102 protein-coding genes and 1 tRNA gene (2 of these 103 cut by a window edge) are annotated in these 115,343 nt (G+C 62.0%); 60 read left to right on the forward strand and 43 right to left on the reverse strand.

Annotated features, from left to right (window positions below; translation table 11 throughout):
- The 18 genes from VJZ71_14800 to VJZ71_14885 form a co-directional block, all read left to right on the forward strand.
- On the forward strand, positions 1-376 hold the end of the coding sequence (locus tag VJZ71_14800; protein ID HKQ49337.1) for a fumarylacetoacetate hydrolase family protein. 419 nt of this gene lie to the left of the window's left edge; 376 of the gene's 795 nt are visible here — the last part of the coding sequence; its start codon lies beyond the left edge, outside the window; the stop codon is at positions 374-376.
- Positions 377-447: 71 nt separating this feature from the next.
- On the forward strand, positions 448-885 hold the full coding sequence (locus tag VJZ71_14805) for a PilZ domain-containing protein (protein ID HKQ49338.1): 438 nt from the start codon (positions 448-450) through the stop codon (positions 883-885).
- On the forward strand, positions 875-2,542 hold the full coding sequence (locus VJZ71_14810; GenBank protein HKQ49339.1) for a GspE/PulE family protein: 1,668 nt from the start codon (positions 875-877) through the stop codon (positions 2,540-2,542). The genes VJZ71_14805 and VJZ71_14810 overlap by 11 nt, the downstream gene beginning before the upstream one ends.
- A gap of 74 nt (positions 2,543-2,616) precedes the next feature.
- Entirely contained in the window at positions 2,617-3,855 is a 1,239-nt protein-coding gene (locus VJZ71_14815; protein ID HKQ49340.1) for a type II secretion system F family protein, read from the forward strand.
- 97 nt (positions 3,856-3,952) lie between these two features.
- Positions 3,953-4,384: a prepilin-type N-terminal cleavage/methylation domain-containing protein gene (locus VJZ71_14820; protein HKQ49341.1), complete on the forward strand. Its 432-nt coding sequence runs from the start codon at positions 3,953-3,955 to the stop codon at positions 4,382-4,384.
- 99 nt (positions 4,385-4,483) lie between these two features.
- Complete coding sequence (locus VJZ71_14825; protein ID HKQ49342.1) at positions 4,484-5,047, forward strand: type II secretion system protein; 564 nt, start codon at positions 4,484-4,486, stop codon at positions 5,045-5,047.
- The gene (locus VJZ71_14830; GenBank protein HKQ49343.1) at positions 5,044-5,508 is read left to right on the forward strand and encodes a prepilin-type N-terminal cleavage/methylation domain-containing protein; all 465 of its coding nucleotides are present in this window, start codon (positions 5,044-5,046) and stop codon (positions 5,506-5,508) included. The genes VJZ71_14825 and VJZ71_14830 overlap by 4 nt, the downstream gene beginning before the upstream one ends.
- Complete coding sequence (locus VJZ71_14835) at positions 5,505-6,107, forward strand: prepilin-type N-terminal cleavage/methylation domain-containing protein (protein HKQ49344.1); 603 nt, start codon at positions 5,505-5,507, stop codon at positions 6,105-6,107. The genes VJZ71_14830 and VJZ71_14835 overlap by 4 nt, the downstream gene beginning before the upstream one ends.
- Positions 6,108-6,189: 82 nt before the next feature.
- Positions 6,190-6,534, forward strand: coding sequence for a hypothetical protein (locus VJZ71_14840; GenBank protein ID HKQ49345.1), 345 nt, complete (start codon positions 6,190-6,192; stop codon positions 6,532-6,534).
- 52 nt (positions 6,535-6,586) lie between these two features.
- Positions 6,587-8,254, forward strand: coding sequence for a hypothetical protein (locus tag VJZ71_14845; protein ID HKQ49346.1), 1,668 nt, complete (start codon positions 6,587-6,589; stop codon positions 8,252-8,254).
- Positions 8,255-8,257: 3 nt separating this feature from the next.
- Positions 8,258-8,833, forward strand: coding sequence for a hypothetical protein (locus VJZ71_14850; GenBank protein HKQ49347.1), 576 nt, complete (start codon positions 8,258-8,260; stop codon positions 8,831-8,833).
- Entirely contained in the window at positions 8,833-9,378 is a 546-nt protein-coding gene (locus tag VJZ71_14855) for a hypothetical protein (GenBank protein ID HKQ49348.1), read from the forward strand. The genes VJZ71_14850 and VJZ71_14855 overlap by 1 nt, the downstream gene beginning before the upstream one ends.
- On the forward strand, positions 9,375-11,276 hold the full coding sequence (locus VJZ71_14860; GenBank protein HKQ49349.1) for a hypothetical protein: 1,902 nt from the start codon (positions 9,375-9,377) through the stop codon (positions 11,274-11,276). Before VJZ71_14855 ends, VJZ71_14860 begins: the two co-directional genes overlap by 4 nt.
- On the forward strand, positions 11,263-11,799 hold the full coding sequence (locus VJZ71_14865) for a tetratricopeptide repeat protein (GenBank protein ID HKQ49350.1): 537 nt from the start codon (positions 11,263-11,265) through the stop codon (positions 11,797-11,799). The genes VJZ71_14860 and VJZ71_14865 overlap by 14 nt, the downstream gene beginning before the upstream one ends.
- Before the next feature lie 33 nt (positions 11,800-11,832).
- A complete protein-coding gene (locus tag VJZ71_14870; GenBank protein HKQ49351.1) occupies positions 11,833-12,804 on the forward strand; it encodes an HDOD domain-containing protein in 972 nt (323 codons plus the stop codon).
- A gap of 185 nt (positions 12,805-12,989) precedes the next feature.
- On the forward strand, positions 12,990-15,797 hold the full coding sequence (locus VJZ71_14875) for a sialidase family protein (GenBank protein ID HKQ49352.1): 2,808 nt from the start codon (positions 12,990-12,992) through the stop codon (positions 15,795-15,797).
- 55 nt (positions 15,798-15,852) lie between these two features.
- Positions 15,853-16,605 carry a PIG-L family deacetylase gene (locus VJZ71_14880; protein HKQ49353.1) on the forward strand — a complete coding sequence of 251 codons (753 nt, stop codon included), beginning with the start codon at positions 15,853-15,855 and terminating at the stop codon, positions 16,603-16,605.
- A 1-nt stretch (position 16,606) separates the two neighbouring features.
- Positions 16,607-17,221, forward strand: a complete 615-nt coding sequence (locus VJZ71_14885) for a LemA family protein (protein ID HKQ49354.1) — start codon at positions 16,607-16,609, stop codon at positions 17,219-17,221.
- Positions 17,222-17,243: 22 nt separating this feature from the next.
- Here the strand turns inward: VJZ71_14885 and VJZ71_14890 are convergent, their stop codons facing one another.
- The 4 genes from VJZ71_14890 to VJZ71_14905 are packed head-to-tail and all read right to left on the reverse strand — an operon-like array spanning position 17,244 to position 21,608.
- Positions 17,244-17,663 (reverse strand): putative toxin-antitoxin system toxin component, PIN family, encoded by a 420-nt coding sequence (locus VJZ71_14890; GenBank protein HKQ49355.1) that lies wholly within the window; start codon positions 17,661-17,663, stop codon positions 17,244-17,246.
- Positions 17,660-17,905 carry a hypothetical protein gene (locus VJZ71_14895; protein ID HKQ49356.1) on the reverse strand — a complete coding sequence of 82 codons (246 nt, stop codon included), beginning with the start codon at positions 17,903-17,905 and terminating at the stop codon, positions 17,660-17,662. Before VJZ71_14895 ends, VJZ71_14890 begins: the two co-directional genes overlap by 4 nt.
- 59 nt (positions 17,906-17,964) lie before the next feature.
- The gene (locus VJZ71_14900) at positions 17,965-19,617 is read right to left on the reverse strand and encodes an SPASM domain-containing protein (GenBank protein HKQ49357.1); all 1,653 of its coding nucleotides are present in this window, start codon (positions 19,615-19,617) and stop codon (positions 17,965-17,967) included.
- Complete coding sequence (locus tag VJZ71_14905; GenBank protein ID HKQ49358.1) at positions 19,614-21,608, reverse strand: 6-hydroxymethylpterin diphosphokinase MptE-like protein; 1,995 nt, start codon at positions 21,606-21,608, stop codon at positions 19,614-19,616. Before VJZ71_14905 ends, VJZ71_14900 begins: the two co-directional genes overlap by 4 nt.
- Positions 21,609-21,728: 120 nt before the next feature.
- On the opposite strand from VJZ71_14905, the gene VJZ71_14910 reads away from it, so the two are divergent.
- Positions 21,729-22,970 (forward strand): endonuclease/exonuclease/phosphatase family protein, encoded by a 1,242-nt coding sequence (locus tag VJZ71_14910; GenBank protein ID HKQ49359.1) that lies wholly within the window; start codon positions 21,729-21,731, stop codon positions 22,968-22,970.
- A 29-nt stretch (positions 22,971-22,999) separates the two neighbouring features.
- Positions 23,000-24,085 carry a PilT/PilU family type 4a pilus ATPase gene (locus tag VJZ71_14915; protein HKQ49360.1) on the forward strand — a complete coding sequence of 362 codons (1,086 nt, stop codon included), beginning with the start codon at positions 23,000-23,002 and terminating at the stop codon, positions 24,083-24,085.
- Positions 24,086-24,120: 35 nt separating this feature from the next.
- Here VJZ71_14915 and VJZ71_14920 read toward each other — a convergent pair whose 3' ends face one another.
- The 5 genes from VJZ71_14920 to VJZ71_14940 all read right to left on the reverse strand — a co-directional run bounded on the left by VJZ71_14920 (position 24,121) and on the right by VJZ71_14940 (position 28,153).
- Positions 24,121-24,786, reverse strand: coding sequence for a non-canonical purine NTP pyrophosphatase (locus VJZ71_14920; GenBank protein ID HKQ49361.1), 666 nt, complete (start codon positions 24,784-24,786; stop codon positions 24,121-24,123).
- A gap of 194 nt (positions 24,787-24,980) precedes the next feature.
- Positions 24,981-25,940, reverse strand: a complete 960-nt coding sequence (locus tag VJZ71_14925; GenBank protein ID HKQ49362.1) for a hypothetical protein — start codon at positions 25,938-25,940, stop codon at positions 24,981-24,983.
- A gap of 3 nt (positions 25,941-25,943) precedes the next feature.
- The gene (gene rph, locus VJZ71_14930; GenBank protein HKQ49363.1) at positions 25,944-26,690 is read right to left on the reverse strand and encodes a ribonuclease PH; all 747 of its coding nucleotides are present in this window, start codon (positions 26,688-26,690) and stop codon (positions 25,944-25,946) included.
- A 9-nt stretch (positions 26,691-26,699) separates the two neighbouring features.
- A complete protein-coding gene (gene tsaE / locus VJZ71_14935) occupies positions 26,700-27,185 on the reverse strand; it encodes a tRNA (adenosine(37)-N6)-threonylcarbamoyltransferase complex ATPase subunit type 1 TsaE (protein ID HKQ49364.1) in 486 nt (161 codons plus the stop codon).
- Positions 27,182-28,153 carry a thiamine-phosphate kinase gene (locus VJZ71_14940; protein ID HKQ49365.1) on the reverse strand — a complete coding sequence of 324 codons (972 nt, stop codon included), beginning with the start codon at positions 28,151-28,153 and terminating at the stop codon, positions 27,182-27,184. Before VJZ71_14940 ends, tsaE begins: the two co-directional genes overlap by 4 nt.
- An 89-nt stretch (positions 28,154-28,242) precedes the next feature.
- On the opposite strand from VJZ71_14940, the gene ispD reads away from it, so the two are divergent.
- The 5 genes from ispD (at position 28,243) to VJZ71_14965 (ending at position 38,138) form a co-directional block, all read left to right on the forward strand.
- A complete protein-coding gene (ispD, locus tag VJZ71_14945) occupies positions 28,243-28,995 on the forward strand; it encodes a 2-C-methyl-D-erythritol 4-phosphate cytidylyltransferase (protein ID HKQ49366.1) in 753 nt (250 codons plus the stop codon).
- Positions 28,996-29,185: 190 nt separating this feature from the next.
- A complete protein-coding gene (locus VJZ71_14950; GenBank protein ID HKQ49367.1) occupies positions 29,186-30,133 on the forward strand; it encodes a hypothetical protein in 948 nt (315 codons plus the stop codon).
- A 93-nt stretch (positions 30,134-30,226) separates the two neighbouring features.
- A complete protein-coding gene (locus tag VJZ71_14955) occupies positions 30,227-31,234 on the forward strand; it encodes a glycine cleavage T C-terminal barrel domain-containing protein (protein HKQ49368.1) in 1,008 nt (335 codons plus the stop codon).
- An 82-nt stretch (positions 31,235-31,316) separates the two neighbouring features.
- A tRNA-Lys gene (locus VJZ71_14960) sits at positions 31,317-31,389 on the forward strand.
- Positions 31,390-31,961: 572 nt separating this feature from the next.
- On the forward strand, positions 31,962-38,138 hold the full coding sequence (locus VJZ71_14965; GenBank protein HKQ49369.1) for a hypothetical protein: 6,177 nt from the start codon (positions 31,962-31,964) through the stop codon (positions 38,136-38,138).
- A gap of 118 nt (positions 38,139-38,256) precedes the next feature.
- On the opposite strand, the gene VJZ71_14970 is transcribed toward VJZ71_14965, so the two are convergent.
- A complete protein-coding gene (locus tag VJZ71_14970) occupies positions 38,257-39,642 on the reverse strand; it encodes an MmgE/PrpD family protein (GenBank protein ID HKQ49370.1) in 1,386 nt (461 codons plus the stop codon).
- Between the two features lie 90 nt (positions 39,643-39,732).
- On the opposite strand from VJZ71_14970, the gene VJZ71_14975 reads away from it, so the two are divergent.
- From VJZ71_14975 to VJZ71_14985, 3 genes are all read left to right on the forward strand, one after another.
- Complete coding sequence (locus tag VJZ71_14975; protein ID HKQ49371.1) at positions 39,733-40,614, forward strand: MBL fold metallo-hydrolase; 882 nt, start codon at positions 39,733-39,735, stop codon at positions 40,612-40,614.
- A 96-nt stretch (positions 40,615-40,710) separates the two neighbouring features.
- A complete protein-coding gene (locus VJZ71_14980) occupies positions 40,711-41,868 on the forward strand; it encodes an acyl-CoA dehydrogenase family protein (GenBank protein HKQ49372.1) in 1,158 nt (385 codons plus the stop codon).
- Positions 41,869-41,882: 14 nt separating this feature from the next.
- Entirely contained in the window at positions 41,883-43,082 is a 1,200-nt protein-coding gene (locus tag VJZ71_14985) for an acyl-CoA dehydrogenase family protein (GenBank protein HKQ49373.1), read from the forward strand.
- A 153-nt stretch (positions 43,083-43,235) separates the two neighbouring features.
- Here VJZ71_14985 and VJZ71_14990 read toward each other — a convergent pair whose 3' ends face one another.
- Positions 43,236-43,706, reverse strand: coding sequence for a hypothetical protein (locus VJZ71_14990; protein HKQ49374.1), 471 nt, complete (start codon positions 43,704-43,706; stop codon positions 43,236-43,238).
- A 308-nt stretch (positions 43,707-44,014) separates the two neighbouring features.
- Here VJZ71_14990 and VJZ71_14995 point away from each other — a divergent pair, with 308 nt between their 5' ends.
- From VJZ71_14995 to VJZ71_15015, 5 genes are all read left to right on the forward strand, one after another.
- Entirely contained in the window at positions 44,015-45,196 is a 1,182-nt protein-coding gene (locus tag VJZ71_14995) for a thiolase family protein (protein ID HKQ49375.1), read from the forward strand.
- 115 nt (positions 45,197-45,311) lie between these two features.
- Positions 45,312-46,172, forward strand: a complete 861-nt coding sequence (locus VJZ71_15000) for a 3-hydroxyacyl-CoA dehydrogenase NAD-binding domain-containing protein (GenBank protein ID HKQ49376.1) — start codon at positions 45,312-45,314, stop codon at positions 46,170-46,172.
- 95 nt (positions 46,173-46,267) lie between these two features.
- The gene (locus VJZ71_15005; GenBank protein HKQ49377.1) at positions 46,268-47,053 is read left to right on the forward strand and encodes an enoyl-CoA hydratase-related protein; all 786 of its coding nucleotides are present in this window, start codon (positions 46,268-46,270) and stop codon (positions 47,051-47,053) included.
- Between the two features lie 77 nt (positions 47,054-47,130).
- Positions 47,131-48,750, forward strand: coding sequence for a methylmalonyl-CoA mutase family protein (locus VJZ71_15010; GenBank protein ID HKQ49378.1), 1,620 nt, complete (start codon positions 47,131-47,133; stop codon positions 48,748-48,750).
- 9 nt (positions 48,751-48,759) lie between these two features.
- Positions 48,760-49,782 carry a hypothetical protein gene (locus VJZ71_15015; GenBank protein HKQ49379.1) on the forward strand — a complete coding sequence of 341 codons (1,023 nt, stop codon included), beginning with the start codon at positions 48,760-48,762 and terminating at the stop codon, positions 49,780-49,782.
- Between the two features lie 36 nt (positions 49,783-49,818).
- On the opposite strand, the gene VJZ71_15020 is transcribed toward VJZ71_15015, so the two are convergent.
- Genes VJZ71_15020 through VJZ71_15030 form a run of 3 tightly spaced genes read right to left on the reverse strand, consistent with a single transcriptional unit; the run spans position 49,819 to position 50,781 of the window.
- Entirely contained in the window at positions 49,819-50,061 is a 243-nt protein-coding gene (locus VJZ71_15020; protein ID HKQ49380.1) for a DUF2281 domain-containing protein, read from the reverse strand.
- A 23-nt stretch (positions 50,062-50,084) separates the two neighbouring features.
- Positions 50,085-50,315 carry a hypothetical protein gene (locus VJZ71_15025; GenBank protein HKQ49381.1) on the reverse strand — a complete coding sequence of 77 codons (231 nt, stop codon included), beginning with the start codon at positions 50,313-50,315 and terminating at the stop codon, positions 50,085-50,087.
- The gene (locus tag VJZ71_15030; GenBank protein HKQ49382.1) at positions 50,308-50,781 is read right to left on the reverse strand and encodes a hypothetical protein; all 474 of its coding nucleotides are present in this window, start codon (positions 50,779-50,781) and stop codon (positions 50,308-50,310) included. Before VJZ71_15030 ends, VJZ71_15025 begins: the two co-directional genes overlap by 8 nt.
- A 296-nt stretch (positions 50,782-51,077) precedes the next feature.
- Between VJZ71_15030 and VJZ71_15035 the strand changes: the two genes are divergently transcribed.
- The 3 genes from VJZ71_15035 (at position 51,078) to VJZ71_15045 (ending at position 53,808) form a co-directional block, all read left to right on the forward strand.
- Complete coding sequence (locus VJZ71_15035) at positions 51,078-51,602, forward strand: hypothetical protein (GenBank protein HKQ49383.1); 525 nt, start codon at positions 51,078-51,080, stop codon at positions 51,600-51,602.
- A 252-nt stretch (positions 51,603-51,854) separates the two neighbouring features.
- Positions 51,855-53,000 (forward strand): methylmalonyl Co-A mutase-associated GTPase MeaB, encoded by a 1,146-nt coding sequence (meaB, locus tag VJZ71_15040; protein HKQ49384.1) that lies wholly within the window; start codon positions 51,855-51,857, stop codon positions 52,998-53,000.
- Positions 53,001-53,007: 7 nt separating this feature from the next.
- Positions 53,008-53,808, forward strand: coding sequence for an electron transfer flavoprotein subunit beta/FixA family protein (locus VJZ71_15045; protein HKQ49385.1), 801 nt, complete (start codon positions 53,008-53,010; stop codon positions 53,806-53,808).
- Between the two features lie 85 nt (positions 53,809-53,893).
- Here the strand turns inward: VJZ71_15045 and xerA are convergent, their stop codons facing one another.
- The 11 genes from xerA to VJZ71_15100 form a co-directional block, all read right to left on the reverse strand.
- Positions 53,894-54,916 (reverse strand): site-specific tyrosine recombinase/integron integrase, encoded by a 1,023-nt coding sequence (gene xerA / locus VJZ71_15050; GenBank protein HKQ49386.1) that lies wholly within the window; start codon positions 54,914-54,916, stop codon positions 53,894-53,896.
- A 158-nt stretch (positions 54,917-55,074) separates the two neighbouring features.
- Positions 55,075-55,287, reverse strand: coding sequence for a hypothetical protein (locus tag VJZ71_15055; GenBank protein HKQ49387.1), 213 nt, complete (start codon positions 55,285-55,287; stop codon positions 55,075-55,077).
- Positions 55,284-56,042 carry a hypothetical protein gene (locus VJZ71_15060; protein ID HKQ49388.1) on the reverse strand — a complete coding sequence of 253 codons (759 nt, stop codon included), beginning with the start codon at positions 56,040-56,042 and terminating at the stop codon, positions 55,284-55,286. The genes VJZ71_15055 and VJZ71_15060 overlap by 4 nt, the downstream gene beginning before the upstream one ends.
- A gap of 15 nt (positions 56,043-56,057) precedes the next feature.
- Complete coding sequence (locus VJZ71_15065; GenBank protein HKQ49389.1) at positions 56,058-57,209, reverse strand: DPP IV N-terminal domain-containing protein; 1,152 nt, start codon at positions 57,207-57,209, stop codon at positions 56,058-56,060.
- Between the two features lie 338 nt (positions 57,210-57,547).
- Complete coding sequence (locus VJZ71_15070; GenBank protein HKQ49390.1) at positions 57,548-58,615, reverse strand: tetratricopeptide repeat protein; 1,068 nt, start codon at positions 58,613-58,615, stop codon at positions 57,548-57,550.
- A gap of 178 nt (positions 58,616-58,793) precedes the next feature.
- Positions 58,794-59,246 (reverse strand): flagellar export chaperone FliS, encoded by a 453-nt coding sequence (gene fliS, locus VJZ71_15075; GenBank protein ID HKQ49391.1) that lies wholly within the window; start codon positions 59,244-59,246, stop codon positions 58,794-58,796.
- Positions 59,247-59,493: 247 nt separating this feature from the next.
- Entirely contained in the window at positions 59,494-62,529 is a 3,036-nt protein-coding gene (gene fliD / locus VJZ71_15080; GenBank protein ID HKQ49392.1) for a flagellar filament capping protein FliD, read from the reverse strand.
- 32 nt (positions 62,530-62,561) lie between these two features.
- Positions 62,562-62,753, reverse strand: coding sequence for a hypothetical protein (locus VJZ71_15085; protein HKQ49393.1), 192 nt, complete (start codon positions 62,751-62,753; stop codon positions 62,562-62,564).
- A 175-nt stretch (positions 62,754-62,928) separates the two neighbouring features.
- On the reverse strand, positions 62,929-64,404 hold the full coding sequence (locus VJZ71_15090) for a flagellin (GenBank protein ID HKQ49394.1): 1,476 nt from the start codon (positions 64,402-64,404) through the stop codon (positions 62,929-62,931).
- 300 nt (positions 64,405-64,704) lie between these two features.
- Entirely contained in the window at positions 64,705-65,247 is a 543-nt protein-coding gene (locus VJZ71_15095; protein HKQ49395.1) for a hypothetical protein, read from the reverse strand.
- A 560-nt stretch (positions 65,248-65,807) separates the two neighbouring features.
- Positions 65,808-66,602: a hypothetical protein gene (locus VJZ71_15100; protein ID HKQ49396.1), complete on the reverse strand. Its 795-nt coding sequence runs from the start codon at positions 66,600-66,602 to the stop codon at positions 65,808-65,810.
- Positions 66,603-66,769: 167 nt separating this feature from the next.
- Here VJZ71_15100 and VJZ71_15105 point away from each other — a divergent pair, with 167 nt between their 5' ends.
- Together VJZ71_15105 and VJZ71_15110 are read left to right on the forward strand one after the other, a co-directional pair.
- Positions 66,770-67,744: an FHA domain-containing protein gene (locus VJZ71_15105; protein HKQ49397.1), complete on the forward strand. Its 975-nt coding sequence runs from the start codon at positions 66,770-66,772 to the stop codon at positions 67,742-67,744.
- A 183-nt stretch (positions 67,745-67,927) separates the two neighbouring features.
- Positions 67,928-68,473 (forward strand): hypothetical protein, encoded by a 546-nt coding sequence (locus VJZ71_15110; protein ID HKQ49398.1) that lies wholly within the window; start codon positions 67,928-67,930, stop codon positions 68,471-68,473.
- On the opposite strand, the gene VJZ71_15115 is transcribed toward VJZ71_15110, so the two are convergent.
- Positions 68,467-69,351 (reverse strand): CPBP family intramembrane glutamic endopeptidase, encoded by an 885-nt coding sequence (locus VJZ71_15115; GenBank protein HKQ49399.1) that lies wholly within the window; start codon positions 69,349-69,351, stop codon positions 68,467-68,469. The genes VJZ71_15110 and VJZ71_15115 overlap by 7 nt on opposite strands.
- 35 nt (positions 69,352-69,386) lie before the next feature.
- Here VJZ71_15115 and trpC point away from each other — a divergent pair, with 35 nt between their 5' ends.
- On the forward strand, positions 69,387-70,184 hold the full coding sequence (trpC, locus tag VJZ71_15120; GenBank protein ID HKQ49400.1) for an indole-3-glycerol phosphate synthase TrpC: 798 nt from the start codon (positions 69,387-69,389) through the stop codon (positions 70,182-70,184).
- Between the two features lie 100 nt (positions 70,185-70,284).
- On the opposite strand, the gene VJZ71_15125 is transcribed toward trpC, so the two are convergent.
- The 5 genes from VJZ71_15125 to trxA all read right to left on the reverse strand — a co-directional run bounded on the left by VJZ71_15125 (position 70,285) and on the right by trxA (position 76,885).
- Complete coding sequence (locus VJZ71_15125) at positions 70,285-71,745, reverse strand: trypsin-like peptidase domain-containing protein (GenBank protein HKQ49401.1); 1,461 nt, start codon at positions 71,743-71,745, stop codon at positions 70,285-70,287.
- Between the two features lie 318 nt (positions 71,746-72,063).
- Entirely contained in the window at positions 72,064-73,716 is a 1,653-nt protein-coding gene (locus tag VJZ71_15130; GenBank protein HKQ49402.1) for a proprotein convertase P-domain-containing protein, read from the reverse strand.
- 126 nt (positions 73,717-73,842) lie between these two features.
- Complete coding sequence (locus VJZ71_15135) at positions 73,843-76,098, reverse strand: thrombospondin type 3 repeat-containing protein (GenBank protein HKQ49403.1); 2,256 nt, start codon at positions 76,096-76,098, stop codon at positions 73,843-73,845.
- Positions 76,099-76,165: 67 nt separating this feature from the next.
- Positions 76,166-76,315 (reverse strand): hypothetical protein, encoded by a 150-nt coding sequence (locus tag VJZ71_15140; GenBank protein ID HKQ49404.1) that lies wholly within the window; start codon positions 76,313-76,315, stop codon positions 76,166-76,168.
- Between the two features lie 237 nt (positions 76,316-76,552).
- A complete protein-coding gene (gene trxA / locus VJZ71_15145) occupies positions 76,553-76,885 on the reverse strand; it encodes a thioredoxin (GenBank protein ID HKQ49405.1) in 333 nt (110 codons plus the stop codon).
- 191 nt (positions 76,886-77,076) lie between these two features.
- Here trxA and tpx point away from each other — a divergent pair, with 191 nt between their 5' ends.
- A complete protein-coding gene (tpx, locus tag VJZ71_15150) occupies positions 77,077-77,583 on the forward strand; it encodes a thiol peroxidase (protein HKQ49406.1) in 507 nt (168 codons plus the stop codon).
- Positions 77,584-77,622: 39 nt separating this feature from the next.
- On the opposite strand, the gene VJZ71_15155 is transcribed toward tpx, so the two are convergent.
- Both VJZ71_15155 and VJZ71_15160 read right to left on the reverse strand, forming a co-directional pair.
- Entirely contained in the window at positions 77,623-78,657 is a 1,035-nt protein-coding gene (locus VJZ71_15155) for a twin-arginine translocase subunit TatC (GenBank protein ID HKQ49407.1), read from the reverse strand.
- Between the two features lie 144 nt (positions 78,658-78,801).
- Positions 78,802-80,319, reverse strand: coding sequence for a sigma 54-interacting transcriptional regulator (locus VJZ71_15160; protein HKQ49408.1), 1,518 nt, complete (start codon positions 80,317-80,319; stop codon positions 78,802-78,804).
- Between the two features lie 251 nt (positions 80,320-80,570).
- On the opposite strand from VJZ71_15160, the gene VJZ71_15165 reads away from it, so the two are divergent.
- Genes VJZ71_15165 through VJZ71_15175 form a run of 3 tightly spaced genes read left to right on the forward strand, consistent with a single transcriptional unit; the run spans position 80,571 to position 82,797 of the window.
- Positions 80,571-81,224 (forward strand): sigma-70 family RNA polymerase sigma factor, encoded by a 654-nt coding sequence (locus VJZ71_15165; GenBank protein ID HKQ49409.1) that lies wholly within the window; start codon positions 80,571-80,573, stop codon positions 81,222-81,224.
- The gene (locus VJZ71_15170; GenBank protein HKQ49410.1) at positions 81,221-82,225 is read left to right on the forward strand and encodes a hypothetical protein; all 1,005 of its coding nucleotides are present in this window, start codon (positions 81,221-81,223) and stop codon (positions 82,223-82,225) included. The genes VJZ71_15165 and VJZ71_15170 overlap by 4 nt, the downstream gene beginning before the upstream one ends.
- A gap of 11 nt (positions 82,226-82,236) precedes the next feature.
- Entirely contained in the window at positions 82,237-82,797 is a 561-nt protein-coding gene (locus tag VJZ71_15175; GenBank protein ID HKQ49411.1) for an O-acetyl-ADP-ribose deacetylase, read from the forward strand.
- Here VJZ71_15175 and VJZ71_15180 read toward each other — a convergent pair.
- Both VJZ71_15180 and VJZ71_15185 read right to left on the reverse strand, forming a co-directional pair.
- A complete protein-coding gene (locus tag VJZ71_15180; protein ID HKQ49412.1) occupies positions 82,749-84,635 on the reverse strand; it encodes a tetratricopeptide repeat protein in 1,887 nt (628 codons plus the stop codon). The two genes, VJZ71_15175 and VJZ71_15180, sit on opposite strands and share 49 nt — an antisense overlap.
- A 19-nt stretch (positions 84,636-84,654) precedes the next feature.
- On the reverse strand, positions 84,655-86,814 hold the full coding sequence (locus VJZ71_15185) for a tetratricopeptide repeat protein (GenBank protein HKQ49413.1): 2,160 nt from the start codon (positions 86,812-86,814) through the stop codon (positions 84,655-84,657).
- 200 nt (positions 86,815-87,014) lie between these two features.
- Between VJZ71_15185 and VJZ71_15190 the strand changes: the two genes are divergently transcribed.
- The 3 genes from VJZ71_15190 to VJZ71_15200 are packed head-to-tail and all read left to right on the forward strand — an operon-like array spanning position 87,015 to position 93,170.
- Entirely contained in the window at positions 87,015-89,090 is a 2,076-nt protein-coding gene (locus tag VJZ71_15190; protein HKQ49414.1) for a tetratricopeptide repeat protein, read from the forward strand.
- On the forward strand, positions 89,087-91,282 hold the full coding sequence (locus VJZ71_15195; GenBank protein ID HKQ49415.1) for a tetratricopeptide repeat protein: 2,196 nt from the start codon (positions 89,087-89,089) through the stop codon (positions 91,280-91,282). The genes VJZ71_15190 and VJZ71_15195 overlap by 4 nt, the downstream gene beginning before the upstream one ends.
- Positions 91,283-91,286: 4 nt before the next feature.
- Positions 91,287-93,170 carry a tetratricopeptide repeat protein gene (locus VJZ71_15200; GenBank protein HKQ49416.1) on the forward strand — a complete coding sequence of 628 codons (1,884 nt, stop codon included), beginning with the start codon at positions 91,287-91,289 and terminating at the stop codon, positions 93,168-93,170.
- Positions 93,171-93,274: 104 nt separating this feature from the next.
- On the opposite strand, the gene VJZ71_15205 is transcribed toward VJZ71_15200, so the two are convergent.
- Positions 93,275-93,979 carry a PEP-CTERM sorting domain-containing protein gene (locus VJZ71_15205; GenBank protein HKQ49417.1) on the reverse strand — a complete coding sequence of 235 codons (705 nt, stop codon included), beginning with the start codon at positions 93,977-93,979 and terminating at the stop codon, positions 93,275-93,277.
- Positions 93,980-94,330: 351 nt separating this feature from the next.
- Here VJZ71_15205 and VJZ71_15210 point away from each other — a divergent pair, with 351 nt between their 5' ends.
- Positions 94,331-95,317 (forward strand): hydroxyacid dehydrogenase, encoded by a 987-nt coding sequence (locus tag VJZ71_15210; protein ID HKQ49418.1) that lies wholly within the window; start codon positions 94,331-94,333, stop codon positions 95,315-95,317.
- Positions 95,318-95,321: 4 nt separating this feature from the next.
- On the opposite strand, the gene VJZ71_15215 is transcribed toward VJZ71_15210, so the two are convergent.
- The 3 genes from VJZ71_15215 to pheS are packed head-to-tail and all read right to left on the reverse strand — an operon-like array spanning position 95,322 to position 100,590.
- Complete coding sequence (locus VJZ71_15215) at positions 95,322-96,989, reverse strand: hypothetical protein (GenBank protein HKQ49419.1); 1,668 nt, start codon at positions 96,987-96,989, stop codon at positions 95,322-95,324.
- A 10-nt stretch (positions 96,990-96,999) separates the two neighbouring features.
- A complete protein-coding gene (pheT, locus tag VJZ71_15220; protein HKQ49420.1) occupies positions 97,000-99,390 on the reverse strand; it encodes a phenylalanine--tRNA ligase subunit beta in 2,391 nt (796 codons plus the stop codon).
- Between the two features lie 18 nt (positions 99,391-99,408).
- On the reverse strand, positions 99,409-100,590 hold the full coding sequence (pheS, locus tag VJZ71_15225) for a phenylalanine--tRNA ligase subunit alpha (GenBank protein ID HKQ49421.1): 1,182 nt from the start codon (positions 100,588-100,590) through the stop codon (positions 99,409-99,411).
- 13 nt (positions 100,591-100,603) lie between these two features.
- Between pheS and VJZ71_15230 the strand changes: the two genes are divergently transcribed.
- On the forward strand, positions 100,604-103,141 hold the full coding sequence (locus tag VJZ71_15230) for a cation:proton antiporter (protein HKQ49422.1): 2,538 nt from the start codon (positions 100,604-100,606) through the stop codon (positions 103,139-103,141).
- 37 nt (positions 103,142-103,178) lie between these two features.
- Here the strand turns inward: VJZ71_15230 and VJZ71_15235 are convergent, their stop codons facing one another.
- From VJZ71_15235 to VJZ71_15245, 3 genes are read right to left on the reverse strand one after another with little or no spacing between them, the layout of a single operon-like run.
- Positions 103,179-104,429: a hypothetical protein gene (locus tag VJZ71_15235; GenBank protein ID HKQ49423.1), complete on the reverse strand. Its 1,251-nt coding sequence runs from the start codon at positions 104,427-104,429 to the stop codon at positions 103,179-103,181.
- A 56-nt stretch (positions 104,430-104,485) separates the two neighbouring features.
- A complete protein-coding gene (locus VJZ71_15240) occupies positions 104,486-104,869 on the reverse strand; it encodes a hypothetical protein (protein HKQ49424.1) in 384 nt (127 codons plus the stop codon).
- 60 nt (positions 104,870-104,929) lie between these two features.
- Complete coding sequence (locus VJZ71_15245; protein HKQ49425.1) at positions 104,930-105,847, reverse strand: SgcJ/EcaC family oxidoreductase; 918 nt, start codon at positions 105,845-105,847, stop codon at positions 104,930-104,932.
- A gap of 448 nt (positions 105,848-106,295) precedes the next feature.
- On the opposite strand from VJZ71_15245, the gene VJZ71_15250 reads away from it, so the two are divergent.
- The 11 genes from VJZ71_15250 (at position 106,296) to VJZ71_15300 (ending at position 113,813) form a co-directional block, all read left to right on the forward strand.
- Positions 106,296-106,667 (forward strand): metalloregulator ArsR/SmtB family transcription factor, encoded by a 372-nt coding sequence (locus VJZ71_15250; protein ID HKQ49426.1) that lies wholly within the window; start codon positions 106,296-106,298, stop codon positions 106,665-106,667.
- Positions 106,664-107,509 carry an arsenite methyltransferase gene (arsM, locus tag VJZ71_15255; GenBank protein ID HKQ49427.1) on the forward strand — a complete coding sequence of 282 codons (846 nt, stop codon included), beginning with the start codon at positions 106,664-106,666 and terminating at the stop codon, positions 107,507-107,509. The genes VJZ71_15250 and arsM overlap by 4 nt, the downstream gene beginning before the upstream one ends.
- A complete protein-coding gene (locus VJZ71_15260) occupies positions 107,506-107,937 on the forward strand; it encodes an arsenate reductase ArsC (protein HKQ49428.1) in 432 nt (143 codons plus the stop codon). The genes arsM and VJZ71_15260 overlap by 4 nt, the downstream gene beginning before the upstream one ends.
- An 86-nt stretch (positions 107,938-108,023) precedes the next feature.
- A complete protein-coding gene (locus VJZ71_15265) occupies positions 108,024-108,353 on the forward strand; it encodes a metalloregulator ArsR/SmtB family transcription factor (GenBank protein HKQ49429.1) in 330 nt (109 codons plus the stop codon).
- Positions 108,354-108,451: 98 nt separating this feature from the next.
- On the forward strand, positions 108,452-109,804 hold the full coding sequence (locus VJZ71_15270) for a permease (protein ID HKQ49430.1): 1,353 nt from the start codon (positions 108,452-108,454) through the stop codon (positions 109,802-109,804).
- Positions 109,801-110,052, forward strand: a complete 252-nt coding sequence (locus tag VJZ71_15275; GenBank protein ID HKQ49431.1) for a thioredoxin family protein — start codon at positions 109,801-109,803, stop codon at positions 110,050-110,052. The genes VJZ71_15270 and VJZ71_15275 overlap by 4 nt, the downstream gene beginning before the upstream one ends.
- Positions 110,053-110,086: 34 nt before the next feature.
- Entirely contained in the window at positions 110,087-110,572 is a 486-nt protein-coding gene (locus tag VJZ71_15280; GenBank protein ID HKQ49432.1) for a nitrophenyl compound nitroreductase subunit ArsF family protein, read from the forward strand.
- On the forward strand, positions 110,569-111,261 hold the full coding sequence (locus VJZ71_15285; protein ID HKQ49433.1) for an aromatic aminobenezylarsenical efflux permease ArsG family transporter: 693 nt from the start codon (positions 110,569-110,571) through the stop codon (positions 111,259-111,261). The genes VJZ71_15280 and VJZ71_15285 overlap by 4 nt, the downstream gene beginning before the upstream one ends.
- A 75-nt stretch (positions 111,262-111,336) precedes the next feature.
- Positions 111,337-112,485: an ACR3 family arsenite efflux transporter gene (gene arsB / locus VJZ71_15290; protein ID HKQ49434.1), complete on the forward strand. Its 1,149-nt coding sequence runs from the start codon at positions 111,337-111,339 to the stop codon at positions 112,483-112,485.
- Between the two features lie 61 nt (positions 112,486-112,546).
- On the forward strand, positions 112,547-113,143 hold the full coding sequence (locus tag VJZ71_15295; GenBank protein HKQ49435.1) for a hypothetical protein: 597 nt from the start codon (positions 112,547-112,549) through the stop codon (positions 113,141-113,143).
- A gap of 424 nt (positions 113,144-113,567) precedes the next feature.
- The gene (locus VJZ71_15300; GenBank protein ID HKQ49436.1) at positions 113,568-113,813 is read left to right on the forward strand and encodes a hypothetical protein; all 246 of its coding nucleotides are present in this window, start codon (positions 113,568-113,570) and stop codon (positions 113,811-113,813) included.
- 175 nt (positions 113,814-113,988) lie between these two features.
- Here the strand turns inward: VJZ71_15300 and VJZ71_15305 are convergent, their stop codons facing one another.
- Positions 113,989-114,711 (reverse strand): aquaporin, encoded by a 723-nt coding sequence (locus tag VJZ71_15305; GenBank protein ID HKQ49437.1) that lies wholly within the window; start codon positions 114,709-114,711, stop codon positions 113,989-113,991.
- A 428-nt stretch (positions 114,712-115,139) separates the two neighbouring features.
- Here VJZ71_15305 and VJZ71_15310 point away from each other — a divergent pair, with 428 nt between their 5' ends.
- A protein-coding gene (locus VJZ71_15310; protein HKQ49438.1) for a Fur family transcriptional regulator crosses the window boundary here: on the forward strand, positions 115,140-115,343 show its start. The gene runs 300 nt beyond the window's last position; only the first 204 of its 504 coding nucleotides appear in the window; its start codon is at positions 115,140-115,142; its stop codon lies off the right edge, out of view.

The following is a 115,343-nucleotide window of genomic DNA, read 5'->3' on the forward strand; positions in this document are numbered from 1 at the left end:
TGTCTCCGCCCGCGACTGTCAGAAGGGCGACAAACAGTGGGCGCGGGGCAAGAGCTTTGACACGTTTTGTCCGCTGGGGCCGGAGGTCGTGACGGCGGATGCGTTGGATGCGAGCGGGTTGGCGATTCGCTCGACCTTGAATGGCGAAGTGATGCAATCGGGCAACACAGGGGACATGATCTTTTCGGTCCCGCGCCTGGTTAGTTATCTGTCATTTCAATTCACGCTTCTGCCAGGGACGGTGATTCTTACGGGGACGCCGCCGGGCGTCGGGGCCGCGCGGACGCCGCCGGTCTTTCTCAAGGACGGCGACACGATCACCATAGAGATCGAAGGTATCGGACGGCTGACCAATCGGGTACAGGCCGCCCGATAAGCGATCGCGCCCCGGCGCGGCGGGGGTCACACATCTGAATCGCAAAGACGCGATGACCGATATCGAGGTGCATGAACTCGGATGCGATCAACGCAGCGTCCCGGCTCTTCGTCCGCCATGAGGCGCGGTACGAGGCGGCGGTGGAGGTGCATTCCGATCACGCGGAGCAATTTCGGCTGAGTTTTCCGGACACGCAGTCGAACATGGCGGTGATCGACGTGAGCAAGGGGGGGCTGGGGCTGTGCAGTCCGATTTTCATGCCCAAGAACCTGCGCGTCACCCTGACGATTGCGAATTTCGGCGCGGCGGAAGGGAAGCACGGTCTGGACCTCAAGATTCGGGCGATCGTCCGCCGGTGCATCATGCTCGATCACAAGCCCACCTATCAACTGGGATTGCAATTCGTTGATCCGGCCGGGCGCGATGAACAGCTCCTGGTGGTCGCCGCGGCGCAAGCCAAGGCAGCGAAGTCCGCGGCCGGGGCGGGGGGCGTCCAACGTGGCACTTAGCACCTGCGACGAACTTCGCGGCCAGCTCCTGGCCGGAAAGATCCTGCCGCCCGCCCAAATCGAGCAACTCGAGCAGGTGGCGCGGGATGGCGGGTTCGATCTGGAGACGGCGATTCGTAAGAACCGCGTCCTGACCGAGACGAACCTGCAGGCGCTGCGGGCGATGCGTCTAGAGGCGACCTATTGCAACGTCTCGGAGTTCCTGCCGCGTCTAAGCAATTCCGAACTGATCCCGGAGGAGCTGGCGCGGCGGCACCTGATGTTCCCCATGTTCGTCCTTGACGGGGTTATCACGCTGGCGATGGAAAACCCGGGGGATCTGGCGGGGATCGACCAGGTACGGCGGCAGACGCGGCAGGAAGTGGAGGTTTGCGCGGGCAGCCGTAGCGAGATTCTGGGGCTGATCGAGCGGGCGTATGGGGCGAGCAAGTATCTGGAACAATCGTCGGTGGCCGACTCGCTGCTGGAGGCGGCGGAGGCGGTGGGCGGCGACGAGACGCAGCCGGTCATCCGGCTGGTGGATGAACTGATTAACGAGGCGGTTCGTCAGGGTGCGTCGGACATTCATATCGAGCCGGGGGAGCGGGAATTGCGGATTCGGATTCGGGTGGACGGCGTCTTGCGTGAAGTGGCGGCGCCGCCGCTGGGCTTGCACAAGGCGCTCGTATCGCGAGTCAAGGTCATCTCGAAGCTGGATATTTCGAAGACGCGGTCGCCGCAGGACGGGGCGTATCATCATCGCAACGGCGAGACGGAGGTGATGCTGCGGATTTCGGTATTGCCGTCGGTGTTCGGCGAGGCGCTGGTGATGCGAATTTTGCGCAACGCTTCGGAGTCGATCACGTTGTCAGAGCTGGGAATGCGCGAGGCGATGCTGCAGCGGTTCCACGCGGTCATTACGAACGCACACGGCATGATTCTGGTCTCCGGGCCGACGGGATCGGGGAAGTCCACGACGTTGTACGCGGCCATCAAGTGCATCGTCTCGCCGCAGAAAAACATCATTGCCATTGAGGACCCCGTGGAATATCGCACGAGCGCGATCCGGCAGGTGCAGGTGAACACCGAGGCCAATCTGACGTTCGCGGGCGGGTTGCGGTCCATCCTGCGACAGGACCCGGACGTCATCATGGTGGGCGAGATTCGCGACAAGGAGACGGCGCAGATCGCGGTGCAGGCGGCGTTGACGGGACACTTGCTGCTTTCCACGGTGCATACCAACGATTCGATCGGGGCCATTGCGCGGATGCGCGATCTGGGGGTGGCCGAGTATCTGATTTCATCTTCATTGTTGGCGGTTCTGGCGCAGCGCTTGTGCCGGAAGATCTGCCCGGACTGCCAGGAGCCGGATGCGCCGCCGGAATTCCTGCTGCGGGCGGTAGGGCTGGAGCCGGGCAAACTGGACTTTCAACCGATGCGCGGGAAGGGATGCCGGCGATGCGTCGGAGCGGGCTATGTGGGGCGCGTGGGGCTGTTCGAGCTGTTCGAGCTGACGGAGCAATTCGGCGCGATGATTGTGAAGATGGAGCCGATGGAGGTGATCCGGGCGGCGGCGCGCGAGGCGGGGATGAAGTTTCTCGTCAATGATGGGGTCGAGAAGATTCGGGCGGGGTTGACGACGGTGGAGGAAGTGGCGCGCGTGGCGGGTCGGGCGTAGACCCTCGGGGGGCCGGCGCATTCGAGATTCGCACCGGCTAAGAGCCGGTGCCACATAGTTCAGGAGCGGTACTCGTGCCAAAGTTCGTTGTTCAATATGCCGGGCCCAGTGGGAAGCTGGGGACGATGACCATGGAGGCAGCTTCGCAACGGGCCGCGGCGGTGCAGATGGAGGCGTCGGGGAAAATCCCCGTCAGCATTAAGGCCGCGGGCGGCGGGGAAGCGAAGGGCGGAGTCGGCGAGCGGTCGCGGTTACGGCGGACCAAAGGTGGGCGGGGGCTTCGACGGGCGGTGCTGGATTTTACGCATCAGATGGCGGCGGTGTCGGAAAGCGGGATTCCGATTATCGCCGGTCTCAAGGCGGTGGGCGATCAGACGCGGCATCCCTTGTTGCGGTCGGCGATCGCACGAATCGTGGGGCGGATCGAGGGCGGGCGAAGTCTGGCGGATGCGCTGGATGCCGAGCCCGAGATTTTTGCACCGCTTTTCGTGAAGACGATTGCGGCGGGAGAGGCGGCGGGCAAGGTCTCGGAAGTCCTGCAGGCGCTGGCGCGCTATCAGGAGCAGGAGGCGGAGACGCGCGGTCAGATCAAGTCGGCGCTGACCTACCCGGCGCTGGTGGTGGTGGTGCTGATCATCGCTACGATTTTTCTCCTGACGTTCGTGGTGCCGCAATTTGTGGTCATGTTTGAAAAATTCGAGGGGAGCCTGCCGCTGCCGACGCGGATCATCATGGGGGCGAGCGCGGCGATCACGCAGCACTATTTGTGGGTGATCGGGGCAATGCTCGCGGTGTTTTACACGTGCCGTCGGGTATTCAGTTATCGAAGACCACGGGCGTGGCTGGATGAGAAGGTGCTCCGACTGCCGGTGTTCGGGGAGCTGTTGCTCGGGGTGTACATGGTGCGGTTCATCGAGTTATTGGATCTGCTCATGGACGCGGCACTTCCGATCACGCAATCGCTGCGCGTGACGGCGGATAGCATGACCAATAGTGCGTTGCGGCAGGACGTTCGCGGGATGTTGCGGTCGGTGGAGGGGGGGCGGTCGCTGACGGAGGCGTTCAATGAAACGCGGTGGCTAACGCCGCTGGTGAAGCGGATGCTGGCGATCGGCGAGTATGCGGGGCGGACGGACCAGATCTTTGTCTACCTCCGAAAATATTATGCGATTCAGACGCAACGGAGCGTGAAGCTATTATCGACCCTGATTGAGCCGGTAATGGTGACCAGCCTGGCGGCGGTCGTTCTTTTCTTTGCGCTGGCCATCTTTTTACCGATGTGGAAGCTGCTGAAACTCGTCGGCACCGCGTGACGGCATTTGCCTTGACGCGAAAACGTATCGTAGGGTTGTTGTCTTGCGGAATGGTTCCCGCGAACTTGGAGGAACTGAAACAATGAATTGGAAGTACATGAATCGGAATCGGGCTGGCTTTACGCTGATCGAACTGGTTACGGTCATCGTGATCCTGGGCATTCTGTCGGCGGTCGCACTGCCGGTCTATCTGGATTATCGCACCGACGCGAAGATCGCGGCCACGAAGGGCGCGCTGGGCGGCGTTCGGGCGGCCATTGCCAACTATTACGCGAAGTCCGCGACCGACAGCGGCGGCGGGATCCTCACGTATCCGGCCCTGACCGACCTGACAACGGTCGGCAGCGTCATGCTCGACACGTTTCCGGACAATCCTTTCGACACGGATGCGACAAAGAATAACGTCGCGGCATCGGCGGCGGCCAAGGGCACCGTGAGCGGCGGCGCCGGCGGCTGGCTGTACAACGCGGCCAACGGGCAGTTCTGGGCCAATACCAATACCAGCGGCGTCGGCGAGAACGGGTTCTAAGCCATGCGGCAAGTATGGGCGAGATGACTTGCCTGTGCGCGAACTTCAAAGCCCCGGCCGCGCCAACGGCCGGGGCTTTCGCGCTTTAGGAGTGATGGAATGTCGGCGTCAGACGCCATGACAATCAGGTATTCGCACCGGCCAGGAGCCGGCGCCCCACGGGCCGGGTTCACCCTGGTGGAGATGGTGACCGTCATGGTGATTCTCGGCGTCGTGGCCGCGGCGGTGGGGACGCCGACGCTGGCGTATATGGGGTTGGTTCGTTCGCGAGCCGCGTCGGCGCGGATCACGACGGACGTACGGTTCATGCAGCGGCTGGCGCTGTCGTCGGGGTTGCGGACGTGGGTGGTTCTGAGCACCACGACGAATGACTATCGGTTGTACGTGGAGGACCCGGCGAACCCGGGAAAAGCCGGGCGTCAGGCGGTGATGCATCCGTTCGATCAAACGACGGCGCCGATTCAATTCGGTTCCGGGGCATATCAGAATGTGTCGATCTCGGCGGTAAACATCAACTCGACGAGCGAGATTGAGTTTGACAACTTTGGGGTTCCGTACGATGGGTCCGGGGTCGCGCTGACGGCGATTGGGACGATCAGTCTTTCCAATGGAGTGACGATCACGCTGTACCCGGAGACGGGGTTCGTGGAGCGCGCGGGATGAACAGCCACCTTGAAGCTACACCGGCTATTCGCCGGTGCCGCACACGAAACGGCGTGACGATCATTGAGGTCGTTATGGCGCTGGTGATTCTCTCGGTTGCGCTGCCGCCGATGGTGGCGTCGTTCGCGGATGCGTCGAGGCAGTCCATTCGTCCGTCCAATTCGACGGTGGCATCGTTGCTGGCGATTGACCGGATGGAAGCGGTTGTCGCGCGGCGGTACCAGGGGACGGATGGGTACGACCAACTGGGCTCGATGGCCGGGACGGAGCCGGCGGTAACGGGATTTCCACTTTTCTCGCGGACGACGGTCGTGGAGACGGTGGCGGTGGATTATGGAACGGGCGCGATCACGACTTCCGGGAGTGATGTGGGTTACAAGCGCGTGCGGGTGAGCGTGGGCTGGAACGGCGGGGCGGAGCGGATGGTGGTCGAGCATTTGTTCGCGGATTTCCAGTTATGAAGAAAAGAACAGGACCCATGGGACGAATAGGACCTATGACGGGTCGCGGGTTTACGCTAATCGAACTCGTTGTATGCATCGTGGTCGGCTCGATCATCAGCGGAACGGCGGGGATGCTGCTGTGGACGGCTTCGTCGCAGCGTGGGGACGTCGCGGCGCGCGGGGAGCTGGCTGATGAGGGCGCCATGGCGATGGAAGTCATGGCGCGGTACGTGCGGGAAATCGAACAAGGCGATGATTGCCCCGCTAATCCTACTCCGTGTCTCAATGGGAATGCGCAGATCAGCACGGCGTCCGCGAGTCAGATCAGCTTCGGAAACACCGGGTTTCGTTACGTTTCCGGGGGCGGGATGGTGGAGATGACGACGGACAACGGGACGACATGGCGCCCGTTGGTGAAGGATGTGTCGGGGTTCGGCCTGGCCTATTACGAGCGCACCGGTTTGGCCATGATGCCGCTGCCGCTGGGGGCGGTGGATCGAGAGGATGTCCGGCGCGTTCAGATTACCCTGGATCTCGCGCGAGGCACGCAGCGCGTCAAACTGAGAACTTCCCTTTATTTGCGGAGTTTCATGGATGAGGTCACGACCGATCCCTAGCAGAACCCAAAGCGTTCATTCGCCGTCTCGCCGTGGGGTGGCAATTGTTGCGTTTGTGGCCGCGCTGTTGATTATCGGAACGATGTCTCTCTGGCTGTTCCAACTAACGGCCGTCACGAACAGCGCCAGCCTGAGTTACTTCTACAGCACGGGCGCATTTTATGCCGCGGAGAGCGGGGTGGAGATGACGCTGGCGGAATTGAACGGCGTCGGCACGGGCTCGCCGGGTGATTACGACAGTGACCTCGCTATTGGGACGATATCGAATAACGGTAATGGGACCGACGACCCGACGATGGCGACGGGAATCGTTTTCGTCGAAAAGACCGGCTCGAATCCGGACACTTATAAGGCGTGGGGCCGGCCGGTGCAGACGACGCTTCCGTGGAGCACCTATCGGCGGGTGATCCAGTTCGAGTTGCAGTAGGAAATAGGACCTATTGGTGGACCCATAGGACCTATGTTGATCGGAGACAAGGATGTCAACGAGCCGCGAGATACTAGTTCTGCAAGTCTTTGCGGATGAACTCCGGCTGGTCCCGGCGACGATCCTGCCCGACCTCGTCGAAATCGGCACACCTTGCTCGTTCAAATCCAACCAAAAGAACGCCGACCAGACCGCACTGTCGGATCAGTTGACCGTCGACGCCCTCGCCGCGCACGTCAGGGAGCAGCAATGGGAGGGACGGGAGCTGGTTTGCGTCGTTAGCGGCTCATTGACGGCGTGTCAGTATTTTGACCTGCCGCAGATGGCCAAGGCGGCGATGCGGCAGGCGGTGATGCTCAAGCTCGGCCAGCAGCTTCACTTTCCGATCGCCGAGGCGATTGTGGCCATGCGGACCGTGGGGTATTCCGTCGAGGGGGACACAAAGAACCTGCGAATTCAGTCGACGGCGGTTCACCGGGACCTGGCCATGGCGGCGACACGGGCGGCCGAAATGTGCGGACTCCGTCTGGCGGCCGTGTGTGCCGGGCCGGATGTCCTGGCGTCGTGCACGGAGCGGCTGCGTCGCGGCGATCCGGCGATCCAGGCGGTTCTACACATCGATGAGCGAATCGGAACGCTGGTGATTCACGGGAGCCACTCGGTGAGCGTGGCGACGGAGCTGCCGGTCGCGGCGGGGGATCTGACGTCGGCCTTGATGCGGCCGATCATCTCTGGCGAAGAGGTGATTCAACTGGACGAGGCCCGGGCCCTACGGCTGCGGGCGGAGATCGGGATTCCCGGGGCGGACGAAACGATCGCCTCACTGAATGTAACGGGAGACCGGCTGCTGCCGCTTTTGGAGCCGCCGCTGCAGAAGATCGTCAAGCAACTGACGCAGTGGATCACCTTTTCGACGACGTGCGCGGGGAGCGGCGCCGTGCAGTCGATCCGGCTGGTGGGTCCGGGGGCGTCCATCAAGGGGCTGGCGGAGGCGATTGCCGCGAGGATCAGCATTCCGGTCCAACGGGAGCAGGGCGCTCGTGCGTTCATTGCCCTGTCCGATGGGGGAACGACCGATGAGCCGGATTCGTTCGCCATCAGCGCGGTCGCGGCGCTGGATTGGGCGGGGCTTCCGAACGCGATTCCTCCGGAGATTCTTCGTGAGCGAACGGTCCATCGCGTGCGGCGATCGATGGCGATCTGCGGGCCGGCGGTGGCGGCGGCGATCCTGGTCATGGCGTTTCTCTTCAGCCGGGTGGATCGAAACATGCAGACGCGCGTTGCAGCGCAGCAAACGGCGCTGGCGGACATGCAGAAGCTGGTCGGGGATCGCCAGAAATGGACGGCCCTTCAGGCATCGGAGCAGACTTTGCAGCGCGGGATCGATGAGTTCGCGATGGCCACACCGCATTGGGTGGGGATTTTCAAGGAATTATCGTTACTGCTGCCCCGCGAGGTGCAGGCGACCGAGTACGTCGCACGAAGCGAGGGAGAGGGGTTGGCCCTGACGGTCCATGCGAAAGTGTATGTTGGAAGCGGGGGCCGGTCGTTTGACGAAGTGGCGACGCAGACTCTATTGATGCTCCAACGCAGCAGTTTCTTTGAGCGCGTGGAGATGATGTCGGCCAACCAGTCGCATCGTTCGGAAGATCCACAGGCGATCGGGACGATTTCGGTCCGGCTGGACCTGGCCTATCCGCAGGAGAAGCCGAGGGCTTAAGCCATGCCGCAAGCATTCAAGCATTTCAGAGCGTGGTTGCCGCCCCTGGCGGGATTGTGCGTTGTTTTTGTCAGCGCCGGGTATGCCTGGTCGCTGAAGACGAGCGCCGCGCAAGAGATCCACCAGCTTCACGAACTGGGAACGACTCTGGACTCGGCCATCCAAAGCGCGCAAGGGGTGATGTTGTCGCCGGAAGATTGTCGCAAGCTTGAAGAGCGAGAAAGCCACCTGCGACAGAGGATGGAGGATGTTCGGAAGCCGGCCCTGGTGCAGGCGGAATTAATGGCGTCGGCGCGCAAGGCGCAGCTCAATGTCCGTGAAATTCAACCGATTGCCGCCGCCAGGACACCTGGCGCGGCGGAACCATCCTGCGCGAATTACCGCGTCTCCGTCGTTGGCTCCTATCGCCAGATCGCTGAGTACCTGCACTTGTGCAGGAGCCAGCGGCTGCCGGTGCGCGTCGTGGGGCTGCGCATGGGGCGGGCCGCGGATCAAAACGGTCAACCCATCGATACTTTGTCCGCCGACATTACGGTGGAAGCGTTTGAGCCGCCGGTGGCGAAAAAAGAGGGTGCCTGATGGACGCACGCAAGAAAAAAGTCGTGACCGTCCTGTGTGCGGCGAGCGTCATCCTCGTGTGGCGTGTGTATGTGGTAGTGACGACGTACCTGCCGTCGGCGGCGAAGGCTGAAACGCCCGTGGCCGAGGCGGGGCCACTGCCCACCGAAGTGGCGGCCGCGACGGTGGCAAAGGCGCGGGAGCGTGAATCGGCGGCGCTGAGGACGGCGCAAGATCAGGCCGCGCGCCAACCGTGGGGCCGCGACCCGTTTGCGAGCCTGATGGTCGAGATGAAGGGCAGCGCGCCGGCGGCGTCCGAGAATTCGCCTCCTCCCGAGGCGCCGACGGCACCGCGGCTCAGTTTCACGGGAGTGGCGAGGGTCGATGAGGAATGGCGGGCCATTGTCTCCGGACAGTTCGTGGGGATCGGCGACTTTGTGGAAACGGACTTTAGGGTAAGTCAGATCACGAAACGCTCGATAACGTTTCAGTCGAGGGGATGGTCGCTGCGCTACGAGCTGGGCCAGGACGTGCCAGTCGTGCAACCGATAACGGAGAACCCATGATCAGGGGAGATGTGACATTGCTAGGGATGGCGGTGTTTTTCGCGGGGAGTTCGATCCCGGCGAATGGACAGGCGACCACACCGGCGCCCGCACTGCCGGACAGACAGATTACGATGCAGACCGCCAAGAGCGAGATCTCCGACGTGCTTCGCCTGGTCGCGGAGCAGGGGGGCCTGAACCTTGTGGTGGGACCGGAGGTCAAGGGCCAGGTGTCCGTGTACCTCGAAAAGGTGCCGGTTCAGGTGGCGCTGAAGTCGATCGCGCTGAACAACGGATTTGATTACACGGTCGAAGAAGATGTTATTACCGTTTCCCGGCCGCCGGAGGCGACGGGAGAAGCGATTGTTCCGCCGCTGGAAACACGGGTCTTCGAGCTTCGTTCACAGGATGCCGAGCGGGTGAAGGACGCGCTTGAATTCGCCCTGTCGCGGTTCGGGAAGATGAAGGTTCTGAACGAGAACAGCAGCGGGAACTATGGAGTTCAGCGGCTTTCCAATCTCTCCGGTGACTTCACCGATTCGGGCTCGAACAACGGCGCCACGACGCCCGGCCAGGCCGGCGCGGGCGCGAACGGCGGCTCGACGACCGGTCCGATGCGCGGGCAGCCCGGTATGGAACAGCCGCGAAACTCCCGCAAGCTCGTGGTCACGGATCTGGCGGAAAATATCGATTCGATCTCCGAATTGATCGCCGATCTGGACAAACTCCCGCCGCAGGTTCTGATCGAGGCTCGGATCGTGGAGATGAGCACGGATTTGCAGCGGCAACTGGGCATTGACTGGAATATTAATGTCCTGGCGAACGGGCCGATCCTTAATCACGAGTGGCCGCTCAATAACCGCGCGGGGTTCGCGTCGGGCGATCAGATTCGACGGACGCACCTGGGCAATCCGATTCAATCCGCCGGTATCGCCATGGGGGCGATTGACTTCTCCCAATTCACGGCGCTGCTGCAGGCCAATCAGTCGGATAATGCGATCCGGCTTCTGGCCAATCCGCGAATGCTGGTCTACAACAACCACAGTGCGAGCATCCTCGTTGGAGAACGATATCCGATCCTCCAGGCCAGCATCTCCAACTTCGGCACGGTGACGGAGGCGTTCAGCACGTACATTCCCGTGGGCGTCCAACTTGAAGTGACTCCGACGATCATGGCGGATGGGACGGTGAGCATGTTGATCCATCCCGCGACCAGCACGCTGGGAGACGACGTTGTCGGCACAACGGGGCTGCGCATCGCGAGGATTCGAACCAGGGAACTGGACACCCGCGTGATTCTGCGCGACGGACAGACGATTGTCCTGGGCGGGCTGATCAGCGACCGGAAGGCGCACCAGGCGAACAAGGTTCCGGGTCTTGGGGATGTCCCGATCCTGGATATCTTTTTCCGGCAGGAGAATCCGGGGTCGGAACGGGTTGATCTCCTGATCTTTCTGACGGCGCATATCGAGTGCGCGTCGGAGATCAGCGAGCGCGACCAGCGGGTGTTCGAGATGTACAAACCGCACTTCAAGCAGGTGGAGCGGTTGCAGGACGTGCCGCTGCATTTTGAGATTCCGACCGAATACGAGCCGCCCAAGCCCATGTTCAGCGACCCGCCGGAGGAGACGGAGTATGATGAGCCCCTGCCGCAGGAACCGGCGGCGTGCCCGGAATTGCCCAGTCCGACGACGGCGCCGAAGACGATGAAGTCGGTGCGATCGCCGGGTCCCGCGCCCAATGAGCCGCGCACTCTGGAGATGGAGGGCGAGACGGTGATCGATACGCGTCCCCCAGAAGCGAATCCGATGGGACCTCCTGCCGACGAGGAAGCGGTACCCAAGCCGAAACCCGCAAGAAAAGCGGCGTCGAAGGGCACGATCTGCGATTCAGGGACGAATACTGATGTTGCTCCTTAAACCAACCTGGTTCGCCATGATGACGATCGCCGGCGCGGTCGTCTTCGCGCCTGCGGGGTGCGGGTCGAGATACAAGACACCGCCCGTGGCGTCGCGCGTCGAGATTCAGGACGAGAGCCCCAAGGCACTGACACCGGCGGAGAAAGACCAGCGTTTCAAATCGCTTTTCGATCAGGGAATAGCGCACATTCGCGGAGAACAGTACGGGCCGGCGCTGGCGTCGTTCGAGGAGGCCGTTCGGTTGAAGCCGGAGGACCCCGATGCGCTGTTCAACCTCGGCGCTTGTCATGAGGCGGTCGGCGATCCCCTGGCGGCGATCAACCTCTATCGCGACGTGCTCACCATCCGGCCCGACGATGCGGACTGCTACGCCAATCTCGGGACGAGCTTCATCAAGATGTACCATCGGGAAAAGCGGGCGGCGTGGAAGAGGATGGCAACGGCGGCGTGGGAGCGGTCGCTGGCGCTCAATCCCCAGCAACCTCGCGTGCAGGGCTACCTCGCGAGCTGTCGTGCGCCTTAGGCGAACTTCGGCCCACCCAGGCGGGTCTTGGACATGCCGACGCCGGACCAGATTCTGAGGACGATTCGTGAAAACCCCCGGGTACCGGCCCCGTCGCAGGCCGTGGCCAAGATCTTGTCGCTCAGCAAGGATCCGAACTGCGACACGCGAAAAATCGCGGAGTCGATCAGCCGGGACGGCGCACTGACGCTTCAGCTACTGCGCGAAGTGAACAGCGCCCTATACGCCGGGACGCGGACGACGTCGTCTGTTCAGGAGGCGTGCGTGCGGCTGGGGCTCAAGCGCGTGCGCGCCGCGGTGATCAATCAGCAAGTGGTGAGCGGTCTGGGGAAGGCGTGCCCGCCGGGATTTCATCCGCATCGGTATTGGCAATCGGCGCTGGCGATCAGCGTCGCGGCGCACGACCTTTGCAAGCAACTGCTGCCGGCGTCGGCCGAGGATGCGGGCACGGCGGGGCTGCTTTGCGACATCGGGATCGGACTCTTGGCGTATGGGATCACCGATACGTATCGACCGTTATTGAAGGAGTGGTATGCGGCCCCGCAGGCGGATCTTGAGCGAATCGAGCACCGCGCGCTGGGCATTACGCACGCGCAGGTCGGAGCGGCGATCCTGACGGACTGGAAGCTGGATCCGCATCTAATTTCGGCAGTCGAGCATCATCATGACGAGCCGCCGGTGGCCGCGCCGGGCGCGGAGGACCGGTTTGAGCGCATTGTTGCCGCGGCCGTCACCATCTCGCGGATCGCGCTGAACGGGTCGGATATGGAGTATGTCGGACGGCTGTATGGGCAAATGGAGGTGTTGACGCCGAACGCCGATGGGGTCATCAACAAGCTTCTCGACACACTCGTCGGGCACATTCAGGCGAGCGCGGAGTCGCTGGCCGTGGAGATCGGGGGGACGGAGGAGATGGCGTCCAACTTCGAGGAGATGGGGGAAAGGATGCCCAATCTCGCACATTGTTTTTCTCACAAGCCCATGTCGCGGCAGGACCTCGATTGAGGTGGGGGGCCGAACGATCGAATCCTTGCAATCCGAAGCAATTATCGGGTAATATGGACCTCTGAGGTCCATCGGACTTTATGCAATATCGATGCGGAGTTCCCGCTGCGCGCGGGCCACCGCGCGAACGGTAGGGGAGCCCGGAACCGTCCTCGCATCCGGGCGATTATTGAAGGGAGATCTCTGTGCGTTATCCATCGCGTTCGACGGCGGTGTTGTTCTGCGCTGTCAGTTTCCAACTGGTTGTTTCCACGACGGCTTTCGCTCAAGAATCGAGAACCCAGACACCACGGACACCGGTCGTATTGGAACGGCCTGGCGATCCCTACGCCCCGCGCGGGACAGTAGCTCCCGTGGGCGTCAGCGTGATTCCGCGGGCGCCGGCGGGCAGCGTGCAAGTCAATGTGGATGGGGCCGGGATGAACATCCCCGGCGATGCGGCCAATGAGCCCTCTATCGCGGTTGATCCGAGCGACCCCAGCCGCATGGCGATCGGCTGGCGGCAATTTGACACCATTGCGTCGAATTTTCGGCAGGCGGGCAACGCGTACACGGCGGACGGCGGCACGACGTGGACGTTTCCCGGCGTGCTGAACCCCGGCGTTTTTCGGAGTGATCCGGTTCTGCGTGCGGACGGGTTCGGACGGATTTTCTATTGCAGCCTGCAAGGCACCTTCTGCATGGACTCGTATCGTTCGCTGGACGGTGGGGTGACCTATCCGCTGAGCACGAACATGCTCGGTGGGGACAAGGCGTGGATGGAGGTGGATCGTCGCACGAGCGGGATGGGTGCGGGGAATATCTATTCCGCGTGGAGCTTCGGGGCCCCGTGCGTGGCGGAGGTGGGCCTGTTCACGCGCTCGACGGACGCCGGGCTGACCTGGATGACGCCGATCGATACCCCGGTGCCTTCGGTGTTCGGGACGCTGGCGGTGGGCCCGGACGGCGAAGTGTACATCGCGGGTGTCGATTTTCCGTCGTTCAGTAATTCGACATTTGTGGTGGTGCGGTCCTCGGATGCGCGCAACCCGAACGTCACGCCGACGTGGGACGCGTTGGCGGTGGGTAATCTGCTCGGCGGGTCTTTGCAGGGCGCGGGCGCGCCGAATCCGGGGGGATTGCTGGGGCAGGTGTGGGTCGGTGTCAACCATGCCGCCGGGCCCAATCGCGGCCATGTATACCTGCTCAGTTCGGTCGACCCGCCGGGGGCCGATCCGCTGGATGTGATGTTTTCTCGAAGCATCGATGGGGGTCAGACGTGGAGCGCGCCCGTTCGGGTGAACGACGACCCGACGAATAATGGCGCATGGCAATGGTTTGCGACGATGGGAGTGGCTCCGAACGGACGGATCGACGTGATCTGGAACGATACGCGGGACAACCCGGGTGGGAGCAATCTATCGAGTGTGTACTATTCCTATTCGATCGACGAGGGCACGACGTGGACGGCCAACGTCGCCAAGACGCCGCAGTTCGATTCCTTGATCGGCTGGCCGAACCAGAACAAGATCGGCGACTATTACGACGTGTATTCGGATCTCGGCGGGACGCACGTCACTTATTCCGCGACCTTCAACGGCGAGCAGGATGTCTATTACATGCATATAGACATTGACGACTGCGATACGGATGGCATCTCGGACGCGGATGAGATTGCCGGCGGGTCGGACGACTGCAACTCGAACGACATTCCTGACGAATGCGAGCCGGATTGCAACGGCAACGATATTGCCGATGAATGCGAAGTGCCGCCGCTCGGCGCGGGGGTGGACTGCAACTCCAATCTTGTGCCCGATGAGTGCGAGCCGGACTGCAACAATAACGACGTGCCGGACGTCTGCGACGTTCCGCCGATCGGTCCGGGTCCGGACTGCGATTCCAACGGTATCCCCGATGCCTGCGATCCGCAGGACGACTGCAATACCAACGGCATCCTGGATATCTGCGATCTGGCGAGCGGATCGAGTCCGGATTGCAACAACAATGGCATTCCGGATGAGTGTGAGGTTCCACCGCTGGGTGCGGGCGCAGATTGCAACACCAACCTGATTCCAGACGAATGCGAGTCGCAGGCGGATTGCAACACCAATTCGGTCCTCGACATCTGCGATGTGGCGACGGGGACCAGCGACGACTGCGATTCGAACGGTGTGCCGGACGAGTGCCAATTTGACGGCGTGTTCGCGCTGGTTTCGGCAGACTTTGAGGGCGGGATGCCGGTAGGATGGAGCGCGACCGGCCTGTGGCACGCGACGTCGGCCTGTCCGCGTTCCAATACGTGCGACCCCACACAATGGGCGTATTACGGCATTGACGCGCAGTGCAACTTCAATACCGGGGCGCTTACCCTGGGTTCGATGACGGCGCCGCCGGTGGCGGTCCATCCGGATACCGCTTCGCTGACACTGACCTATTGCTCGGCGTATTCGGGGCAACAGGGTAATTCGAATGTCAGCGGCCGCGACTGGGCCTGGGTAACCGTGAACGGCGTTGAGGTGGACGACATCAGCCTGGGCGGCAACCAGTCGACGTGGGAGACGCGGACGGTCAACCTCGTGGGTTATGCCGGCCAGACGATCACGCTCGCCTGGAAGTTCGATTCCCGCGATGCCGTTTCCAATACGACGTTCGGTTGCCAGATTGACCAAATCGTTCTGACGGCCGTGGTGACGAATTCGGACGACTGCAATCTGAACGAGACACTGGACGAATGCGAGATCGCGGCCGGTACGGCGGGCGACTGCAACAACAACGGCACCCTTGATGAATGTGAGCCGTCGCCGGTCGTTTGTCCGTGTCCCAGCGTACTCGGAAACGTCGACGCGATCGTTCCCGTGGACGGCCAGGATATCGACGATTTCGTCGGCTGTTTCCTCGCCGGGCCGGGCGTGCTGCCGCCTTGCGGATGCGCGGACATGGACCAGAACGGCGTGATCAACCAGGCGGACGTGGACCTGTTTGCCGACTGTCTGGTCGGCGCGGGATGTCCGTAAGCGCCTGCCCGAGCGACTTGTTGCACGGGTGGGGGGGTCCTATGATGGGCCTGTCGTGTCGGATGCCGTAGACATTCTCTTTACCGCTCCCCACCCGGACGACCTGGAGATCGGCTGCGGTGGGACGATCGCCCTGCTCGTCAAGCAGGGCTATCGCGTCGCGATGGTCCACCTGACCAACGGCGAGCCGACACCGCTGGGGGACCCCGAGACGCGGGTGAAGGAGATGCGGGCCGCGGCGGATATTCTCGGCGCGCAGGTCGTCGAGATCGTCGGACTCACCAATCGCGTGCTCATGGACGGTCCCGAGGCGCGGTACGCGCTGGCCAGCGTCGTACGGAAGCACCGACCGCGGGTGCTGGTCGGGATCGCCGGACGCACGGTCGCGGCATCGCCGGACCATTACCAGGCGCAGCTCATCACCGAGGCGACGCGGTTCTATTCTCAGCTTACGAAATGGGACGATCGGTTCGGCGGAACGCCGCCGCACCGGGTCGATCACCTCGTTTACCGGGCCATTCCGCGATCGGCGGAGATTCCGCACTTCCATGCACAGTTTGTCGTGGACATCAGCAGCACGATCGAGCAGAAGATTGCCGCGGTGGAGTGCTACCGGTCGCAGTTCCCATCGAAGCGGTTCGCCAACCTGAAGCACTACATGCTTTCCACGGCCGGCTATGAGGGTGCGGGCGGGGGTTACGATTACGGCGAGTTGTATTGCATGCCGCGACCGCTGGGGGTGACGGACATGATGTCGCTGTTTGGGAAGTGGCCGTTGCCATCGCCGATTGACCCGCCGAAGGTTTAGCATGTCGTCCGAAGCGATTGTTCAGGGTTACTATTTCGCGCGTACGGAGGCACCGGTTGGCGCTATCGTCATTGCGGCGGTCGTGCTGGTGCCGGTCGTGTGGTTCATCGCCACGCTCAATCGGTTCATTCGCCTGGGGAATCTGATCAAAGAGAGCTGGTCGAACGTCGATGTCGTGCTCAAGCGGCGGTATGACCTGATTCCGAATCTGGTCGAGACGGTGCGAGGGTATGCGAAGCACGAGCGGGAAGTGCTGGCGGAGGTGATCGCGGCGCGGGATCGGGCGGCGGCGTCGAATGGGCGCGCGGCGGAGCAGGCCGCCGATGAGAACCGGCTGGTGCATTCGGTCAATACGCTTCTGGCGCGGGCGGAGGCGTATCCGGAGTTGAAGGCGAATCAGAATTTCCTGGCGCTTCAGCAGGAGCTGGTGAATACGGAAGACCGGATTGCGGCGGCGCGGCGGTTCTACAACGCGAACGTGCGGGAGCACAACACGCTGGTGGATCAGTTTCCGTCGATGTTCGTGGCGCGGATGATGGGGCGGCAGAAGGTCGATTTCTTCGAGGTGGAGGACCTGGCGATTCGGATGGCGCCGAAGGTGGCGCTGGGTGTTTAAGGCAGCGAGCTTGGTTATCGTTTCATACGGGGGCACGCTCGACTATTTCAAGTAACTGGGACGGCGTTACGATCTCGGCATGGGCAAACCTCTTCAACGGCAAGAGGTGTCGGCGGTCGCCGGTCACAATATGCGTCGCTTCGCCGACGAGCGAACATTCGAGAACTTTGTCGTCCCCCCGGTGCGCCTGTGGGCCCATGAAATCGCCGGAGATTCTCACAACTTCAAAAATGGAAAGGAGCGCAGCCAGGACCGTATCGATTTCGGAATCCGAGTATTGGAGCTTCGCAGTGAGATTAGTCGCCAATTCGTCGAGGATTTCAGGGCAGGTGATGCCTCGGATGCGACCAGCTTTCACGAATTCGACGCATCGGCCCGGTGTCCCACCCCAGCCGACGGCCGAAAACAGAACATTCGTGTCGAAGACGACGCGATGACTCACCGCAGGTCACCATCGACTAATTCCTCGATGAAGTCCTGGCGTTGATCGTCGTTCAAGCGGTCCCAATCCAGCCCTTTTTCGCGAGCAAGTTCTCGTAGTCGGGATTCGCCCTTGGCCTGGTACTGTTTCCACCCATTAGAGTCGGCCTGAGCCATTTCAAAGAGCACTGCACGTCGGCGGCCGGGATCAAGCTGGCGGAAAAGTTCAACGACCTGTTTTTCTTGTTGCGTAAACGAAATCATATTCGAAGTTTCCTACATCCCTACGCCTGGCGAAGACTCATAGGTTATTATACGCGTCACTAAGGCCGGTGCCATTCATCACATTTCGAACAGAGCGGGGCGCTGTCGAAGCAATTTCCGCGAATAGCGTTGATTTTGGCCGAGTGCCATAACTCCGACAGCGGCGATTCGTCGAGGCGGCCGATGGTCTGGCGGGCGGCGAAGTCTTGGTCGCAGGTGGTGAGGCGGCCGTCGGCGAGGATCATCGCGCGGGAGAGCGTTCGGCGGCAGACGGTGCGTTTGGGCGGGGCCATCAAGCTGAGGGCGCGGGGCTGGCGCTGACCGGCGTAGTGCGAGTGCCCGGTGACGAGGCAGGCGCCGAGGCGGCGTTGCCAGTGGTCGTAGAAGGCCTCCATTTCGTGGATGTTGTCTTCGGATTTGACGAATGATGGCACGATGAAGGGCGCGACCGAGCCCGAGGATTGGCGCCGGGCGAGCCAGCTTTCCACACGGCCCGTGGCAGATTCGAACGCGTCGAGGCCGTGGACCTTTTGGTAGGTCTCGGCGGTCATGGCATCGAGGGTGACTTCGATGACGTCGACGGGCGCTTGGAAGAGCGCGTTCTCGATGGCGGCATCGTCGCAGAGGGCGGGGGTGCGGACGGCGATGGTGGCGGCGGTGGACTCGCGAAGGACGCGGCATATCGCTGCGAATTGAGGGTGCAGGAGCGGGTCGCCGAAACCGGCGAGGACTATTCGCACGTCGTCGTGGTCCGCGATGGATTCGGCGATGGAGCGGATGGTGTCCAGCTTGAGCGGGCCGCGCTTGCCCACGGTTGCACCGCGCGGGCGAAGCAGCGACGCTTCGGGGAGGCGGTCGTCCGTGGTCAGTTCGATTTCGATTTCCTGGGGGACCGGCTCGAGATGACGCTCGGCGCGATCCAGCAGCCAGCGGCCGATGCGCGCGGCGTCCCAAGCGTCCGCGCCGGCCTCGATTAATTCGCGTAGTCGGCGGAGGCTGCGCTCGGTGTCGGCGATCAGTCGGCCGCGGGCCTCGATCACCTCGGAGGGAGGCCGATAGCACGGCTCCTTGCCGGACAGGTCGGCGAAGGCGCGGTCGGGGTGGTAGAGCAGGAGCATTCCGGGGGGTTGGTTGGCGGTCGCAAGTTCGTCGACGAGTTCGCGGTGCAGGATGACGCCGGACAGGCCGGGCGGGGTTTGGGCGAAAGTCATGCGGAAGCCGGCCGCGATGTTTTCGAAGTGATCGATCATGGCGTCGATCATGGAGGGCTCGATCAGGCACGCGGAAGCGGGGATGGAGATGATTGCGCTGGCGAGGGCGCGCTGTGCGGTTTCCGCCACGGCGGCGGCGTTGTAGTCCTCGTCGAAGCAGCAGAGGCCGCCGATCCCGCCACGCCAGCCGTCGAGGCCCCATAGGCGACCGGCGCGGACGAGGGGGGAATATGAAGGCGTTTGATCAACGGTCTGAATTTTGATGCGCGAGAGTGCGTCGTCCGCATTGGTTGGAAGCGGCAGGCCGGCCAGGAGCGTAGCGACCGCCGGTTTTTGGTCGGTGGGTGTTAGCAAGTAGATTTCGTCAACGTGTTTGGCAATCAAGACGCGCTCGACGGTGCGGCGGAGGACCGGTTTACCGCAGAGGTTTTCGGCGAGGCGGGAGCGCATGCCCAGGGGCGATCGGGCGAGGTCTACGGCGATCGTGGCGATGGTTTTCATTTGGTGGCCTCGATGGCGGCGTCGAAGCGATGCAGGGAATGGTCGAGGATGCCGCCGAGTTCTTTGCAGCCTTCGAGCATGGCGTCGATGAACTGGATGTCGCGTTGGATTTGGCGCTGGGCGCGGGCCTGGTCTCCGCCCTCAGGGGCGTGGAGCTTTCGATCGGCGGCTAATCTTTGCAACTCGCCGAGCTGGGAGACGTCGCGGACCATGGCGAAGATCGTTTCGTGGTCCTGCACGAGGGTGCGCAGTTCATCGACGCGGGCGATGCGGCGGTTGAAGGCGGAGGAGTCTCCGACGAGGTCGGTTAGTTCATTAAGGATGTCGCGGGTTTCGCGGCAGAGGGATTCAAACTTGTCCAGTTCCTTGCGGCGGGCAGCGAGGGCGTCGCGAGCGGGATGCAATTGACCGGCATCGCCCCACGGGTGGCGCAGGTAATCGAACTTGGCGGCGTCGATCGTTGAGCGGCAAAATTGGCCGGCGGCGTCCGCGAGCTTCATGATCGTGGTGCCCGCCTTTCGGGCGCCGCCTTCGGTGGCGTCGATGACGCGGGCGGCGGATTTGGCGAAGTCGCGCTCGAATTGTTCCAGATAGGTGAACATCTGGTCGTCGGTGTAGATGTCTCGACCATTGATGTCCTTCACCTTGCGGAGGATCGCGCGGTGGCGGGCGATGCGCTCCCATTCCTTCATTTCCAGCGTGGTGAAGCGGCCGAGTTCGGGGGCCCAGGCGCGGTGCATGGCGACGCCGGGCGTGTAATAGCAGTGACCGCCGAACGCGAGGTCCTGGCCGACGAAGATGATCGGGTCGCAGCCGAGCCACTGAGCGAGATAGAAGGCGAGGTGCATGACGGTCGCGCCTGCCTCAAGCGGAGAGCGCTGGGCAAGACCGTCGCCGACGCAGCGGCGGGCGAAGGCGTTGTCGAGGAGGATGAGGCGGCGGTTTTTTCGGAGGGAATGAGGGATTGAGGGATTAAGGGATTGAGGGTCTTGTTTCACGGTCCCTGGTACGTCGGCGCGAAAAGCGTCGATGACGTGCCAGGAGGCCTTGGGTTCGGCGACGAGGACGAGGTCGCCGGGGATTTCGAGGTTTTCGAAGAATTGGCGCGAGAGGTCGCTGAAGTCGAGCGAGGTGACGAAATGGGGGCGAATGCCGCGCTCGAGGAGCGGACGAAGGGTCGTCTGGGCGGCGATAATGATGGCCTTGTCCTGCAAGGCGACGAGTTGATCGATGTTGCGGGCAAGCGACGGACCGGCCGCGACGAGAATGGCGGGGCAGCCGGCGAACCGGTTGCGCAAGATGTCAATCGGGGGCGTCGAGACGTACGTCGGCAGATTGGCGGCGATGTTGCGGCAGGTGATCGAGGCGTTGCGGACGAGCGTGACGAGCGACATCTTTGCGAAGGCGGCGAAGTCGAGCAGGGCGGTGCGGCAGGCGGCGTGGAATTCAGACTGATGATCCCTTGCGACCGGCGGGACGGCGAAGAGCGTGCCGAGCATGAGGATCGTGCTGAAGTGCATGATACGCTCGTGGAGAAATCCCTTGTCGAGCCGGTTGATGAAGGCGATGCGACCGGCGGCGAGGGGGGCGGAGAGGTCGGTCTGCTCCAGGGCGGTCTTGATGGTGACGAGGTCGGGCTCGCTGATGAGATAGACAACGTCGGGACCGAAGGCGTCGAAGAGGGCCTGCAGGTGATAGCCGAGGCCGAGACCGCAGAGGATGACGCAGGCGGCATCGGTTTTTTCCAGGGTATCGCAGAATTCGCGGGCCTCGCGGTGCGGGTCATAGCGGCTGTGCAGATAGAGGGTGCGACCGTCGGCGGTGGAGACGCGGGCGGTCGGCGGACCGGCTTTGGAGGGCTGAAGGTCGAGGGCCGCATCGAGGGGGAGTTCATCGATCTGCTGGGCGAGGCGGGCATCGAGCCGCCAGAGCTGCGCCATGTTGCGCAGGAAGACCGGATTGGGTTCAAGGTGGGCGGTCACGGCGGGCATAGTAACGTATCGGCGGCGATTACTTTCCGCTCGAAATGCCAATACAATGCGCCATTGCCAGAAGGGGTAGAAACTCAGGCGATTGGCGGGAGGGCGGTCGCCGCAAATTTGGAGCGAACCATGCACGGTTTCAAGATGAGCATCTGGGCGATCTTGGTGGCGGCGGCCATGGCATCGCCCGCGGCGGGACAGATCCTCCCCAAGGATGCGGGCATTCCGGTCGTCGATTGGAAGGATGCACCCAAGCATGTTGATCATGAGATCATTGTGCAGGGGCGGATCGTTCAGGCGCGGAACATTGGGAAGATCACATTTTTGAATTTCGATACGGCCCGCAGCTTCACGGCGGTGGTGCATCAGCCGAATTACAAGAATTTTCCCACACCGCCGCACACCCTGTATGCGCACAAGCTGGTGCGGATTCGGGGCGAGGTTACGACCTATCAGGGCAAGCCGCAGATAGAGGTGACGAAGCCCGACCAGGTGACGATATTGGAAGAGGAGTTGCCGATTCCGCCGAAGGCCGAACCCAAGGCGCGGGCGTTTGACGGGACGGTCACGATCGGCACGTTCAATATCCTGAATTTCTTTGACGAACACGATTGTCCGTACCATTCGGACGAAGGGACGCCGGCCAAGCCGAAGGAGCAGTTGGAAAAGGTAGCGGAGCGGATTCGCGCCGCGGATGCGGACGTCCTGGCGCTGGAAGAAGTGGAGAGCCGGTTTTACCTGCAGCAGTTCGTTGCGGCGATGCTACCGGACATGGGCTATCAGCACGTTGTGTGTTTTGAGGGCAACGATAAGCGGGGGATCGACGTGGCCCTGCTCTCGCGTTTACCGGTCGGGCCGGTCACGTCGCACATGTATGAGCGGTTCAGCGATGGGTCGGGCAGCGAGACGTGGTTCCAGCGCGACCTTTTGCAGGTGCGGATCGATCCGCCCGATGCCCCGTCGTTCCAAGTCTTCGTGGTGCATTTCAAGAGCAAGCGGGGCGGCGGGGATACGGAAAAAACCCGGCTCGCGGAGTGCCGGCAGGCGAGGAAGGTCCTCGATCAGGAGCTGACGAAGGACAAAGACGGACTGTTCGTCATTTGCGGGGATTTCAACGACACTTTCGAGAGCAATCCGCTCAAGGCGATCCGCGGGACTGGGCCGACGGCGCTGGTCGATTTCATGAAGGACTTTGCCAAGGATGCGGTGACGTACAACAAGGCCCCCCATCGCAGCAGCATCGATTACATCCTGGCGTCGCCGGCCATGGGCGGACGCTACGTTGACAAGTCGTATCGCGTGATCGAAGGGTCGATTGAGACGGGGGGTTCGGACCACAACCCGGTCGTGGCGACGTTCAAATTGAAATAGGGCGGGCTCGGACCGCGGCGAGGCCAACCATGGATTTCAACCAACTGCTCAAGTTCGCGGTGGATAACAACGCCTCCGACCTGCACGTTCAGGCGGGCTCGCCGCCAATGATGCGGATTGCCGGTCAGACGCGGTTTGTGAACTCGCCCGCCTTGTCAAACGAGGACGCCCGGAACTTCGTGATGTCCGTGCTGCCCGAGAGCCGCAAGGCGGAAGCGGACCGGGCGATCATCGCGGGGATTGATTTTTCGTATCAGCACCCGAACTCCGCTCGGTTTCGGTGCAGCGCGTATTCGCAAGTCGGGCGCTATGGCATCGTGATGCGGGTCATCAAGGGAAAGCTGCCGTCGATTGCGGACCTGAAGCTGCCGCAGGTGATCCACGAGATCGCCCTGTCGCAGCGCGGGTTGACGCTGGTGACCGGTACGACGGGGAGCGGGAAGAGCACGACGCTGGCGACGATGATCGACCTGATCAACGAGACGTACCGGACGAAGATCATCACGATCGAGGACCCGATCGAGTTCATGCACGTGAACAAGAAGGCGCTGGTCTCGCAGCTCGAGGTGGGGACGGACACGCCGTCGTTCGAGCAGGCCCTGCGACAGGCGCTGCGACAGGACCCGGACGTGATTCTCGTCGGAGAGATGCGCGACGTGGAGACACTGCGGATGGCGCTCCGCGCGGCGGATACGGGGCACCAGGTCTTTTCGACGCTGCACTCGTCCAACGCCCCGCAGGCGATCGAGCGGATCGTGGCCATGTTCCCGCCGGGCGAGTACGACACGCTCCTGTCGCAGCTTTCGGCGTCGATCGAGGCGATTATCTCGCAGCGGCTGGTCGTCGCGACGGGCGGCACGCGGCGACCAGCGGTCGAGGTGCTGCGGGGCACGCCGGTGACGGAGAAGTTCATCCGCGAGAAGCGGCTGGGCGAACTCTTGACGTACATCGAGACGGGGGAGTCGGGGATGCAGAGCTTCGATCAGCATCTCTTGAAGATGTATCAGGAGCAGGCAATCAGCGGGACGGAGGCGATGCGCTGGGCGACGAACCCGGAGGCGCTGGGGATGGGGCTAAGGGGGATACGACGGATTGGGGGCGGGGCGAAGGCGTAACACCTCGCTTGCGCTTTGGGCTGGCAGTTCACCATTCACAGATTAGCGAGCCTCGTGCGCATCATTCGTAAGGCCTGGCCACGATGGCTGAGGCGGTTTTTTTCTTCGGCGGGGAGTTCGGCGACGGTCCGGCCGAGTTCCGGCACGAGAAAATAGGGGTCGTAGCCGAAGCCGCCTGCGCCGCGGGGGGTGTCGATGATGCGGCCTTCGAAGACACCGTCGGCGGTGGCGAGGATGCGGTCGGCGTCGGCGAGGACGAGGATGCAGTGGTAGCGGGCGGTGCGTTTTTCCGGCGGGATGGTGGTTAACTCGGCGATGAGTTTCGCGTTGTTGGCGCGGTCGCGGGCTTCGCGGGGCAGATGGGCCGCGGCGTGGTCAAAGTACGCGGAGTGGACGCCGGGTTTGCCGCCGAGGGCGTCGACCTCCAGACCGGAGTCGTCGGCGAGGGCCCACATGCCGGCGGCCTTGGAGTAATACGTGGCCTTCAGCGTGGCGTTGCCGAGAAAGGTTGATTGATCTTCGTGCGGTTCGGGGATGGGTTGGGGAAGGTCGGCGAGAGAGAGCCAGCGGATTGCGCCGAGTGAAGAATCCCGTCGCTGGCGCTCGGGGCTCGGATCAGAGTTCTCCGTCAGGAGGGCGACAATCTCGCGGAATTTTCCGGGGTTGTTGGTGGCGATGAGGATGTCGCGGGGAGTGGGCATCGGGTAAGTGTCGCTCCTCCGCCCCTCTGGGGCGGCAGGAAATAAACTCGTCCTCTATCCACGGGTTCCGGTCGCCAAGGGCGACCTCCACCCGTGGCTACGGTCATTTGCCCTTCCGGGGCATATGAGTCAGTTCATCGCGCTTGTTTAAGGAGGGCAAATATACTGTTCCTTGAGAGCAGTGGCACAATCGATCAGCCGCCGGAGCCGGTGGGGATCGTTTGCAGGTCGCTTGACTCGCCGGTGCGCGGAATTCTTACGAGGAACGACCAGTTGGGGATACGGCCCTTTTGACCGGCTTCATTGACGGCGCTGCGGTAGATGATGTGGCCGTTTTCGAGGTTGTACTTGAACTCCTCCTTATTGCGCAGCTCGATGACGGCGGGGCTCATTCGCTTCTTGCCTTGACCGTCGTCGACGAGGGCGTCTTCGCCGAAGGTGCCGACGCAGATGCTGCTGAGGGGGCGGTCGGGGTCGTGGTAGTAGTAGGCGTCGTAGCCGCGGTTGCGGAGGTCGCGGACCCATTCGACGGCCGCTTCTTTGTAGTTGTGGAGCGTTTCGGTGTTGTACGTGACGCCGATGTTGAGCGTGTATACGCCGCGGGCGCTCTGCAGGTCCCATTCCGGCGGGCCGACGTGCTCGGTGGGCATGACGGTCGGCCGGGCGCTGAAGAAGGGGTATTTGTCGCCGAGGGCGAGCTTGCGGATGAAATCGAGGTCACGTCGGATTTCTTCGTTCAATTCGATGATCACGTCGCCCTGGGCATGGTCGTCGGTGTCGGTCCTGGCCTCCACGTATTTGAGAGGGTACTGGCCGTAGAAGATGCGGCTGCGGTCGGCTTCGTTCTGCACCCAGACGTCGTCGGCGCGAAGTTCGCGGCGTTTTTTCAGGAGCCGCGCCATGTTGTCGGCCATCTGCTCGCGTTCCTCGCGGCTGGCGCTGCGGTAATCGTTGCACTCGATGGTCCAGATTTCCGCGTCACCGACCTGCTTGCCGAAAAGGGGGCGGTTCGAGTCCACCTTCCAGAACTCGTCCCACTTTTTTTGATCTTGTTGTTGACAGGCGGCGAGGAGGAGGAAGGGGACCGAGTAACACGTCGTCCGGCAGAAGCGGCGGGCAGAACCCGCCCTACGAAATTGCGATCCGAATGTCATAGGTCACGCTCGGCGTTTTCCCAGCGTCTTCTGTTGAATCGTACGTAGCTGGCGGATGCCTTTCTCGGCGAGGGAGATGATCCGCGAAAGCTGGCCCCGGCTGAAGGCCCCGCCCTCGGCGGTGCCCTGGACCTCGATAAACCGGCCTCGACCGGTCTGCACGACATTGAAATCGACCTCGGCGTCCTTGTCCTCGACGTAGTTGAGGTCGAGGAGGGGCCGACCAGCGACCAGGCCGACGCTGATGGCGGCGACGGAGTCGATGATGGGACTGGCCGTCAGGAGTTTGCTCCGCCGGAGGCCCGAGACCGCGTCGATGAGGGCGATGTAAGCCCCCGTAATGCTGGCCGTTCGCGTTCCGCCGTCAGCCTGGAGGACGTCGCAGTCGATCCAGATGGACCGCTGGCCGAGCTTTTTCATATCGACAATGGCGCGGAGCGAGCGGCCAACGAGGCGCTGGATTTCCTGGGCGCGGCCATCGACGCCTTTGCCGCGGCTGCGCGGGCGGCGCTCGCCGGTGCTGGCGGGGAGCATGTCGTATTCGGCGGTGACCCAGCCGAGACCCGAGTCCTTTCGCCATGGAGGCACGGATTCTTCGACCGAAGCGGTGCAGAGGACGTGCGTCTCGCCGAATTTAATGAGGACCGAACCCGCGGCGGACCTGGTGAAGCCGCGGATGATTCGGATCGGTCGGAGTTCGTCGGGTCGGCGACCGTCGGTTCGGGGGCTGCGGGAGGGGCGTTTGGGCATGGGGTTACGTTACCGCAGGCGCGCGCGGTTGGCCAGCCGTGCAGCGAGGTCGGCAGAAGTAGTGCGCAGGGTCAGTCGGCGTTCGTTGTCGCTGACGACGGAGAGTTCGATCCAAAGGGCTGCGGCAGGGATCGCGCCGGTGACGCGGTCGGCCCATTCAACGAGGACGACGGTATTGCCGGCGCACATTTCGTCAAAGCCAAGGGCTTCCAATTCAGAGGCGCTCGTGAGTCGGTAGGCGTCAAGGTGGTGGATGGGAAATCGTCCGGCGTATTCGTTGACGAGGACGAAGGTGGGGCTGTTGACGAGCCGCGAATCGGGCACGCCCAGGCCGAGGGCGATGCCTTTGACGAGTTGGGTCTTGCCCGCGCCGAGAGGACCGACGAGGGCGACGACGTCGCCGGGGGAGAGGCAGGCGGCGAGGTCGCGGCCGATGCGGAGGGTGTCGTCGGGCGACGACGAGCGCAGTTCAAGGTTCGTCGGGGGCGCAGTCATTTAAAGTGTTGCCATCCGCGGGGTTCGATGACGGATATTGTCGCGTTCGATCGTTTGAGTCGAACGCCAGGCTCTTTCTCTGCGATTCCGATTGTTCGATAGCGAGGTGTTACTTTCTGGTCGAGCAGCCACTGGCCCTCGGAAGATTCTCCAAGTCGAATCCACGCTGCAGGTTCCACCGCAAATAACAGCTCAAAATCCTCTCCATCGTTTAGCACATGGTCGAGAACGGTTCGACCATCGTCCTTTGACGTCTTGATCGCAGCCTTCGACGCGAGCAATTCAATCGAGAATTCGCCAAATTCAATTCCACGGTTCGACGCCTTCGCCAGTCGGTGGGCGTCTGTGGACAGACCGTCGGACAGGTCGATCATTGCGTGCAGGTCGGAGCCTAATTTCTCCGCTAACCACTTTGCCTCGCGGACGCGGGGTTCGAAGTCGATGTGATGACCTGCGAGGCTGCCACCCAACTCGCCGGTGACGATTATCAGGTCGTGAGCCTTCATGCCGCTGCGTTGCACCGGCTTGACTCCCGGCCAGGGTTCAGCGACGAGCGTCACATCGACGGCGAGGGGCTGGTTCCAGCTATTGGTGTCGCCGCCGATGATGGCGACCTCGTAGCGCTGGGCAAACGACTCTATTCCATCATAGAGCCGTTGGGCCTGTTCCATTGTCCAGGTGTTGGGCAAGGCGACGCTGACCAGCGCCCAGCGCGGACGGACGGCCATCGCGGCGCAATCAGACAAGCTGACCGCCAAGGCTTTGCGACCGATCTGTTCGGGGGTGTGTTTGGAGGTGTCGAAGTCGACGCCGTCCATGAGCATGTCGCAGGTGAGGAGGACTTCGCCGACAGGCGTGCGGATCATGGCCATGTCGTCGCCGATGCCGATGGGGATGTCGGAGGTGCCGGGTTGGGAGCGAGTTCGCTCAGAGATCCAGGCGATCAAGTTGTCTTCGCTTTTTTCCATTGCGCGAATGAAAAAAGAATCAGGAACCAGCTCGCCGCCTTGTACGGCGTGACTATCCTTATTGTAATAGGACGTAGCGGAGGTGCTGTATGGGCAAGATGAGCGCGATCGTGGTCGCTGCGGGGAGCGGTGAGCGGTTTGGCGGGGGGGAGAACAAGGTCTTCGCCGTGCTGGATGGCCAGCCGATCTTTCTGCGGGCCCTCCAGCTCTTCGTCAATCGCGAGGATGTTGCCCAGACCATCCTCGTCGTGGCTCCGGCGGATATGGAGCAGATGAAGAACAAATTCGGGGCCAACCTTGGGTTCATGGGGGTCAAGTTGGTTGAAGGCGGGGCCGAACGGCATGACTCCGTGGCCAATGCCCTGGCGGCCGTCAGCGAGGATGCGGAGTTTGTCGCCGTTCATGACGCGGTGCGGGTTTGCGTCGCGGTTGAGTGGATCGATCAAGTCTTCGAGGCGGCGGTCAACACCGGGGCGGCCGCGCCCATCTGTCCCGTAACCTCGACCCTTAAGCGCGTGGATAAGGACGGGATCATCACCGAGACCGTCAGCCGCGAGGGGCTACACATGGCCCAGACGCCGCAGGTTTTTCGCAAGGATTGGCTGGTCGGGGCCTATGACGATTTCAAGTCGGGGGCGATCGGGATTCCCGAGGGCGTACCGCTGACGGACGACGCGCAATTGGTGGCCGCCGCCGGTCATCCGGTCGCAGGCGTTCGGGGCGATCCGCGCAACATCAAGATCACGACGAAGGGGGACCTGGTGCTGGCCTCGGCGGTACTGAAAGCCCTGCCTCAAAAACCCGTCGCCCGTCGCGGTGCGTTTGAGGAGGCGAAGTGGTAGTTGGCAACCGCCAGATTCGAAGCCGCCAACAAATCACAGCCCCAAAGCGTACTTTCAACGTCGCATATTACGAACTTTCGCTTGACCAGCGGGCCGAGGACTGGTGCAATAGCGAAGACCTGTCTCAACGGACGAGAAGGCAGGGAGGGTTCCGCGGACCTGCCGCGGCACGATCCAAGGGATTGGTTCAATGGATTCCACACGCATTCACCGATCGGTCGCCACGTTTCTCATCGCCGCATGTCTCATCGCCGTCTACGGATGTGAAGGGTTGGACCGCAAACACGACTATACCGTAGTCGATGTGAAGCCGCCGCCCGAGGACGCGGAGATTGTCAAGGCACGTTCCGGCGACATCGCCAACTTTGCGGACAAGGTTGAGGCGTTGATGGAGACTCGCGAGCACTACCTGGGCCAGCTCCGGGAACTAGAGAAGCTCTATTTGCAGGCGGGCGACAGTACGAAGGCGGATTGGGCGCGTCGGCAGCGCGCGCTGACCGAGGCGGTCGAAGTTTATCCTTATCTGACGGCCGCGACGACGGAACATCGCGCCGAAGTCTCTCCGCAGGAGTCGATTCCCGAGGCGGATGCAATTTTCAACAAGGCCCTGGCCATCCACAACCAGGTCAAATTGATCCCGCTGGCCGGGGCGCTGCCGAACAACAAGAAGAAGGCGCGGGATGCCTTGGGGATGTTCAAGAAAGTGCTCAAGGAATACCCGACGTCGGACAAGGTGGACGATTGCGCGTTCTACTGCGGAGAAATCTACAAAGAGTATCTGCGCGAGGACGATCCGAACGACGAGCTTTCGATTCGCTACTATCAATGGGCGGCGGCACTGGATCCGAAGACGCCGCACGCTGCGCGGTTCCAATGCGCGGTGGTGTACGACTTTCGCCGGCACGATCGGGCGCGGGCCATCGAACTTTACAATCAGGTGCTCGACACCGAGGAGAACGGCAACCAATCGAACCTGCGTTTTTCGGCGTCCCGGATTGAACAGCTTACCGATGAGCAGTACAGCCATCTGAAACCGAATGCTCCCAAGAGCTCGGTGGCCGGTGAACCGCGCGGCGAGCCAGGAGCCGGCGACGCTGAAATCCAGCCCGCGGCGGATCGAGAGCCGACCGGCGAATAAGCGTTCAATTCGGCGGCTTCCCTATAATTTCAAAGCGGCCAGCCTGCCCTGGCCTTCGCTACAATTCCGTGCGCCCGCGGCGTCGATACTGCCATGCCCAATCCACCGGAGATTCAACAGCAATACCGCGCGGCGATGACCGCCGGCGGGGTTTATGCACGCGCGGATCGAGGATTGATCGAGGTTCGCGGCAAGGATCGGGCAACCTGGCTGAATAATCTCGTCACCAACGTGGTCAAGACGCTCCAGCCGGGCGAGGGGAACTACGCCTTCGCCACCAGCGTCAAGGGTCGGGCCGTCTTCGATATGAACATCCTGATTCTGGACGATCGCTTGTGGTTAGATGTGGACCGCCGCCAGATCGAAACGGCAACCAAGCATCTGGAACGGTACGTGATCACCGAGGATGTTCAGCTTGCCGACGTCTCCTCGACCGTCGAGCGTCACGCGGTCATGGGGCCGCGAGCGGGCGACGCGGGGGGCCGGCTGGGCCTGGGCAATTTTTCGCCGATGAGCCAGTTGCAGCACGTCGCGGGGCGAATCGGTGCATCGGAGGCCCGTTTTGTCCGCCATGATTTCGCGGGTGTTCCGGCGTTCGAGATCATCGTGTGCGGCGAAGACCGTGCCGCGGCGCGAGCGGCGCTTGACGCACTGGCCGGCGAACTCCACCTGGCCACCTTGTCCGCGGCGACGGTTCAGATCCTGCGAATGGAAGCGGGGATCCCGGCATCGGTGGATGACATTGATGAAGAGGTCGTTCCACCGGAGACGGGCCAGGTCGAACGCGGGATCAGCTATCACAAGGGCTGCTATCTTGGACAGGAGGTGATCGAGCGGATGCGCTCGCACGGTATCCTCGCCCGCAAGCTGGCGGGACTTCGTGTGAGCGGCGAGGCGATCATCGAGAGAGGGGCGGAGATATTGTCGAATTCGACCGTAGTGGGGCGAGTGACCAGTAGCTGCTTCAGCGAGGCGATGGGCGCCGTGCTTTGTCTGGGATATGTGAAGTCGGCTCTGGCCAAGGTGGGTACGCCCGTCCGCGTTGTCGTCAGCGGCGACGAGTTTTCGGGCGAAGTCGTTCCACTTCCGGTGAATGCGTAGGACGAGAGGGGCAGGTCCCGAGGCTCGGCGGCCGTGCCGGCGTTGTCAGAGACAGGAAATCAGGCTAAAGTCGAGGTCTCCAGGGAGCGTAGCTCAGTCGGTAGAGCAACGGCCTTTTAAGCCGTGGGTCCTGGGTTCGAGTCCCAGCGCTCCCATCTCCATTTTATTGCCGGTGCTCCTTTTTTCGGTTCTTTCGTGCCGCGCGGGATTGGGCACACGACTACCGTGCAGAGAAAGCCCTATCGCCACGCCGAGCAAAATCGTTCATTCTCACGCTTAAGTTATTTCCCAGCCTGTACCTTATAAGCCCCATTCGAGGGCCATGGCGGCTGGAGAGGACCTAATGACCTGTGTGTTTGGCATCACATAGACAGGGTATTTTCACCCCAATCAAGGTACCTGTCGGTCACGGATTGCCGTTGAAGCGAGCGGTAATATTGCGGTCCGAAGTCGCGAAAACCGCCTTAAATGACAGGGGTTTGCAACCGATACCCCTTGACTCGGGAGCGCCATTTTTGGTAGCATCGTGTGTTATTGGGTGAAAGTGGATCACGGGCGGGGTACTTCTCTATCCGCCCTAGGACGTGGGAGCGAAAAATCAGCCCGCCTTAATCGAGGCAGGAAAGCAGCGTCCAAGTAGAAAACGTCTTCCTTCGCGTTCCTTCACGCGAGGAAGGATTATCGTCCTTGTTTCGACCTTTTTTGCAAAGGGTAAGGAGTAGGATCGATGGGTAAGCGAACCACAGTAGCACTGGGTTTGACGGTGTCGGCGTGCATGTGTTGGGCGATCGCGACCGCGACGGCGGGCGAAGGCGCTCAACCGGCCGGTAAGAAAGTCGTGGATCCGCGATCGCGATTCACGGTAACGCCCAATAAGATTCAGTTGAGTGAAGAGCAGTTGCGGATCAACGAAAGCGCGGTCGACACGCGCGATCGGAGCTATCTGATCCAGAGCCGCCCACGCGATATTTCGGACGTCCTTCCGACGTGGCCGGCGGTCGCGCCGTTGGGCACGCGGGAACAGCAGTTGCTGGGTGGTCCCCGGAACGTCGGCACCCTGCACTGCCAGTTTGAGCCCTGTACGAATCAGATTTACGAGAACACCGGCGGCAACTCGATCGGTTCCTTCGGCGACCCCGACAACATTCCCCTTTGCGACGACGTGAACTTCCTGCCCTCGTCGACGGACCGGTTTGTCTGCCGCATCAACGTTTCGGTCGGTGGCATCACCGGCGGCGGCGCGACCGATTCCTTTACCATGTCCATGCGGTCCGGAAACTTTCTGCCGATTTGCCCGGACGATCCGGCCTCTCTGGTGTTGTTCTGCGAGACGCGCAACTTCCAATTGGTCAACCCGCCCGTCATCGTGACGTTTGACATGGATCCGCCGATCCTGATCGATTCCAATTTTGTGTGGATTTGCATGCAATCGGAGAACGGCGACGCGGCGTGGAGCATTTCCACGACCGCCGAGCAGGGCTTTACCGAGGACGACATTGTCATTCCCAATACGGTGAGAGTGTGGCCGGATTGCGAGCCCGGCAACGGCGGTACCGGATTCTGCGAGGATTTGGGCGCGGGCCAGACGGACGACTACTTCTTCTACGGCGGGCCTCCTACGATCGCCGGTATGTACATTGAAATTTTTGCGAACCCCGGCCCATTGGGAGCTTGCTGCAATCGTGACAATGAGCCCGCGACCTGCGCGGACAGTGTCACGCGAGCGGCGTGTATCGCGTTGAGCAGTACGGCCAAGTGGAAAGAAGGGGTTTGTGCCGATTTCGATGACACGACGCCCCTCTGTACGACTTGTTTGACGGAAGCTGATTGTCTGACGGCCGATCCGGGCGGGTCCGCTGAGCCGAATTGCGGCCCTGGCTACGTCGATGTCACCAACCAAGGTTGCGAGGCGGCTCCGAACGCATTTGAGGCGCTGGCCTGCGGTGAGTCCGTGTGCGGCACGGCGGGGACTTTCCAGTCCTTCTGCACCGCCGACACCGATTGCAATCAGGGTGTCACCTGCGTGAGCAGCGTCTGTCAGGGCTCTGATGACGCGCGGGACAGCGATTGGTATCAGATCGTCCTGACGCAGGATACCGCCGTCACCGTAACGATCGAAGCCCGCTTCGACGTTGAAGCCATCCTGGTTCAGAACGGCGGCGACCCGCAGAACTGTGTCGCCGACCCGACCTTTTTGAACTTTGCCACGGGCAAGGCCTGCGATGTGGTAACGATTAATCGCTGTCTGCCTGCCGGCACGTGGTGGGTCCGTGTCCGACCGGATGCGTTCTCGGGCGTGGCGTGCAGCACTCGGTACTTGATCACATTATCCTGCGGCAGTTGTTCGTTGCCGACCGGTGCGTGTTGCGAAGAGAGCGAGGCGGGCTGCGCGCAACTCGCTCAGATCGCCTGCGAAGGCCGCGGCGGCCAATACCTGGGCGACAACACGACGTGCGGCGTCGAAGGCGCGGACTGCCCCGGTATCCCTTCGAACGATGCTTGCGAAGACAAGATTTCGTTGACGGCGCTGGCCGTATCCCTGACGTTTGATACGTCTTTTGCCAATGATACGGATCTGCCTCCCGCCGGACAGGACGTTCCCGCGGCATGTGAATTCGGAAACAACACGGCCCCGTTGCCTGCGATTCGTCAGGACGTTTTCTACAACTACCGAATCCCGACGGTGTACAACGGCGTTGCGGTTCAGTCGGGCGTCCTTGTTATCAGTACGTTTGGGTTTGAGGCCGAAAACGAGGGCGGCGGCGGTCTGGATACCTTCGTCGTGGTCTATGGCGACGCGGTGGCGCAGGGCGGAGGCCAGGCGTGCGGAGCGACGCTTTGCGAAGAGGCTCAGATCGCGTGCAGCGACGACCGACTCAATGACGGGACGGAGTTCAAGCGGAACAGCCTTTCCCACCTGGAACTCCCCGTCGAAATCAACAGCAACCAGTTTTTCGATCCGGGCGATTGCATCAAGATTCGCGTGGGACGCGGCCGCGCAGGCGTGGTCCCCAGCCGGCCATTGGGCGGCCCCGGGTTCTTGAACATTGACTTTATCCCGACGAGTCCCGCGCCGTTCGTACAGGGCGCCGGCGGTACGGGTCGGTGCTGCTTCTATGACTCCGGCACCGAAGCCGTTGCCTGTCAGATCTCCAATGTCGATACGGATTGTAACAATGCCGGCGGTTTCTACCGCCAGTTCACCGACTTCAACCAGGGCGATCCGCTTGGACTTGAAGATTACGCAGGTTGCAAGTCCGATCCGTGTCCGGAGACGGGCGATGCCTGCTATACCGCCATCAACCTGAACGCGGAGTTCGGCGGCGGATCGGGTGTATTGACCCGCGATACGCACGGAATTTTGTGGTGCAAGTACACGGTTCCGGTGGGCGTGACGGGCGTCCTCTTCGAAAGCTGCGGCAGCGACGGGTTCTTTAACCCGTTTGTCGGCGTCTTCACGGCGTCGGCGTTCAATGCCTCGACGGGTGACTGTGTTATTCCCGCGAGTACGCAAACCTGGCCGGACAATCCGACGGCGCTGGCCTTGCAAGACGACTGCACCGCGGACCAGGCGGACTCTTCCATACAGTCGTCCTGCATCGGCCCCATCAACTTTACGGGCAACTTCTGTGCCTGTATCCCGGTTGGCGCCGCCGATCCCACCGGTGAAGCCGGCGAGGGAGACACGATTTATATCGCGTGTGGAAATTCGAACGTGGCCGGCGGGCAATTTGAATTCACGGGTTCGCCCCGGCCGGTCATCGTACCGGCGACGGACCCGTTGGATGAACCCTTGCATTATGTGCTGACGGTGACTTCGTTCACCACAGGTTGCATCAGCTGTCCGGCGACTTGTCCCGGCGGTTCAAACGCTGAAGGCGAGGCCATTTGCGAGGATTCCAACGATCCTGGAACGGTGGACGCCCTGGGTCCCCAGGATACTTTTAACGGCGGCTGCTTCGCGGTTCCCCCGACCTTTAACTACCCGTTGATTACGTGCAGCACGACGCCGTACGTCATTTGCGGCAAGGCCGGAAACTTCCGAAATCCGTTCCCGTGCGACGCACCGGCGGATTGTCCAAATACCGAGCCTTGTGCCGGTGGTGCGTGCGAAGACGCTTCGTTCATTAATCGCGATACCGACTGGTATAAAGTGGAGGTGTTGACGGCAGCGACCATCCGCTGGCGCGCCGTGTCCATGGAATTTGCGCCGGAAATGGCGATCATCGGTGACCCGTCGGGCGATTGCCAGAACGCGGTGACCCTGGCCTTCGACTCTATTACGTTCCCCTGTGAGCCGCCGACCGGCACCGCGAACACGCTGGAAGTGACGGCCGCGGTGTGCGCCGGGACGTACTACGTGTACGTCGCTCCGAACGTGTTCGGAGGCGTCGGCGAGGCGCCGTGCAGCGCGGACTACACCGTGGAATTGTCGTGCGAGCCGTTCGTGCAACTTGCCGAATGCTGTCCGGGCGACATGAATAACGACGGTAAGGTCAACGGTCGCGATATTTCCAAGTGGATCGACACGTTGTTCTTCCCGCCGACGATCTTTGACGAATTCCAGGGATGTTTCGCGGCGAACTTCTGCCGCGGAGACCTTTCGAACGATGGTCAGATCACGCTGGCCGGCGATCTCAACCCGTTCGTGAACCTGCTGGTTCAATTGAGCAAGCCGGTTTGTACTCCGGTCGGGGCGGATTGCTTCGATCCAGCCTCGGGCCAGCCTCCGGGTCCGCTGGAGACCGGCGAGGTCGGCGCGGTGCAAAGCGACATTGATACGAGCAATGACCGCCGCGCGGCCGATTGCTTCTGTCCAACTGAGAATGGCGTCATCACCAATATTTGTTGGTGGGGCACCTATCTGAACGTGGCGGGTGATGAGTGCGGACCTGAACCGGATTGCTTCAAGGTGACGTTCCGCAACAACAATAACGGCGCGGGCCGCTGCCCTGGCACGGTTCTCGCTCCCGGCGCCCTCGCTCCGGATGGGTGGCAATTCCTCGACTCCGGCACCGGCGCGGTGACGCGGACGGCGACCGGTGGGACGATCGCTCCGACCGGCACGACCGAGGGCGGTACCGTTACGGAATATGCCTACACGGCAACGCTGGCGGTTCCGATTGCGGTAACAGCCGGCCAATGCCTGTGGATTGAAATCGTCAACGATACTCCGGTCAGCGATTGCAAGTGGTATTGGGAGACGTCGCCGCTGGGCGATTCCCTCCACGCGGAAATCGATGTCGACACGGCCCCGCCGGAAGGCGATCCGCCGTCGGGAACCCTGCCGACCGATTACAGCGCGTGCAGCAGCGTAAATGTCGTCGCCTTGGATATGGCGTTCAGCCTCGGCGTCCGCATCGACAAGGAAGGCTGCGGGCCGCCCCCGGGCCGGTGCTGCTACGACATCGCGCCGCTCGGCACGCTCGATTGTCTCGTTACTACGAAGGATCGCTGCGAGGCGATTTACTTCGGCGAGTGGGTCGAAGGCGGAAGCTGTCCGCCGAGTCCGGCGTGCACCGTGGGCCGGTGCTGTTATATCAATCCGGCGAATCCGACGCAGACCCTCTGCGCGAATACCATGAAGTCCACATGCGACAATCTCGACCAAACATCGCCGCAGCTTTCGCCGCGACCGGGCCTCTGGACGGCCGCCACGACCTGTGCGACGGCGTGCCCGACCGGTCACTGCTGCTCGGGTGATCCGGCGGCGTGCACGATCGAGACCGAGATTCGCTGTCTGGACCTGGGCGGGACCGCCTGGTCCGCCGGGACGAACTGCACCGGCTTCACCTGCCCGACGGCGATTTGCGACGACGGCGCTCGATGCCAGACGCCGCACGTTCTCAGCAACGTGCAGCAGGGCGGCTACGTGAGCGACGCCGACAATTCAACGTTGACGGCGGATGATTTCCGGCCCAATGCCAATGGGACCATCAGTCAGATTTGCTGGCGCGGGTTCCATTCGTCCAACGGCTGCGACGGCGGCGTCGGCGGTGCGGAAACCTTCCGCGTCAGGTTCTTCCGAACGACCGGCAGCCTCCCCGATATCACTCAACAACTCGGCGGGGATTACAACGTGACTCCGGCCAAGACGATTCCGATCCCGAACGAGGCGTCGGGCGGTACGCTCAACAGCCAGCAGTACAAATACGATGCGTTCCTCAATCCACCGATCAGCGTGAGCGCCGGCCAGTGTTACTGGGTAGAGATCCAGAACACGACGGTCGCTGCTTCGTGCGTCTGGTTGTGGGCCACATCGACCGAGGGCAATAACCGCGCGGCCATCCGCAACACGGGCGGAGGCGCGTTTAACTATCAGCTCCTCGATCGCGACCTGGCGTTCTGCCTTGGATTGGTGAGCGTGAACGCGGCGAGTTGTGCATACACCCCGGCGGTCCCGACGAACAACGCTTGTGCGTCGGCGATCCTCATTAGCACCAACGTGACGGTGGTCGGTACGACCATTGGCGCGACGCGTGACGGAACGGCACAGTGTGGAAATTCCAACACGACTGCCGGCGACGTCTGGTATCGAGTCAATTCCGGCCCCGATATCGGAATTAGCCCGAATAGAACGATGACCATCGCGCTATGCGGCATCGGAACGACGTATGACTCGGTGATCTCGGCCCACCAAACCGTTCCGGCGGTCCCGGTGGAATGTCCGGGAACCACGGGTACATCGACGCTTCCGACGACGCAACATTGCGACGATGAGGGCTGCACGACGGGCTTGGGAACCAACCAGCTCTTCTTCCCGAACCGCCAGGCCCGCAAAGTCCTGCCCGATGCGTCCATCAACCCGAACACGGATTACCTTATTCGTGTCGCGGGCAAGGAAGCTACCGGGAACCAAGGGCCGGCGAAGGGTGTCTTCAGGCTCATTGTGACCCGACCGTAATAGCGGTCCGAACAGTTAAGTTTTCACCGGCCTCCGAAGTGACATGCTTCGGAGGCCGGTTTTTTTGGCGAAAATCGCGCGGCAGGAGATTGGTCGGGGGCGGAAACGAGAATTCGGCTCAGCGTGTTCGCCCGGCGACCACGTCGAATTGCCAGAGCGCTTTGACGTCGCGGAGTCGATCGAGCGACCACATCTGGTCCAGGAGCCGGTCCTGGGCTCGGGCGGACACAACGCCTTCGGCAAGAGTGCGGAACTTTCGCTCGACCTCGTCGTCGGACATGGGGTTGCCGGCGTGGCCGCGCGGGTATTTGACGGTTTTTTCGTAGACCCTGCCGTCCGCCATGCGGACCTTGAGCCGGTTGGGGATGCCGTCGGGGTAACCGCGATTGAGGTCGGCGGCTTCAACAATGGTCGTGTGGTCGAGGAGCTTGAGGTACTTCTTGTCGGTGAACTTTTTCGGCGAGAAGGTCTCCCGCGTGACGTCGCCGTCGATCAGGGCGGCGACGGTCATGTAGCCCATGCTATGGTCGGCCGTCTCGCGGCTGGTAGGGCGCCATTTTTCAGGCTCGCTACCGATGATGGAGACGGCGGCCTCGAAAGACTCCATTTCCAGCTTGCGGATGTCCTTCCAGGTGTAGCCGTCGTCGAGAAAGCGGCGGCGGATCTGGAGGGCCGCGTCGATCGAACTTTGGGCGTGGTATTCCGCGGGCCAAAACTTGATGTAGGTCTTGTTGATCATGTAGCCGGTCGATTTGGAGCCGAGCTTCACGTCGAATTTGCGGCCGGTGAGCATCTTGAACACGCCCTTGGGGCCTTCGAAGATCTCGTGCGGGCCGGTGAAGCCCTGGCGGGCGAGGTTGGCGGCGAAGACGGCGTTGCGAGCGGCGTTGGAGAAGGCGCAGGCCTTCCACATGGAGATCTGGCCGGTGCGGGTCTGGCGGGTGGCGATATTGCAGACGCCGGCGAGCCCCTGGGCGTGGACCATCTGCTCTGTGGAGAGGCCCCAGAGTTTTGCGGCCCCCAGGGTCGAACTAAACGCCCCGTATGTGACGTGGTCCCAGCCGTTGGCCCGGAGCGAAGCTGCGTCGCACAGGCGACACTGGATTTCATAGGCGATGACCGTGGCGAGGATAAGGTCGCGACCGGACCTCCCGGCGGTTTGAGCGACCGCCAAGGTGGCTGCAATGTTATCGGACGGGTGGGCTGGTTCCTTGGAGAGGTAGGTGTCGTTGTAATCCAGGTAGCGAATGTGGGCACCGTTGGCGAAGGCCGCAAGGTCCGGCGTCGTGCGGTGCTTCGTTCCAACGACCACTGAACCCCCTCTTGCGGCCGGCACGCCGAGGGCTGTCTGACGGGCGATTGTCGCAGGCTTGGATCGATAGGCCCCCAACGCGGTCCCCAGCGAGTCGATGAAGCGGCGTTTCACCTCGTGGATCGCCGCGGGTGTCAGGTCGGTATGTTTGAGCCGGTGGGTCCAGTGGGCCAGTTTCTCTGCAAGCAACATCAAAAGACTCCTTGGTGGCCGCTTCCTTGGTGCGGGGGCGAGATTAGACAATAGAATGCTCTCCGGCTCAACAGGACTCAACAGGTGACGATGACCACCGCTCGACGAGGACCAATAGCCACTCCGCCGCGTGCCACCGTCGGCGACCTGATCGTGACCATACTCGACGGGGGTCATCTGTGGCTCGACGGCGGGGCCATGTTCGGCATTATTCCCAAGCCGCTGTGGTCGAAGGTGGTGGAGGTCGACGAGGCCAACCGCATCCCGCTGGCGACGAGTTGCTTTCTGGTGGAGACGGGCGGACAGCGAATTCTTGTGGAGTCCGGAACCGGCCCCAAGATCAAGTACAGCGAGAAGGAGCAGGGGTTCTTCAGTTTCAGCGACCACTGGATCGTCGATTCGCTTGCAGCGGCGGGGGTCGAACGGGAATCCATCAACCTTGTGCTTCTGACCCACCTCCACTTCGACCATGCCGGGGGCGCGACGATGCCGGACGGGCGCGGCGGGTATGTTCCTACTTTTCCGCGGGCCAAGTACGTTGTGCAGCGCGGAGAGTGGCAGGATGCCGTTGAAGGACATGCCGTGATGACCGGGACGTATCGAAAAGAAAATTTGGAGCCGTTGGAGCGGGCCGGGGTGCTTGCTTTCGCGGATGGCGAGGCAGAGATCGCGCCGTGCGTCTCGGTGCGCGTGCTTCCCGGCCACACTCGGCATCAGCAGGGAGTAGTGTTTTCCAGCGGCGGGCGGCAGGCGGTATTGCCGGCGGACCTGATGCCGACGTCGGCCCATGTCGGCCTGCGGCATAACATGGCGTACGACCTGATGCCGTTCGAGAATATGCAAAATAAGGCACGGCTCCTGTCGGAGGCATCGACCGGCGGCTGGACGCTCCTTCTCGGACAGGATCCGGTTAACGCCGTTTGGGCCGTCTCCACGGACGAGCGAGGCCGGTCTTCGCTTCAGGCCACTTGATGGCGTCCGACGGGCGGCTTTGACGCTGCGCCGCTGTCGCATAGAATGGGGGTTTCTGACGGAATCCCCTTGGTTGTTATTGAGGGCTGACGAAACGTGGAATTCAATCTTCCGGAAGAATTAGTCGCCTTTCGCGATCTGACGCGGAGCTTTGCGGCCGAACGGATCGCTCCATTTGCCCGCGAGTGGGATGCGAAGAAGTGGCTGCCCGATGAAGTGGTCGCGGAAATGGGCAAGATCGGCCTGTTGGGCGTGACCGTCCCTGAGGAATATGGCGGCGCGGGCCAGGGCCTGCTGGCGATGACGGTCGTGGTGGAAGAGATCGCGCGCTGGTGTGGCGGAACGGCGCTGTTTGTCGCGGCGCACAGCGGGCTGTGCACGACGCATATCCGGCTGGCGGGCAATGATGCACAGAAGAAAAAGTGGCTGCCCAGGCTGGCGACGGGGGAGGTTATTGGTTCGTGGTGTCTGAGCGAGCCGGACTGCGGTTCGGATGCCGAGGCGCTGACCACGCGTGCGGAGAAGACGAAGAACGGCTGGGTGCTCAACGGGCGAAAGTTCTGGATTACGAACGGCAAGCGCGCCGGCGTCTTCGTGGTGACGGCGCGGACGAAGCCGGAGCGCGGACCGCGGACGATTTCCGCGTTTATCGTGGAGGGGGATCGCCCGGGACTGATTATCGGGGAACCCGAGGACAAGATGGGGATGCGGGCCAGCGATACGGTCCCCGTGACGCTCGAAAATTGCGAAATCCCCGAGGAGAACCTGTGCGGCGAACTGCACGCCGGGTATGTTGACGCGCTGCGGGTCCTGGACCGGGGGCGGTGCACGATCGGGTCTCTGTCGGTCGGGCTGGCCCGCGGCTGTCTGGAAGAGGCGGTCAAGTATGCGGCCGAGCGGCACACCTTTGGTGTTCCGTTGCACTCGCATCAAGCTATCCAGTTCAAGCTGGCAGACATGGAGACGCAGGTGGAAGCGGCCCGGCTTCTGGTTCGCCAAGCGGCCTGCACGCATGATGCCGGCCGGCCGGACAAGGAACTGTGCTCGATTGCCAAGCTCTTCGCATCCGAAATGGCCAGCCGAGTTGGATGGGAATCGATCCAGATTCACGGGGGCGCAGGATATACGAAGGACGTTTGCGTCGAACGGCTCTTGCGCGACAACAAACTCTGCGAGATCGGCGAGGGATCCAGCGAAGTGCAGCGAATGCTCATTTCGCGGGCGGAATTCAAGCGACGGACGGCGGCGGCCTAGAGTGGGGTGACAGGATGAGTGATGCGGCGACGATGGCAGGCGAGGTGATCCCGTTCGGCTATGAGCTGGATGAGGACCACGTGATGCTGCGCGACAGCATCCGCGAGTTCGCGCGCAACGTCGTCGCGCCGGGGGCGATGGAGCGGGACATCAAGGGGGAGTTTCCGGCGGAGGTCATCAAGCAGCTCGGCGAGATGGGCTATCAGGGAATCTGCATACCCGAGGAATATGGCGGGGCGGGGTTGGATGCGCTGGCGTCGGCGATCGTGGTCGAGGAATTGTCTTACGCGGATGCCTCGGTCGGCGTGATCAACAGCGTTCAGAATTCGCTGGTGATCGACCCCATTCTCAAATTCGGCACGGACGATCAAAAGAAAAAGTGGCTCCCGAAGATGGCCAGCGGCGAGTGGCTCAACTGCTTCTCGCTGTCCGAGGCCGGCTCGGGCAGCGACGCCGGGGCCATGAAATGCCGTGCCCATCTCAAGGGCGGCGAGTGGGTGATCAATGGCACCAAGATGTGGGTGACGAACGGCGCGGAGGCGGACATCATCCTGCTCTTTTGCCGGACAGAGGATACGGAGCGGCGGAACGCCAGCTGCTTCATCGTCCCCAAGGACACTCCCGGCATCACCGTCGGCAAGCACGAGGACAAGCTCGGCATTCGCGGCAGCAGCACGACGGAGATTATCTTCGAGAATTGCAAAGTGCCCGCGGAGAACATGCTCGGCGAGCGCGGCAACGGCCTGAAGATCGCGTTGACGGCAATCGATGGCGGGCGGCTGGGGATTGCCGCGCAGGCACTAGGGATCGCCGAGGCGGCGCTGGATCGGTCGGTCGATTATGCAATGCAGCGCAAGCAGTTCGGCAAGTCGCTGTCGGAGTTTCAGGCGATCCAGTGGAAGATCGCGGACATGGCGACGCGGATCGCCGCATCGCGAGCGCTGCTCTACAAGGGCTGCTGGATGAAGGAACAAGAAGGGCATTCGCTGCACATTCCCGCCATGGCCAAGGTGTTCGCCGCCGAGACGGCGTCGTTTTGCGCCAACCAGGCCATTCAGATCTTCGGCGGCATGGGCTATTGCCGCGAAGGCGAAGTCGAGCGTTATCTCCGCGACGCGAAGATCACCGAGATCTATGAGGGCACCAGCGAGATGCAGCGCATGACGATCGGAGAGTCGCTGGTTCGGCATCCCGAACGACTTACGGAAATCTAGTCCACTCCATCCACCCCACACATCTTAAATTCCACGCTTACTGTCGGAAGCAGGGATAGCGTTGGCATCCTTTCCACCATCCTGCTTGCCGGGTCCGGTTTCATCTCGTCGTGGGGAAATAACGTGGTCGGTTAGCCTGAATTCAGTCTCTATTTAAAGGTGGGCGCTAACCTTTTTTTGACGCAGCACATAGGGTGCTTCGAACAGAATCAGGAGATACCACCGATGCCGAACCGTAGAAAAAACATGCAGAACAAACGCCAACGACCTGGCAACGGCCGTGGACGCAATGGGAATCTCGGCGGCCGGAGTGTCCGCGGAGGGGCCGCAGCCCCCTCGCGCAAACGGGCGAACATCGAGCAGGAGGAACGGAACCAAGAGTGAGACGCCGCGGTGGCGCCTCTTAAGATGTTGCATTTCGCGCTTGTGCGCGAAGCAGAGAAGAAAGACGAGGATGACACTATGGCGACGAAACCTACACAACAGAGTGGTGGCCGATCGCAAGAAGATTTGGATCGCGACCGTCGAAGCGGCCAGGGTCAAGGCCAGGGCCAAGGCCAAGGCCAGGGCCAGCAAGGCCAAAGGCAGAATCAGGGCCAGGGCCAGTCGGATCAGGAGCGCCAACGGCAGGGCAATCCTGGATCGCGAGCCCAGTCGACGGGACAGGGCCGGGAAAACGAGAGCCGGCGGGAAGCTGAGGACATGGAACGCGACGAGTCATCCCGCGAAGATCAGGAACGGCAGACGCCGTAGTCGCTGATCTGACAGTTGAAATGTCGAAAAGAGAGGCTTGGCGGAAAATCGCTGAGCCTCTTTTTGTTTCCTTTTTGGGCACTTCGCTGAAATCCCCTCTTGCCCGGCGGCTCCTTATAATACGAGTGAGCGGGACCGCGCGTAGCGGTCGTGGTAAAGCGTAGCGGGAGCAACTGGTTATGCCTCGAAGTGTAATTGTCGGAGCCAAGCGAAGCCCCATGGGGAAGTTCCTGGGGACCCTTTCACCCCTCACCGCGCCGGAGATAGGCGCTCACGTGGCCAGGACGTTGTTGAAGGAAGTCGGCTGTCCGCCCGAGATGGTGGACTGGGCCCTCATTGGCGAAGTGCTGCAGGCCGGCGTCGGGCAGAACCCCGCGCGGCAGGTAGCGTTGAAGGCCGGACTGCCAGTGACCATCACCGCAGTGACGGTGAACCAGGTGTGCGGCAGCGGCCTCCGTGCCGCGATGAACGCCGACAATAACATCCGGCTCGATCAGGCGAAGATCATTCTGACCGGGGGGATGGAGAGCATGTCCAACGCGCCCTACTACGTCCGCGGGACGCGGACTGGCGCGACCAAGTTCGGCGATATCAAGCTGGAGGATGGAATGATCGCCGACGGGCTGACCTGCCCCTTCGAAGGTTGGCACATGGGGTTCGCGGCCGAGTACACGGCAAAGAAATACAACGTGACGCGCGGGGACCAGGACGCCTTCGCTGTGGAGAGCCATCGTCGGGCGTCCGAAGCGCAGAAGTCCGGGAAGTTCAAGAATTCCATCGCCCCGATCGAGATCGTGAATAAGAAGGAGACCGTCGTATTCTCCGAGGATGAGTCGATCCGCCACGGCGTCACGATGGCGGACCTGGCCAAGCTTAAGCCGGCGTTCGATCCCGCGGGGACGGTGACGGCGGGCAACTCGTCGCAGCTCACGGACGGCGCGGCGATGGCGCTTTTGGCGTCGGAAGATGTCGCCAAACAGCGCGGCTGGCCGATTCGGGCGCGGATCGTGGCGCATACGACCTACGGCGTCGAGCCAAAAGAACTGTTCATGGCGCCGGTCGGTGCGGTGCGGCAGCTCGTCGATAAGGCGGGGCTCAAGCTCTCCGACATCGATCTGTTCGAGATCAACGAGGCGTTTGCGGCACAGATGGTGGCGTGCATGCGCGGGCTGGAGATTTCCCACGAGCGCGTGAACGTCTTCGGCGGGGCGATCGCGCTGGGACATCCGATTGGGTGCAGCGGGGCGCGGGTGCTGGCGACGCTGATCAACGCGCTGGAGGAGCGGAACCTTAAGCGCGGCATCGCGACGTTGTGTCTGGGCGGGGGGAACGCGGTGGCGATGCTCATTGAGCGTCCGTAAGCCCCGGGATTTCCGCAGGATACAGGTCCTTTTTCCCGCCGGTTTCGATTGGCTCGCCAATTTGGTTCCGTTATAATGGGCCATTCTGACGCTGCCTTCGCAGCATGGACTTGGAATGGGAATCGAATCGGCTGTCATCATCGGTACCGGTACCATGGGCCGGGGGATCGCGCAGGTCTCCGCGACTGCCGGGCTTACGACGTACCTCTACGATGTCAGCCCCGAACAGGTGAAGAAGGCCCTGGCGGAGATCGACAAGAGCCTGGGCAAACTTGTCGAGAAGGGCAAGCTCCCCGCCGACAAGGCCGGCGGCGCGAAGTCCAATTTGAAATCGTGCTCCTCGCTCGACGAGATCGCGTGGCCCAAGGTGGGCATCGTGATCGAGGCGATCTTTGAGAACTTTGAGGCCAAGGTCGCGCTGTACAAGCAGGTTCAACCGCGCCTGTCGACTGCGGCGATCCTGGCGAGCAACACGAGCAGCATCAGCATCACCAAGCTGGCGGCGGCGACGGATCGGCCTACGAAGTTCATCGGGATGCACTTTTTCAATCCCGTGCCGTTGATGACGCTGGTTGAGGTGATTCGCGGCCTGCAAACGGATGCCGCAACGATCGAGGCGGTCGAAGCGCTGGCGAAGCAGATGGGCAAGAACCCGCTGCGGTGCAACGACATGCCGGGATTTGTGAGCAATCGCGTGTTGATGCCGATGATCAACGAGGCGGCGTTCGCGCTGATGGAGAACGTGGCGGACGCGGAGACCATCGACGAGATCATGAAACAGGGCTGCAACTTCCCGATGGGCCCGCTGACGCTGGCGGATTTCATCGGGGTGGATGTTTGCTTGAATATCCTGGACGTGCTGTACCGCGATCTGGGCGATCCGAAATTCCGCCCGTGTCCCTTGCTGAAAAAGATGGTGGACGCGGGCTGGCTGGGCCGAAAGTCGGGACGTGGGTTCCACGTGTATTCGGCGTAAGTGGGGCGGCGCATGGCCGCACGTTCGTGCGGCGCGTTCATTCGCATTCTGCGAGCCGCAACCTGGGAAGAGGCGATTTCGAAAGGGCTGTCGAAATGAGTCACACAGACGTTCTCTTTGAGGCGAATGGACAGGTCGCGCGCATCACGTTTCGCGGGGACGACGGAATCAACCTGCTTTCCGTGCCGGTAATGGCGGCGGTCGAGGCGCGGCTGGATGAAATCGCGCAGCAGCCGGACATTCGCGTCCTGATATTCACGGGCGAGGGCCGGACGTTTATTGCGGGCGCGGACATTGACGAGTTGGCCAACGCTCCGGGAGATGCCGGAAAAGAGGTCGCCCGCCGCGGACAGCGGTTCATGAATCGCGTCGCCAACTTCGATCACGCTGTGACGATCGCGGCGATCAACGGGGCGGCATTGGGCGGCGGGTGCGAACTCGCGCTGGCCTGCGATCTTCGCGTGATGGCGGACACGGCGACCATCGGGTTTCCGGAAGTGCGTCTTGGACTTATCCCCGGCTGGGGCGGAACACCGAGGGCGTTTTCGCTGGTCGGTCCGGCGCGCGTGCGGCGGATGCTGCTGACCGGCGAACCGCTGACCGGGGAGGTTGCGGCGGCGGCCGGTCTGGTGGACGAATGCGTGCCGGCGGGTGAACTGGCGGCGACGACGGATCGGCTGGCCAAGGGGATTCTCTCCAACGGGCCGTCGGCGGTGCGGTTAGCCAAGCATGTGCTCTGCGCTCACGAGGCGTCGTGGCTGGAGAAGGGCTTCGCCGGGGAGGCGGAATGCTTCGGCAAGGCCTTCCGCGGGGAGGAATCGCGCGAGGGGTTGAAGGCGTTTCTCGAAAAGCGGCAACCGAGCTGGGCGGGGGCGCTGTAAGGGAAGACCTCGTGATTCCGGTTGGGATTCTCCCTTCGGCGCCTTCCCGCTAAAATGCCTCGTAGCGAGGACAACGCATGATTCAGCAAAAAGAGACGCACCATCCCGGCGAAATCAACAAGCACAGCACCATCTCCGGACGACCGGTTCAGACGGTCTACCGGCCCGAGGACATCGCGGAGGTGGACTACGAGACGCACCTCGGTGATCCCGGCGAGTACCCGTTCACGCGCGGGGTGCATCGCGATCTGTATCGGAAAAAGCTTTGGACGATGCGACAGTTCGCCGGTTTCGGGTCGGCCCGGCAGACCAATGAGCGGTTCAAGTTTCTCATGGCGAGGGGACAGACCGGCCTGTCCACGGCGTTTGATTTGCCCACGCTGATGGGACGAGATGCGGACGATCCGCTGTCGGTCGGTGAGGTCGGGCGCTGCGGCGTGGCGATCAGTTCGCTGGCGGATTATGAGGTGTTGTTCGATGGGATCAATCTCGGCGACGTCTCTGTTTCCATGACGATCAACGCCCCGGCGGCGATTTTGATCGCGTTTTACATCGCCACCGCAGACAAGGAGGGCGTGGCCCGAAAGGACCTTCGCGGTACCTGCCAGAACGATATCCTCAAGGAGTTTCATGCTCAGAACGAGTTCGTCTTTCCCCCAGCCGAGAGCGTCCGTCTCGTCGCCGATACGATCGAGTTTTGTGCGAAGGAATTACCGCAGTACAACGCCGTGTCGGTCAGCGGTTATCACATCCGCGAGGCCGGCTCGACGGCCGGTCAGGAGTTGGCGTTTACCCTGGGCGACGGTCTTGCCTATGCTCAATCGTGCGTCGATCGCGGCATGGATATCGATTCGTTCGCCCCGCGGCTGTCGTTTTTCTTTAACAGCCACAACGATTTCTTCGAGGAGATCGCCAAGTTCCGCGCCGCCCGGCGGCTGTGGGCGTGGTACATGAAAGAACGGTTCGGGGCGAAGAACGAGCGGTCGATGTGGCTCCGCTTCCACGCCCAGACGGCCGGTTGCAGCCTCTATTCCAAACAGCCGCACGTGAATCTCATGCGCGTCGCCTATCAGGCGATGGCCGGGGTCCTCGGTGGTTGCCAAAGCCTGCACACTAACAGCATGGACGAGACGGTCTGCCTGCCGACGGAGCACGCTGTGACGCTGGCGTTGCGGACGCAGCAGGTGCTGGCCTATGAGACCGGGGTGACGAATACGGTCGATCCGCTCGGCGGGAGTTATTTTGTCGAGTCGCTGACGAACCAGTTGGAGGCGGAGGCCCGCGAATACATCGAGGAAATCGACGAGATGGGCGGAATGATCGCGGCCATCGAGAACGGTTACGTTCGCCGCGAGATCGCCGACGCGGCTTACAAATACAACCAGGCCGTGGAACGCGGCGACAAGAAGCTCGTCGGCGTGACGGATTACACGGACGACGACGGCCCGCAGATCGATGTCCTCAAGATCGGTAATGAAGTTGAAGCGGAGGTGGTGGGCAACATCAAGCGGATGAAGGCCACTCGCGACATCGCGAAGGTGAAATCCTCGCTCTCCCGCATTACGGCTGACGCGAATGCCGGTACGAACGTGATGCCAGCGCTCATCGAAGGAGCGAAGGCGTACGCGACCGTCGGTGAGATGATGGGGGCGCTGGAGCTGGCGCTGGGGCGGTTTGATACCGGACAGATTTGGTAGCGCAAGGTGATGATTGAAGCCAAGTCAGTTCATCGAATCTACATTCTAGCCTATGCGAGCTATTTGGCGCTTTCAAGTCAGCTTGCCAGCGTTCATGCTGATGAAATACACATATTCAGGGATCCCGAAGAAAGGTTCTCTATTGGATATACTTCAAATTGGCGAGCGATTGAAAGTTCAGACAGCAGAACTGTACTAAAACTCGAATTCGTTGATGAAGATACTTGGGCGGACTTCGGTATAGTCGTACATTTTGTTTCTGGGCTTGCCTCGATGCATCCCCAGGAGTTTGCACGGAATGGAGTTGACCCAAAAGGCGTTTTAGCAGACTTGAAGAAGGCAGGTTTAAGAGCAAAAATTCTTGATTCGGGCCAGACGACACTCTGCAGCCAGGCGGCGGTTTTCTACGAGAGTTCCGTCGAACATACGAGCCTCAACTTAAAGATTCCAATACAACAGCTTCAAGTGATTACAATTCGACAGGGTTTTGTTTTTACTCTAACTTTTCGTACCGTTCCTCACGAGTGGCAGAGGTTTCGCGAGGAATTCGAGATTCTAGCCGGGGGCTTTCGGTTTACTGGTCCGTTGGTACACAATCAAGTAGCTGGCTTGGATTCCGGCAATGAGCACATTGCTTCCCGGCCAAACGCATCGTCCGATGAGGCAGAGAAATTAAGGATGGCGACACCTGTAGTTCTAATGTGCGTTGTCCTCGGCGCCATTATTGTGCTCGCCCTCGTTTCAAGCGGGCGCTCGAAAACCAGTACCGCAGCCGACATTGCGATCCTGAGAAATAGGAAAAAGAAGGGTCGAGTTGCTGTTCAAATCTTGATGAGTCTCATGGTGCTCAACGGTCTTTACCTTAATGGCTTGCCCCATGGCGACCTCATGACGGCAATTATTCCAGAGTTTTTCGGAATGTTCGCAGGTGCGTTCGTCATATCCTATCTAATCGTCTGGGTCTGTTATCCTCCCATGAGAATGCGCATTCCAAGAGTCGCGTCAGGAGAAGTTTCGAAGCCAGATGTATAATTTGACTCCGTGATACTCTTCCTCAGAATAGAATACTCAAAGCAAGCTTGCTAACGCACCCCTATTCGCTCCAGTTTCGTAGGCGCTATTCTGGAGCTCGACCAACGTGAACTGATCCCGAAGTTCCCGGAGGGCACCCCGCCATTTCAACTTGGCCGGCAACGATTTTGGCTCATTTCTCTTGTGGAGCAGCGATCGAACGAATTCATAGACTTCCTGATGGAGTCCAGGCGAGAGTTGCTGAAGAAGTTGTTCGAGTCTGGTTATGGTTTCGGCCATGGCATCGAGATCCGCTAGGGTGATCACTCATGAATGGGATTGCGAAGCTCGGCCGCGTTTTTTGTTATTAGTTTGGTCACGCGAGGCGGGCGAGGCCGACGCGGTAGGCTTGCGCCCAACTGTTTTTCGAATTCATCGCCCGCCTGACGATAGAACTCGATAAGCTGCTCGCGCGTCATTCCGCGAGTTTCCTCCTCGGCGGCCTTCTTCCAATCCCAGACTTCTTGAAGGCTCGGCGGCACAAAGTCATTCATCGAAGACCTCCGGAGGGCTCAGAATCTCAATGGGCGGATAGCCCAAGATCGCGTTGACGCCATTGAAGGCTTCACGCCGACGCCGGTTGACGAGATGTCGGTAATTCCAGCTTACCAGGATGCCAACCTTCGACACCGTCGCGATAGCAACATGCCTCGCATCCAGAAGGTGGCCCATTCGCAGGACACCGTGCTGGATGTACGCATCCGCAAGCGACCCAGCTTCGTCATCCAATTCTAGGCGGGCGGGCTGAATCTCGCCGATTAGGCTGACGAGCTTGGTTTTTCGGTCCTGCGGCGCTTTCGCCATCTCCTGAAAAACGACATCGGAGACATGGGCGACGACCTCCGGCTCCTTCTTAATTCTTTCAAAGAATGCGCGAGTGTGCGCTTGGATGTCTGGGACGTGATCGTCGAAGTAGGCATTCCAAACCGAAGAGTCGAGATAAAGCAGGAGTTTGGCCATATCGCCATTTTACCCGGGCGTGCCTATTTGGGTAATCCGAACAGCTTGATAGAAGTGCCTGTCGTTACGAATGTTGAGCTGATCGCGGGTTACTGGCACGCGAATTGCTAGTCCTAATCTCGGTGTAGCTCCCGTGCAGCTTGTGACGTGGATTGGAGGGTTGCGCAACGCCGCCGGGTAGGACAAGAAACGAGACGCGAAGGGAGGTGAGGTCCAAGCATTCTGTTGCTTCCGGTGGGGGGACGAACAGGCGAGTCGCGTAGACAGATCGAAACTCCATCTTTGAGGTGACTACCATGAGAGTACAAATCAAGGCGGGCATTATCTTTCTTGTTGCGTTGTGTCTGGTGCTGGTTGTTTCGATGGGCATGCAGCCGAACTGGAACGAGCCATCGGTTCCCGGCAAAGTGACAACTCTGGAACCCAACTGCGGGACCCTCCCGATGCGTTCCCTGACCTTGGTCCCCGAAGGAGCGGAAAGCGCCGCGGGCTGCATGGCGCCGACGCACATCGAGCTCGTCTTCGAACCGGCGTTGATGTCCATCATCGAAGGGCTGCCGCAGGACACGCTCGCACCCGGGATGTACCTGGAATGGGAAACGCCTGGGGGTTTCCAAATGGTGGATAAGGACGGCATGGGTGGTGACATCGGATATCTGACGCACGACGACATTGTTTATCTCGACACGATTCGATTGGACATGTCGCCGTGGAACAAGACAGTATTTCGGTTGTTGGCCGACCAAATGTTGCCCCACCAGAAGGTCTTTCTCTATTGGCATTTGGAACCGGGCCTGGCCCAGGTGCTCCCCAGGCCCTAAATAAATAACCTGCCTTGAGTGAAGCTGGTTTGGATCGGTGCCGCGACGAATGACCGCCGCGGCGCGGCCGAACTTGGGGACCAGTGGAATCTGCGTTGTGCGGCCGAGTCAGCGAGTTTCGCAAAGCAAACCGGACCCAGGGCTGTCTTGGCGCAGGGGAGATTCTGTGCCATGATGCCGGTTTGCATCCAGTCTTTTCGCCGATGGCGGCGGAATGGAGCGGATATAAACACATTCCAAGAAAAGGGTTAGATGAACGAATCCCCGGTCAGAATTCTCCTCGCCAAGGTCGGCCTCGATGGCCATGACCGCGGGGTCAAGGTGTTGGCGCGGGGGCTGCGCGATGCGGGGCTGGAGGTGATTTACACGGGGCTGTGGCAGACGCCGGCGGCGGCGGCAAAGGCGGCGATTGAGGAAGACGTCGATGTCATCGGCGTCAGCTTCCATAGTGCCGCGCATCTGACACTCGTCCCGCTCATCATGGATGAACTGACGCGGCTCGGGCGGCGCGATATTCCCGTGGTGCTCGGCGGAATCATCCCCAAGCCCGACGTGCCGGAGATGGAGAAGGCCGGGGCCGCGGCGATCCTCGAGACCGAGGCGCCGATGGAGGAGATTGTCCGCGTCGTTAAAGAGCAGGCTGCGAAGACAAAAACTGCTCGGCAGTCCGCACATCAAAATGGTACGCTCGAACGGTGGATCGACGCGTCGGGGAGAGGTGACCGCATCGCGCTCGGTCAGGTGCTGACCTGGATCGAGACTGCCCCGTCGCAGGAGCAGATCGCCAAGCGTCTACCGGCCCAAGGCGGCGGGGCGATCGTGGTTGGCGTCACCGGCGCGCCGGGCGTGGGAAAGAGCACGCTCATCGGCCGGTTGCTCAAGGAACTGCGCTCGCGCGAGAAGCAAGTGGCCGTGGTCGCGGTCGATCCCGCCAGCCCGTTGACGGGAGGCGCGCTGCTCGGTGATCGCGCGCGAATGACCCAGGCGGCAGGCGATCCGGGCGTGTTCCTGCGATCCTCCGCCAGCCGAGGCGAGTTGGGGGGTCTGGCCCCGACGACGGGTACGATGGTCCGGGCCATTGCACAGTCAAAGGTCGACGTGCTCCTGATCGAGACGGTGGGGGCTGGTCAGAACGATGTGACGGTGCGGCATTGGGCTTCGCCGCTCGTTCTGGTGATGATGCCGGGGGCCGGCGACGAGTTGCAGCTGGAGAAGGCAGGGATTACCGAGGTCGCGGACATTTTCGTCATCAACAAGGCGGACTTGCCCGGGGCGGATCGACTGGAGGCACAGATCAAAGAAACCCTCGGCGCAAAGAGGCCGGTGGTCAAGACGGTGGCGTCGCACGGCGAGGGGATTGGGCAGTTGGTGGATGTGATATTGGCGCACAAGAAGTAGAAAATCGATGAAGATTCTCGCACTGGCAAAACACGTTCCCGAATCAACGACCGCAATCAAGGTCAAGGCGGATGGCTCGGGGATTGAGACGACGGGCGTGAAGTTTGTGATGAACCCGTTCTGCGAGTTCGCCGTGGAGGCGGCTTTACAGATTAAGGAGAAGAATCCCGGCGCGGCCGCGCAGATCACGACGCTGACGGTCGGGCCGGCGGCTGCCGTGGAGGTCATTCGCACGGCCTATGCGATGGGCGTCGATCATGGCGTCCATCTTTGCGACGAACTTTTCAATGGGATTGATGAGCTGGCTACGGCGCGCGTCATTGCCGCGGCGGTCAAGGACGGCGGCTACGACATTGTACTGGCCGGTAAGCACGCCATCGACTACGACAGCGGGCAAGTCGGGCCGGCACTCGCCGAATGTCTTGGCTGGCCGCACGTGGGGGCGGTCACGGCGATCGAATGGGGTGGCGATTTCAAGTCCGCGACGATCCGCCGCCGCGTCGAAGGGGCGGAGGAGGTTGTCGACATCAAATTGCCGTGCTTGCTGACCATCGACAAGGGATTGTGCGAAGCGCGCTACCCGTCCTTGCCGGGTTTGATGAAGGCCAAAAAGCGACCCGTCGAGACGAAGAACGCCGCCGCGCTTGGTCTGTCGGCCGCCGACCTTGGTAAGGAGGCCGTCGGCACCTGGATGGGAGAGTTCGCGCCACCGCCGCCGCGGCCGCCGGGACGGATGCTGACGGGGGAACCGGCGGACATGGCCAAGGAACTCGTGCAGATTCTTCGTGACGTGGAAAAGGTCATCTAGCACGTCGCCCCCTTCAACGACAACGGGCAGCCGATCCTCCGATCGACTGCCCGCCTGAGTTCTCGCGAAAAACTGTGCCCGGTTCTTACGAGCGCGGGTGGCTGTTGTCGTAGTCCTTCTTGAGTTGCGTCGTCGTCACGTGCGTGTAGACCTGCGTCGTGCTGATGGACTGATGTCCGAGCAGCTCCTGGACGCTGCGGAGATCGGCGCCGTTGTTGAGCATGTGCGTGGCGAAGGTGTGCCGCAGGGTGTGCGGGCTGATCGACGGATCGAGGCCGCACATGATCAGGTACTTGTCGAGCTTGCGGCGGACGCTTCGGGTGCTGAGCCGCTGACCGTGCTTGTTCACGTAGAGCGGCTGATGGTCGAAGGTCGCGCTGCGCGGGTCGTTGGCCCGCATTTCCATATACCGGCGGATCGCCACCAGGGCGGTGGGGCCGATCGGCGTGACGCGTTCCTTGCGCCCCTTGCCGCGGATCCGCAGGCATTCGCCGGGGATGTCGACATCGGCAATGTTCAGGGCGACGAGTTCGCTCACGCGCACGCCCGTCGAGTAGAGCGTCTCGAGCATGGCCCGGTCGCGGGCGCCGAGGAGCGTCGTGTCGTCAGGCGTGGTCAGGAGCTTCTGAATCTGCTCGACTTCGAGGAACTTCGGCAGGCGTTTTTCCTGCTTGGGCGTTCGAATCGAAGCGACGGGGTTCGTCGAGATATAGCCCCGGCGCAGGCAGAACTTGTAGAAGCTGCGCAGCGTGGCGAGCTTTCGAGCGGCCGTCGCCTTGGAGTATTCGCGCTCCGTAAGGAACGTGAGGAACGAGCGGATCTGATTGGCGTCGGCGGCCAGGAGCTTCTGCCGAACCTGCTCAGTGTCACCGGTCGCGACCGCGGCCGGAGCCGTGGCAACGGCAGTCCCGCCGCCTCCGCCGAAGGAGGTCGGGGCGGGGCGCTTGATCGGCAAGCTGGCCTGCGCGGCGGCGGTCGGGCCACCGACCAGGAACTGGCTGAACTGGTACAGGTCCGCCGCATAGCACTTGCCGGTGTGGGGCGAGAAGTGCCGCTCAAAGCGGAGGTAGTTAAGGAAGTCTGTGACGAGCGGATGTTCTTGACTCATGTCGCGGAACTCTTTTGGGCGATTGTCTTTCCGTATCGTATTCAACCTGGCTCAGCCGCACTCCTGGCCTTGCCCACCCCCATCGAACACTCTCGCGCCGGGTCTAGGGGCGCTGTCGAGTTCCAGGGCCGATACCCCGGACGCTTCACCTATCGGTCTTACCCTGACCGGGCTTCATCTAACTCTAATTCTATTCTGCGTCCCATCTGATAACTCAGGACGGCCGCGTCAAACCAGTCAAAATCGCTTTCGGCGTCGCTGGCGAGGCCGGCGAAGGCGGCAATGACGTCCGCCTCGTTGCCGGGCTGGTAGCGGAACAAAAACCGGTGTTTTCCCTTAACCAGCGATAATTGCCGGACCGTCTCAGTCATGTCGGACTCTCCGTGGTGGTCGCCTCTGCCGCTGCTATCCGCGGACATCGATGCTGGGCCATTAGTCGGCTGAGGGCGTCGTGCCAGCAGAATCGGATAAAGAGCGTTTGGACTTTGAGATACTGCCGCCAGCCGAGGTTTTGATCGCCTTCGCTGCGTAGTGCGGCATATTTCCGCACGGCGTCGGTCACATGGGCGTGGGCGGCGTTGTAGACCACCTGTACCTGGCCGATCGGCATCTCGGCCTGGGCCATTTGCGAGACGGCAAAGGGCTCCGCCTGGCGGGCAGCCTGCACGGCGTCGAGATGTTCGGTGGCTGCATTCTGAAGTTCGTAGATCTGGACGGCCACGCCGACGATGGGCGTGTAGGCGTCGTATTCCGTAATTCCGGCGACGATGATCGCGTCGGCACCGACGGCTTCCGTAACGGCGAGGGCGTGTGCCGGAGATTCGATCTGCTGCTTGCCCTGCGCCGCGAGAACGGCGATGACGCGGTTGACCGGCAGGACCGTGACGCCTTCGACGAAGGAGAGTTCGGAGGCGAGGAGGTCGGCGGTCTTGATGGGATCGAGATTGAAATCACCGCTGAAGTTGAGGATAGGTGCGACGGCCAGGGTCATCGGCGTGGGGAAGGCGTTATTGACGCGGACCTCGGCTTCACTGTGCGAGCAGCCGCCCGTCACGAGGGCGATGAGCGCGAACGCCGCAGCGAGCGACGCGCAGGTTCGGGATCTTCGGGCGGTCAAAGGGCCCATGCGGGTCGTTCCTCGTTACGGTTCGTCCGTCGAATTCACACGCGCGGCACGGTGGTCAATGGCGCGCCACGCCGGCTCAGCGGCGATGGCCGCGTCCAGCGGCTGCAGGCTCCAGATGTTTTCCGCATTGTCGGTTCGCGACGTAAAGTAGATGCGGCCGTCGATCGCCCAATGGGGAGAGTAGTTTTCGCCTTCGCCGTTGGTCAGCAGCATGAGCCCCCCGCCGTCCGCATCGACGACGCCGATTTCGCTTCTTTTGGGGGCCGAAGATGGCGTGTTTTTCGACGAATTGTCCGAGTTCGTATCGAATTGAATCGCGACAAAGGCGATTTGGCGACCGTCGGCGGACCATGCCGGGGCGATGAACGCTTTGTCGGGATCCGCCGCAATCTCGGTGGGAAAGAGCGCGTTGTTGCTCTCCAGTTTGAGGGTCCAGATGCTGAACCAGCGGCTCCCGCGCAATCGGGCGCGCTGGTAGGCGATCTTGTCACCCGTGGGGGACCACGAGGGGAAAAGCCCCTCGCCAACGAAGCGTTTTTCGCCGGGATTTTCCAGCGGGCAGGTCCAGAGTTCGCCGCGCCCCTCGCGGGGGTTGACGCGGCAATACACGAGGCGCTTGCCATCCGGCGACCAACTGGGGTGCAGTTCCGGCCATGGGGTCGAGGTGAGTTGTTGCGGGTTGCGTCCATCGGACTGGGCGACCCAGATGTCCCATTGACCGCCGCGATCGCTGGCAAAGGCGATTCGCTTGCCGTCGGGTGAGAACACCGGTTGGGCATCGTTGGCGGATTCGTCGGTGATCTGCGTACAGGCGGAACCGTCGACGGCCTTGATGTAAAGATGACTGAAGCGTGAGTGGCGCGTCGAGGCAAAGATCATGATCCTGCCGGAGCGGTCCAGGCTGGGGTCCAAATCCGCGCCTTCACTGCGCGGGGTATGTTGGGTGAGGTTGGAGGCGGGCTGTCCTTCAAAGATGATCTCCTGCTGGAACACATCCTGGCTGAACTGGTTGGGCGCGGCGGGTGTGCGGGAGGTCGGCGCATCGCCACCGGCAGGGTCCGCGACAACCGGTTGCGCGGCCTGCTGCGGCTGAATCGCGCAAGCCGTATTGATCAATGCGGCGTTAAGGAGGAACAGGAAGGTGCGGCGTAGGGGTCGTTTAGTCATCTGAATCGAGCCTCACGCCGGACCGTTCGTGAGAAGGGGCTGCGGGCGTCGTGCTCAGCCTTGCTCTTCTCGCAGTGGACTTATCGGCTGTGAAAATCAGGCGAATCAGGATTCGCCAATGCTGACCGTACAGCGATTGTCCGATAAGCCGACGTGAGATTATCGACGCTGGGGAGGGGGAGTCTTGAGAACGGCGAGTCGCCGTAAATTATTGTCTCTAATATGTTTGTGGATTATCGTAAAGCTGAAAAGATCGGCATTTCTCGCGCAAAATCGCGCAATAATTGCCGGCCTGCGGCCAGGAGTTCGGGGGCGAAGATCGTGGCCGGCATTGGCCGTTAGGGAGCCTTGTCAGGCGTCATACGCGCTTGAATATCCTGGCGGAACTTGAGGGCGGCGGCATTCTGCGGGTCTTCTTTGAGGACTTCGTTAATGTGGTCGATGGCGTCCTGAATACCGCCGAGATCCAGTTCGATTTGTGCGAGGAAGATGCGCCAGCTGTGCTGCTTGGGGTCTTTACTCAAAGCTCTGAGGGCGAGCTCGCGGGCTTCGAGGAGATTAATCCTTCGCTCCGCGTCGGCCAGGGCCATCGTCGCCTCGGCCATGACAAAGTAGGGCGGGGCGTCGTCGGGCTTGGCAGCCGACTGCGACTGGGCGGCCTTGATTTTGAGCAGATTGCAATCTTTGAGGCGGGCCAGTTCGGCTTTCTTGAACGGATCGGAACGAAGCTGGCCCATGGTCAACTCAATCGCCCGGTTCGCGTAACGGAGCGCGGCGTCGTTTTCCTGCGACTCGTGTGAGGCTTCCCCGAGGTGCAATTGAACGCCGGCGTCGTTGGGGGCCAGATTCTCCGCTTCTTTGAGCGCGGCAATGGCCTGCTTGGTTTTCTTGCGCTTTTGCAGCACCGTCGCGTATTCAATGGTGATCTCAGCGGAGACCGGTTTGCCGTTTACTTCGGCCGGGGCAAGCCTCTTGGCGATTTCCAGGGGTCGCTCGGCCGAGGGATAGGCGTAGGACCTTCGATAGATCGAACCCACGGCCCAGTAGCCGCGAAAATCCTTGCTGCCGACGGGCGTGTTGTTGTACTTGTTCAAGTAATCCAGCGCGTCGGCGGATCGTCGGCTTTCGATAAGGAGGAGGGCTTGAATCAGCAGGATTCGGGGATGGTCCGGCTTCATGCGGCGAACGCGCTCCGTGACTGTCGCCGCCTCCTGGAGGTCGCCGGAATCGAAGAGCTTCAGGGCGTGGTCGAGCATTTCATCGGGGGTGGTGACGGGCGTGCCACCAGTGGGTTGCGGGGCCGGTGTCTGGCCGGTGGGAGCCTGGCCTTCCTGGGCGACCGCACGATGGGCGAGGAGCGCCAGCACGAGGGCCAGCGCGTAGGTGATGGAGGTTATGCGATGCATGAGGTCTTTCTCCGGATCGAACGGGAGCAGGCCATTCAGAGATATCTACGTCTTCGCGGGCCCGGCCGTTCGCGCGGGGGAGTCCGCGGGGCACGCGAGAAGGGCATTATCGGCCCGATTAGGGTATCCGCCAAGCGCGGATCGAGCCGGCCGGGCGGCTCCGCGCCGAGGGTAGAAGTTAGCCCTGGAGGCATAGGGTTTCTTGCGGCTGGGCGGTCGGATGGACCGGCCGGGCCCGGGGCGTAGGGGCGCCGGCGGTGAGCGATTTTTCGACGAGGAGCCTCCAGGTCTCGCGCTGGAAATCGAGGATCTCCAGGGCTTCGTCGATGGCCGCCACATCGCGGCGGAGGTTGGCGTCGACCAGCCGCCAGTAGATGAAGTTGTAGAGACCGGTCATGTGTTCGCAAAGCTGCGGCTGGACCTCGGGGCGGAGACCGGCCTTCATCTCGGTGATGATCTTCTGGGCGCGGAGGAGCTTCTCGCAGCTTGTATCGTAGTCCTTCTGGCGGAGGGCCTCGGCGGCCTGGCGGGCGAAGCGGATGGCGCCGTCGTAGAGCATCAGGTGGAGTTGCTCGGGGGTGGCGGTCAGGACCGCATTGCGGAGGTATTCGTCGGATGCGATGGGCGTCATGTGGTTGCGCGGGTCGTGCTCTCTGATACGTCGTGTCGCGGTCGTAACGCTTCCCCCCTTCTGTAGGATCGGAGCAGCGCTTGAGAGGGGTGAGTAGAAAGGGACGGGGGTTTCGCGCGGAATTGGCGCGGTCCGATATGACGCAAATGCGGAATTCGGAAGTCGGAGTGCGCAAAGGAGAAGTGACGGGAAGAGAAGAGGGGCGGTGCGGCGGCTCGGCGGGAATCTCGCCCTCGAAGCAGAGGGTTTACAGGGAGAAGCCGGAAGACAGACCGGACAGACCGGAGAGGGCGGTTTGCTGGGATTGGAGGCGGGCGATGGCGGATTCGGTGGCGGCGAACTGGGCGAGGAGGCGCTGGCGGCGGCGCTCGACGAGCGTCTCCAACTGGGTGATTCGATTGTTGAGCAGGTCCTCGGAGGATTGCAGCGATTGATCCTGAAGCGCGATCGCGCCGGTCTCAGTGTCTGTCAGTTGCTTGATCGTCTGTTCGATGACGGGGCCGAAGCCGGTCTCGGCGGTGGTGAAGAGATATTCCACGCCGGCGGGGTCGCGCTCGTAGGCGGCGCGGAACTTTTCTTCGTTGAGGCTGATCGATGCGCCACCGGTCAACGAGATACCGATCTGGCTGAGGCGATTGAGCGTCGGGGCGAGACCGGCGACGGAGCGGCTGGTGAGACCGATGAGTCGATCGCGGATGCGACGGGCGGTGGGGTCGGCGAAGAGGATGCCGCGGGCCTGGGTTTCGGAGTCAAAGCTGCTGAGTCGGTCGATCGAGGAGATGACTTCGTTGACGGCGGAGACAAATCCGGACACGTCTTCGAAGAGGCTGTCGATGTCCTGGGATACGGTAACGGTGACGGGGGTTGTGCTGGTGCCGGTGAGATCGAGGCGGAGACCGCCGACGGCGTCGGTGAGGGTGTTGGTGGCGCTACTGAGGACCAAGGGCGATGCGGCGTCGGGAGGGCCGAAGAGGACGGTGGCGTCGCGGGCCTGGGAGAGGGTGTCGAAGGAGAGGCTCGTCGTGCCGGCGTCGATGGCGAGTTCGCCGATGCGGCCGGATTGGGTGGACGTAAGGCTGAGGCGATACGAACGGGCGCCGGAGTTGTCATTGATGATCGCGGCGCTGACCGGGGCGCGTGTGGATTTGATCTTGGCGAGGAGCGTGTCGAGCGTGTCGGCGGCGGTGACGGTGATGCGCGTTTCGAGGGAGCCGTCGAAATAGTTCTGGCCTTCGGCGGCGGTGCCGAGGATGCCGAGGGATTGGGCGGTCGTGCCGCCGCTTTCGCCAATGGTGAGTTTGCCGGGGCCGCCGGCGGTGTCTTCGAGGAGCAGGCCGTCGCCGGTGTCGTTAATGCGGGCGGTGACGCTGATGCCGCGGGAGTTGATCTCGTCGATGACGTCCTGAAGCGATTGCTCGTTGCCCTGGGTGAGATCGACGACGGCGCTGGCGCCATTGCTGTTGGTGATGCGGAAGGAACCGCGGGCGATGCCGCGACCGTTGTTGAGGTCGGCGAGGAGCGTGGCGGAGGAGAGATATTGGCGCTGGAGATTGCCGCTGGCGATTTTGGTCGTCGCAGAGTTCGCGGCGATGTGCAGGTCGGCGGCGGATGTGCCAGTCAGGTCGGAGACGGCGAGATTGCCGGCGCCGCCGCTGGTGTCGGTCAGCTCGATGCCCAGACCGCTCGAAGAGAATGCGGTGGTGATGGCGGTGGGGGCGGCGTTGATTGCGTCGAGCACGTCCTGAAGCGATTGGGCGGAGGAGAGGTCGATGGTGGCCGTCGTGCCCGCGCGGTCGGTGAGTTGGACCTGACCGAGCTGGACGCCGCTGCCGCCGTTAAGCGAGCGAAGCAGGACGGTGTTGAGACCGGCGAGGAGGCGGCGGGATTGGATTGTGTTTCCGGTGGGGGTTGTGGTCAGGCCGAGGTCGTCGAGGGCGTGCGAGCCATTGAGTGCGGTCAGTTGGAACGGGTTCACGCCGGTGGTGTTGTCGGTGAAGACAAGCCCCAGGCCATTCGGCGCGAGGGAGGCGGTGAGTTTGCCATCGTTGCCAGTGCGGGTGTTGATGATGCGGACGAGGTCGCCGAGGGTGTCGACGAAGTAGATATCCTTGCCGGTGATCGTACCGGTGGTGGACGTGCCGAGCAGTCCGAGGTTTGCGGCGGTTGTGCCGGTGCCGATTTCTTCGATCTTTGTTGTGCCCGTGGCGGCGGAGGAATCGACAAGGGTGAGTTGCGAGCCGGTGAGGTTGACGGTGACGCCGGTGGCGGCGGATTCGATTGCAGTTTTGACATCGCCGATCGTTTGGGCCGCGGAGAGATCGACGTCGACTTGTTGACCGGCGCGCGTGGTAAGGCGGAGCGAGCCGTTGGTCGCGCCGCCGCCGCGATTGAGGACGGCGAGGGGGGTGTCGAGGGCGAGACGGTCGGAGAGGTCGAAGGAGAGCGTCGTGCCGTCCGCGAGGGCGGCGGAGAAGTCGGACTGACCGCGGAGGCGACGGACTCCGTTGCCATCGTTGAGGAGGGACAGGCGCGTGGATTCGGAGAGCGAAACCAAATCACTGCCGGTGATCTCGCCCGTCGCGCTCGCGCCGAGGATGCCCAGTTCGGATGCCGCACGGCCGCCATTGACTTCGGCAACGGCGAGTGTGCCGGCGGCGAGGCCGGTCTGGTCGGTGAGGACGAGGTGATCGCCTTCGATTCGGGCGACGATCTGGACGGCGTCGTCGGCATTGATGAGAGTGACCGCGTCGTTGATGGTGGAGGCGGTGGCGAGGTCGATGACGGCGGATGCGCCGGAGCGATCGGTGATGCGGATCTTCCCGCGGTGGACGCCTTCTTCGCCATTGAGTTGGGAGAGGGGCGTGGAGCGGTTGAGGAGCCCCTGGGCCCCTTCGATGGTGAGGGTGCCCGCGCCGAGGGGCGTGGCATTGGATGAGGCGAAGCCGGAGGAGAGCAGTTGGTGCGCGGCGGCGAGGCTGCGGACGGTGAAGGTGTATTGGCCGGGCGTTGCCGTTGAGCCGGCGGAAGCGAGGAGGACGGATTCGTTGGAACTGGCGGCCTGGGTGCGGCGGAAGAAGTCGGCCTTGGTCAGGCGGGACGCGGTGTTCTGAACGGAGAGGAGCTGCGCGGAGAGTTGGAGCAGGGCGGCGCGGCGGGTGCCGATCGTTTGAAGCCGAGTCTGAAGTTGCGTAATGGGGCGGCGCTGGAGCGCGATCAGCGAATCGACCAGGTCGTTAATGGGGAGGCCGGAGACGAGACCGGTGCCGAGGGAGATGCTGGACATTCATGGGCCTCAATCCGCGCGGGGTACGATGGTTAGAGTCCGAGGGCACCGGCACGGCCGGAGTGTCCGTCGGACGAGCGAGGGGCCGAAATCGGGTCGATCTTCAAGGTGACGGGGGGCCTGGCGAAGGCCTGCGCGCGGAAGCGTTTTTTTCCGTTGACGTAACAGGTGAGGATGAAGCCATGTTTGCGGCAGGTGTCGTGTTCGAGAGTTCGATGAGGCATTTGCGCTTCTCCGCGTGCGGCGATCCGGGGTCTGCCCTGACGGGGCGGACGTAAGTCTTATCGGTTGATTGCGGAGGCGAGTTGGATACGAGTGTGTGCGCGGCGCTCGGTAGAAATTGCGCGATAGCGGCCGGCATGGGCGCCGGCCGCTACCACGTTTCCTATTGCATCACTCTTACCGCAGCAGGGCGAGGACGTTTTGCGGAATCTGGTTGGCGACGCCGAGGATTTGCGTCGTGGCCTGTACCAGAATCTGCGCCCGCGTGAGGTTGGCCACTTCGGTGGCGTAGTCGGTGTCGCGGATGGCGGACTCGGAGGCGGTGACGTTTTCGAGGGCGACACGCTGGCTGTTGAGATTGGTCTCGATCTGGTTGGCCTGGAAGCCACCCAAGCGACCGCTAAGGACCGCCACCTGCGTGATCGCGGCGGCGACGATATCCGCGGCCTTGGGATGATTGTCGGGATTGGTGATCGAATAGTTTCCACCGGAGGCGATCATGTTCAAGAATCCGGCGGCGGTGCTTCCGAGATTGGAGCTGTGCAACGACGGGATTCCGATGCTCACGAGGCCGTCGGAGCCGACGGTTGAACCGATCTGGAAATTCGCTCCGCCTCCGGTGATGCCGAAGACGGACGAACCCAGCGTGGTGCCGAAGGCCGTGCTCAGGTCGACCACCATATCGAGACCACTGCTGCGGACGCGGGCGACGAGGCCCTTCACGGAAGCGGCCTGTCCGTTGACGAGGACGGTGGCATCGCGGCCGCGGTCCTCGGTATCGCCCTGGTCACCAGGTGTGACGTTGAAGGTGCCGGTGATTTCGCGGACGGAGACGAATTCGTCGCTGCCGTAAGAGATGCTGTTGAAGCTGATGCCGGTGGCGCCGGCGCTGGCGGTGATGAGCGAGGCGGAGACACCGGTGAGGTTCTTGAAGCTGGCCACGGTCGTGGCGATCGAGCTGACGGTGGTGCCGCCGGTAAAGGTGAAAGTTTCGGTGCCGAGGCGGCCGCGGACTTCGATCGTGACATTGTTCGTGGCGGAGAGGGAGGCCGAACCACCGGCGGCGGAGAGGCCGCTGGTTCCGCCGGCCGAGATGGTGAGTTGGGCCGTCAGGGCGGACTGTGTGACCTGGACGGTGACGGGGAGGGTGCCGCCGGCGGGCACGCGGGCGCCGAAGATCTGGAGGCGGGGCAGATCGGCCTGGTTCTGGGCGCTGACCGTGTAGCCGAGCTGGCCGTTGAGAAGCTTCTTGGTGTTAAACGTCGTCGAATTGGCGACGCGGTTGATGCTTTCCAGGAGGGAGTCGATCTGCAACTGGTTGGCCTGGATTTCCTCGTCGGAGATGGCGCCGCTGTTGGTCGAGGAGCTGACCAGCTGCTTGACTTCGAGCAGGAGCTTGGAGACCTCGGCGAGGGCGGCATCGGCCGTCGAGATGACGTTGATGGCGCGGGTCGAATTGTCGATGGCCGCGTTGATGCCGCGGATCTCGGAGCGCAGCGCCTCGGAGGCAATCAGGCCCGCGGGGTCGTCGGCGCCGCGGTTGATCTGAAAGCCGGAACTTAGTCGTTCCAGGCGGGTGGCCAGGTCATCCTGGTTCCCGATGAGCTGCCGAATGGTGGTGAGCGCCGAGATGTTCGTGTTAATGCGACTCATGGATTCCTCCCTGAACGCCAGGCCGCGGGATACGTTCACCCCGCGACGGGAGTCACAACCGTGTGCTCCCTGATCTGGCTCTACCCCGTCGGCGTTCGCCGTCGGGACTTTGTTGTATTGACCGTGGTTTCGGTCCCGCCGCCTCTAACATCGAGGTGGTTCGAGCCTTCGGTCAACCGACGAGGCTATCGGGCCGCCATTCGTCCGACTTTCATTAACTGGTGCGAGAATATTTGTACGAGGCGGCGAGTGACGCGCAGCGGCAGCGGTTTGAGCAGGGGCAATGGCGGGAGGTCTCTTTTATCGGCCGATCGGAGGAGATTGGGCCGCGGCGAGGAGGTGGCCGCGGGTCAATTGGCTCGTGGCCAAGACGAGATCGAGATCGGCAGTGGCTTGCTCTGCGGCGGCACGATTCTCGGCAGCGATGCGGCCGGCGGCGTCGGAGATGACGGCGGGGCGCTTGATGAACGTCTCGAACCGCCGGCGCTCCAGGGCCACCTGGTCGGCGGCCTGGGAGACGATCTTGCGGACGTCCGCAAGAGCGAGATGAACCAGTTCGCAGCATCCTCCGGATCGTATGTCACTCAGGCGCGCTCTTGCCCGACCGCCAATGGCATCGGGGGCGACCGAGGAGAGCAGGAACGAGGGCGAGGAGCGTTCGGCGTTCAGAAAGATGCGTCCATGGCCTGAAAGGAGCGAACGTCCGCTGACGCGAGTTGATTCCACGATGTCCGTGATGGCGGAAATGACGTGGTCGAGGCGTCCCTGAAGGGCGGCGATCTGGGCGGGCGAAATGCGGCGGGGGGGCTGCAACGCGCCGAGCGTTTCGTCGAGTTCGCTCAAGAGGCCGTGAATGCCGGAGAGGGCCAGGGCGACGGCGTCGATGTCCTCGGGAGTCGTGGCGGCGGTTTTCGCCCCGTGTGCGTGGTTTTCGGTCGTCAGCCGAAGCGTCGATTGGGCAGTCGCGCGTTGCGACGGCGTCGTGGCACGAGGTGCGCGGCGGACCTGCGCGGCGAGGAGCGGCGAGATGGTTGTGGCGTTCGGGTTCAGAGAGACGGCCTCCTTGCCTGGACCGCGCGGGACTGCGCGGACGTGCGCGAAGGATCGACCAGAGCGGATTCATCGATAAGCAAAAATGCAGACCGGACTTGCCGGGGGCGGACCGGCCAGGAGTTCATTGTGAAGCGCGACCTTGGGAAACCGGACATTCTTGGCAGCGCGGTCGTCGACAACATTGGCGCAAATGGTATTCGGGCCGGCGAGGTCAGGCAATCGCATTGCCGGTTTCATAATGACAAAGAGCGACATATTTTGCGCGATGGTTATCGGCCCCGATGGGAATTGTGCTCATTTCGCATCGAACGCTGCGCACGATTCGCGCCAATCGCTTGCGCGACTGATGATCATTCCGTGCGCAGGACCAATCGGGTCGTTTGAATGATGCCGCAGGCGAGCAGCGTGGCGAGCAATACGAGAAGGACCCAACCAATGGACAGCGCGAGTAGGGGCCAGGCGCTGAGGATAAGCTGCGGCATCGTTTCCCAGACGGAACCGGCCAATGCGGCGATCACGCCAAGGATCACGACTGCGCCGACATGGCCGCGGACGTTTCCGGGCGACGGGGCCATGCGAATCGTGAGGCAGATCATCAAGTAGACAAAAAGAGCAACCTGCCACGCGGCGATGTCCGCGCCGCGGACGGCATTGAGCGTGTTCTCGGAGAGTGTGATCAGCCGGCGGAGCTGCTCCCAAAAAGCGGTGAGCGAAAGCGGCATGGACGGTGGTATCTGATCGGCGGGCAATTGGGAAATGATCGCCGGGCCCAGGTAGACCATCACGAGATACAGCATGGAACTGATGGCGGCCATGGGAATCAGAGCGACGAGCACGGGGCCGATGACCGGCAGTTTGGGCTGCCAATCGGGGCGATCGCCGTCTTCGCCTTTAGGCGCGCCCGGTGCGACGGTCGCGCCGGTGATGAGCAGACCGATGATGCGGCCGACCTGGGCGACCAATGTACCCGGGAAGAGAACCGCGTTAAGCGTTTTGGGTTTGGCCTGGGATCGCCAAAGGTGGTCCACGCCCCACGCCATGAGGACGAAAACGAGCAGCCAGAATGACGCTGCGGCATAGATCATGTGACGGGCCTTGCGCAAAATCTGCGCGGTCTGCCGGACAGGCGTCGGCAGCCTAGACATCGGCAATCCGGAATGCGGCGTATGAGCCATCGGGGAGCATGAGCGTCTGACGCCTGCCGGGAGAATCTGAATCAGCCTTCGCACGGGCTGGAGGCCCATGCTCACCGCACTTGTCGGAATGACCGGGTTGACTGAGAATATGCGAGAAGACCTTCTCGGGATCACAAATGGGCCTGTCGGTTCAATGCGCATGCGGGAACGCCCTGGAGGGCGAGAACCTGGACCTGGTGGTGACGCTGAGTTGCCCCCATTGCCGACGTGAACTTACGCTTGAACTGGATGACGTGACGGGCACGTCGAAGCGGCCAGTGCTAACGGTGGTACAAGGGCCGTACTGGGTAGGGACGCAGTTTGTCGTGCCGGTGGGGGTCGATTTGAGCATCGGTCGCGGGGCGGCGAACTGGATCGTCCTGGACGATGCGAGCATATCCGACGTGCACTGCCGGATCCGGCTGTTGCCGGACAGCGGGCTCATTCTTGAAGATCAAAAAAGCGCGACCGGGACGTGGGTGGGTCCCAAGCGCGTGGCGCGCGGGAAGCTCATTACGTCGCAGCCTTTTCGCCTCGGCAATTTCAGTTTTCGATTGGACCTCCTTCCGATCGACACGACCGGCGGGCCGCCGCCGGCACCGATCGATTTGCGGGAGGAGGGGCCGTCGGTGCGGATGGATGTCACGAGACAGGAGCCGGCGGCGTTCCGCTGGGTCATCCGCAATCGATTTCAAATCAGCCGCCTGTTCATCTTCACCAGCGCGTGGATGATGGGCGTCTATCATGCGGTGGCGTGGTTTCCAGGGTCGAAGGGCTGGGGTCATTGGTCGCGACTGGTGCTGGGGGCGGCGGCGATTACGGGGGCGATGCTGGCGTCGGGAAGCCGGGTTTCACTGGCCCATCGCCAATTCAAATATGCCTCGCTGGCCGTGCTTTTGGTCGTGGCGATCCTCGACATGGTCCTTCTGTTTCAGGGAAGTGCGATCGCGGCGCTGTGCCTGGCGGCGTGTTTGACGATTCTGGTCATGCGCATTCCGACGGGTTTTTTGGCGATGTTTTCGGTCGCGGTTGGCGCGGCAGGAGTGCTCGTTCTTTTGGGAGCGACGATCCAGCGGTTCATCGGGCTCTTTACGGGCCATGGGGATAACTAACTGCCGGGGGATCTCGATTATCGGAGGATGTCCGCGCGGTTGGATTGAATGTGGGGGGTGTTTAGCGGTAAACTAGTCATTGATCGAACTGTCGCGCGGCGGCCTGTGGGGGCTATCTCCGAAAGAGCGGTTCTCGCTCGGCGATGGTGCGAAGGAGCCGGCCCCAGTCGGGAGTACAGCGTCATGCCGGATACCGCGGTAAAGGTTTGCCAAGGCTGCCAGTCGGAGATCACGAACGAGCAGATCATGCAGCGCCAAGCGGGCCTGGTGCATGGCGTGTTGCTTTGTCCGCAATGCATCGAACAAAAAAAGCGGGAGGCGATGGAGGCCCAGCAGCGGGCCGCCGCGGCGGCCGCAGCTGCTGCGACGACCGCGCCAACGGCGCCGCCCAAGGACATCACGGAAGAAAAGATCTCGCTTGACGCCGATTTCGAAGCGGCGCCAACAGGCCCGTCCAAGATTCGCAGCTTTGCAGCCGGAAGCACCCTCGGCGGCGCGCACCACGACACGACCCTCCATCGGCCGATCACCGCGGCGTCGGATCCCCCGACGCGCGTTCGGACGTTTCACAGCAAATTGACGCCCGGGGCCCTCGCGCACATGGATGACTTGATCAATGAATGGATCGACTCCAACCCCGGCATCTTCATCAAGCACGTCAACACAACCGTCGGCCCGTTCGAAGCCAAGCATGTCGAGCAACACCTGATCGTCACGATTTTCTATTGAGGCTCCTGGCCATCGGCGCCGATCGCCAGCCACAACAGCGTCTTCGCATTGAACACGGCGTGCAAGAGGATCACCAGCGTCAGGCTGCGCGTCTTGGCGTAGAGATAGCCGAGAAACACCCCAAAGACGGCCAACGCCGGGATTGTGTGGATCAAGGGATAATGAAACAAGCCGAACGCGGTCCCGGCGATCAGGATGGCGGCCCAGGGCCGGTTCGTCCAGCGGATCAGCGCGGGTTGCAAAAGGCCGCGGAAGAAGAATTCCTCAAGGGTCGGCGCGAGGACGGAAGTGCTGATGATGGTGACGATGATGACCCAAGGGGGGGATGCGGCGGAGAGAAGGGTGAGGATCGCCGAGTGTTCCGGGGGAGCGAAATCGGGGACGGTCCATTGGAGAATAAGGACGGTCAGGTGGAGGAGCGCCAGGCAGATCGACCATGCGGCGAGGTAGCCGATGATGGCTTGCCCGACGCGCTGGCCGAAATGCGTCGTGGTCAGGCCCCAGCCGGAGAGTCCGCCGTGGAAGCGTTGGCGGGCGATGAGAGCAATGAGCGCGGCGGCGAGCGTTTGGCCCAGGGCCAGGGCGAGGACCTCTCGCGGATCGGCGGCATCCGGCTGGCTCGTAACCGGCTCGTCGGCGACGGGCGCGGCGCCGATGGACAATAATTTGAAGATCACGGAGGACAGCATCAGAATAGCCGCGAGTCCGATCAAGAGGTCGGCGGGTTCGAGGACATTAGACGACGGAGGCGGAATGTTGATGAGTTCGCGCCAGGCGCGGCGGCGCGAGACGATTATCGCGCCGGCGAGGATGATGATGAGCCCGGCGGCGACGACGGCGAGTTCGGCGATGTCCAGGCGTGTGAGCGGGGTCGGCATCCGGGGACTCGCGTGACAATCGGGATGGTCGAACGATGAGCGGGACTATATTGGAAAAGATCGTGGAGACCAAACGCGGCGAAGTCGCCGAAGCGAAGCGAGCGCGGCCGTTGGCGGCGATACAGGCGGCCATTGAGTCCGCACAACCGGCGCGGGACCTCTTAAGAGCGGTGACGGGTGGCGGCGATCGGGTCTGTTTGATCGCGGAGATCAAGAAGCGATCGCCTTCGGCAGGATTAATTCGGGCGGACTTTGATCCGGTCGCGTTGGCTCGCCTTTATGAGGGCGCGGGAGCGGCGGCGCTCTCGGTGCTGACGGATGCGGAGTATTTTTCGGGGGAGTTGGCGTTCATCGCGCAAATCAAGCGGGCCGTTGGGCTGCCGGTGCTGCGCAAGGACTTTATTATTGATGAGTATCAGGTCTATGAAAGCCGGGCGGCGGGGGCGGATGCTGTTCTATTGATCGCCGAGATTCTCACGGCGGAGCAGATTGGCGTCTTCGGGACGTTGGCGGAGCGCATGGGCATGTCGGCATTGGTAGAAGTGCATGACGCGAAACAGCTTGCGGCGGTTCGTGGAGTGCTCGCGAGTAGCCGCCGCATGATCCTCGGCATCAACAACCGGGACTTGAAGTTGCAGCGCGTCGATCTGGAGACCACGAGGCGCCTAGCCGGATTGCTTCCGCGCGGAACTCCATTTGTCGCGGAGAGCGGGATAGCGCGGCGGGCCGATGTGGAGGCCATGCGCGAGGCGGGGGCTTCGGCGGTACTCGTGGGGGAAGCTTTGCTGCGAGAGCAGGATATTCCCGGGAAGATTCGCGAGATGTTTGCGTGACGGGTTGAGGGCCAAAAAGAACGGCCCGTCGATCGCGTGGATCGACGGGCCGCGGATTGAGGTCGTCCGTATTGGAGGCTCGGTGAGAGCCTCGCCCTCCCTAGGGGTTGAGGTGGGGTTGCACAGACGAATAGTAGGACGCGAACGCGCCGTCCACCGTGGCGTTGGAGCTGCTATCGCACGGATCACCGGGATTGAAGCCGCAAGCGCCGCTCAACTGGCCGACGACTTGATCCGCGCTGTTCACCACGGGGCTGCCGCTGCTTCCGCCGTCGGTCGCGCCAAAAGTATCGCGGCTATAGATGCGCGGGCCGCGCGCCCAGCCCTGGCAGGTCGGGGCGCTCGTATCCACCGTGTGCGTGGAATAGACCTGCGGACCAAAGTTGGGATTGCTGACACGGTGCAGGGCCACGCCGTTCGAATTCGCCACTGCGGTCGTTGTCCAGCCCAGGAACACCGAGCCCGAAGGGGGGTTGGAATTGAGTTGCAACAACGTAAAGTCCGCAGTCTTCCCGGTGGTCTTTAGCGTGGAGCCAGTGGTCTTGTACGGCCAGCCGGAGTTGCTCGGGCAGCTACCGTTGCAAGATGAGGTGCGGAAACGCCAATAGAACTGCACGTTCCTGGCGATATTGTTCTTGCTGAGGCAGTGGTTGGCGGTCAGGAAGAAGTTGTTTTGCGACGGGTTGTTGTCGTTGAGGAGACCGCCCGTACACGTGTAAATGAAGGCTCCGGCGATCCACTCCATTTTCGCGTAGGCGTCCCGGATGCTGTTGCCGCCGGAGCTACAGGAGACGTCCACGATGCAGGGAACATTTCCGCAGAAACCGCCGCGCGGCGCGCCGTCCAGCATCATGCCTCCCGCGAATTCCGGGAGGACGTTTCCGACTTCCGTGACGCTGAAGCTGATTTGCTTGAGCAGGGCCTCATTGGCAGGGCCGGAGATGCGGAGCTGCAAGACGCCCTCCTGGCCGAAAACGGACTCGGTCCAAATGTCGCCGGTACCGTCGGGACCTTTGCCGGTCCAGGGGCCGAAGGCCTCGCCTTCGAGGCTGTAGAAATACAGGGACACTCCGGCGGGCAGGTCGAGGTTCTCAATGTGGACTCGGATAGAGCCCGCGTCGGCGGAGTTGATGGCCAGGGCCCAGACGTAGCCGCCGTCGGCCGCCGGGGAGAGCACGCCCTGGGTGGCGGCGTTCTGCACTTTTGAGGAGGACAAACCAACGATGTCCACGCGGGGTTCGAGTTCCGTGACCGCTCCGATTCGGAGGGGCGTCGGCGGGGCCTGAGCAATAGCGTCCAATTGCTCCTGGGTCAGGCTGACGCGAAGGGGCGCCGCGAAGGCGGCAATGGGCATCTCGGCCGTCAAGGCCGCGTTGAGCTGCTCCTGGCGGGCGAGGTATTCGCCGTGGGTCATGCCCTCCGTAGAGATTTGCATCTGCATCTCGGCGAGCGGCTGCGCCGTCGCGGCAGCGGGCGGGTCCTTGGCGAAGGCGGTCGTTGCGACAAGGAGAAGCGAGGCGACAGCCGTCGCGACGCGGTTGGAGGACAACAGGTTCGACATGGGGTGTGCTCCTTTTAAAAGCGGGAATGAAGAATGAGAGGACCTACGGCTCGCGAAACGCTCGCGAGGCGGGTATTCAAGAAAGGACTAACGGGGCGAGTCGGGCAGGCGGAGTATTCGAGGCCATGGGTGCGTTGGGGCCGCGCGCGAGGACATGTCATGGGGTTGATCGCGGCAAGGTGTAACTGCATAGACCGGCTCGCCGACCCGCGGAGAACTCCGCGGATACACTCGCAAGCCTATCTTAACGTCATCGAGTGGCGAATTGCAATAGTTTTCCCGGATGTTACCGAAGTAACAACGAATCATCGCGCTGCTTCAAGGAAAACGCTTTAGCCCTTGGGAGACGGGCCGGTTCTGGGCTAGTCCGCGACAGTGGCCACGTCGCCCCAACGTCACCAACAACAGGCTGGCCGCCATGCCCGGCAGGACGCCTTGGGCGCACGTTCCACAGGCGGAGTCGGAGTGCGGTGGGGGCGGTGGCGCCGCCGGCGGCTCGCAGGCATCGCCGATGCCGTTGTCATCCGTATCGGTCTGGTCGGCATTGAAAATACTCGGGCAGTTTTCGCAGGCGTCGCCCTTGCCGTCCCCGTCGGCATCCGCTTGGTCGGCGTTTGCAAGCGTTGGGCAGTTGTCGCAGACGTCTCCCCGGCCATCGCCATCGAAGTCCGCCTGGTCGTTGTTGGCAAACGACGGACAATTGTCGCAGGCATCACCGAGCGCGTCGCCGTCGATGTTGTTTTGGGTGGGGTCCGCGACCGTCGGGCAGTTGTCGCAGATGTCGCCCACTCCGTCGACGTCAGGGTCTTCTTGACCGGCGTTTGAAGCGGCAGGGCAGTTGTCACATGGATTGAGCACGCCGTCGGCGTCGTCATCGGGGGCGGCAAAAGTGCATGTCGTGATGTGCAATGTCCAGTTTGCCAGGTTGCCCCCGCATCCATTCATATCATCGGAGATCGTCAGCACCCACGTGCCATTCGGGTCTTCACCTATGAAGGCCGCCATCGCTTCCTCCGGGACCAAGGGCGTTTCCGTAACGTCGATGACAAAGTCGGCATCCGATACGGGGCCGGGCGGATTGACATCGCCCGCGCCGTCACTCCACACGGTGCCGTTGAAGACATTGTCGGCGCTGAGACCATTGTCGGTCGTAAGAGTCACGATGGTCCCCGACGGGGAAGAAAGCGTGATGTCCAGGTCTCCGGGACACGTATGAGTAATGTCCGTGGTGAGATTCAATCCGCACAAATAGGAGCCGGTGCCGCTCACCATATTGGTTGAGGACACTACCGGCGTCCCGGTTTGGGAAATGCTATGAGGGACGTCCGAGCTGAAATAATTTTCCGAGACCGTCGCGGCCGCAAAGGGGAACCCTGATAGGCGAAGCGACCAGCCCCCCAGGTTACCTGTTACATCGGCGGGGAGGACTTCAGAGATTGTAAGAGTCCATGTTCCATTGGGGTTCTCGCCGATGAAGGCCCCCAGGGCTTCCTCCGGCACCAACGGCGTGGCGACTACTTCGTCGCCCTCCAAACGATCTGTCGCCAATAACTGATTGTTGGTGTAAGGAACCTGACCGCCCGGGTCGGCGTCGTCGTCCCAGAGCGTTCCGTTAAACGCGTTGTCGTTCACTCCGCCATTGTTGGTCGATAGGGTGACCGTCTTTCCGGACGGCGAAGTGAGTGTGATATGGAGGGCGGCGGGCCAAGTGTGCGTAACGAATGTCTGGACGTCCACATCCCAAAGAGGATCGACCCCGCTCACGTTGATCGCAGACGTCACGGTGGCGTTGTTGGGAATCGGCGTCGCAGTGTTGTTCGTGAAAATTTTCTGCGGAATCGGGCATCCGGGGATCGGCGGCGCGGACGCGTGGGCCGGATCGGTCAGTCCGTAATAGAGAGCGAGCGCGGCCACCAGCGCGACGCGCCCACGATGGCGGCTCAGAACGGGGATAAGTGTGTCAATGCACATGGCGGATAGGCTCCGTTTTTCCTCGATTGCGGTCCTCCTAGAGGTCATGCGCGAGCAAGGAGGCCCGGACACCAAAATAAATTGGCCAATGGCTACCTGGATCACCCGCCGACGAACATCGTTCAATTAAGAGCGGCGAGGCCAAATCCGCCGGCGACTCCCATAAATAAGCGGCAATGTGAACATCGTCGCGGGGATCACGCCGGGCGCGCAGGTGCCACAGGCCGCGTCCGGCGGTGGGGGCGTCGGACAGGCGTCGCCAACGCCGTCGGCGTCCGAATCCGCCTGATCCGGGTTGAACACATCAGGGCAGTTGTCGCAGGCGTCGCCCTGGCCGTCTCCATCGGAATCAGTCTGGTCAGCGTTGAAGACGGTCGAGCAGTTATCCACGTCGCCGCATTTGCCGTCGCCGTCGGCGTCGTTGGCGGGGTCGTTGGGGCACGTGTCACAGGCATCGCCCAGGTTGTCGCCGTCGGTATTGGCTTGGTCGGCATTGACTACCGTGGGGCAGTTGTCGATACCGTCGCCGAGACCATCGGCGTCGGCGTCCTGCCTGACGAATTCAATGAAGCGGGTGCGCCTGCCGGAAACCTTCGTGTCTACAAGGCTGCCGGAACGGTTGATCTCAAACACTCCGCCACGGCTGAAGCTCACTGACGAGATCAGCAGGTTGTCGTTGGGCAGCTCAAAGACGCCGTCCACCGCATTGATGCCCACGGGTGAATGGTGTCCTACCAGGCTGCCGGCAGCGTCGAATTCCACCACGCCGCGCTGGTCGCCGCTGCCATTGGCCACCAGCAGGTTGCCGTTGGCAGCAGTGTGCATTTGCGAAGCCAAGTCGGTCACCGTTGCGAAGTCGGCGATGTAGGCCCCGGTGGCGAGATCGTATCGATGGATGGCGTCGCTGCCGAATCCACTGACCAGTAGCTCTGTTCCCCTTACGAGCGCTGCGCGGGGATTGCTGAGACCCCCGGCCCCCGGCGCGACCAGATTGCCGACGAAGTTACCGGCCGTGTCAAAGCGGGCCACCGAGTCGCCGTTAACGCCGAGAATGCTGCACACCAGAATCGACCCGTCGGGATGTAAGGCAATGCCCAGGGGGTCATCCAGGATCGCAGTGTTCACTCCACCGGCCGGAGCGAACGCGCCGAGGAAGTTTCCATCCAAGTCGTAGGATTGAACGAGATTGTCGAACTGGGTGGAGACGAGAAATCGACTGCCGTCGGGATGGAGGATCGCATCGATGGGACTAAAAAGGTTTGTCTGATCGTCGATCACCGCCGGATCGACCAGGTCGCCGTCCGCGGGGTCGAAGGCCATGACGCGATCATTCGAGTCGTCGGGAATGAGCAACACGCCCACTCCTGAGAGCATGGATCGGAATGGATCCGCCAGATCGCAGTCGATGACGCCGTCGCCGTCGAAGTCCACGTCTGGCTGACTGCAACCGCAGACGCCGGGGGCCTGCTTGATGACGTCCGCCGGGCAGCTGTCGCAGGCGTCGCCAAAGCCGTCGTCGTCCGAGTCGGTTTGAGCGGCGTTGGCCACGGTGGGGCAGTTGTCCAGATTGTCCGCGATGTCGTCATCGTCGGCATCGACGTAAGCCACGCCATTCACCAGCACGACGAAGCGATAATCGGTACCTGCCGCCGCTCCGCCATCGGCGATGGAGACGAAGTGGATGCCGGTCTGGGTCGCGGTTCCAGCGGCGGCGTTGCCGTTGCCGGCGACCCCGTTGTCCCCAGTGGCCAGGACGGTAACGCCGTCGATACTGAGGATCTCTAAATCCGTGTCGGTGAGCGGTCCCGCATCGTCAGGGTCGTCGTCGACGATGACGACGATTCGATCACCGTTGTCGGCACGGAACTTGAAGAAGTCTTCGTCCGCCCCGTCCACGCTGCCGGTGATCATCCGGGCCGTAATGCGGTTGGCGATCACCGCCGTGTTGTTGCTTTCCGATTCCGCCACGCTGTCGGCCGGCTTCACGATCGCATGGTGAATCTGGTAGAAGCTGAATGAGGCATCGTCCCCCGATTCATTGACGCGATAGAACACGTTCCCGCTCTGCGGCACAATGGCCCCGGCTACCACCGGGGCCAAAGCCGGTCCATCCTGGTCGTCCGTCTCGATCAGTGTCGCCGGGTTGTTGGCCAGGACCTGGAGAATCGAATCCTCCGCCGGGCCCGCGGGCTCCATGTCCACAAGTACAAAGATCAAATCGTTCACCGCCACATTGGGGGCTCGCCAGAAGTCGATGTCGCCGTCCGGGTCGATCTCGCCCTCGACCAGGTCCTGCTGGCGGAAAAGATTGGCCGCGGCCGCGTCGTCGTTGAATTCGTTCTCGAAGTCGGTAACCTGCGCCCGCGCCGACGGCGGAACCATAAATAGCATACACACCACTGTTAATGTGAGTCCACGTCTTGACATTTCCTCCACCTTTCGCTTCTGTTCAGCCACATGACTCCCGCGAGCAGGCCGTATTGAAGAATATCAGAACATCAGCCGGCGTGACGGCAATGGCCTGCTCGGGCTTGACCGTACCCTGCGAAATGAATGCACTCGCAATCAGCGCAGCCGCCACGGAATTAATCGTTGTCATTAGGTTGCTCCCCGGTACTTGGCGAGATGCTCGGCGGAATCCATGATGACTTGTGCGGAGTCTCGTCGAGACATGCGCGCCCTCTTACCGGTCGGCGACCGGAAGCTCTTACGTGGAAAACCCGAACGTGCGCGAACGAGATTAAGAGGCGCGAGGCGGCCTAATTGTAACAAATAAAATGCTGCGCAGTCAATTTAGCGGTGCGGGTCAGGACGTAGGCGGAGCGGGGAAGAGTACCTATTTCGTCGCGCCGGTGAGGGCGGCCTGGAAATCCTTTTTTGCGGTGAGTCCGACGAACTTTTGCACGACCTGGCCCTCCTTGAAGAGGAGGATTGTCGGGATGGCCTGGACGTTGTACTTGACCGGCGTTTCCTGATTGCTTTCTGTGTTGAGCTTGCCAATCTTAACGCGGCCGGAGTATTCGGTGGCGAGTTCGTCGATGGTGGGGCCCAGGGCCCGGCAAGGCATGCACCACTCTGCCCAAAAATCGACAAGGACGGGGACGGAGGACTTCAGGACCTCCTGTTCGAAGTTGTTGTCGGTGAATTCGAGGGTGTCGGTGCCTGCCATCGGTGAGAACTCCTTTGTCGTGTGGCCGCTGCCGCATCGCAACGGAATCGCATTTTAGAACGGCCGGCGACGCAAGTCAACGCGGGCGGTACAGGGCGCGGCGATGCCCGATTGACGTTGACATCGCCCCCCACTTAAGATGCATGACGTTGGCATCAAGTTACAATCCATGAATGACCGGAGGACCAAAAATGGCCAGAACCTGTACGCTCAAGGGTAACCCGCTCAACCTTGAAGGACCGGAATTAAAGGTGGGGGACACCGCGCCGGACGCGACGCTCAAAAAATCGCTGGTGGATGATTTCAAGCTGAGCGAGGCGAAGGGCAAGCCGCGGATTTACAGCGTGGTGCCGTCGCTCGACACGCCGGTCTGCGCGGAGATGACTCGGCGGTTCAACAAGGAGGTGTCGAACCTGCCGAACGTGCAGTTCTTCACGATCAGTTGCGATTTGCCGATGGCCATGGGCCGGTTCTGTGGGTCCGAGGGTATCAACACGGAGCGAATGAAGACGCTGAGCGACCACAAGCTGACGGATTTTGGCAAAAAGTACGGTACGCTGATCGCCGACCTGCGGATTGAATCGCGGGCTGTGTTCGTGGTCGATGCGAGCGACAAGCTGCGGTACGTGGAGTACGTGCCGGAAGTGGCGAATCATCCGAACTACGACGCGATTCTGGCCTGCGCGAAGGGGCTGTAGCCGCCGAGGCGAATAAGATCGACTTTTCAGCGCGAAGGCTTATGGGGACGTCTCGGATAGCTCCGAGGCGTCCTTTCTTTTTTCCATGAAGCGGCCGACGATCAAGCCGGCTTCGAAAAGTAGAAGCATGGGGACGGCGAGAAGCAGCATCGTCGTGACGTCGGGGGTGGGGGTGATGACGGCGGCGAGGACGAGGACGGCGATGATGACGTAGCGGCGGGCACCGGCCATGGATTGGGCAGGGACGATGCCGAGGGTGATGAGAAATATCACGAGAATGGGGATTTGGAAGCCCAGGCCGAAGGCGAGGGCCAGGTTGACCACGAACTGCAAGTACTCCGAGATGCTGAAGAACGGCTGGACGAACTGTTGGTTGCCGGCGGGTTGCAGCGGCGCGTAATAGGACTGGCCATCATAGTAGGCGTTGATGCGGCGCTCCGTCCGATTGATCCAGATCTGGCCCTCCAGAGGTGATGTTGGATTTTCGGAAACAACGGGCACGTTCATCGGGGGTACCGTTGGCTGGGTCGCCGCGATGACCAGCGCGGGGGATTCCGGCATGAGCCAGCGATAGAGGAAATTGTCCGGCCCCGGAAGCGGGAACCACGTCGAGATATTGATCAGGAAGAGCATCAAACCGGACAGGACCATCGTCACCATGAAGGTGGCCCCGGTCATGAACAGGATGATCGACGAAGGGGCGAAATATTTGACCAGCTTTCGTTCCGAGGGATAGAGACCGGTGGCGACGAAGAGCCAGACTTGATAGATGATCCAGGGGGCGGCAAGGACGAGGCCGAATTCGATGGAGATCTTGAAATACTCCATGAAGGATTCGATCGGATTGAGCTGGACCATACGGGGGTCATTGCCCAGTTTTTGCATCGCAACGCTGTAGGGGGCGGTAAGCGTTTCAATGATGGCGCCGCCGAAGTTGAAGCAGATGATGATGGCGATGACCAGACCGAAGAGGGCCCAGATCAGGCGGCGGCGAAGTTCTTCGAGGTGATCGCCGAAGGACATGCGGGTGTCGTCGGGGTCGAGGGGCCGGCGATGGCGTCGAAAGAGAGGCATTCGGTTGGATCCGCCGGTGGAGAAGAAGAGGACTCACCACAGAGGCACAGAGAAACGGATTGAAGGGTCCTTTCTGGTGCTCCGATTTCGTACCACTTCGTCTGTTTACACTCAGATAATCGTCGTCTCTGCGCCTCAGTGGCTCTATGTTTTCTGGTGCTTTTCGATGCCGAATTTCTTGACGCGATAGCGCAGGTTGTCGCGGCTGATGCCGAGGGCGCGGGCGGCCTTGGACTGGTTCCAGCCGTTCTCGCGCAGCGCCTTAACGATCAGGGCCTTTTCATAGCCCCAGAGCGACGATTCGGACTTGTCGCCGGATTCGCTGAGCGGTTCGTCGCCGACGATTTCGCGCGGCAGATGTATGGGCGAGAGCGTCATTCCATCGGCCATGAGGACGGCACGATCGATGACGTTCTGAAGTTCGCGGATGTTTCCGGGCCAATGATAACTCGCGAGGAGGGCCATCGCGTCGTCCCCCACGGGGGGTTTTTGGCAGCCCAATTCGGTGGCGGAGATGTTGATGAAGTGGTCGACGAGCAGCGGTATGTCCTCGCGGCGCTGGCGAAGCGGCGGCAGGTTGATGGGGAAGACATTCAGGCGGTAATAGAGGTCTTCGCGGAAGGCCCCTTTCTCCATCGCCTCGCGCAAGTCGCGATTGGTCGCGGCGATGATGCGGACGTCGGTCGAGATGGTCTTGGTGCCGCCAACCCGCACGAATTCCTTTTCCTGGAGGACGCGGAGCAGCTTGACCTGGATACTCATGGAGATGTCGCCGATCTCGTCGAGGAAGATCGTACCGCCGTCGGCCATCTCGAAGCGGCCCATCTTGTCGGCGTGGGCCCCGGTAAAGGCGCCTTTTTCGTGGCCAAAGAGTTCGCTTTCCAGGAGCGTCTCCGGCAGGGCGGCGCAGTTGATGGCGATAAACGGTTTTTCGCTCCGCGGGCTGACGCTATGGATCTGCCGGGCGGTCACTTCCTTGCCGGTACCCGTCTCGCCGAGCAGGAGCACGGTGGCGTTGCTGCCGGCGACGCGGTTGACCATGTCGTTGACCTGCCGGAGCGAGACGGAGTTGCCAATAATGGGAACCGAGACGCGGAGCGTCTCACGGAGACCGCGGTTTTCCCGGATGACGCTCTGGTGCTGGGCGGCGTTGTAGGCGCCGCTGGCGGCCAGGTTGGCGAAAATCTGCAGAAGCGCCAGATCGTCGTCGTCGTAATTCCCTCCGCCCAGCTTGTTGAGGACTTCCACGACGCCGATGACGTCGCCTTTCCAGATCAGCGGAGCCGCGATCAAGCCGCGCGTCTGAAAGCTGCTCTTGGCATCGATGCCGCGGAAGAAATCCTTGTCATCGCGGACGTTGGGCACGATGACCGGCTTGGCCGAGGCGGCCACCTTGCCGGCGATGCCCAGGTCGGCGTCGAACTCCTCGCCGATCAGGGCGGGTCCGCGATCGCCGACGGCGGCCATAAAGACCAGGCGATTACGCCGCCGATCGAGCATGAGGACGCTGGAGGCCTCGGACCGCAGGACGACGGCGGCCTTTTGGGCGATGGCTTGGAGCACGTCGCTGAGTTGGAGGGTGGCATTGATCGCGGAAGAAGCCTCGACAAGGGCCGAGGTCATTCGGGGGGTGAGGGTACGATAGGTAGGGGTCTCTGACACGATAAGCTGGTTATGAGTCGAATAAGCTTCGTCCGGGGCCGGGCATCGATATTGTGAATAAGTAGGTTTCCGAGGGCAATATCACCCATTGGCACGCCTCGGCGTGCTCATAAACCTTGGTAGGACAATAGTTTTGACGAGTGGGTATGTCAAGGGTAAATTTCCCCAGTACAGGCGGTATACAGATTCCGGGGCCGTGGGTCCCCGGTGAACAACGCTCGGGCGTCCAACGTAACAACGGTAGGCGACAGGTGAATCGACCAGAAGAAGAGGCCGGGGGCGCTTCGGACGAGCGGCTCCTGGCCGAGTTTCTCGCCGGTGACGAGGTCGCCTTTCGGAGGTTGGTGGAGAAGCACAGCGAGGAGTTGTACCGCTTCGTGGCGCGATTTGTGCGGAGCACAGCCGTCGCGGAAGACGTGGTGCAGGAGACCTTTGTCCAGGTCTTTCAGTCGGCGGGTTCATTCGATTCCGCCAAGCGGTTTCGCCCCTGGCTGTTCACTATCGCTGCGAACAAAGCGCGGGACCATCTGCGATCGAGGGTTCGGAGGCGGGAGGTCCCGCTGACGTCGACCTCGCCTGGCGGCGAGGAGAGCGAGGTGAGTTACCTCGACTTTCTGGCGGATGATCTGGCCGAGCCCGGCTCGGCGATGGAAGATGAAGAGAGCCGACAGCGCGTGCGTGATATCGTCACGCGGATGCCGGAGAATCTGCGGGAGGTGCTGGTGCTGGGATATTACCAGCGGTTTGCGTACAAGGAAATCGCGGAAATGCTGTCGATTCCGCTGGGGACCGTAAAGAGCCGGCTGCACGCGGCGGTTTCGTATTTCGCGGAGATGTACCGACGGGACGAACGGCGACGGCAGGCCCACGAGGGCCACGAAGCAAAGAAGATGCACGAACGATGAGCGAGCCACTCTCAAAACAAGAATTGTCCGCCGAGCTGATCGGTTATCAGCTCGGGCTTTGCGACGAGGGCGACCGACGCCGTGTAGAGGCGACGCTAAGAGATCGCCGCGCGCTGGCGTCGGCCTGCGCGAGGGTGGAACGACTGCTTACGCCGCTCGAAGGGGATGAATCTCCAGCGCCTCCGGCCGATCTGGTTGCCTCGATCCTCGATCGCGTTCAAGAATCTCGAAACACACTCCCGTTCACTCAACGTGCCGCCGCCCTCCTGCCCACCCCGGTCGAGTCCGGCGGGCGCGGACCGATGTTCAATCTTCGCGAGCTGGTAGGTCTGGCAGCGGCGATCGCGCTGTTCCTGGGCATTCTCGTTCCGGGCTATCGAACGGCGCGCCAATCCGCGCAGCAGGCCATGTGCGCCAACAACATGCGGCTGATCGGGGAGGGCTATGCGAGCTATGCGGCCACGTACGGGAATCCAATGCCCTATGTTCGGCGCATGCGCTCCGGGGACACGTGGCTTCCGACGGGCGACGGCACGACGCGATTCAAGAATTCGCCGAATGCGTGGGTGTTGGTAAGTACCCGTCTCGTGCAAGGCAAGGCTTTTAATTGCCCGGAGCGTTCCCAGGATATCCCGCTGGAAACGGACCCCCCGGAGGGGCTGAACGATTTTCCGGATCCCCGAAATAACAGCATGGCGACGATGGCGATCACGGAGAATTGGACGCTGCGAAACTTCGATCCGGAGATGCCGGTGGCGGCGGACATGAATCCGCTGATCGATGACGCGGAGGCGTCGACCGGCGCGGGCCGGTCGTCAGAGAATTCACGAAGCCATGGGGGCCGGGGTCAAAATGTACTGCGCGGCGAACTCTCCGTTCGATGGGCCCGGACGCCGCGCGTGGGAGTGGATAACGACGATATTTACCGATTGATCGGAATACAAGAATATACGGGTCAGGAGTGGCCTCGGCTGCGAAGCGACGCCTTCCTGATCCCGTAAGGGAACCTCCTGTGACCGGACCCGTCGCCCGGACGTCGCCATGGAACCGGATCCATCTCCTCCGGGGCGACATCACGAAGGTGGAATGCGACGCCATTGTCAACGCCGCCAATACGAGCCTCCTGGGCGGCGGGGGCGTGGATGGCGCGATTCACCGGGCGGCGGGTCCGAGTCTTTTGGCAGAATGCCGGGGGTTGGGCGGCTGTCCGACTGGCGAAGCGCGGATTACGAAGGGCTATCGGCTTCCCGCAACACACATCATTCATACGGTCGGGCCAGTCTATCGGGACGGGCGGCAGGGCGAGCCGGAGAAACTGCGCTCGTGTTACGCAAGCTCATTGCAGTTGGCGATTCAATATCGGCTTCGGTCGGTGGCGTTTCCGGCCATCAGTTGCGGCGCGTACGGATATCCGATGAAGGCCGCGGCCGAGATCGCGTTGCGCACGTCGGCCGGCCTGCTGGCGCTGCACGAACAAATCCAACAGGTGTTGTTCGTCCTCTACGGCGACGGTGATGTGGCGGTCTATTCCGACGTGGCCCGACGACTGGCTGCGAGTCCGGTGATTTCGTGATGGGCCTTTCGCAGCCGATCGGTCAATTCGCGCTCGCCCCTGTGTTCGGCCTCCTCGACGGCTCTCCTTAAGAGGGTCCCGGCTTCGTCGGGGCGCCTGGTCCGTCCGCACAGGCGGGCCAGTCGTTCGAGGGCTTCAAGGTGGTGCGGGTCAAGTTCGAGGGCGCGGCGGAGGCGGGGTTCGGCCTCCGCGAGATATCCATGTTTCATGAATAGTCTCGCCAATGCGACGTGGGCGTCGGCGTAGCGGGCATCGATGCGCGCTGCTTCGCGATAGTGCACGACGGCCTTTTCGTCGTCGCCGATTCGCTCGTAGGTGATGGCCAGGTAATAGTGGCTCTCCAGGCGATCGGGATTGTCGGCGAGATCCGCGAGATAAGCGGCGATGGCCTCGTCATTTCGATAAAGGCGATTGTAGACGCCGGCGAGGTTTCGCTGGACGTTGGGGTGGTGCGGCCGGAGTTTCAGGGCCTTCTTGTAGGCCTGGATCGCCTCTTCATGGCGGCCCCGACTTTCGTAGGCCTGTCCAACGTTGGCGCAGGCTATACCGTTCGCGGGATCCAGGCGCAAGGCGTGTTCCCATAGTGCTACGGAATCGGCCCAGTAACGTTGCTGGCGCAGGGTTCCGTAAATCATGGCGGCGAGCACGGCGAGGGCCGCGATTGCCGTCATGCGCTTTTGCCGGGACCCGCCGAGCGCGAGCAGACCGGCGGCCAACACCGCCCACGGCAGGCACGACAGGTACGAATAACGGTCCGCCGTCATCTGGGGCCCACGTTGCGTCAGTCCGACGACGGGAGAGATCAGGATCACATAACCGACGGCCGCCGCGGCCAGTGCGGGAAATCTCTTGCGAAGGAGCCAACAGGTGATTGACGAGATCATCAATGCAGCAAGACTCAGCCAGACGGCCGGATGCCTCCATCCAAACTGAAGCGGATATTCGTAGAACGGGGAGAGGGCCGTCGGCGCCACCGTCTTGAAAGGATAGAACATCAGGGAGACGGGGGCCTGTGCGAGCCTTTGCGCAAATGGATGTGTGGCGAAGCCGGCGAGCCCCTCTCCCGCGGCGAAGAACGCATTGATCGTGGCGATAAGCGCGATGGCGAAGAAAGGGACTTTCTCCAGCAGAATTGCCCGCGCGTTCGGGAGACCCCAGCCCGCCGGATTCGCAGGAAGGCGTCCGAGCGGATAGACATCGAGCAAAACCAGGATAGCCGGGAGCGTCACGGCCATTTCTTTGGACAATACCGCGCAGATGAAGAAAAAGAGCACGGCCATCATGGGACCCGTGGAAAGCGGGCGGGTGGGCGAGGCGTGTGCGGCCTTCAGATAACAAAGCAACGCGGCCAAATAGAACGCGGTGGCGAGGATATCCGCGCGGGCGCTGAGCCAAACGACGGACTCGACGCGGAGCGGGTGCAATGCAAAAAGCAAGGCAGCGACCGCAGCAGAAAAGGTTAGATGGCGGCGCGACCGTGTACTTGTGGAGATCCCCAAGAGGCGCTTTGACAGGGCAAAAAAGAGGACTGCGGCAATACCGTGCAAGATGGCCTGCGAGAGGTGGAATCGCCCTGGACGGAGTCCGAAGGCGGCAAAGTCGATGGCATAGCTCAACCAATTGAGCGGCTGATAGTGCCCCATGTGGGTGGTCGTGAAGCACCAGGCAATGTTCTCCCACGAGAGCCCGCGAAAGGAGTCGTTATCGATGAAGTAGGCGTCGTCGTCCCAATTGACGAATCCGAAGCGCGCGGCCGGTAGGAAGAGGCCGATGGCCATCCCCGCGACGACGAGGCCCATAATGAAGGAAGAAACGCGGCGACGCAGAGTGGCGGACAATTGGGCCCTCGTAAGACTCTTAGGAGGGTAGGTCCTGCAGCCATTTTTTTTCTTCGGCGTTGAGGGCCTTGGCGGCGCGGAGCTTTTCAAGGACGCCGCGAAGTTCGGCGGTCATGTCGCCTCGCTCCTTCGCGTCGATGCCGGCGTCGGCGGCGTGGTCGAGGAGTTGATGGAGAGCGGTGGCCAGGCCGGCAAGGCGGTGGGGTTTGCCGTCCTTGGCCATTTCTCGCGCCAATTGGATGGCTTTGCGGAATAACGAAAGGGCCTGGTCCTTGTCTCCCAGCCCGAGGTTGCAGGCGGCCAGTTCGCAAAGAATGTCGATCTCGATGAGGGGGTCTTTCCGGGGCGTTCGCTCGAAATTTTCGCGGGCTTCCTCCAGGGCAAACTTGGCGAGGTCGCGGTTCCCCTGGCGCAGACGAATTCGACCTAACAGGTAATTGGGGTAAACGGCGGTGGGCGAATCCCGGTTCATCCTGGATTCGATGATGCGCAGGACCTGATCGCAGGTCTTGGCCGCCTCGTCGAGATCTCCAAGATTTTCCTGCGACACGGCCAACGCAATCATCGGGCCGATGGTCTCGGGTTCGCCTTCGCCGAAGAGGAGCTTGGCTTCTCCCACGGCTTTGGCAGTGATTTCCCTGGCTTCCCGGGCGCATCCAAGGTCGACCAGGAGGTTCGCGAGCTGGGAATTTCGCAGGATGGTATCGGCGGTCGCGAGGGCGAGTTGAGCCTCGTCCCATTTGCGAATCTGTTCACGAATCAACAGCGAATCTTCGAGCCGGCGATGGTACTCGTAGGCCACGGCCACGCGGAGCAGCTCGGTGATCGCGGCCGAACGCTCGCCGCTTTCGTAAAGGGCGATTCCTTTTTCGAGCGCGCGCTTCAGGGTCCGCTCGCCGTCGGCGTGTCGTCCGGCGGCGAGGTAGACGGAGCCGAGCATCATGAGGCGATTCACGGCGCCGGGCTCCATCGGTCCGGTCCTGCGATCGTCACGGGCGATCTGTTGTTCGTAGAGTTCCGCGGCTTCGCTATAGCGCTGGGCGGCGAAGTAGGCCTGGGCGAGATTGCCCAATTCGACGATGGAGTCGTGATGATCCAATCCCAGGGCTTTGTGAAAGATGGCCAGCGCGCGTTTGCGAAGGGGAATGACCTCATCGGGCTTTCCGATGCGGGCATACAGCCAGGCGAGATTGGAGAGCGAAATGCCCGTGTCTTTGGCCTCCGGTCCCAACAAGGCCTCGCGGATGACGAGAGATCGAAGCTTGACGCTCAAGGCCTCATCGAATTCACCGAGATAGGCCAGGGCGGTGCCAAGATTGTCGAGAGATTCGGCGGTATCGGCGGATTCGCCCAGCGTCATTCTCAGGATCCATGCCGCGCGGCGAAGTTGATTTGCGGCCGGCTCGTGTTTTCCCTGATAGATCCGTAGCCACCCGACGCGATCGAGGATCAGCGCCGTCTTTGGGTGATTCTTACCGCACGTCGCTTCGATGATCTCGAACGCGCGGATAAGGGATTGCTGGGCCTCCTCAAGCGACAAGAGCTCGATCTGCGAATTGCCCAGAAGCCGGAGTGCATCGGCTACAAAGGCATGGGATTTGCCGAGGATTCGTTCGCGGATCTCCAACGACTTTCGAGCCGCGGCCCGCGCGGCGAAATAGTCGCCGCTTTTGGTCGCGGCGTCGGCGGCGTCCTGCGAGCGGTCCGCCTCGGCAAGGTCCTGCCGTTCGGCGGGAGAGAGGCTGGCGAATTGCTCCATCGCAGTGGTTTCGACAAGGGCGGTCGTTGTAAGAAAATTGGCCGCTCCAAAGATTCTCTGGTACAGATCCATCGCTTCGCGGGCGGCGACAGCGGCGGCCCGGAAATCCGCGTTGCGCCGGGAGGCCGCCGCAGCGGCCATCAGGTCGTCGGCCTTCTTCACGTCGCCTTGTTCGGCATCGGTGAGGGGCTTTCCGAGTGCGGTCCTGTATTCCACTTTGATCAGCGGCCGAACGGCGGCTTCCCGGAGCATGGCATCGTGGCTCATCGTCAGGTATTTGCGGGTGGGCCGACTGGTAGGCTGAGAAGAAGGGGTGGTGGAAGGCGCGGTCGTCTGCCCCGGGGCCGTAGCGGTCAGCGCAAACAAGTTGAGCAGCATGACCCCCGTTCGGGCAGGGCCGGGGTGTACTCGGAGCGACATGAACACGCGGGCAACCCTCCATGCGGCGGCCCCGAAGCCAAACCAGCGGGTCAAGGCTGGTCGCACTAGAATGGGCCGCGAGCGGCGAGATCGTACCCAAGACCGGGCAAATTCACAACTCAGGCGGGCCTCGAAGTCGGCTTGTTTTCAGACCGCACGCCGCCAGCGTCGCCCGAGCTGCCGGTATGATGCTGGTCGGTATGGCGAATCGAGATTTGGCGAGCGACGAGCCCAAAATGTGGTCTTCGCGCCATGTAATTGGCGCCGCGGCGCTGGTCGTTGTGGCGCTGTTGGTGGCGTATGCGCCAGCGATTCGCGGGGGTTTCATTTGGGATGACGACGCGCACGTGACCAAGCCGGAATTGCGTTCGACGGCAGGGTTATATCGCATCTGGTTCGAGATAGGGGCGACCCAGCAATACTACCCGCTGTTGCACACCGCGTTTTGGATACAACACAAGCTTTGGGGCGATTGGCCAGTGGGGTATCACCTGGTGAATCTCACGTGGCACGCGATCGCGGCGATGCTGGTGCTGGTGATCGTGCGCCGGCTGCTTCGTGGGAAACGTGTTGCAGGGGCGGACTCGGGGGCGGTTCTCACGGCAGCGGTTTTCGCGTTGCACCCGGTCCAGGTGGAATCGGTGGCGTGGATCACGGAGCAGAAGAATACGCTATCGGCGGTGTTTTATCTGGCGGCGATGCTGTCGTATCTGCGATTCGACGAGACGCGGCAGCGCAGCCTGTATGGATTGGCGACCGGGATGTTCGTGCTGGGACTCCTGACCAAGACGGTGACGGCGACGCTTCCGGCAGCGATGTTAGTGATCCTGTGGTGGCAGCGCGGGCGGCTGTCGTGGAAGCGGGACGTGGGACTCCTGCTGCCGTGGTTTGTACTGGGGGCGTTCGGGGGGTTGATGACCGCGTGGGTGGAACGCGATCTGATCGGGGCGAAGGGCGCGGCGTTCGAGCTATCGTTCGTGGAGCGTTTTCTCCTGGCGGGCCGGGTGGTGTGGTTCTATTTGTACAAACTGTTCTGGCCGGGAGAGTTGATCTTTATCTACCCGCGGTGGAGCGTGGATGCCGGCGCCGTGTGGCAATGGTTGTATCCGATGGGGCTGCTGTCCGTCTTCGTCGGGATGGTCTTTTATGCCCGTCGAAATCGGGCTCCCTTGGCGGCACTACTGTTCTTTGTCGGATCGCTGTTTCCCGTGCTAGGATTCTTCAACGTCTATCCATTTATTTTTTCGTTCGTCGCCGACCATTTTCAGTATCTGCCGAGTCTCGGCGTGATCGCACTTGTCTGCGGCGGGGCGGCGCTGAGTGTGGCAAAGCTCTCATCGCCGGCGGCGAGAGTGTTGGGGCTGGCGATTTTGCCAGTCGTTCTGGGCGTGCTCACGCATCGGCAGTGCCGGATGTATGCGGATGTACAATCGCTTTATGAAGCGACGATCCGGAAGAACCCCGGCTGCTGGATGGCCTACAACAACCTGGGCACCGTCCTTGACGATCGCGGCCGTCTTCATGAAGCGATCGAACACTATCGCCGAGCGCTGCAACTTCGACCTGATTACGCCGACGCGCACAACAATCTTGGGGCGGCGCTGGAAACGCTGGGCCGGCATGGGGAAGCCGCCGTCGCGCATCAGGAGGCGCTGCGATTGCGCCCCCGCTTTCCCGAGGCGCGTTTCAACCTGGGGGTCGCGTACACCGGACTGGGCGATTCGGCGAGGGCCATCGAACAGTATCGACTGGCGATTCAACTTCGTCCGAATTACCCGGAGGCGCACAACCAACTGGGCATGACCCTTAACGCCACGGGCCGGCACGATGAGGCCATCGCCGCTTACGAATCGGCGTTGCAACTGCGCCCACAATACACCGAGGCCTACGGAAACCTCGTCGCCGCCCTGATCGACGCAAAGCTCGTGCTGGACGCCATCGATCGCGCTCGCGACGCCGTGCGGCGTTTTCCGGCGAATGCGCCACTTCGGGTCAATCTGGGAATCGCCCTGACGATGGCGGGTCGGCCGCGGATGGCGTTGTCGGAATTCGAGGAGGCGGCGCGGCTGCGCCCCGACCTCTTCGAGGCGCAGGCCAACCTGGCCGCCAGCTATGAATCGGCGGGGCGTCTTGGCGAGGCCCTGGCCGCCGGCGAGCGGGCCCTGGCGATCGCACAATCCACGGGAGATGAGGTTCGCGGCGCACAGATTCAGGCCTGGTTGGCGGCGTGTCGGGCGCGCGCCGGCGGTTCTCCTCCCCGGTTGCCATCGCCATGAAGTCGTCGCGCCTGCACCTTACACCTGGTTCGCCCAGCAGGGCGATCGGATCGTGGCCACGGCAGTGGTTCGCGGGGGCCGCCGGGCTGATCGTGGCGGCAACCGTCGTGGCCTATCTGCCGGCGATGCGCGGGGGATTCTTGTGGGACGACGATGCGCATGTGACCAAGCCGGAGCTGCGCTCGGCGCAAGGGTTGTATCGGATCTGGTTCGAGGTGGGAGCGACGCAGCAATATTACCCGCTGCTGCACACCGCGTTTTGGATACAGCACAAACTGTGGGGCGACCGTCCGATGGGGTACCACCTCGTCAATCTCGCGTGGCACGCGGTGGCGTCGATACTGGTGCTCGTGATCGTGCGGCGATTGCTGTGGGCCCAAGGCGTTGGGTGGGCCGATCCGGGCGCAGTATTGACGGCGGCGGTGTTCGCGCTGCATCCGGTGCATGTGGAGTCAGTGGCGTGGATCACGGAACAGAAGAACACGCTGTCGGCCGTTTTTTACCTGTCGGCGATGCTGGCGTATCTGCGGTTCGATGAGACGCGGCTGCGTAGTTTGTACGTGCTGGCCACGGCGCTGTTTTTGCTGGGCCTGCTCACCAAGACGGTAACGGCGACGTTGCCGGCGGCGCTGCTGGTGATCCTCTGGTGGAAGCGGGGCCGGTTATCGTGGAAGCGGGAGGTGGCGCCATTGTTGCCGTGGCTTCTGCTGGGCGGCGTCAGCGGGCTGTTCACGGCGTGGGTGGAACATGATCTGATCGGAGCCAAGGGGGCGGCGTTCGAATTTGCGGCGGTGGAGCGGCTTCTGCTGGCGGGCCGGGTGGTGTCGTTCTATCTGTACAAGTTGTGCTGGCCGGCGGAATTGATCTTTATTTATCCGCGCTGGAATGTCGACCCCGCGGCGTGGCGGCAGTGGTTGTTCCCGCTGGGGCTGATCGCCGTCCTCGGCGTACTGCTGTTTTACGCGCGGCGCAATCGGGCACCTCTGGCGGCGACGCTCCTTTTTGTCGGATCGTTATTCCCTGTGCTGGGCTTCTTCAATGTCTTTCCGTTTCTCTATTCCTTCGTCGCTGATCACTTTCAATACCTTCCCAGCCTGAGCGTCATCGCCCTGATCTGCGGAAGCATCGTCGCCGCGCTGTGGCGGATACGAAGTCCGGCCGTTCGCGCCCTCCCGATGTTGGCTTTGCCGGTGGTCCTGGGGATTCTCACCTTTCGACAATGCCGGATGTACGCCGATGTCCAGACTCTCTATGAAACGACGATTCGGAAGAACCCCGCCTGCTGGATGGCCTACAACAACCTGGGAATCCTCTTCAAGGACAGGGGGCAATATGCTGAAGCGATCGGACACTATCGCCGGACTTTGGAACTCCGTCCCCAATATTCTCAGGCGCACAACAATCTCGGCGTGGCGTTGACCGCGACGGGGCGGTATGACGAGGCGATCGCGGCTTTTGCCGAGGCGCTCCGGCTCCGGCCGGCCAATCCTGAGGCGCTCGGCAATCTCGCCGCTGCGTTGACCAAGGCTGGCCGCTTTCAGGAGGCGATTAGCCGTCTTCAAGAAGCGCTGCGATTGGATCCCGACGACGCGGGCCTGCACAGCAATTTGGGCGTCACGCTGCAGGCGGCCGGGCGGCCGGGAGAGGCGGCGGCTGAATTTCGCCGAGCGCTGGAACTCGCCCCGGATCTGCCGGGCATTCGGGCGCAACTGGAACTTGGTCTTGCGGCCATGCAACCGCCGGAGAGCGCCATCCGCACCATTGAACAACTGGTCCGCGCCGATCCCAACAACGCACAGGCCCACTTCAGTCTTGCTGTCGCTCTGGCGCAAACCGGGCGTCTGCCGGATGCCATTGAGCATTACCAGGCCGTCGTACGGATGAACCCCGACCACATCGAGGCCCACAACAATCTCGCCGCCCTGCTCGCCCGCACGGGACGGCTCCAGGAAGCGATTCCTCATTTCGAGCAGGCGGTTCGGCTCAAGCCCGATCACGTCGAGATGCACATGAATCTGGCGGTTGCGTATTCGTCGGCGGGCCGGTATCCCGACGCCCTCGCCACCGCCCAGCGCGCCCGTGAACTGGCCCACCACTCCGGTCAGATGGATCTAGTTCAGAGAATCGATACCTGGATAGAATCATGCCGCGCCCGCGCCGGCACAGACGCCCGTACTCGGCCTCCGATATAACGCTATGGGCAGCCGATCACCCACCTCGCCGGTTCAAGACTTCGCCTTCGTGCCCTCCGCGGGGTGGTCGCATTCGTATCTCAAGGCGGCTGCAGGTCTGATCATCGCCGCGACGGTGATTGCTTATCTGCCCACGTTGCGGGGAGGGTTTATCTGGGATGATGCCGCGCATGTGACGAGACCGGGGCTGCGTTCGGCGCATGGGTTGTATCGCATCTGGTTCGAGGTGGGTGCGACGCAGCAATACTACCCGCTGCTGCACTCGGCATTCTGGTTTGAACACAAGCTCTGGGGCGATTGGCCGATGGGGTATCACCTCGTCAATATCGCCCTGCACGCCTGCGCTGCCGTGATGGTCATGCGGATTCTGCGGCGGCTGCTCATGGATAAAGGGATTGCCTGGGCTGACGAAGCCGCGTTCCTGACGGCAGCGGTCTTCGCCCTGCATCCGGTCCACGTCGAATCGGTGGCCTGGATCACGGAGCAAAAGAACACGCTGTCGGGGGTCCTCTACCTGGGGTCCATGGCGATGTACCTGCGGTTCGACCGAACGCGCGATCGACGTCCCTATCGCCTGGCCACCGCGATCTTCGTCTTGAGCCTGCTGGCGAAACCGGTCACGGTCACTCTTCCCGCAGCACTATTGGTGATCTTCTGGTGGCAGCGGGGCCGCTTGTCGATGAGGGGGGACGTCCTTCCGCTCGTGCCCTGGTTTCTGCTCAGTCTCGTTTCCGGGCTTTTCACGGCCTGGGTGGAGCATGACGTTATTGGCGCGAAGGAGGCGGGGTCCAACCTCCTGGCGGTGGAGCGGATTCTACTGCCCGCCCGCGTCGTCTGGTTCTATTTGTCCAAGCTTTTTTGGCCGGCGGAGCTGATCTTCGTCTATCCGCGCTGGGTCGTGGATCCCTCCGTTTGGTGGCAGTGGTTATTTCCGATGGCGCTGATTGTCCTGTTTATCGTGCTATTTCCCGTTTCGCGCAAGAATCGGGCGCCACTGGCGGCGACGCTGTTCTTCGTCGGGTCCCTGTTCCCGGTCCTGGGCTTCTTTAATGTGTACTTGTATCTCTATACGTTCGTCGCCGACCATTTTCAGTATCTACCGAGCCTGGGCATCATCGCCCTGGCTTGTGGGTGTGCCGTGGCGGTCTTGTTCCGCGCACCCCGGCCGCGTTTTCGCGCGGTCGCGCTGCTGGTCTTGCCCGCCGTCCTCGGTGTTTTGACGTTTCGTCAATGCCGGATGTACTCCGACATTGAGATGCTTTACGCGACGACGATTCGGAAGTACCCCGAATGTTGGATGGCCCACAATAACCTGGGCGTCGTGCTCAAGGATAAGGGCCAATACCGCGAGGCGATGGCGCATTACCAAACGGCCTTGAGACTGCGCCCCGAATATCCCGAGGCGTATAACAACCTGGGCGTCGTTTACAACGCAATGGGGAGATATGACGAGGCGATTGCATCGTATGAGGAAGCGCTGCGATTGCGGCCCCACTACCCCGACGCCCTGGGCAACCTAATCGTTCCGCTGACCGACGGCGGCCGATTGGACCAGGCCCTCGCGCGGTCGGAAGAGGCCGTGCAGGCGGCCCCGGACGACGTTCGCATTCGCATCAATTACGGCATCGCCCTGTTGAAGGCGAAGCGGCCGTGGGATGCCATCGAACAGTTCACGACGGCGGTCGGGTTGCGGCCGGACCTGCTGGAAACGCATTGGAACCTGGCGGTCGGCTATGAGGCGGTGGGTCTTGTGGCTGAGGCGGTCGACTCGGCAGGACGTGCCCAAGAGCTGGCATCATCCTCAGGGCAGGTCGGGCGGGCCACTAAAATCGCGGCGTGGATTGAAATCTGCCGAGCCCGCGCAGCGGGGATGGTCCCCGGTCTTTAGATCTCGAATCGGCGCGGAAGGAACGGTCTAGTGATCGCGCAAGCAAAGGGCCGCGGGCGGTGTCGCTCGCGGCCCTTGAGATTCACAAAGTGCCAAAGGTCAGTTTAGCGTCGGCGGCGAATCATGCCCAAGGCGCCCAAACCCAAAAGGGCGAGCGTGGTAGGCTCGGGAACCTCGGTCGCGTTAACCTGGACGGTGTCCACGCGATCGGTGCCGGTGCCAGCGACCGTGCTGCCATTGGCGCTGACGGTTGAGTTATTCACGAGCCGGATGCAGATTGACGCCGCGTTGTTCAGCGCTGCTACACTGCTCAAGTCGACCGAGTAGTGGGTGGCTGCAACGTAGGGGCCGCCGCTGGCCCAGTTATTCGGAGCCGCATTCGCAAGCACGACGTACGTGCTGCCGAATGTGGTATAACCTCCGCCATTGACGTTGTATTGCAATTCAAAATCTCTGGGACCCGTGTTGCTGCTGACCTGGTCCCAGGAAAAAATGATGTCTTCATAGCCCAGCCCCGTGTTCGTGGCGGTGCAGAACTGCCAATAGTCGCCCACCGCCCAGTTTGTTGAGCTGAATGACTCGACTGTGGCATTGCCGACCGGATTGCTGTACGCCGTTGCTCCCGACGCGTGCAAGCCGCTTGCCGGCGAACCACCGCCCGCATTTAACCCGCCTTCAGCGGCGTGGGGGCCGGCCGTCGTGGGGATGCTGGTTTCAAACGTCCACTCAGCGAGCAGGGTCGCACGTGCGGACGACGCGATGCAAAACAAGGCTGCGACGGCGACAACAATAATACTCTTGCGAATCATCCTGTGACCTCCTGGCTCTTTCCTCTTCACGCCTCAATGACGGTGCGAGACTGGCCGCACCGCACAAGGGCCAACGATTGTTCGAACGTGGGAAACTTCTTCCCAGATTCCCTCTACCGGCTTCATCCTATCAGAAATGGGGGTCGAAAATCAACCTTTTTGGGCCTTGCTTATGTTAATCCTTGGTTGGGCCCTCTCCAAGGGCTGCTGACAGACGAAAAACACATAACTAACTGTTATTAAAAGAGTTAAGTTAGAAACCAGGTAAAATCCAGCGGCCCCGCTCGGGCTTCGGCACGCTTTTTGCATCCCACAATAACGGAAATCTGGTCTTTTTCAGAGAGGTGCACCATGAAGATTCTCGTAGCGGACAAGTTTGAACTTAGCGGAATCGAACAACTCAAGATGCTTGGTTACGAGGTCGTCTATCGTCCTGGCACGACCGGCCCGGCTTTGGCCACGGCGCTTTGCCAGGAGGGCTTCGAGGCGTTGGTGGTGCGATCTACGAAAGTGCCGCGCGAAACGATCGAGGCCTCGCAGGGTTTGAAGCTGATCGTTCGCGCCGGGGCGGGGACGGACACGATCGACGTGGGCAGCGCGACGAAGCGGGGGATACGCGTGTGCAACTGTCCGGGGATGAACTCGACCGCCGTGGCGGAACTCACGATCGGGATGATGATCGCGCTGGACCGTCGGATCGTGGATGAAACGGATGATCTGCGCCATCGCGTGTGGAATAAGAAAGAATACAGCAAGGCCCGGGGCCTCAAGGGACGGACGCTGGGAATCCTGGGACTGGGGCGAATCGGTTATGAAGTGGCAAAGCGGGCGAAGGCGTTCGACATGCGCGTCCTGTATGCGGACGTGATTGCGCGACCAGAGGCCGAGGACGAGCTGGGCGTTTTTCGCGTCAGCATGAACGAGCTGTTTGCCGAGTCTGATTTCCTCACGCTGCATGTGCCGGGGGGCGAGGAGACGACGCATGTCGTCAACGAAGAGACGTTGGCGCGGATGAAGCCGTCGGCGTTCATCATCAATTGCAGCCGGGGTGGCGTGGTGGATGAGCAGGCCCTCGGCGTGGCGATCAACGAAGGGCGGATCGCCGGGGCGGCGCTGGATGTGTACGAGATTGAACCATCGGCGGATGACCGGGAATTCAAGGACCCGATTCTGGATGTCCGCCGCGTGTACGGCACGCACCACATCGGGGCGTCGACGGAGCAGGCCCAGACTGCCGTGGCCGAAGAGACCGTGCGGATCGTGAAAGGCTTTGTGGAGCGGGGCGAGTTTCTCAACTGCATGAACGAACCGACGGGCGAGATGGTGGACGCGGCCTAACGGCTTAACGCTTTGAGGGTTCGCAGCAGCCGATGGTGAGCGCGTGAGGCGCACCCGCGCCGGAATCTGTTCGGCCCGCGCCGACCAGGGGGCTGTCCGGCAGCGGCCGGTAGGCGTCGAAGAGCTTTTCGCGAAGTGCTGCGATAGTGAGCTTGCCGGATTGCATATCAGCGTCGTAGTCGGGGATGCGGTCCGGGAGCGCGCTGAGTCGCAGGTCAGTGATTTGGTCGCGACGGAGGTCGTGCGCAGCCCAGCCGTCCTGGCCTTCCTTGAAGTTGGCGACCGAGACCTGGTCGAAGGCGCGGCGCGGCGTCGGGGCGGCGGCGTTGTAGTCCGCATAGGCGAGCGATGGTCCTTTGCGGGATTCGTCATAGACCAATTTACTTATACGGAGAAAGACACTGTTCTCGATTCGCAGGGTGATCGGCGGAAGTCCGGCGGGGTTGATGTGTATCGCCCGGTTCGCGCCCATCAGACCGTCGAACGTGTTGTTGCGGATGAGCGTGGGGTCGGTCGGCGCGTAGCCTTTTTTGGAGGTCAGGGCCTGGGGGACGACCATCGAATAAGCCGGGCCGATGAGGAGATTTCGTTCAAAGAGTGCCCCGGCGGGCAGGGCGGCGACGAGTTGATGAGTTTGGGCGCGGCGCACCGCGGGGCTGGCCAATTCAGGCTCAGCGATCAGGATGTTCCCCTTGAAACGGCGCGACCCGGAGACAACGCAGGCGGTACCGCCGCGCAAGATGTTGCTTTCGATGGCGGCGTCAGGATTCTCGCAGTTGAGGCAGTAGTGACCGTCATCCTGTTTGGTGGTGTTGTGGACATAGTTACCGGTAATCCGGACATCCTGCGCCGGCGAATCATCGGCGACGATGCATGCGTCGGGCCCGATCAGGATGTTGCCGTCGATGAGCGCGGGGCCGGCGCGGAGCCGAATGGCCGCGGCTGCGCGGTTTTCAGTGATGCGCAGGGCGTCGGAACGGCGAGATTCGGGGTCGGCGGCCATGTCAATTGCCGTGCGGCCTTTGGGCGAAGTGAAATGGTTGGTCCTGATGGCAATCGTGGCGACGGCCCGGGCCTCGATCGTGAGGCTGGATGACTTATCAAAAGTGCATTCCGTGATCGTTAACGAGGTCTCCGGCTCCAGGATGTGGAACAAGACGGCCGGTTCCAGGCGGGAGACCTGGCCCATCATCGCGGGGGCGGACGTTGTGAAGCCGAGGTCTTCGAACCGAATGAAACGCCACGATTGGACGTCGGCTAATGGCGCCGGTGATTCCCCTGATAGCGTGGGCGCTGATGTCGGGGGACGCCGGCCCCGCAGGTACACGATGATCCGACCGGCGTTCGTTCCGGTGCGGGTGCGGATGGTGATGGGCTGGCTCGAGGTGGCGAGGAGTTCGAGCCGGCCGCCTCTGTGTACGGGCGAACCCACGGTGAGCGTCGGGTAGATGTCGGTCTCAGCGACGGCGAATTCGATGGTGGTACCCGCGGCAACGCTGACCGTCGCGCCGTCGATCATCGTCTCTCCGGTGATCAGGACGTGGCCGGCCCAGGATTGATCGGCGTCGATGACGCCGCGGACGCGGAGGGGATCCTCGGCGCGGGCCGGTCCGGAATGGGCGACGGTGAGGAGACCGAGGGCCAGGATGGCAACCCGAAACCGAGGGCTCATGACCGGATTATCATCGGAGTTCGAAGCCGCAGGAAGTGAGAAACCTGCGGAAGGCGTCCTGAAACTCGCGAATCTCCGGTTCGGAGAGGGTGCGGTCGTCGTGGCCGATGCGGCCGCGGAGGGTGAGGCTGCGCTTGCCGGCGGGGATGGAGCCGCCTTCGTAGGCGCCGATGTATTCGAGTCGGGCGAGCAAGGGATGTTTGAAGGCCGCGACCTGGTCGGCCAATTTGCGGTAGCGGCTCTCGGTATCCACGAGGATGCTGAAATCGAGCTCGACCTGCGGGTGTATCGGAAGTGGGGGCAGTTTTGCGTGACGTCCCATGAGTGTGGCGGCGACCGTCAGGTTCAATTCGGCCAGGGCGATCGACCATGACCGGAGGCGTTCATCGATTTTCAGTTTGCAGGGGAGCGGAAGCAGCGTCATACGGCCGAAGGCGCGGCCCGCGATAGCAACTTCCGCAGTGCGGTCGGCGTCTTCCCAGGGGAGTGCGGAGATGGCTTCGGTGCATTCGATACCGCGCTCCAATACTTGAGAGGCCCAGCCATCGATGGCGGTACGCAGGCGGTTCCAGACTTCCTGCTCGGCCTTGGCGCCCGATTGCGCGACAAGCAACCCGAGGCTGCGGTGCTGCGATTTTTCGATGTCTTTGACGCCGATCGCGAAGGCACTGCCGACTTCAGCAAGTTGAAATCGGGGGAAATGATGGCGGTTGCGCTCGGCGATGGCGAGGAGGCCCGGCATAAGGCTCTTCCGGAGACGCGAACAATTGTCGGCGGCGGGGTTTTTGAGCGTGATGCACTCGCCCGGCTCATAACCGATCGTCTTCAGCCAGTCGTCGTCGTACCAGATGTAATCGTGGACTTCGATGAAATCACCGCCGAGGCACAGGTAATCCAGCGTCCGCGACTCGATCGCCAGATCGGCGGAGGGTTCGAAAAATCGCGAGGCGATGCTGGGCAACGTCGGCTCGATGTTGTTGTAGCCGATGAAACGGGCGACCTCTTCAATCACATCGGCCTCGATCTCGATATCCTTGGTCGAACGATAGGTCGGCGGCGTAACAGACAACTTCGTGCCGCTTCGGCTGCACGTGAACTCCAACTTGGTCAGAATCCGCGTGATTTCCTCGGGCGAGACGGGCTTGCCGATGAAACGCGAAGCGAAGTCGCAATCGACCATGATCGGTTGCGGCTTCTTCGGAGCGGGGTAACAGTCGGAGAGCGTGCTGGCAATGGCAAGATCGGGCAACTCGGCCTTGGCGAGATTGTGAAAACGGGCGATGCCGAGGATGGTGTTCGCCGGGTCGAGCGATTTCTCGAACCGGGCGCTGGCCTCGGTGCGATGGCCCATCGAGGTCGCAGCGCGGCGGATCGTGGCGGCGTCGAAGTTGGCCGATTCAAGCAGGACGGTATCGGTTCCGGCGCTGACTTCCGTCGCTGCGCCGCCCATGATGCCGGCGATGGCGACGCTCTTGCGATCGCATTGGATCATCAGCGTGCCGGGCGGCATCGTCCGCGCGACGCCGTCGAGGGTGGTGAACTTCTCCCGGCTTTCGGCGGTCGCGACCTGGATATTCGTGAGCTTCGCCGCGTCGAAGGCGTGCATCGGCTGGCCGAGTTCGAGCATGATGTAGTTGGTCAGATCGACCAGCAAGTCGATCGGTCGCTGGCCGCACATCGCCAGGCGAACCTGCAACCAAAGCGGCGCGGGCTGTGAACGGAGGCCCTTTATGAGCAAGGCCGTGTATCGCGGGCAGCTCTTAGGGTCGTCGATCTCAATGGGGATCGCCGGCAGCTTATCACTCGTCAATTGTTTGAGGTCAGTCACATCGTAAGCTCTGAGCGGCACGTCGAGCATCGCGGCGATTTCGCGGGCGATGCCATAATGACCCCAACAGTCTGGACGATGGGTGATGGACTTGTTGTCGATTTCGATAACCCAGTCACTAAAAGTAGCGGGAGCGATTGGACTGCCCGTCTCCGTGCCCGGCGGCAGAAAGATCGCATTGGCCCCGATATCCGTGAACCCGAGCGAACCCCACGCGACGATCATGCCTTCGGCGGGCCGGCCACTGCTGTCGGTCGTGCCGATTTTGTGACCACCGACATTGGAGCCGGGAGGCGCGAAGACGACGAGATCGCCGACCGAGAGATTCGGGGCGGTCGTCAGGGATTGGAAGGTCTTCCCTGCGGCGATGGTGACTTTTCGGAGATTGCCCTCGGCGGCGGCGCGGTCGAGCGCCTCGATCCGCCCGGCGATGAGACCGCTAAAGTTGGCCTTGTGCTCTTCGACGCCATCGACCTCGGCGGTCGTGGTGGTAAAAAGCAGGGCGAGTTCGCGCGGATCGGTCCCTTTCGGGAGGTTTACGAAGTCTTTGAGCCAGTTAAGGGAGATGAGCATAATGACAATTAGATTGTGTCAGTCCGTAGTAATGAGAGCCCCGCTCAGCCGCGCCGGATTCACAATCCCTCGCAAATCCCCGCTGTTCAGCACGCGGATATCGCTCACGCCGTATTTCATCATCGCCAGCCGCGTCAGGCCAAGGCCAAATGCGAAGCCGGTGTATTCGTGCGGGTCGATTTTGCCATGGCGGAGGACGTTGGGGTGGACCATGCCGCAGGGCATGATCTCCACCCAACCGCTGCGCTTGCAGGTCGGGCAGCCGCGACCGTCGCAGATCGCGCATTGGATGTCCAACTCGAAGCCGGGCTCGACGAAGGGGAAGAAACCGGGGCGGAGGCGAATCGTCACGTCGCCCTGTAGCACTTCACGGAGGGCCAGTTTCATGAATGCGATCAGGTGGGCGATGGAGATGCCTTTGTCGATCATCAGGCCCTCAACCTGGAAAAACGTGTTCTCATGCGAGGCGTCGATGGCTTCATAGCGGAAGCAGCGTCCGGGGGCGATGACGCGGAGCGGCGGGCCGAAGCGCTCCATGGCGCGGACCTGGCAGGGGCTGGTGTGCGTGCGGAGCAGCCAGCCGTTGGTGAGCCAGAAGGTGTCCTGCGTGTCGCGGGCGGGATGGTCGGCGGGGATGTTAAGGGCCTCGAAGTTGTAGTACTCCGTCTCCATCTCCGGCCCGCCGACGACGGCGAAGCCAAGACTGGTGAAGACGCGCTCGACCTCGCGCTGGACGATGGTGACGGGGTGCAGCGAGCCGCGCTGGGTGGCGGGCGGCGGGAGTGTCGGGTCGAAGGTGGCGGCGGACTTGCGCTCGCCCATCACGGCGGCCTGGCGGAGTTTTTCCTGCGCGGCGGCGAACTTGGCCCTCACAGCCTCCTTGACCTTGTTGATGGCCTGACCGGCGGGCCCGCGCTTGGCTGGTGAAAAAGTCTTGATGGCGCCAAGCGCTTCGGCCAGCGGTCCCTTGGTGATCTTAGATTCGGCGGCGCGCAGAGCGTCGACGCTATTCGCCGCAGAGATGGCCGCGTCCGCGTCGGCGTCGATGCCCGAAAGCAGTTGTTGTAGTTCATTCAAATCCACGTGCAGCAATTCTCCAGCATCTGGTTCACTAGTTGTACGGTTGGTGGGGGTGCACGGCAAGTACGAGAAGAAGATCGAGATTCCGGCGACGCCGATTCCCGGAATGCGGCCGTACACCTAAACTACGGAAATGAACCGCGCGACCGTCGTCTACTTTTCCATGATCGGAATCTGCGCGGTCGGTCTGTGGGTCGTCTTGGAGATTGGCGCCGACCGGCGGGCTCCGATTGATCTCAACGGTGAATGGGTTTTGGAGTGGGAAGAGTCGGCAGGAAACGCGCCTGCGGTGCGTCTTGCAATCGAGCAATCCGGGCTATTCCTGCGGTTGTCGTTCGACGAAGGGGCCCCCGAAGATTACCGGCTCATCCGGGCACAGGACGATAATGCGGCGGTTGAACTGCATGGGCCGTCCGGCGTGATGTTGGTTCGGAAGGCAAGCGACGGATCTCAGGAGGTGGAATGGCACTCCCCGCGATTTACCGACGGCCGCGCAAGGCTGAAAGCGACAAGGGAAAGCGCTGGAGCTTTGTCGGCGCGAGGAGCGGCCATCACCGTTGGGACGCGCGTTCCACGAAAGCACCTCATCCTGGTTTTGCTCGGCGGAATCGCGGTCATCCTGGCGGTCTCTCAATTGATGGGCCGACTTTTTGTCTATCTCCAGCAGCCGAAGGTGATGGGGGAAATGGTCGCGGGGATCATGCTCGGGCCGAGCCTGTTCGGCTGGCTGTTTCCGGACGCCGCGCAGGCTCTTTTTCCCACCGAAGCCGTGCGGTACCTGAATATCTTCAGCCAGATCGGCGTCATCTTTTTTCTCTTTCTGGTGGGGCTGGAATTGGATCCCAAACTTCTGCGGCACCGCGGGCACGCGGCGGTCGTGGTTAGCCATGTGAGCATCGTCGCGCCGTTTCTGCTCGGCGGCGCGCTGGCGCTCTATCTCTATCCGCTGGTTTTCAATGACACTCCGCAGATGCGCTTTAGCTCTGTTGCGCTGTTCATGGGCGCGGCCATGAGCGTCACGGCGTTTCCCGTCCTGGCGCGGATTCTCACCGAGCGCAATTTGCACAAGACGACCGTCGGAGCGGTCGCGATCACGTGTGCGGCCGTGGACGATCTTTCCGCCTGGTGCATCCTGGCGTTCGTGGTGGGTTTCGCACAGGCGGAGGGATTGGGGCCGGGATTACAGACGGGGGCGATGGCCGCCGGTTATGTCGCCGTGATGTTTTTTGTCGTGCGGCCGCTCCTGGGACGGTTGCAGCGGCTTTACGATCGGCAGGGGCGGTTGAGTCGCGGCGTCATGGCGTTCGTCTTCCTCCTCGTGCTGGCCAGTGCATGCGCGACCGAGGCCATTGGGATTCACGCGCTGTTCGGGGCGTTCCTGATGGGCGCGCTAATGCCCAAAGGCACGCGCTTCGTCCGCGAGGTGAATGAGCGGATCGAGGATTTCACGGTTCTGTTTCTATTGCCCATTTTCTTCGCTTACATGGGCCTGCGGACCCGCATCGGTCTGCTCAATTCGGGCGAACTGTGGATGATGACCGGCTTGATCGTCCTGACGGCCTGCGCTGGAAAGTTTGGAGGGTCGACGCTGGCGGCCCGGGCCTGCGGGATGAGCTGGCGGGAATCGTCGGCGATCGGGATACTCATGAACACGCGCGGGCTGATGCAATTAGTCATCCTCAGCGTCGGCCGGGAACTCGGCGTCATTACCGACGCGGTCTTTGCGATGATGGTATTGATGGCGCTCGTGACGACGTTTTTGACGTCGCCGGTGCTCAACTGGGTGTATCCCGACCGGCTTCTGCGTCGTGCGGCCGCCTTGGAACCAATGGCGCCGGGAGGGTTCTCGGTACTGGTACCCGTGTCGCTGCCGCGCAGCGTTCCGCCGCTCCTTCGGCTGGCCGACGCCTTGACGGGTTCGGACAACACGCGTCGGCGGATCATCGGCCTGCATCTCTACGAGGCGGTCGAACACGAGGCATACCAGGCAGCGGCGGACGGCGCGGCGGCGGAACTGACCGAGCCGCTTCGCGTCCTGACGGAACATGCGCGACAGGAGGACATCCCGGTCGAACCGGTTTCATTTGTGACGCGCGATCCGGCCCAGGGCATCGCCCAGGTCGCCCAGGAACGACGGGCCGGGCTCGTCCTGATGGGCTTTCACAATCCCGTCGTCGGGCAGGCACTTTTGGGCGGCACGGTTCATCGCGTGTTGGAAAACGCTGCGACGGATGTGGGAATCTTCGTCGATCGAGGGATGCACGCGCGGCCCAAGTCGATTCTCGTTCCGTACCTGGGCAGCCCGCACGATCGGCTGGCGTTGGAGTTGGCCGCACGGATGGCCCGCCACAGCGGCGCGGCGGTGACGGTGTTGCACGTCATCGCGCCGGGCCGCACGTCCGCCGGAAAACTCGGCGCCGAATCGGCCACGCAAAAAGTGTTCGCCGATCCGACCCAGCCCGCGCCGGTCACTTTTAAGGTCGTCGAGGACCGCGATCCGATTTCGGCGGTCCTGGAAGCGGCCAAGCCGTTTGATCTCGTGGTGATTGGCGTGGCTGAGAAATGGGGGCTCACGTCGCACCTGTTCGGCTGGCATGCGGAGCGCATTGCGCGGGATTGCTCAAGCCCGCTGTTGATCGTTCGAAAGCATTCTGAGCCTGGGCCTGGATGAATCGCGCACGTCGGAATCACCATTGTCCTTACCCTGTCTACGGCGAGGGGGGTGTCGCCGACTGCCCCTCCTTTGGTTTTTCCATCCGTACCAAGAAGCGCTCCTCGCTCTTGTCCTTGCCGAAGTGGATCATGGCCGGCGCGTTGTCCTGGGTCAGGTTGAAAATACCTGTTTCCATGACGACGTCGTTGTTGTCAGCCGTTTTCCAGGCGGCGCGCTTCGACGCCTTATCCACTGAGCCGGTGATCGGCACGGTCTTGTCGTTGACCGAGTCGTAACAGGTGCCGGCGATGTAGCCGTCTTTGCTCACTGCGAGCTGGAGGTAATACCGGGGCGTGGCGCTGTCGTCCTTCGCGCGCCCGACGGCGAAGACGCCCAGGGCCATCCAGTTGTCCATGAACTCCTGCATGGCCGCGTCCTGGTCCGGCGTCTCGGTCGCCGGATCCTCCGGCATGGGGGGTGGCGGCGGAACCTCGACATTGGCGTATTGAATGGCCTGAGTCGCATACTCGTCCTCGGAAGCCAGCGGCTTGCCATCCATATAAACCGTGCTGTTGTCGACGTACACGTTATCGCCATAGTCGTAGTAAACGGGATCGTCGTCGTCGCCGCTCGTGGCGAGGCCGACGCACCAGCTCGTTAATGCGACTGCAGAGGTACCGACGCCCCACCAGAATCCCGGCGCGCAGCCGTGCCAGCCCCAGCAACTACCCCAACCGTGCCACGCATTCGAGGCGGCCCAGCCATGGGCGAAGCCGTGGCCATAACCGCCGCCCCACCAGCCGCCGGGGCGATTGGCAAAGCGGTTGAAATTGATGTTGTTGTTCGAGAAGTTCCGGATGTTATTGGCGCGGTTGCCGCGATAGTTGTTCCAGCCATTTCGATCGCCGCGGCCGGGACGGTTCGCAGGCAGTTGGGATGGACGGCCGCGATTTCCGATTCCGCCGCGGTCGCCGATTCCGCCGCGGTCGCCGATTCCGCCTCGATCGCCGATGCCACCGCGGTCGCCAATACCGCCACGATCGCCGATGCCGCCGCGGTCGCCGATTCCGCCTCGATCACCGATTCCGCCACGATCGCCGAGGCCGCCGCGACCGCCAATTCCATCGCGACCACCAATGTCACCGCGACCGCCACCGGGACGATTCGACGGAAGCTGCGAGGGTCGGTTGCCGCCGCCGGGCCCGAGCAAGCTGCCGCCGCCACCGGGACGATTACCCGCCCCTGCGCCCATGCCGCGACTGGGCAGTTGTGATGGCCGTGCGCCGCCGCCGCCCTGGGTGGGCATGCCGAGGAAATTACCTAGATCGCCGGACGAGGGACGGCCGCCGCCTGGACGATTGCCTATACCACCCGAACCACCTGGACGGTTGTAGCCACTACCGCCACCCGGGCGGTTCGCGGGCCGTTGGGATGGTCGGGCGCCGCCGCTACCGCCGGGTCGGCTGTACGAAGGTGATCTGCCGCCGCCACCGCCGCCGGGCCGGCTGTACGAAGGTGATCGGCTGCCTCCGCCGCCCCCGCTGGGACGGCTGAAAGAAGGTGATCGGCCGCCGTACGAAGGGCGTTGTGAAGGCCGAGCGGACGATCGAGGGGCAGAACGCGAACCGCCGCCGCCGGATCGGCTGAACGAAGGCGAGCGGCCGCCGCCGCGAGACATGCTGCGTCCGCCGCCGCCGCCGCCACGCCTTCCGCCGCCACGACCTCCGCCACCGCGACCTCGTGCATCCGCGGAATCCGCCATGACTAATAGGAACGCCAGTACTAAGGCAAATATCAGGCGTTTCATTACTTGGTCCCTCCGGTAGCCGCTTGCGCGTCGGTGGCTCGGACCATCTTGATGTCATCGATGTCGGGGAGCATCTCTCCATCGACGTCGCGGTTGGTCGACGACCATGTGTAGCTGTGGTCGTCAATGGGGTGGAGGATGTTCACGGCGGATGCGCGACCGCCGTCGGCAAGGGTACCCTTGGCTGAGATGATCCACTCGTCGCCACGTTTGCTCCAGGTGTTCTGGCCGACCCCACCGTCGGAGTCGAATACCCAGGAACGAACGATGCGGTCGGCGGCATCCCAGCCGATGACCTCGGTGACCTCCAACGCCGAACGGCCCTCTTCTGTCATGACGAACGAGCGGATCAAAAAGCGGCGATTGGGATCCCACTTGCAAATGCAGCTAAGGTCCACGTCGGCTTCGCTGTCCTTCCAGTCGCCGAGCAGCCACGCGAGTTCATCGAGTGGGCCGGCGCTCGTCGAACCTTCGGCGGTGACGTCGGGGCCGACGCTGGTCATCAGCCATTTGCCGTCCGGCTGTTTGGCGTGGATCGCGCGATAGGCAACAATCGAGGGTTCACCCGTCTTCGCTGTGAGCGTCGCGGTGCCAATCTCGATGGCGCGACCCTTGGTAAAGCGGATCGACTTGATGTCGATGGACATCTTCGTGCCGGGGTCTTCGGCGAACCCTGCCGCGAGCACTTTGCGGATCTCGTCGCTGCCGGCGATGACCGGTCCCTCGCCTTCGTCGAAAGTGGCGTCCTTAGTGAATTGCGCGACGAGCGTGTCGACGTCGCCACGGCTGTAAGCCTCGGCGTACTTTGCGGCGGATTCGCGGATCGCCTTCTCATCTTCCGGATTTGCCGATTGCGCCGGCGCCGCCAAGAGCAATACAAAGGTCGTCGTGAACAGCATCTGTGGGATGGGAATCATGTTTGGTCTCCTATTGGGCCGGTATGACCCGGAAGTACGGTCGAGAACTGTTTGTTGAGAAAGGGTTATCCGCGCGGCAGCAGCGTGTGCGGGGAAAATCGCATCCCAGGAAAGCCCCTGGCGGGTTTCACCATCGGGAAGCGTAATGATTCTCCCCTCTTCCATAAGAATTCGGCGTCGAATGAACAACGCCTCCACCTGGGATGGTTTGGGATCTTAGACCTTCCCAACTCCGAACGCAAGGAACCGCATTCACGTGCCGCAGTAAGCCAGAGTCCGTTCACATCGCGTGCCCGGTGCGCTGGATAGCGACCTTCCCCATCGTTTTACGACAGTTTCCAAACTGTTGCTGCACTGTTGCATTCGCGTGGGATTCTCGGTGAATGATGTCGTAGTACTAATCTTGACGAAGTCCGCCCTCCTGCTCTATACTTGCATAACGATGCAAATGAAAAAGAAGCAACGCGGCCGTCCCGCCGCCCGTGAATGTTGTGCCGATGTAGCGGCTGTCGCCGAGCCCCGTCTGTTCAAAGCGTTGTGCGATCCCAACCGCATCGCCCTTCTGGCGCGGCTCGCACAGTGCGGTCGGCCCTGCACGGTTGGCGAGATTTCCTGCTGCTGCCCGGTCGACCTGTCGGTCGTCTCGCGGCATCTGGCCATTCTGCGGGATGCGGGCGTGCTGGATTCGCACAAGAAGGGAAAAGAGGTCTTTTACGCCGTACGATTCAATCCCATCGCCGCGACGCTTCGGTCCATTGCTGACGCCATCGAGGCGTGTCGCCCGCGTGCAAGGACTCGTTCAAAGAAAGGAAGGAAATGAATACACCCACTGACATTCGTGAGACCGTCTCCAAGACTTATGCCAAAGCCGTGACATCGGGCGGCGGTTGCTGCGGCGGCTCTCCGTGCAGCGGCACGGTGCAGAAAGGCGTTTTGGCCAAGACCGCCGGTTATGACGCTGCGTCGCTGGCGGGATTGCCCGCCGATGCGGTCGCCAACTCATTTGGCTGCGGCAATCCGCTGGCCTTCAGCGATGTGCAGCCGGGCGAAGTCGTTCTCGATCTCGGCAGCGGGGCGGGCATCGATCTGATCATCGCGGCGAAAAAAGTCGGGCCGAACGGCCGCGTGATCGGCGTGGATATGACGGACGAGATGATCGCGCGGGCGCGTACAAATATTGCAACCGCCGGTCACGCGAACATCGAAATCCGCAAGGGCTATATCGAGGAGCTGCCCGTGGAGGGGGGCAGCGTCGACTGGGTGATTTCCAACTGCGTCATCAACTTGTCGCCGGACAAGCCGCGCGTCTTTCGCGAGATTGCGCGGGCGCTCAAGCCGGGTGGGCGGATGCGGGTGAGCGACATAGTGGCCGAGGATTTGCCCTCCGCAATTCGAGAGAACGCCGCCTTGTACTCAAGCTGCGTCGCCGGAGCCATCAGCGAGGAGAGTTACCTGGCGGGGCTGCGCGCGGCCGGGCTCGTGGAGGTGGAGGTTCTGGAGCGGCAGGTTTACGGAGCGGAGCAGCTCACGGCGCTGGTCGATTCCGAATTGCGGCTTGATGCCGACATCGTCGCACTGGCACGGCAGGTCGAGGGCCGAGTATGGAGCGCAATTGTCGTCGCCCGGAGACCCGGCGGTGCGTCGTGCAGGAGTGTATCCTGATGGACAAGAAGCGCGTCATCATCCTCTGCACGGGCAACTCCTGCCGTTCGCAGATGGCCGAGGCATTTTGGCAGAAGCTCGGCGGCGATCGCTGGGAGGTGGTCAGCGCCGGCACCAAGCCGTCCGGCAGCGTGTCCAAGCTGGCAACCGCAGTGATGGCGGAAAAGGGGATCGACCTCAGCGGCCAGCAGAGTAAATCGGTCGATCCGTACGTGGGTCAGCGGTTCGACCTGGTGATAACGGTCTGCGGGGACGCCGAGCAAGAGTGCCCGACATTCCCGGGGGGGCGGAAACACATCCACCACGGCTTTGACGACCCGCCGAAGACACCAGGGACGGACGAGGACCGCCTGCGCGTCTGTCGGCGCGTACGGGATGAAATTGAAGCGAAAGTGAAGGAGTGGATCGCCTTGGAAGGCCGCTCCTGAGGGCAAAAGACAGCGGATCGACCCAAGAAACGGTCGCAAGAATGGCTTGACCGGCGTCCCACATATGGTATAATTACCATAGAGCCATGAAGACGCGCCCCCGATATTCCCGTCAGCGTTACGAAGCCCGGGCCCGGATCGCCAAGGCCCTGGCCCATCCCAGTCGACTGATGATCCTGGAAGCCCTCGAAGCCCGTGAGATGTGCGTTTGCGAACTGACCGATCTAGTCGAGGTGGACCAATCCACGGTCTCCAAGCACCTTGCCATCCTTAAACAGGCGGGACTCGTGGATGACCGCAAGGAGGGCGTCATGGCCTTCTATCGCGTCAAAGTGTGCTGCCTGGGCGGCTTTTGGAAATGCATCGAGACAGTCCTCTCCGAGAATCTCAAGACTCAACAAGCGGTTTTGCGATGAAAAACGACACGATCTTCATCTTATTTGCTCAATTCATGGCTATATAGCCATATTGGCATATATATTGCCAGGAAACACTCCCGCAAGGAGTGACTGCAATGAAATCCAAGCAGATCAAGATCTTCGCGGCGTTCTTAGCCATTTTTCTCACCGCGTACTTCCTCCCGTTGGCCAACCCCAGGGTCGAGACCGCCGTCATCGAAGCGTTCAAGCTGCTCCAGTGGTATGCGCGGAATCACACCCTCGCCTGCGTGGTCCCCGCGCTCTTCATTGCGGGCGGCATTATCACGTTTCTCTCGCAGGCGTCGGTCATGCGCTACCTGGGGCCGACGTCGAACAAACTCGCGGCTTACACGGTCGCGTCCGTTGCCGGCGTCGTGCTGGCGGTCTGTTCGTGCAGCGTTTTGCCGATGTTCGCCGGTATTTATCAACTCGGCGCGGGGCTCGGACCGGCTTCCGCGTTTCTCTACTCCGGCCCGGCGATCAACATCCTGGCGATTTTTCTGACCGCCCGCGTGCTGGGTTTTGACATCGGTTTGTGGCGGGCCGTCGGCGCGATCGGCTTTGCCTTTATCGTCGGCCTCGGCATGGCGGCGATTTTTCGAAAGAGCGAACGCCGAAAAGCCGAAGCGGCGGCGCTGTTGCCTGATCTGCCATCGGACGGCCGACGCGGATGGCAGAGTGCGTTGCTTCTCTTGGCCATGGTCGGCTTCCTCGTCTTCTCCGACTGGTTCAACCCCGGCGATGCCCTTGTGAAGCGCGCCGATGGCAAGGAGGTTCGCGGCGTCGTTCTTCAAGAGATGCGCGACGAGGTCATGATCCAGGTCCAGGAGTCCACCGGCACGCTTCGCGCAGGCGACCGACTAACGCTGCCAAAGTCGGAGATCGCCGCCGTGGTCGAGGCGAAGTCGTGGGTCATGGACGTGTATCACATTCGCTGGCTGCTCGCGGGCCTTTGTGGGCTGAGCGTTGCGGCGATGACGTGGCGGTGGGTGCAGCGCGACGAGTTCAAACTGTGGATGCACAACACGTGGGACTTTGCCAAGCTGCTGGTTCCGCTGCTCTTTGGCGGCGTGTTCGTTGTCGGGTTCATTTCCGCGCTGCTTCCCGACAAACAAATCGGACAGCTCGTCGGTGATAACGGGTTACGCTCAAACTTGGTCGCATCCGTTGTCGGCGCTCTCTTCTACTTCGCGACACTGACGGAAGTGCCCATCGTTCAGGCGCTCATGGAGCATGGCATGGCGAAGGGGCCTGCGCTGGCGCTCTTGCTCGCCGGACCGGCACTGTCGCTGCCGAATATGCTGGTCCTGGTCAAGGTCATGGGTGCGAAAAAGACGGCGGCGTTCAGCCTGATCATTGTGGTGGTTGCCACGGCAGTCGGGATGATCTACGGCGCCACACAAGATGGCGCAGGGAACACAATAGCGAGCATTGGAGAACGGCCATGAAAATTGAAATCCTCGGAACCGGTTGTGCGAAGTGCAATATGCTGGAGGCCGCCGCCAAATCGGCCGCCAACAAGCTCGGCATCGCCTACGAAATTGAGCACATCAAGGACATTAATGAGTTCATCAAGCGCGGGATCATGATGACCCCGGCATTGGTTGTCGATGGCCAAGTTAAAGTAAGTGGCGTCGTCCCCAGTGAGACGGAACTGACACAGATGTTGTCCAATGTCGGACCTACCGTGCGGTAGACCTGCGCGAGGGCGTGCATGAAGAGGAATGGCCATGAAGCAAATCGGAACCGTCGTATTGCTGTTGTTCGTCGCAACGAGCGTTGTTTTTCTGGCGATCAAAGAAAGCCGCAATGACCCGAGCCCGGTGGAACCGCAGGCCGCGGCCAATACGCCGGCTACCCCTGCGCCGGAGGCCGGGCATGTCATCGCGGTGTACTACTTCCACGGCGATTTCCGCTGCAAGAAATGCCTCGCCATGGAGGCGTACACGCGGGAGGCCGTCCAGAAGATGCTGGCCGATCAAATCCGCGGTGGAACGGTCCAGTGGCGAGTCGCCAACTTCGACCAGAAGGAAAACGAGCATTTCGTTCAGGATTACGCCCTAACCGCCAGCGCCGTCGTGCTGGTCGAGATGGAAGGGTCCAAGGCCCGTCGGTGGAAGAATCTGGACAAGATCTGGGACCTCGTCGGCGATGAGGCATCGTTTAAAGAGTACATCGTGGCGGAAACACGCGGCATGTTGGAGCGCGGTTCATGAGCGGAGAGTTCCTCATCGCGATCGGCACCGCCGCTTGGCTTGGGATCCTGACCTCGATCAGCCCCTGTCCGTTGGCCACGAACGTTGCGGCCGTCTCGTTCATCGCCCGGCGGGTCGAAAAACCGCGGGCCGCTCTGGCGACCGGGTTGCTTTACGCCGTGGGGCGAAGTGCGGTTTATGTCGTGCTGGGGGCGCTGCTGGTCGCCAGCGTCCTGGCCGCCCCATCCGTTTCTCATTGGCTGCAAAAGTACATGAACAAGATTCTGGGCCCGCTCTTGATTCTCGTCGGGATGATCTTGTTGGATTGGATACACTTTCGCATCGGCGATGGGCGGCTGGGACAGCGCGTCGGCGAGCGCGTTCGGAACTGGGGCGTATGGGCGGGGCTGGCACTGGGTGTTGTATTTGCGATGTCGTTCTGCCCGTCGTCAGCCGCACTCTTTTTTGGAAGCCTGGTCCCGCTGTCGGTGCGGGCCGAGTCTCCACTCATGCTGCCGGCGGTCTACGGCGTCAGTACGGCCTTGCCGGTCATCGTCTTCGCGGTTTTGATCGCATTCAGCGCCCGGGCCGTGGGCCGCGCCTTCGAGCGCGTCGCCATCTTTGAAGGCTGGGCACGGCGGATCACCGGGGCGATCTTCGTGCTGATCGGCATCTATTTTTCACTGCGGTTTATCTTCGGTGTGGTTTGACGGTACGAATCGCGGGCGTATTCTACGATTCATCGGTCCAAGAAACTCCGTAGGGCAATTGGTGTAATTGTTTCCATGATGGGCGAAAAAGAAATCCGACGTCTTAATGTCTTTGAGCGCTACCTCACCCTCTGGGTTGGCCTTTGCATGGTCGTCGGTGTCGCCTTGGGCAAACTCCTGCCCGGATTGATCGATGCGCTTCGTCGTTTGGAATTTGGCGGCGGCAGCCAGATCAATATCCCCATCGCCGTGCTGATCTGGCTCATGATCTACCCGATGATGCTGAAAGTGGACTTCGCGTCCGTGCTCGGCGTGGGCAAGCGGCCCAAGGGCCTCATCATCACCTGCTTTGTGAACTGGCTCGTCAAGCCGTTCTCCATGGCGCTCATCGGCTATGTCTTTTTCAAACACCTGTTCCTTCCGTGGATCGGCGCGGAACTGGCCGATCAATACATCGCCGGCGTCATCATCCTCGCCGCCGCACCGTGCACCGCGATGGTCTTTGTCTGGAGCTACCTGACACGAGGAGATGCGGCGTACACGCTCGTGCAGGTTTCGGTCAACGATCTGCTGATGCTGGTCCTCTTCGCCCCGATTGTCACTATTCTGATCAGCGGGGCGTCGGCGCTGACCGTGCCGTTCATGGTGCTGGTCTATGCCGTGATCTGCTTCATCGTCATCCCGCTGGCGGCGGGAGTGGTTACTCGGATGGTGCTGATCCGCAGGCAAGGGGCGTCGTGGTTTGAGAATTCGTTCCTGCCGCGATTCCACCCGATCGCCGTGCTGTCGCTACTGGCAACGCTGGTGCTGATCTTCGCCTTTCAGGCGGACAACATCACAGGCCGATCATTCCACGTCCTGTTGATCGCGGTCCCTATCACGATCCAGGTCTTTTTCAACTCGTCGCTGGTGTACGGACTAATGAAGCTCTTCCACGTGCCGCACAGCGTTGCCGCGCCGGGCGCGCTGATTGGCGCAAGCAATTTCTTCGAGTTGGCGGTCGCTACCGCAATCGCGTTGTACGGCCCGGAATCCGGCGCGGCCCTGGCGACCGTTGTAGGGGTGCTCGTCGAAGTGCCGGTCATGCTCAGCGTCTGTGCATTTTGCAACCGTACGCGGGGCTGGTTTGATGCCGCGAGTCCCGAAGAGTGTCCCGAACCCACCCCCGGGTGCTGTACGAACTGGCAATCTTATCAGTCGGATGCCCGCCCGGCTGGTGTTTAGCGTTAGGAGACGAGGGGGCGCCCGTTTTGGTACAATGTCACCCGGGGAGTGAACCTGCTCCATGATCCTACGCACCATTCTATCCATCGCGATGCTCGTGCCTGCCCTGCCAACAGAGGCGGATTGCGGCGAATGCCCCTTCACGTCCGTCGAAGAGTGCCGAGTGTGGTTGGACGCATGCTGCGGCGCGGGGAACGACGTGGAGACGATTTGCGGATTTGCCTGCATTGAGACTACGGGCGACGAAAACGAGGCATGCGCTGGCGTGAGTTGTACGGAAGGGGACCGAAGCGAGTGCTCTTCGAACGAATCGTGCTGCTCCGCGGAGCCGTATGAGCCCGGCGTGGCGGGATGTGAATCGTTGTGTTCAAGCGAAGACCCGCCGATCGGCGAGGCCGCCGAGCCTTCTGCAAGCGACGATGAGCCCGTCTGTCTTTGGTGCGTGTGTTGCCCGATGGGGCGTCCGCGACCGCCGGAGCCGCAATCCGCGCCGATCACGCAACGTGCGTCGCCGGAAAAAGAGAAGGCGAGCAACGACTCGGGTTCGCGGCGCGTCGAGCCGCCGGCCATGTCGACCTTGCTGCTCGCTTTCGCCCGCCTAAACCATTTCGTTCCCCCCGATTCTCGCCAGGCGATGCTGTGCGTCTGGCGGAATTGATTCTTTCACCGGCATTGCCGGAATTCACATTCATGTAGTTTTGCGATCGATCGCGCGCGGCGTAGATGGCCGTGCCGTGTGGGCGGCCGCGCCGGCGCGCAAATCTCAATCAAGCCTTAACTCTGAAAGGAGTTTTCATGTTGAATCGATATTTGCTTTGTCTCTGTTGTTCAGGACTGATGCTTGGCCTTGCGGCGCCCGCCTCGGCGGCGGTCGCGTCGTTGGGCGATGGTGATTCGGCCGCCGAATGTCGGGAGGTCGACAATTCGACGTGCCGTTCGTCATGTCAATCGTCAGGTGAGTCCACGTGCCGCCCGAAGGCGGTGTCGTGCGCTTCTGGCTGTGAAGACGCATGCGAACGCTCGTGCCGCGAGGCCATTCGCACGGCCTGCGGCGATTCGTGCGATGAGGAGTGCATTGATCGGTGCGCTCGCGCATGCGCCAGGGAGTGCGCGCGACGGTGCGCCGAGAAATGCTCATCGCCTTGCGAGGAGAGGTGCGGCGGGAATCGCTCCGCCGTCTCTCGGGAGGCCTGCGGCCCGCGCGACTGCCCGGCGAGGGGCCGATGCGATCGGGAATGCTCGATTCGCATCGTCTGCGGCGCGTCGTGTGGCGCGGCCCGTGCTTGCTCGCCCGCCGGGCAAGCGCGATGCGCTTCGGCATGCGATGATTCGCAGCGATGCAGCAGCCGGAGGTCCTGCTCCGACAAGCAATGTGAATCGTCTGCGAAGGCGTGTTGCCGGTAACAAACCGGTAGAACGCTAGTCGTTCGAGAAAACCGCGGCCGGGTTCGGTCTCGACACGAGCCGAATCCGGCCGAAATTCTTGACGATATGCATCGCGCACTACCGCTTCTTCTTTTCCGCGATGAAGCCCTCGTAGAGAACGGCCGCGAACACTGCCCCGATGATCGGGCCGATCCAATAGACCTGTTGCTGGGCCCAGAAGTTCGAGAAGTTGCCGGAGACGAATGCGACGATGCCCGGGCCGAACGTCCGCGCGGGGTTCATGGAGGCCCCGGTCAACGGCCCGCCGACGAGGATATCCGCCGCTATCGTCAGGCCGATTCCAAAGCCGCCGATCTTCGGGGCGCGGGGGTCGACCGCCGTATAGAAGACCGCGGTGAGCAGCAGAAACGTCAAACACGCCTCAATCACAATAGCCTTGACCGTCGTGACCGGATCGCCGTAGGTCGGTGTGCCCAAGTTGCAGACGGCGACCGCGCTTTTGCCGTCCGCCGTCATCATGCCTTTGAAAATCGCCAATACTAGCATCCCGGCGATCGTCGCACCGACGAGTTGCGCAAGAATGTAAGCGATCGCGTTCGGCAGATTGATCCGCCTCGTGGCCAGCATCGCGACCGTCACGGCCGGGTTCACATGTCCGCCGGAGATGTTCATCGTCGCCGACACCGCGACGGAGAGCGCAATGCCGTGTGCGATGGCGACCCCAAGTAGACCCTCGTAACCCGCCCCTTTCAATGTCGCGAGGCAGATAGAGCCAGCCCCGAGGAAGCAAAGAATAAAGGTCCCGACGGCTTCGGCAGTAAGTTTTTTCAAGTCCGGCATGGCTCATGTCCTCATGTTGGGCATCATTCGCGGGTGCGGGCGGATTGGCCCTGGACTTCGCTCAAGAGAGCCGAGTTCGGCCACCGACCCATTAATCCGATGCGAATACACCGAAATCGTTGAGCGGAAGTATGGCTGGGTAGTGTTTCGTGTCAAGCCCCCCTTTGTAGTGCCTTTCGAATTGCCCCAACCGCTGGGCGCGTCCCGATCGATTTCGGGTGGTGTATCCTGTCGGGTTGGAATTGAATCAGGAAGATCGTCCGCCATTCACCGTTTTCTCCGTCGTTCGTGACCCCCTGTAACATCCGACCAGGCTCGCGGCCCGTGACGCCTCAAACCCCGGAAGCATAAATAGTTGCGAGCCTCAAAGGGATGGGGGGAATCCCAACTTGACGGGCGCTCCGCGATGCTAATAATTACCAACTGATATGTCATCGCATTCTCTCGATCGGCGGGGTCGGCTGGAGGCTTTCGAGCGGCTTTGCCGCGAGCGCGGGGTACCGCTGACGGTCCAGCGGCGCGTGATTTACGAGGCCGTGCTCGATCATGCGGACCATCCCACGGCGGATGACATCTACAAAGAGGTGCGCGGCCGGTTGCACGGCGTTTCGCGGACCACCGTATATCGCGTC

This window comes from Phycisphaerae bacterium (assembly GCA_035275405.1).
Lineage (GTDB): Bacteria > Planctomycetota > Phycisphaerae > UBA1845 > UTPLA1 > DATEMU01.

Bases quoted from the DNA above. Each gene is read 5' to 3' on its own strand.
- VJZ71_14805 (HKQ49338.1), top strand. From the start codon at position 448: ATGAACTCGGATGCGATCAACGCAGCGTCCCGGCTCTTCGTCCGCCAT.
- VJZ71_14820 (HKQ49341.1), top strand. From the start codon at position 3,953: ATGAATCGGAATCGGGCTGGCTTTACGCTGATCGAACTGGTTACGGTC.
- VJZ71_14825 (HKQ49342.1), top strand. From the start codon at position 4,484: ATGTCGGCGTCAGACGCCATGACAATCAGGTATTCGCACCGGCCAGGA.
- VJZ71_14830 (HKQ49343.1), top strand. From the start codon at position 5,044: ATGAACAGCCACCTTGAAGCTACACCGGCTATTCGCCGGTGCCGCACA.
- VJZ71_14835 (HKQ49344.1), top strand. From the start codon at position 5,505: ATGAAGAAAAGAACAGGACCCATGGGACGAATAGGACCTATGACGGGT.
- VJZ71_14840 (HKQ49345.1), top strand. From the start codon at position 6,190: ATGTCTCTCTGGCTGTTCCAACTAACGGCCGTCACGAACAGCGCCAGC.
- VJZ71_14845 (HKQ49346.1), top strand. From the start codon at position 6,587: ATGTCAACGAGCCGCGAGATACTAGTTCTGCAAGTCTTTGCGGATGAA.
- VJZ71_14850 (HKQ49347.1), top strand. From the start codon at position 8,258: ATGCCGCAAGCATTCAAGCATTTCAGAGCGTGGTTGCCGCCCCTGGCG.
- VJZ71_14855 (HKQ49348.1), top strand. From the start codon at position 8,833: ATGGACGCACGCAAGAAAAAAGTCGTGACCGTCCTGTGTGCGGCGAGC.
- VJZ71_14860 (HKQ49349.1), top strand. From the start codon at position 9,375: ATGATCAGGGGAGATGTGACATTGCTAGGGATGGCGGTGTTTTTCGCG.
- VJZ71_14865 (HKQ49350.1), top strand. From the start codon at position 11,263: ATGTTGCTCCTTAAACCAACCTGGTTCGCCATGATGACGATCGCCGGC.
- VJZ71_14870 (HKQ49351.1), top strand. From the start codon at position 11,833: ATGCCGACGCCGGACCAGATTCTGAGGACGATTCGTGAAAACCCCCGG.
- VJZ71_14885 (HKQ49354.1), top strand. From the start codon at position 16,607: ATGTCGTCCGAAGCGATTGTTCAGGGTTACTATTTCGCGCGTACGGAG.
- VJZ71_14895 (HKQ49356.1), bottom strand. From the start codon at position 17,905: ATGATTTCGTTTACGCAACAAGAAAAACAGGTCGTTGAACTTTTCCGC.
- VJZ71_14900 (HKQ49357.1), bottom strand. From the start codon at position 19,617: ATGAAAACCATCGCCACGATCGCCGTAGACCTCGCCCGATCGCCCCTG.
- VJZ71_14905 (HKQ49358.1), bottom strand. From the start codon at position 21,608: ATGCCCGCCGTGACCGCCCACCTTGAACCCAATCCGGTCTTCCTGCGC.
- VJZ71_14910 (HKQ49359.1), top strand. From the start codon at position 21,729: ATGCACGGTTTCAAGATGAGCATCTGGGCGATCTTGGTGGCGGCGGCC.
- VJZ71_14915 (HKQ49360.1), top strand. From the start codon at position 23,000: ATGGATTTCAACCAACTGCTCAAGTTCGCGGTGGATAACAACGCCTCC.
- VJZ71_14920 (HKQ49361.1), bottom strand. From the start codon at position 24,786: ATGCCCACTCCCCGCGACATCCTCATCGCCACCAACAACCCCGGAAAA.
- VJZ71_14925 (HKQ49362.1), bottom strand. From the start codon at position 25,940: ATGACATTCGGATCGCAATTTCGTAGGGCGGGTTCTGCCCGCCGCTTC.
- rph (HKQ49363.1), bottom strand. From the start codon at position 26,690: ATGCCCAAACGCCCCTCCCGCAGCCCCCGAACCGACGGTCGCCGACCC.
- tsaE (HKQ49364.1), bottom strand. From the start codon at position 27,185: ATGACTGCGCCCCCGACGAACCTTGAACTGCGCTCGTCGTCGCCCGAC.
- VJZ71_14940 (HKQ49365.1), bottom strand. From the start codon at position 28,153: ATGGAAAAAAGCGAAGACAACTTGATCGCCTGGATCTCTGAGCGAACT.
- ispD (HKQ49366.1), top strand. From the start codon at position 28,243: ATGGGCAAGATGAGCGCGATCGTGGTCGCTGCGGGGAGCGGTGAGCGG.
- VJZ71_14950 (HKQ49367.1), top strand. From the start codon at position 29,186: ATGGATTCCACACGCATTCACCGATCGGTCGCCACGTTTCTCATCGCC.
- VJZ71_14955 (HKQ49368.1), top strand. From the start codon at position 30,227: ATGCCCAATCCACCGGAGATTCAACAGCAATACCGCGCGGCGATGACC.
- VJZ71_14965 (HKQ49369.1), top strand. From the start codon at position 31,962: ATGGGTAAGCGAACCACAGTAGCACTGGGTTTGACGGTGTCGGCGTGC.
- VJZ71_14970 (HKQ49370.1), bottom strand. From the start codon at position 39,642: ATGTTGCTTGCAGAGAAACTGGCCCACTGGACCCACCGGCTCAAACAT.
- VJZ71_14975 (HKQ49371.1), top strand. From the start codon at position 39,733: ATGACCACCGCTCGACGAGGACCAATAGCCACTCCGCCGCGTGCCACC.
- VJZ71_14985 (HKQ49373.1), top strand. From the start codon at position 41,883: ATGAGTGATGCGGCGACGATGGCAGGCGAGGTGATCCCGTTCGGCTAT.
- VJZ71_14995 (HKQ49375.1), top strand. From the start codon at position 44,015: ATGCCTCGAAGTGTAATTGTCGGAGCCAAGCGAAGCCCCATGGGGAAG.
- VJZ71_15000 (HKQ49376.1), top strand. From the start codon at position 45,312: ATGGGAATCGAATCGGCTGTCATCATCGGTACCGGTACCATGGGCCGG.
- VJZ71_15005 (HKQ49377.1), top strand. From the start codon at position 46,268: ATGAGTCACACAGACGTTCTCTTTGAGGCGAATGGACAGGTCGCGCGC.
- VJZ71_15010 (HKQ49378.1), top strand. From the start codon at position 47,131: ATGATTCAGCAAAAAGAGACGCACCATCCCGGCGAAATCAACAAGCAC.
- VJZ71_15015 (HKQ49379.1), top strand. From the start codon at position 48,760: ATGATTGAAGCCAAGTCAGTTCATCGAATCTACATTCTAGCCTATGCG.
- VJZ71_15020 (HKQ49380.1), bottom strand. From the start codon at position 50,061: ATGGCCGAAACCATAACCAGACTCGAACAACTTCTTCAGCAACTCTCG.
- VJZ71_15025 (HKQ49381.1), bottom strand. From the start codon at position 50,315: ATGAATGACTTTGTGCCGCCGAGCCTTCAAGAAGTCTGGGATTGGAAG.
- VJZ71_15030 (HKQ49382.1), bottom strand. From the start codon at position 50,781: ATGGCCAAACTCCTGCTTTATCTCGACTCTTCGGTTTGGAATGCCTAC.
- VJZ71_15035 (HKQ49383.1), top strand. From the start codon at position 51,078: ATGAGAGTACAAATCAAGGCGGGCATTATCTTTCTTGTTGCGTTGTGT.
- meaB (HKQ49384.1), top strand. From the start codon at position 51,855: ATGAACGAATCCCCGGTCAGAATTCTCCTCGCCAAGGTCGGCCTCGAT.
- VJZ71_15045 (HKQ49385.1), top strand. From the start codon at position 53,008: ATGAAGATTCTCGCACTGGCAAAACACGTTCCCGAATCAACGACCGCA.
- xerA (HKQ49386.1), bottom strand. From the start codon at position 54,916: ATGAGTCAAGAACATCCGCTCGTCACAGACTTCCTTAACTACCTCCGC.
- VJZ71_15055 (HKQ49387.1), bottom strand. From the start codon at position 55,287: ATGACTGAGACGGTCCGGCAATTATCGCTGGTTAAGGGAAAACACCGG.
- VJZ71_15060 (HKQ49388.1), bottom strand. From the start codon at position 56,042: ATGGGCCCTTTGACCGCCCGAAGATCCCGAACCTGCGCGTCGCTCGCT.
- VJZ71_15065 (HKQ49389.1), bottom strand. From the start codon at position 57,209: ATGACTAAACGACCCCTACGCCGCACCTTCCTGTTCCTCCTTAACGCC.
- VJZ71_15070 (HKQ49390.1), bottom strand. From the start codon at position 58,615: ATGCATCGCATAACCTCCATCACCTACGCGCTGGCCCTCGTGCTGGCG.
- fliS (HKQ49391.1), bottom strand. From the start codon at position 59,246: ATGACGCCCATCGCATCCGACGAATACCTCCGCAATGCGGTCCTGACC.
- fliD (HKQ49392.1), bottom strand. From the start codon at position 62,529: ATGTCCAGCATCTCCCTCGGCACCGGTCTCGTCTCCGGCCTCCCCATT.
- VJZ71_15085 (HKQ49393.1), bottom strand. From the start codon at position 62,753: ATGCCTCATCGAACTCTCGAACACGACACCTGCCGCAAACATGGCTTC.
- VJZ71_15090 (HKQ49394.1), bottom strand. From the start codon at position 64,404: ATGAGTCGCATTAACACGAACATCTCGGCGCTCACCACCATTCGGCAG.
- VJZ71_15100 (HKQ49396.1), bottom strand. From the start codon at position 66,602: ATGTCTAGGCTGCCGACGCCTGTCCGGCAGACCGCGCAGATTTTGCGC.
- VJZ71_15105 (HKQ49397.1), top strand. From the start codon at position 66,770: ATGGGCCTGTCGGTTCAATGCGCATGCGGGAACGCCCTGGAGGGCGAG.
- VJZ71_15110 (HKQ49398.1), top strand. From the start codon at position 67,928: ATGCCGGATACCGCGGTAAAGGTTTGCCAAGGCTGCCAGTCGGAGATC.
- VJZ71_15115 (HKQ49399.1), bottom strand. From the start codon at position 69,351: ATGCCGACCCCGCTCACACGCCTGGACATCGCCGAACTCGCCGTCGTC.
- trpC (HKQ49400.1), top strand. From the start codon at position 69,387: ATGAGCGGGACTATATTGGAAAAGATCGTGGAGACCAAACGCGGCGAA.
- VJZ71_15125 (HKQ49401.1), bottom strand. From the start codon at position 71,745: ATGTCGAACCTGTTGTCCTCCAACCGCGTCGCGACGGCTGTCGCCTCG.
- VJZ71_15130 (HKQ49402.1), bottom strand. From the start codon at position 73,716: ATGTGCATTGACACACTTATCCCCGTTCTGAGCCGCCATCGTGGGCGC.
- VJZ71_15135 (HKQ49403.1), bottom strand. From the start codon at position 76,098: ATGGTTCCGCCGTCGGCGCGGGCGCAGGTTACCGACTTCGAGAACGAA.
- VJZ71_15140 (HKQ49404.1), bottom strand. From the start codon at position 76,315: ATGACAACGATTAATTCCGTGGCGGCTGCGCTGATTGCGAGTGCATTC.
- trxA (HKQ49405.1), bottom strand. From the start codon at position 76,885: ATGGCAGGCACCGACACCCTCGAATTCACCGACAACAACTTCGAACAG.
- tpx (HKQ49406.1), top strand. From the start codon at position 77,077: ATGGCCAGAACCTGTACGCTCAAGGGTAACCCGCTCAACCTTGAAGGA.
- VJZ71_15155 (HKQ49407.1), bottom strand. From the start codon at position 78,657: ATGCCTCTCTTTCGACGCCATCGCCGGCCCCTCGACCCCGACGACACC.
- VJZ71_15170 (HKQ49410.1), top strand. From the start codon at position 81,221: ATGAGCGAGCCACTCTCAAAACAAGAATTGTCCGCCGAGCTGATCGGT.
- VJZ71_15185 (HKQ49413.1), bottom strand. From the start codon at position 86,814: ATGTCGCTCCGAGTACACCCCGGCCCTGCCCGAACGGGGGTCATGCTG.
- VJZ71_15190 (HKQ49414.1), top strand. From the start codon at position 87,015: ATGGCGAATCGAGATTTGGCGAGCGACGAGCCCAAAATGTGGTCTTCG.
- VJZ71_15195 (HKQ49415.1), top strand. From the start codon at position 89,087: ATGAAGTCGTCGCGCCTGCACCTTACACCTGGTTCGCCCAGCAGGGCG.
- VJZ71_15200 (HKQ49416.1), top strand. From the start codon at position 91,287: ATGGGCAGCCGATCACCCACCTCGCCGGTTCAAGACTTCGCCTTCGTG.
- VJZ71_15205 (HKQ49417.1), bottom strand. From the start codon at position 93,979: ATGATTCGCAAGAGTATTATTGTTGTCGCCGTCGCAGCCTTGTTTTGC.
- VJZ71_15210 (HKQ49418.1), top strand. From the start codon at position 94,331: ATGAAGATTCTCGTAGCGGACAAGTTTGAACTTAGCGGAATCGAACAA.
- VJZ71_15215 (HKQ49419.1), bottom strand. From the start codon at position 96,989: ATGAGCCCTCGGTTTCGGGTTGCCATCCTGGCCCTCGGTCTCCTCACC.
- pheT (HKQ49420.1), bottom strand. From the start codon at position 99,390: ATGCTCATCTCCCTTAACTGGCTCAAAGACTTCGTAAACCTCCCGAAA.
- VJZ71_15230 (HKQ49422.1), top strand. From the start codon at position 100,604: ATGAACCGCGCGACCGTCGTCTACTTTTCCATGATCGGAATCTGCGCG.
- VJZ71_15235 (HKQ49423.1), bottom strand. From the start codon at position 104,429: ATGCCCACCCAGGGCGGCGGCGGCGCACGGCCATCACAACTGCCCAGT.
- VJZ71_15240 (HKQ49424.1), bottom strand. From the start codon at position 104,869: ATGCACGAGGTCGCGGTGGCGGAGGTCGTGGCGGCGGAAGGCGTGGCG.
- VJZ71_15245 (HKQ49425.1), bottom strand. From the start codon at position 105,847: ATGATTCCCATCCCACAGATGCTGTTCACGACGACCTTTGTATTGCTC.
- VJZ71_15250 (HKQ49426.1), top strand. From the start codon at position 106,296: ATGAAAAAGAAGCAACGCGGCCGTCCCGCCGCCCGTGAATGTTGTGCC.
- arsM (HKQ49427.1), top strand. From the start codon at position 106,664: ATGAATACACCCACTGACATTCGTGAGACCGTCTCCAAGACTTATGCC.
- VJZ71_15265 (HKQ49429.1), top strand. From the start codon at position 108,024: ATGAAGACGCGCCCCCGATATTCCCGTCAGCGTTACGAAGCCCGGGCC.
- VJZ71_15270 (HKQ49430.1), top strand. From the start codon at position 108,452: ATGAAATCCAAGCAGATCAAGATCTTCGCGGCGTTCTTAGCCATTTTT.
- VJZ71_15275 (HKQ49431.1), top strand. From the start codon at position 109,801: ATGAAAATTGAAATCCTCGGAACCGGTTGTGCGAAGTGCAATATGCTG.
- VJZ71_15280 (HKQ49432.1), top strand. From the start codon at position 110,087: ATGAAGCAAATCGGAACCGTCGTATTGCTGTTGTTCGTCGCAACGAGC.
- VJZ71_15285 (HKQ49433.1), top strand. From the start codon at position 110,569: ATGAGCGGAGAGTTCCTCATCGCGATCGGCACCGCCGCTTGGCTTGGG.
- arsB (HKQ49434.1), top strand. From the start codon at position 111,337: ATGATGGGCGAAAAAGAAATCCGACGTCTTAATGTCTTTGAGCGCTAC.
- VJZ71_15295 (HKQ49435.1), top strand. From the start codon at position 112,547: ATGATCCTACGCACCATTCTATCCATCGCGATGCTCGTGCCTGCCCTG.
- VJZ71_15305 (HKQ49437.1), bottom strand. From the start codon at position 114,711: ATGCCGGACTTGAAAAAACTTACTGCCGAAGCCGTCGGGACCTTTATT.